This is a genomic window from Pseudomonas sp. 313 (genome assembly GCF_000316965.1).
Lineage (GTDB): Bacteria > Pseudomonadota > Gammaproteobacteria > Pseudomonadales > Pseudomonadaceae > Chryseomonas > Chryseomonas benzopyrenica.
Genome location: NZ_ANBZ01000072.1, coordinates 166,996 through 262,537, shown reverse-complemented (window position 1 = coordinate 262,537; position 95,542 = coordinate 166,996). Strand labels below are relative to the sequence as shown.

Annotated in this window: 90 protein-coding genes, 1 tRNA gene and 1 pseudogene (1 of these 92 cut by a window edge); 60 read left to right on the top strand and 32 right to left on the bottom strand. The window is 64.4% G+C overall.

Annotated elements, in window-relative coordinates; translation table 11 throughout:
- Positions 1 to 13: 13 nt before the first annotated feature.
- A complete protein-coding gene (locus C722_RS0117190) occupies positions 14 to 1,531 on the bottom strand; it encodes a sigma-54-dependent transcriptional regulator (protein ID WP_017641703.1) in 1,518 nt (505 codons plus the stop codon).
- Positions 1,532 to 1,619: 88 nt separating this feature from the next.
- Here C722_RS0117190 and C722_RS0117185 point away from each other — a divergent pair, with 88 nt between their 5' ends.
- On the top strand, positions 1,620 to 2,054 hold the full coding sequence (locus C722_RS0117185; protein WP_017641702.1) for a MarR family winged helix-turn-helix transcriptional regulator: 435 nt from the start codon (positions 1,620 to 1,622) through the stop codon (positions 2,052 to 2,054).
- Positions 2,055 to 2,200: 146 nt separating this feature from the next.
- The gene (locus C722_RS0117180) at positions 2,201 to 2,617 is read left to right on the top strand and encodes an organic hydroperoxide resistance protein (RefSeq protein WP_017641701.1); all 417 of its coding nucleotides are present in this window, start codon (positions 2,201 to 2,203) and stop codon (positions 2,615 to 2,617) included.
- Positions 2,618 to 2,667: 50 nt separating this feature from the next.
- Here the strand turns inward: C722_RS0117180 and C722_RS0117175 are convergent, their stop codons facing one another.
- Complete coding sequence (locus C722_RS0117175) at positions 2,668 to 3,576, bottom strand: LysR family transcriptional regulator (protein ID WP_017641700.1); 909 nt, start codon at positions 3,574 to 3,576, stop codon at positions 2,668 to 2,670.
- 105 nt (positions 3,577 to 3,681) lie between these two features.
- Between C722_RS0117175 and C722_RS0117170 the strand changes: the two genes are divergently transcribed.
- From C722_RS0117170 to nfsB, 3 genes are read left to right on the top strand one after another with little or no spacing between them, the layout of a single operon-like run.
- The gene (locus C722_RS0117170; RefSeq protein ID WP_017641699.1) at positions 3,682 to 4,689 is read left to right on the top strand and encodes a zinc-binding alcohol dehydrogenase family protein; all 1,008 of its coding nucleotides are present in this window, start codon (positions 3,682 to 3,684) and stop codon (positions 4,687 to 4,689) included.
- Entirely contained in the window at positions 4,689 to 5,837 is a 1,149-nt protein-coding gene (locus C722_RS0117165; protein WP_017641698.1) for an L-dopachrome tautomerase-related protein, read from the top strand. Before C722_RS0117170 ends, C722_RS0117165 begins: the two co-directional genes overlap by 1 nt.
- Before the next feature lie 18 nt (positions 5,838 to 5,855).
- A complete protein-coding gene (gene nfsB, locus C722_RS0117160) occupies positions 5,856 to 6,503 on the top strand; it encodes an oxygen-insensitive NAD(P)H nitroreductase (RefSeq protein WP_017641697.1) in 648 nt (215 codons plus the stop codon).
- 437 nt (positions 6,504 to 6,940) lie between these two features.
- On the opposite strand, the gene C722_RS0117155 is transcribed toward nfsB, so the two are convergent.
- Together C722_RS0117155 and C722_RS0117150 are read right to left on the bottom strand one after the other, a co-directional pair.
- On the bottom strand, positions 6,941 to 7,942 hold the full coding sequence (locus tag C722_RS0117155; RefSeq protein WP_017641696.1) for an LLM class flavin-dependent oxidoreductase: 1,002 nt from the start codon (positions 7,940 to 7,942) through the stop codon (positions 6,941 to 6,943).
- A complete protein-coding gene (locus tag C722_RS0117150) occupies positions 7,926 to 8,336 on the bottom strand; it encodes a helix-turn-helix domain-containing protein (protein ID WP_017641695.1) in 411 nt (136 codons plus the stop codon). Before C722_RS0117150 ends, C722_RS0117155 begins: the two co-directional genes overlap by 17 nt.
- Positions 8,337 to 8,531: 195 nt before the next feature.
- On the opposite strand from C722_RS0117150, the gene betI reads away from it, so the two are divergent.
- The 3 genes from betI to betA all read left to right on the top strand — a co-directional run bounded on the left by betI (position 8,532) and on the right by betA (position 12,686).
- Complete coding sequence (gene betI / locus C722_RS0117145; protein ID WP_017641694.1) at positions 8,532 to 9,119, top strand: transcriptional regulator BetI; 588 nt, start codon at positions 8,532 to 8,534, stop codon at positions 9,117 to 9,119.
- Between the two features lie 261 nt (positions 9,120 to 9,380).
- Positions 9,381 to 10,853 carry a betaine-aldehyde dehydrogenase gene (betB, locus tag C722_RS0117140; RefSeq protein WP_017641693.1) on the top strand — a complete coding sequence of 491 codons (1,473 nt, stop codon included), beginning with the start codon at positions 9,381 to 9,383 and terminating at the stop codon, positions 10,851 to 10,853.
- A 90-nt stretch (positions 10,854 to 10,943) separates the two neighbouring features.
- Positions 10,944 to 12,686, top strand: a complete 1,743-nt coding sequence (gene betA, locus C722_RS0117135; RefSeq protein WP_017641692.1) for a choline dehydrogenase — start codon at positions 10,944 to 10,946, stop codon at positions 12,684 to 12,686.
- A gap of 141 nt (positions 12,687 to 12,827) precedes the next feature.
- Here betA and C722_RS0117130 read toward each other — a convergent pair whose 3' ends face one another.
- A complete protein-coding gene (locus C722_RS0117130; RefSeq protein WP_017641691.1) occupies positions 12,828 to 13,175 on the bottom strand; it encodes a hypothetical protein in 348 nt (115 codons plus the stop codon).
- 118 nt (positions 13,176 to 13,293) lie between these two features.
- Between C722_RS0117130 and C722_RS0117125 the strand changes: the two genes are divergently transcribed.
- Positions 13,294 to 13,369, top strand: a tRNA-Thr gene (locus C722_RS0117125).
- Positions 13,370 to 14,121: 752 nt separating this feature from the next.
- On the opposite strand, the gene C722_RS0117120 is transcribed toward C722_RS0117125, so the two are convergent.
- The gene (locus tag C722_RS0117120; RefSeq protein WP_017641690.1) at positions 14,122 to 14,304 is read right to left on the bottom strand and encodes a hypothetical protein; all 183 of its coding nucleotides are present in this window, start codon (positions 14,302 to 14,304) and stop codon (positions 14,122 to 14,124) included.
- A gap of 216 nt (positions 14,305 to 14,520) precedes the next feature.
- On the opposite strand from C722_RS0117120, the gene C722_RS26270 reads away from it, so the two are divergent.
- On the top strand, positions 14,521 to 15,261 hold the full coding sequence (locus C722_RS26270) for a hypothetical protein (RefSeq protein ID WP_157225845.1): 741 nt from the start codon (positions 14,521 to 14,523) through the stop codon (positions 15,259 to 15,261).
- Positions 15,262 to 15,330: 69 nt separating this feature from the next.
- Here C722_RS26270 and C722_RS0117115 read toward each other — a convergent pair whose 3' ends face one another.
- Both C722_RS0117115 and C722_RS0117110 read right to left on the bottom strand, forming a co-directional pair.
- Entirely contained in the window at positions 15,331 to 16,347 is a 1,017-nt protein-coding gene (locus C722_RS0117115) for a phage portal protein (protein ID WP_017641689.1), read from the bottom strand.
- The gene (locus C722_RS0117110; RefSeq protein ID WP_157225847.1) at positions 16,347 to 18,083 is read right to left on the bottom strand and encodes a terminase ATPase subunit family protein; all 1,737 of its coding nucleotides are present in this window, start codon (positions 18,081 to 18,083) and stop codon (positions 16,347 to 16,349) included. The genes C722_RS0117115 and C722_RS0117110 overlap by 1 nt, the downstream gene beginning before the upstream one ends.
- A 229-nt stretch (positions 18,084 to 18,312) precedes the next feature.
- On the opposite strand from C722_RS0117110, the gene C722_RS0117105 reads away from it, so the two are divergent.
- The 28 genes and pseudogenes from C722_RS0117105 (at position 18,313) to C722_RS0116975 (ending at position 38,124) form a co-directional block, all read left to right on the top strand.
- Positions 18,313 to 19,158, top strand: coding sequence for a GPO family capsid scaffolding protein (locus C722_RS0117105; protein ID WP_017641687.1), 846 nt, complete (start codon positions 18,313 to 18,315; stop codon positions 19,156 to 19,158).
- A gap of 28 nt (positions 19,159 to 19,186) precedes the next feature.
- Positions 19,187 to 20,203 (top strand): phage major capsid protein, P2 family, encoded by a 1,017-nt coding sequence (locus C722_RS0117100; RefSeq protein WP_017641686.1) that lies wholly within the window; start codon positions 19,187 to 19,189, stop codon positions 20,201 to 20,203.
- A gap of 3 nt (positions 20,204 to 20,206) precedes the next feature.
- Entirely contained in the window at positions 20,207 to 20,908 is a 702-nt protein-coding gene (gene gpM / locus C722_RS0117095) for a phage terminase small subunit (protein ID WP_017641685.1), read from the top strand.
- A gap of 102 nt (positions 20,909 to 21,010) precedes the next feature.
- Positions 21,011 to 21,472 (top strand): head completion/stabilization protein, encoded by a 462-nt coding sequence (locus C722_RS0117090; RefSeq protein WP_017641684.1) that lies wholly within the window; start codon positions 21,011 to 21,013, stop codon positions 21,470 to 21,472.
- Positions 21,472 to 21,696 carry a tail protein X gene (locus C722_RS0117085; protein ID WP_017641683.1) on the top strand — a complete coding sequence of 75 codons (225 nt, stop codon included), beginning with the start codon at positions 21,472 to 21,474 and terminating at the stop codon, positions 21,694 to 21,696. Before C722_RS0117090 ends, C722_RS0117085 begins: the two co-directional genes overlap by 1 nt.
- 12 nt (positions 21,697 to 21,708) lie before the next feature.
- On the top strand, positions 21,709 to 22,023 hold the full coding sequence (locus C722_RS0117080; protein WP_017641682.1) for a phage holin, lambda family: 315 nt from the start codon (positions 21,709 to 21,711) through the stop codon (positions 22,021 to 22,023).
- On the top strand, positions 22,020 to 22,844 hold the full coding sequence (locus C722_RS0117075) for an N-acetylmuramidase domain-containing protein (protein WP_017641681.1): 825 nt from the start codon (positions 22,020 to 22,022) through the stop codon (positions 22,842 to 22,844). Before C722_RS0117080 ends, C722_RS0117075 begins: the two co-directional genes overlap by 4 nt.
- The gene (locus tag C722_RS0117070; RefSeq protein WP_017641680.1) at positions 22,841 to 23,047 is read left to right on the top strand and encodes a hypothetical protein; all 207 of its coding nucleotides are present in this window, start codon (positions 22,841 to 22,843) and stop codon (positions 23,045 to 23,047) included. The genes C722_RS0117075 and C722_RS0117070 overlap by 4 nt, the downstream gene beginning before the upstream one ends.
- A pseudogene (locus C722_RS26760) lies at positions 23,044 to 23,397 on the top strand (LysB family phage lysis regulatory protein); the annotation flags it as partial. The gene C722_RS0117070 and the pseudogene C722_RS26760, both read left to right, overlap by 4 nt.
- Positions 23,321 to 23,578: an Rz1-like lysis system protein LysC gene (lysC, locus tag C722_RS26570; RefSeq protein WP_026083911.1), complete on the top strand. Its 258-nt coding sequence runs from the start codon at positions 23,321 to 23,323 to the stop codon at positions 23,576 to 23,578. The pseudogene C722_RS26760 and the gene lysC, both read left to right, overlap by 77 nt.
- Positions 23,575 to 24,105, top strand: a complete 531-nt coding sequence (locus C722_RS0117060; protein WP_017641677.1) for a phage tail protein — start codon at positions 23,575 to 23,577, stop codon at positions 24,103 to 24,105. The genes lysC and C722_RS0117060 overlap by 4 nt, the downstream gene beginning before the upstream one ends.
- Positions 24,098 to 24,547, top strand: a complete 450-nt coding sequence (locus tag C722_RS0117055; protein ID WP_017641676.1) for a phage virion morphogenesis protein — start codon at positions 24,098 to 24,100, stop codon at positions 24,545 to 24,547. Before C722_RS0117060 ends, C722_RS0117055 begins: the two co-directional genes overlap by 8 nt.
- Positions 24,548 to 24,608: 61 nt before the next feature.
- Positions 24,609 to 25,202, top strand: coding sequence for a phage baseplate assembly protein V (locus C722_RS0117050; protein WP_017641675.1), 594 nt, complete (start codon positions 24,609 to 24,611; stop codon positions 25,200 to 25,202).
- A complete protein-coding gene (locus C722_RS0117045; RefSeq protein ID WP_017641674.1) occupies positions 25,199 to 25,540 on the top strand; it encodes a GPW/gp25 family protein in 342 nt (113 codons plus the stop codon). The genes C722_RS0117050 and C722_RS0117045 overlap by 4 nt, the downstream gene beginning before the upstream one ends.
- A complete protein-coding gene (locus tag C722_RS0117040; protein WP_017641673.1) occupies positions 25,540 to 26,463 on the top strand; it encodes a baseplate J/gp47 family protein in 924 nt (307 codons plus the stop codon). The genes C722_RS0117045 and C722_RS0117040 overlap by 1 nt, the downstream gene beginning before the upstream one ends.
- A complete protein-coding gene (locus C722_RS0117035; protein ID WP_017641672.1) occupies positions 26,456 to 27,091 on the top strand; it encodes a phage tail protein I in 636 nt (211 codons plus the stop codon). Before C722_RS0117040 ends, C722_RS0117035 begins: the two co-directional genes overlap by 8 nt.
- Positions 27,084 to 28,697, top strand: a complete 1,614-nt coding sequence (locus C722_RS0117030; protein WP_017641671.1) for a hypothetical protein — start codon at positions 27,084 to 27,086, stop codon at positions 28,695 to 28,697. Before C722_RS0117035 ends, C722_RS0117030 begins: the two co-directional genes overlap by 8 nt.
- Before the next feature lie 2 nt (positions 28,698 to 28,699).
- Entirely contained in the window at positions 28,700 to 29,224 is a 525-nt protein-coding gene (locus C722_RS25095) for a DUF4376 domain-containing protein (RefSeq protein ID WP_017641670.1), read from the top strand.
- Positions 29,221 to 29,715 carry a DUF1353 domain-containing protein gene (locus C722_RS25485; protein WP_017641669.1) on the top strand — a complete coding sequence of 165 codons (495 nt, stop codon included), beginning with the start codon at positions 29,221 to 29,223 and terminating at the stop codon, positions 29,713 to 29,715. The genes C722_RS25095 and C722_RS25485 overlap by 4 nt, the downstream gene beginning before the upstream one ends.
- A 2-nt stretch (positions 29,716 to 29,717) precedes the next feature.
- Complete coding sequence (locus C722_RS0117015; protein ID WP_017641668.1) at positions 29,718 to 31,112, top strand: phage tail protein; 1,395 nt, start codon at positions 29,718 to 29,720, stop codon at positions 31,110 to 31,112.
- A gap of 8 nt (positions 31,113 to 31,120) precedes the next feature.
- Positions 31,121 to 31,402: a hypothetical protein gene (locus C722_RS0117010; protein ID WP_017641667.1), complete on the top strand. Its 282-nt coding sequence runs from the start codon at positions 31,121 to 31,123 to the stop codon at positions 31,400 to 31,402.
- 101 nt (positions 31,403 to 31,503) lie between these two features.
- A complete protein-coding gene (locus C722_RS0117005) occupies positions 31,504 to 32,673 on the top strand; it encodes a phage tail sheath protein (protein WP_017641666.1) in 1,170 nt (389 codons plus the stop codon).
- A 48-nt stretch (positions 32,674 to 32,721) separates the two neighbouring features.
- Entirely contained in the window at positions 32,722 to 33,237 is a 516-nt protein-coding gene (locus C722_RS0117000) for a phage major tail tube protein (protein WP_017641665.1), read from the top strand.
- A 62-nt stretch (positions 33,238 to 33,299) separates the two neighbouring features.
- Entirely contained in the window at positions 33,300 to 33,689 is a 390-nt protein-coding gene (locus C722_RS0116995; RefSeq protein ID WP_017641664.1) for a phage tail assembly protein, read from the top strand.
- An 8-nt stretch (positions 33,690 to 33,697) separates the two neighbouring features.
- Complete coding sequence (locus tag C722_RS25890) at positions 33,698 to 33,817, top strand: GpE family phage tail protein (RefSeq protein WP_017640277.1); 120 nt, start codon at positions 33,698 to 33,700, stop codon at positions 33,815 to 33,817.
- Positions 33,807 to 36,404, top strand: coding sequence for a phage tail tape measure protein (locus tag C722_RS0116985; RefSeq protein WP_017641663.1), 2,598 nt, complete (start codon positions 33,807 to 33,809; stop codon positions 36,402 to 36,404). Before C722_RS25890 ends, C722_RS0116985 begins: the two co-directional genes overlap by 11 nt.
- A 5-nt stretch (positions 36,405 to 36,409) precedes the next feature.
- Complete coding sequence (locus C722_RS0116980; protein ID WP_017641662.1) at positions 36,410 to 36,853, top strand: phage tail protein; 444 nt, start codon at positions 36,410 to 36,412, stop codon at positions 36,851 to 36,853.
- A complete protein-coding gene (locus tag C722_RS0116975) occupies positions 36,850 to 38,124 on the top strand; it encodes a phage late control D family protein (RefSeq protein WP_017641661.1) in 1,275 nt (424 codons plus the stop codon). The genes C722_RS0116980 and C722_RS0116975 overlap by 4 nt, the downstream gene beginning before the upstream one ends.
- 297 nt (positions 38,125 to 38,421) lie before the next feature.
- Here C722_RS0116975 and C722_RS0116970 read toward each other — a convergent pair whose 3' ends face one another.
- Positions 38,422 to 38,985 (bottom strand): hypothetical protein, encoded by a 564-nt coding sequence (locus tag C722_RS0116970; protein ID WP_017641660.1) that lies wholly within the window; start codon positions 38,983 to 38,985, stop codon positions 38,422 to 38,424.
- 57 nt (positions 38,986 to 39,042) lie between these two features.
- Positions 39,043 to 39,372, bottom strand: coding sequence for a helix-turn-helix domain-containing protein (locus C722_RS0116965; protein ID WP_256204542.1), 330 nt, complete (start codon positions 39,370 to 39,372; stop codon positions 39,043 to 39,045).
- 102 nt (positions 39,373 to 39,474) lie between these two features.
- On the opposite strand from C722_RS0116965, the gene C722_RS25085 reads away from it, so the two are divergent.
- The 14 genes from C722_RS25085 (at position 39,475) to xerC (ending at position 48,407) form a co-directional block, all read left to right on the top strand.
- Positions 39,475 to 39,723, top strand: a complete 249-nt coding sequence (locus C722_RS25085) for a hypothetical protein (RefSeq protein WP_017641658.1) — start codon at positions 39,475 to 39,477, stop codon at positions 39,721 to 39,723.
- Positions 39,720 to 40,202: a YmfL family putative regulatory protein gene (locus tag C722_RS0116955; RefSeq protein ID WP_017641657.1), complete on the top strand. Its 483-nt coding sequence runs from the start codon at positions 39,720 to 39,722 to the stop codon at positions 40,200 to 40,202. Before C722_RS25085 ends, C722_RS0116955 begins: the two co-directional genes overlap by 4 nt.
- Positions 40,203 to 40,307: 105 nt before the next feature.
- Positions 40,308 to 40,667, top strand: coding sequence for a hypothetical protein (locus C722_RS0116950; RefSeq protein ID WP_017641656.1), 360 nt, complete (start codon positions 40,308 to 40,310; stop codon positions 40,665 to 40,667).
- The gene (locus C722_RS25080; protein ID WP_017641655.1) at positions 40,664 to 41,023 is read left to right on the top strand and encodes a hypothetical protein; all 360 of its coding nucleotides are present in this window, start codon (positions 40,664 to 40,666) and stop codon (positions 41,021 to 41,023) included. Before C722_RS0116950 ends, C722_RS25080 begins: the two co-directional genes overlap by 4 nt.
- A 74-nt stretch (positions 41,024 to 41,097) precedes the next feature.
- The gene (locus C722_RS0116940) at positions 41,098 to 41,340 is read left to right on the top strand and encodes a hypothetical protein (RefSeq protein WP_017641654.1); all 243 of its coding nucleotides are present in this window, start codon (positions 41,098 to 41,100) and stop codon (positions 41,338 to 41,340) included.
- Positions 41,340 to 41,558 (top strand): hypothetical protein, encoded by a 219-nt coding sequence (locus C722_RS0116935; protein ID WP_017641653.1) that lies wholly within the window; start codon positions 41,340 to 41,342, stop codon positions 41,556 to 41,558. Before C722_RS0116940 ends, C722_RS0116935 begins: the two co-directional genes overlap by 1 nt.
- Positions 41,559 to 41,560: 2 nt before the next feature.
- The gene (locus tag C722_RS0116930) at positions 41,561 to 44,278 is read left to right on the top strand and encodes a toprim domain-containing protein (RefSeq protein ID WP_017641652.1); all 2,718 of its coding nucleotides are present in this window, start codon (positions 41,561 to 41,563) and stop codon (positions 44,276 to 44,278) included.
- 25 nt (positions 44,279 to 44,303) lie between these two features.
- Entirely contained in the window at positions 44,304 to 44,894 is a 591-nt protein-coding gene (locus tag C722_RS0116925; RefSeq protein WP_017641651.1) for a hypothetical protein, read from the top strand.
- Positions 44,891 to 45,271: a hypothetical protein gene (locus tag C722_RS25075; RefSeq protein WP_017641650.1), complete on the top strand. Its 381-nt coding sequence runs from the start codon at positions 44,891 to 44,893 to the stop codon at positions 45,269 to 45,271. Before C722_RS0116925 ends, C722_RS25075 begins: the two co-directional genes overlap by 4 nt.
- Positions 45,272 to 45,344: 73 nt before the next feature.
- Positions 45,345 to 45,605: a hypothetical protein gene (locus C722_RS0116915; protein WP_017641649.1), complete on the top strand. Its 261-nt coding sequence runs from the start codon at positions 45,345 to 45,347 to the stop codon at positions 45,603 to 45,605.
- Positions 45,602 to 46,273 carry a 3'-5' exonuclease gene (locus C722_RS25070; RefSeq protein WP_017641648.1) on the top strand — a complete coding sequence of 224 codons (672 nt, stop codon included), beginning with the start codon at positions 45,602 to 45,604 and terminating at the stop codon, positions 46,271 to 46,273. Before C722_RS0116915 ends, C722_RS25070 begins: the two co-directional genes overlap by 4 nt.
- A 588-nt stretch (positions 46,274 to 46,861) precedes the next feature.
- Entirely contained in the window at positions 46,862 to 47,056 is a 195-nt protein-coding gene (locus tag C722_RS0116905) for a hypothetical protein (protein ID WP_017641647.1), read from the top strand.
- Positions 47,053 to 47,262, top strand: coding sequence for a hypothetical protein (locus tag C722_RS0116900; protein WP_017641646.1), 210 nt, complete (start codon positions 47,053 to 47,055; stop codon positions 47,260 to 47,262). Before C722_RS0116905 ends, C722_RS0116900 begins: the two co-directional genes overlap by 4 nt.
- Positions 47,259 to 48,407, top strand: coding sequence for a tyrosine recombinase XerC (gene xerC / locus C722_RS0116895; RefSeq protein WP_017641645.1), 1,149 nt, complete (start codon positions 47,259 to 47,261; stop codon positions 48,405 to 48,407). The genes C722_RS0116900 and xerC overlap by 4 nt, the downstream gene beginning before the upstream one ends.
- A 350-nt stretch (positions 48,408 to 48,757) precedes the next feature.
- On the opposite strand, the gene C722_RS0116890 is transcribed toward xerC, so the two are convergent.
- The 10 genes from C722_RS0116890 to C722_RS0116845 all read right to left on the bottom strand — a co-directional run bounded on the left by C722_RS0116890 (position 48,758) and on the right by C722_RS0116845 (position 66,964).
- A complete protein-coding gene (locus C722_RS0116890; RefSeq protein ID WP_017641644.1) occupies positions 48,758 to 51,721 on the bottom strand; it encodes a glycosyltransferase in 2,964 nt (987 codons plus the stop codon).
- Positions 51,722 to 51,727: 6 nt separating this feature from the next.
- Positions 51,728 to 53,530 carry a glycosyltransferase gene (locus C722_RS0116885; protein WP_017641643.1) on the bottom strand — a complete coding sequence of 601 codons (1,803 nt, stop codon included), beginning with the start codon at positions 53,528 to 53,530 and terminating at the stop codon, positions 51,728 to 51,730.
- A complete protein-coding gene (locus C722_RS0116880; protein ID WP_017641642.1) occupies positions 53,527 to 55,815 on the bottom strand; it encodes a glycosyltransferase in 2,289 nt (762 codons plus the stop codon). Before C722_RS0116880 ends, C722_RS0116885 begins: the two co-directional genes overlap by 4 nt.
- A gap of 58 nt (positions 55,816 to 55,873) precedes the next feature.
- Positions 55,874 to 58,384: a glycosyltransferase family 2 protein gene (locus tag C722_RS25065; RefSeq protein WP_157225844.1), complete on the bottom strand. Its 2,511-nt coding sequence runs from the start codon at positions 58,382 to 58,384 to the stop codon at positions 55,874 to 55,876.
- A gap of 84 nt (positions 58,385 to 58,468) precedes the next feature.
- A complete protein-coding gene (locus C722_RS0116870; RefSeq protein ID WP_017641640.1) occupies positions 58,469 to 59,620 on the bottom strand; it encodes a DUF4214 domain-containing protein in 1,152 nt (383 codons plus the stop codon).
- A 2-nt stretch (positions 59,621 to 59,622) separates the two neighbouring features.
- Complete coding sequence (locus tag C722_RS25060) at positions 59,623 to 60,474, bottom strand: hypothetical protein (protein ID WP_017641639.1); 852 nt, start codon at positions 60,472 to 60,474, stop codon at positions 59,623 to 59,625.
- A gap of 480 nt (positions 60,475 to 60,954) precedes the next feature.
- Positions 60,955 to 62,349 (bottom strand): TolC family outer membrane protein, encoded by a 1,395-nt coding sequence (locus C722_RS0116860; RefSeq protein ID WP_017641638.1) that lies wholly within the window; start codon positions 62,347 to 62,349, stop codon positions 60,955 to 60,957.
- Positions 62,350 to 62,353: 4 nt separating this feature from the next.
- Positions 62,354 to 63,676: an HlyD family type I secretion periplasmic adaptor subunit gene (locus C722_RS0116855; RefSeq protein ID WP_017641637.1), complete on the bottom strand. Its 1,323-nt coding sequence runs from the start codon at positions 63,674 to 63,676 to the stop codon at positions 62,354 to 62,356.
- Positions 63,676 to 65,439, bottom strand: a complete 1,764-nt coding sequence (locus tag C722_RS0116850) for a type I secretion system permease/ATPase (RefSeq protein WP_017641636.1) — start codon at positions 65,437 to 65,439, stop codon at positions 63,676 to 63,678. The genes C722_RS0116855 and C722_RS0116850 overlap by 1 nt, the downstream gene beginning before the upstream one ends.
- A gap of 124 nt (positions 65,440 to 65,563) precedes the next feature.
- Positions 65,564 to 66,964 (bottom strand): glycosyltransferase family 1 protein, encoded by a 1,401-nt coding sequence (locus C722_RS0116845; protein WP_017641635.1) that lies wholly within the window; start codon positions 66,962 to 66,964, stop codon positions 65,564 to 65,566.
- 386 nt (positions 66,965 to 67,350) lie between these two features.
- Between C722_RS0116845 and C722_RS0116840 the strand changes: the two genes are divergently transcribed.
- Positions 67,351 to 68,520, top strand: coding sequence for a glycosyltransferase family 1 protein (locus C722_RS0116840; RefSeq protein WP_017641634.1), 1,170 nt, complete (start codon positions 67,351 to 67,353; stop codon positions 68,518 to 68,520).
- Between the two features lie 41 nt (positions 68,521 to 68,561).
- Positions 68,562 to 70,022: a hypothetical protein gene (locus C722_RS0116835; RefSeq protein ID WP_157225843.1), complete on the top strand. Its 1,461-nt coding sequence runs from the start codon at positions 68,562 to 68,564 to the stop codon at positions 70,020 to 70,022.
- Here C722_RS0116835 and C722_RS0116830 read toward each other — a convergent pair.
- Positions 70,003 to 70,995 carry a hypothetical protein gene (locus C722_RS0116830; RefSeq protein ID WP_017641632.1) on the bottom strand — a complete coding sequence of 331 codons (993 nt, stop codon included), beginning with the start codon at positions 70,993 to 70,995 and terminating at the stop codon, positions 70,003 to 70,005. The two genes, C722_RS0116835 and C722_RS0116830, sit on opposite strands and share 20 nt — an antisense overlap.
- 8 nt (positions 70,996 to 71,003) lie before the next feature.
- The gene (locus C722_RS0116825) at positions 71,004 to 72,392 is read right to left on the bottom strand and encodes an MBOAT family protein (protein WP_017641631.1); all 1,389 of its coding nucleotides are present in this window, start codon (positions 72,390 to 72,392) and stop codon (positions 71,004 to 71,006) included.
- Between the two features lie 152 nt (positions 72,393 to 72,544).
- On the opposite strand from C722_RS0116825, the gene C722_RS0116820 reads away from it, so the two are divergent.
- The 3 genes from C722_RS0116820 to C722_RS0116810 are packed head-to-tail and all read left to right on the top strand — an operon-like array spanning position 72,545 to position 75,104.
- On the top strand, positions 72,545 to 73,696 hold the full coding sequence (locus C722_RS0116820) for a glycosyltransferase (RefSeq protein WP_017641630.1): 1,152 nt from the start codon (positions 72,545 to 72,547) through the stop codon (positions 73,694 to 73,696).
- A 50-nt stretch (positions 73,697 to 73,746) separates the two neighbouring features.
- Positions 73,747 to 74,127, top strand: coding sequence for a GtrA family protein (locus C722_RS0116815; RefSeq protein ID WP_017641629.1), 381 nt, complete (start codon positions 73,747 to 73,749; stop codon positions 74,125 to 74,127).
- Positions 74,124 to 75,104 (top strand): glycosyltransferase family 2 protein, encoded by a 981-nt coding sequence (locus C722_RS0116810; protein WP_017641628.1) that lies wholly within the window; start codon positions 74,124 to 74,126, stop codon positions 75,102 to 75,104. The genes C722_RS0116815 and C722_RS0116810 overlap by 4 nt, the downstream gene beginning before the upstream one ends.
- A gap of 13 nt (positions 75,105 to 75,117) precedes the next feature.
- On the opposite strand, the gene C722_RS0116805 is transcribed toward C722_RS0116810, so the two are convergent.
- The 3 genes from C722_RS0116805 to C722_RS0116785 form a co-directional block, all read right to left on the bottom strand.
- Positions 75,118 to 76,794, bottom strand: a complete 1,677-nt coding sequence (locus tag C722_RS0116805) for a DUF6311 domain-containing protein (protein WP_017641627.1) — start codon at positions 76,792 to 76,794, stop codon at positions 75,118 to 75,120.
- The gene (locus C722_RS0116800) at positions 76,791 to 79,742 is read right to left on the bottom strand and encodes a glycosyltransferase (RefSeq protein WP_157225842.1); all 2,952 of its coding nucleotides are present in this window, start codon (positions 79,740 to 79,742) and stop codon (positions 76,791 to 76,793) included. Before C722_RS0116800 ends, C722_RS0116805 begins: the two co-directional genes overlap by 4 nt.
- Before the next feature lie 329 nt (positions 79,743 to 80,071).
- The gene (locus tag C722_RS0116785) at positions 80,072 to 81,421 is read right to left on the bottom strand and encodes a class I SAM-dependent methyltransferase (protein WP_017641623.1); all 1,350 of its coding nucleotides are present in this window, start codon (positions 81,419 to 81,421) and stop codon (positions 80,072 to 80,074) included.
- A gap of 329 nt (positions 81,422 to 81,750) precedes the next feature.
- On the opposite strand from C722_RS0116785, the gene C722_RS0116780 reads away from it, so the two are divergent.
- Both C722_RS0116780 and C722_RS0116775 read left to right on the top strand, forming a co-directional pair.
- Positions 81,751 to 83,190, top strand: a complete 1,440-nt coding sequence (locus C722_RS0116780; protein WP_017641622.1) for a cellulase family glycosylhydrolase — start codon at positions 81,751 to 81,753, stop codon at positions 83,188 to 83,190.
- Positions 83,191 to 83,374: 184 nt separating this feature from the next.
- Positions 83,375 to 83,659, top strand: coding sequence for a DUF3509 domain-containing protein (locus tag C722_RS0116775; RefSeq protein ID WP_017641621.1), 285 nt, complete (start codon positions 83,375 to 83,377; stop codon positions 83,657 to 83,659).
- 34 nt (positions 83,660 to 83,693) lie between these two features.
- On the opposite strand, the gene C722_RS25480 is transcribed toward C722_RS0116775, so the two are convergent.
- Positions 83,694 to 84,950 carry a DUF4214 domain-containing protein gene (locus C722_RS25480; protein ID WP_017641620.1) on the bottom strand — a complete coding sequence of 419 codons (1,257 nt, stop codon included), beginning with the start codon at positions 84,948 to 84,950 and terminating at the stop codon, positions 83,694 to 83,696.
- Between the two features lie 480 nt (positions 84,951 to 85,430).
- Positions 85,431 to 87,089, bottom strand: a complete 1,659-nt coding sequence (locus C722_RS25475; RefSeq protein WP_017641619.1) for a DUF4214 domain-containing protein — start codon at positions 87,087 to 87,089, stop codon at positions 85,431 to 85,433.
- Positions 87,090 to 88,116: 1,027 nt separating this feature from the next.
- Between C722_RS25475 and C722_RS26265 the strand changes: the two genes are divergently transcribed.
- Complete coding sequence (locus tag C722_RS26265; protein WP_157225841.1) at positions 88,117 to 88,389, top strand: hypothetical protein; 273 nt, start codon at positions 88,117 to 88,119, stop codon at positions 88,387 to 88,389.
- 195 nt (positions 88,390 to 88,584) lie between these two features.
- Here C722_RS26265 and C722_RS0116750 read toward each other — a convergent pair whose 3' ends face one another.
- From C722_RS0116750 to C722_RS0116730, 5 genes are all read right to left on the bottom strand, one after another.
- Positions 88,585 to 91,131: a bluetail domain-containing putative surface protein gene (locus C722_RS0116750; RefSeq protein ID WP_017641616.1), complete on the bottom strand. Its 2,547-nt coding sequence runs from the start codon at positions 91,129 to 91,131 to the stop codon at positions 88,585 to 88,587.
- Positions 91,132 to 91,443: 312 nt separating this feature from the next.
- A complete protein-coding gene (locus tag C722_RS25470) occupies positions 91,444 to 92,733 on the bottom strand; it encodes a bifunctional 2-polyprenyl-6-hydroxyphenol methylase/3-demethylubiquinol 3-O-methyltransferase UbiG (RefSeq protein ID WP_017641615.1) in 1,290 nt (429 codons plus the stop codon).
- An 8-nt stretch (positions 92,734 to 92,741) separates the two neighbouring features.
- Positions 92,742 to 93,944, bottom strand: coding sequence for an ABC transporter ATP-binding protein (locus C722_RS0116740; protein WP_017641614.1), 1,203 nt, complete (start codon positions 93,942 to 93,944; stop codon positions 92,742 to 92,744).
- 12 nt (positions 93,945 to 93,956) lie between these two features.
- Complete coding sequence (locus C722_RS0116735; protein ID WP_017641613.1) at positions 93,957 to 94,736, bottom strand: ABC transporter permease; 780 nt, start codon at positions 94,734 to 94,736, stop codon at positions 93,957 to 93,959.
- A 9-nt stretch (positions 94,737 to 94,745) separates the two neighbouring features.
- Positions 94,746 to 95,542 carry the 3' portion of a GDP-mannose 4,6-dehydratase gene (locus tag C722_RS0116730; protein ID WP_017641612.1) on the bottom strand. Its footprint extends 175 nt past the window's final position, so 797 of the gene's 972 nt are visible here — the last part of the coding sequence; its start codon lies beyond the right edge, outside the window; it ends in the stop codon at positions 94,746 to 94,748.

Here is a 95,542-nt window from a genome sequence, read left to right as displayed (position 1 = left end):
AGGCTCTAGAACTTTAACGCCGCGGGATGCCGTAACGGCGCAGGCGCATGGCGATGGCCGAGTGGGAGGTCTGCAGGCGCGCGGCCAGCTGGCGGCTGGACGGATACTGCGGATAGAGCCGCTCCAGCAGCGCCGCCTCGTAGCCCTGGACGGCGGCTTCCAGGGTGCTGACTTCGGTTTCGACCTGCCCCGCCACCGCCGTGCCGGCCAGGTCGAGGTCGTCGACATCGATCTGGCCGCTCTCGCTGATGGCAGCCGCCCGAAAGAGGATGTTCTGCAATTGCCGGACGTTGCCCGGCCAGGCATTGCCCAGCAGCACGCCATAGGTGGCTGGGGCCAGGCGACACGGCGGTCGACCGATCTGGGCGCAGGCCTGCTGCAGGAAGTGCCTCGCCAGCAGCAGGATGTCCTGGCCACGCTCGCGCAGGGCCGGTACCTGCAGGCTGAGTACATTGAGGCGGTAGAAGAGGTCTTCGCGAAAGGTGCCGGTCGCGACCATGGCCTGCAGGTCACGATGGGTGGCAGCGAGAATGCGCACATTGACCTTGGTTTCCTGGGCCCCGCCAACGCGGCGAAAGCTGCCATCCGAGAGAAATCTCAGCAACTTGGCCTGCAGATAGGGCGACATTTCGCCGACCTCGTCGAGAAACACCGTGCCCTGGTCGGCCAGCTCCAGCAGGCCCGGCTTGCCGCCACGCTGGGCGCCGGTGAAGGCCCCTGGGGCATAGCCGAACAGTTCGCTCTCGGCCAGGCTCTCCGGCAGGGCCGCACAGTTCAGCGCCAGAAAGGGCGCCTCGCGGCGGGCACTGGCGGCGTGGCAGGCGCGCGCCACCAGCTCCTTGCCGGTACCGGTTTCGCCCAGGATCAGCAACGGCGCCTCCAGCGCGGCCAGGCGCTGGGCGCGGGCCTTGAGGGTGCGGATGGCGGCGCAATCGCCAAGCAGCGAATCGAATCCCTCGGGGGTGTCGTGGCGAAGCGCCGAGAGACGGCCGCCGATGCGACTGGGGGCATAGAGGGTCAGCAGCCCGCCGGCCAGTCCGCCCACGGGTTCGCCGATGGGGGTGGCGTCCAGCAACAGCGCCTGGCCGCGCAGCACCACCTCGCGCAGGGGCAGGCGAAAGCCCTGGTCCAGCAGTTCACTGGGCAATTCGCTGTCGTTGAAGAGTTCGGCCAGGGTGTTGCCGGCGCCCTCACCGGCCAAGGCGGCAAAGGCCGGATTGGCCAGCAGGATGCGCCCTTCGCCGTCCACCGCCAGCACCGGATCGGCCATGGCGGCAAGCAGGGCATCGAGCTGCAGGGAACGCCGCTGGCCGGGCAGGATGTCCACCACCCGCACCGCCTCGACCCCCACCACGGTGAGCAGGGCGGCGCGCAATTCCTCCAGCACCGCTGCGCTCAGGGTCGGCGCATCGATATAGACGTTGGGCGGCACCATCTCCACGGCGTCCAGATTGAGATTGCGGGCACCGAGCAACGCCAGGACTTCCTGGGTGATGCCGACACGATCGATGAACGACACATGGATACGCATGGAAACCCTGGGGTCTGAAAGCGAAAGGGCTAATGCTACCCAAATGCTCGGGGTAGAATCACTTCTCATTTACCCAGGCGGGACCGCCATGACCAGCAAAGACCCTCTTCTACTCGATCAGCAGCTGTGCTTCGCGCTGTACTCCACCTCGCTGGCCATGACCAAGGTGTACAAGCCGCTGCTCGAAGAGGTGGGCCTGACCTACCCGCAGTACCTGATGATGCTGGTGCTCTGGGAGAACGACCGCCTACCGCTCAAGGAGCTGGCGCGTCGGCTGCACCAGGATTCCGGCGCCCTGACCCCGGTGCTCAAGCGCCTGGAAGCCGAGGGCTACGTGACCCGGCAGCGCAATGCCGAGGACGAGCGCAACCTGTCCATCGAGCTCACCGAGGCTGGCCGGGCCCTGCGCGAGCGGGCCCGGGAGATCAACGGCACCATCAGCGGCTTTTGCGCACTGGGCGATGCGCAGATGAATGCCTTGCGGGAAAACCTGATGACCCTGCGCGCCAAGCTGGAGCGTTGATCCCGTCCCACCGCCGCTGGTCGCCTGCTCCCAAAAATATATTTGCGCGATAACAAGTATCGCGATAACTTAAATCCGTACCTGGGCAATCCTTGCGATCCAAGCCCGACCAAACAGTTATCGCGATACCTAAAAAGGAGCACGCCATGAACATCCTCTACACCGCTTTCGCCACCAGCACCGGCGGCCGTGACGGCCGTTCCATCAGCAGCGACAAGGCCCTGGACGTGCAGCTGTCCACGCCCAAGGAGCTGGGCGGCGCCGGGGGTGCAGGGACCAACCCCGAGCAACTCTTCGCCGCCGGTTACTCGGCTTGCTTCATCGGCGCGCTCAAGTTCGTTGGTGCCAAGGAAAAGATCGCCGTGCCGGCGGACGTCAGCGTGACCGCCCAGGTCGGCATCGGCCCCATCCCCACCGGCTTCGCCCTGGACGTCGAGCTCGTCATCAGCCTGCCGGGCCTGGAGCGCGCCGTGGCCGAAGACCTGGTCGAGAAGGCCCACCAGGTCTGCCCCTACTCCAACGCCACCCGCGGCAATGTGGACGTGCGCCTGACCCTGGCCTGAGTCCGGGAGTTGGATAGCGGGCGCGCATCCCCAGGGATGCGCGCCCTTTTTCATGGCTGTCCGCCCAACGCCGAGAAGCGCTCCGCCAGCCAGCCATGCAGCTGCCGCACGGCTGGCGAAAATTGCCGGCGGTGCGGGCAGAACAGCTGCAGCGGCAACGGCTCGCCGGGCTGCTCGGGCAGCAGCCGTACCAGCCGACCGGTTTGGAGATCGTCGCGCATGTCCAGCCAGGACTTGTAGACGATGCCCTCCCCCGTCACCGCCCAGCGCCGCACCACCTCGGCATCGTCACTCTGCAAGGGTCCGCCGACGGCCACCTGGCGCAGGCCACCGTCGGCCTGTGGAAAGCTCCACTTGTCATGGGTGCGCCCATGCAGCTGGTAGAGCAAGCAGGCGTGCCTGCCCAGGTCATCCAGGCTGCGCGGCGTACCCTGGCGGGCCAGATAGGCCGGCGCCGCCGCCAGCAGCCGGCGGTTGTCCGGGGCGAGCGGCAGGGCCACCAGGCTATCGTCCTGGCTGCGCCCGTAGCGCAGGGCGATATCCACGGGATCGCGGTAGACGTCCGCCTGCTGGTCCGACACAAACAGCCGTAGCGTCAGCCCCGGATGCCGCTGACGGAATTCGGTCAGCCACGGCAGCAGCAGATTGCGCCCCAGGTCGGACGGCGCCGCCACCTGCAACACCCCGCGCAGCTCGGGGCTCTCACCCTGCAGCCGTTCGCGCCCTTCGCGCAGGGTCTCCAGCACCTCCCGGGCATAAGGCAGGTAGGCCTCGCCTTCGGCGGTCAGTCTCAGGCTGCGCGTCGAGCGGGCGAACAGGCGGATACCCAGCTCCCGCTCCAGCCGGCCGATGGCGGCGCTTACCTGGCCTGGCAACAGGTCGGCCTCGCGGGCGGCGCGGGAAAAGCTACCCAGGGCGGCGGAACGGACGAAGAGGCCGAGATCGTCGAAGCGGATCATTTTCACTCCTGCAGTGAAGGTGCTATCCGATTCTGCCGCTTTTTCCGGTCGAGCATGAAGACGACCATGGGCCCATGTCTTCTTATCGTACAAAGGAATCCGTCCATGAAAGCCATCATCCATGGTGACGTCACCCTCCCCGCCAGCGATCCCCGCGCCCTGCAGGACGCCGTACTCACCGATCCCACGCCCGAGGCCCATGACCTCCTGGTGGAAGTCCGCGCCGTGTCGGTCAATCCGGTCGACACCAAGGTGCGTCAGGGCCTGGTACAGCGTGACTCTAAGGTGCTGGGCTGGGACGTCTCCGGTGTGGTGCGGGCCGTGGGGAGCGCCGTCAGCCGCTTCGCCGTGGGTGACGAGGTCTACTACGCCGGCGAGCTGTTCCGCCCTGGCTGCAACAGCGAGCTGCACCTGGTCGACGAACACTTGGCCGGGCACAAGCCCAGGAGTCTGGACCATGCCCAGGCCGCGGCCCTGCCGCTGACCGCCATCACCGCCTGGGAACTACTGTTCGACCGTCTCGGTGCGACCGAAGGCGGCGGCGCCGGCCAGCAGCTGCTGGTGATGGGCGCGGCGGGCGGCGTCGGCTCCGTGCTGATCCAGCTGGCCCGCCAACTCACCGAACTGACCGTGATCGGTACCGCCTCGCGGCAGGAAACCCAGGACTGGGTGCGCCAGCTGGGTGCCCACCACGTCATCGACCACCACCAGCCGCTGCGCCCCCAGCTCGAAGCCCTGGGCCTGGACGGCGTGACCCTGGTCGCCAGCCTCACCCACACCGATGAGCACTTCACCCAGCTGGTGGATGTCCTGCGACCCCAGGGCCGTCTCGGCGTGATCGACGATCCGGCGCAACTCGACGTGGTGCCTATGAAGGCCAAGTCGCTGTCGCTGCACTGGGAACTGATGTTCACCCGCTCGCTGTTCCAGACTCCGGACAAGGTGCGCCAGCACGAGATCCTCGAACGCGTGGCCGGGCTGATCGACCAGGGCATCCTCAAGACCACCCTGGGTGAACACCTCGGCCGTATCGACGCCGCCAACCTGCGCCGCGCCCATGCCCTGCTGGAGAGTCACCAGGCGCGTGGCAAGCTCGTGCTGGAGGGTTTCTGATGCCTCGCTTCACTGCCCTGACCCTCGCCGTCGCCCTGGCCGTGGGTAGCCTGACGGCCCAGGCTGCGCCGCTGCCCCAGGAGCGCACCCTTGGCCAGCTGGAGCCGGTGTTCGCCTTCCAGGACGCCATGCCCACCGGGGTCACCGTCAGCGAGACCGGTCGGATCTTCGTCAACTATCCGCGCTGGGGCGATGCGGTGCCCTTCACCGTGGCCGAACTCAAGGACGGCAAGGCGGTACCCTATCCGGACGCCGCGTTGAACGTGGAAACGCCTGGTCAGCCGGGCAAGGGTTTCATCAGCGTGCAGAGCGTGGTGGCCGATGGGCGCGGGCACCTCTGGGTGTTGGATACCGCCGCACCGGGCTTTGCCGCGCCCAAGGCCGGCGGCGTCAAGCTGGTGGCCATCGACCTCAAGACCAACAAGGTCGCCAGGACCCTGGTCTTCCCCGCCTCGGTGCTCGAACCCAACAGCTACGTCAACGACGTGCGCTTCGACTTTCGCGTCGGTCGCGCCGGGGTGGCCTATGTCACCGACTCGGCGCCTCCCGGTGGCCTGATCATCCTTGACCTCGCCACCGGCCAGGCCCAGCGTCGCCTGACCGGCGCGCCCCAGGCCAACGTCGATCCCAGCTTCGTCCCGGTGGTGGAAGGCGAACCGCTGCTGATGCAGCGCCCCGATGGCAGCAAGGTCCGACCGGCCATCGCCAGCGACGGCATCGCCCTGTCGCCGGACGGCGGCACCCTCTACTTCAGCCCGCTGTCCAGTCGGCACCTCTATGCCGTGCCCACCGCCCTGCTGCGCGACCCCAGCGCCAGCGAGGCCCAGGTGCGCGCCGGGGTGCAGGATCTCGGCGAGAAAGGCGCTTCCGACGGCCTCGAAGCCGATGCCCAGGGCCGCGTCTATGCCGGTGACTACGAGCACAATGCCGTGCGCCAGCGCCAGGCCGATGGCAGCTGGAAGACCCTGGTCCACGATCCGCGCGTGCTCTGGCCCGATACCTTCAGCATCGGCCCGGACGGCTATCTCTATTTCACCGCCAACCAGCTCCATCGCCAGGCCCAGTTCCACGGTGGCCAGGACCTGCGCGAGAAGCCCTACAGCCTGTTCCGCGTCAAGATCGACGCCCAGCCTGCCCCCACCCACTGATCCGATCAGGAGTTATCCATGCAGCTGTCCCAGATCGCCCGTACCCGTTACACCACCAAGGCCTTCGACGGCTCCCGCAGCATCCCGGCCGAACAGGTCGAAGAACTGCTGGAGCTGCTGCGCCAGGCGCCCTCCTCGGTCAATTCCCAGCCGTGGCACTTCGTGGTCGCCGCCAGCGCCGAGGCCAGGGCGCGCGTCGCCCGTGGCATGCAGAGCCCCTACAACGAGCCCAAGGTGCTGCCGGCCTCCCACGTCATCGTGCTCTGCACTCGCCTGGAGATGACCGAAGGCCATCTGGCCCAGGTGCTGGAGCAGGAAGCCCAGGACGGCCGCTTCGCCAAACCCGAGGCGCGCACCACCCAGGACGGCACCCGCCGCCACTTCGTCGACCTGCATCGCCATGAGCGCCAGGATGTGCAGCACTGGATGGAGAAGCAGACCTACCTGGCCTTGGGCACCCTACTGCTCGGCGCTGCTGCGCTGGGTATCGATGCCACTCCCATGGAGGGCTTCGACGCCAACAGCCTGGACCAGGAACTGGGCCTGCGCGAACAGGGTTACACCGCGCTGGTGGTAGTGGGCCTGGGCTATCGTGGCGAAAGTGATTTCAATGCCGCTCTGCCCAAGTCGCGCCTGACCCGCGAACGGGTCTTCACCTTCCTGTAGAACGCCCACATGGATAACGCTACGCACGCGTAGAGGTTGGGCTGAGCGCAGCGAAGCCCAACAAAGGCAGCAGCATTGCCCTTCCTCGACAGGAAAAAGCCGACCGCTAGCAAGGGTCGGCTTTTTCGTTTGGGCCTGTTGGGCTTCGACGGTGAAGCCGTCTCAACCCAACCTACGGCTCATAGACCCGTCACGTGGATAACGCTGCGCACACGTAGGTTGGGTTGAGCGCAGCGAAGCCCAACAAAGGCGGCAGCGTTGCCCTTCTTTGGACAAGAAAAAGCCGACCGCTAGCAAGGGTCGGCTTTTTCGTTTGGGCCTGTTGGGCTTCGACGATGAAGCCGTCTCAACCCAACCTACGGCTCATCGACGTGGATAACGCTGCGCACACGTAGGTTGGGCTGAGCGCAGCGAAGCCCAACAGACCCAATCCCCGATCAACCGCCCTTCAGATCCGCCAGGATCGAGAAGGCGCGCAACCGGTCCGCCTGCTCGTAGACGTCGCAGGTAAAGATCAGCTCGTCGGCGTCGGTCTTCTCCAGCAGCAGCTCCAGGCGCTCGCGGACCTTGTCCGGTCCACCGATCACCGCCATGCCGAGAAAGCTCGACACCGACTCCTTCTCGTGAGGCAGCCAGACCCCTTCCATGCTGCGCACCGGCGGCTGCAGGCGCAGGCTGTCGCCGCGGAACAGCGCCAGGATGCGCTGGTAGACGGTGGTGGCCAGGTAATTGGCCTCATCGTCGCTGTCGGCCGCCACCAGGGGTACCCCGAGCATCACATAGGGACGGTCAAGCACCGCGGACGGCTTGAAGTTCTCGCGATAGAGCCGGATCGCCTCGTGCACATAGCGCGGCGCGAAGTGCGAGGCGAAGGCATAGGGCAGGCCCTTGGCCGCCGCCAGCTGGGCACTGAACAAGCTCGAACCCAGCAGCCAGATCGGCACCTCGGTGCCCACGCCCGGCATGGCGATCACGCCCTGCCCTGGCTGCTGCGGGCCGAAGTAGTGCTGCAGCTCTTCCACGTCCCGCGGGAAGTCGTCGGAACTGCCCAGGCGATCACGGCGCAGAGCATAGGCGGTGCGCTGGTCCGACCCCGGCGCACGGCCCAGGCCGAGTTCAATGCGGCCCGGATACAGCGAGGCCAGGGTGCCGAACTGCTCGGCCACCACCAGCGGCGCGTGGTTGGGCAGCATGATGCCGCCTGAACCCAGCCGCAGAGTGCTGGTGCCGGCGGCCAGATAGCCCAGCAACACGCTGGTCGCGGAACTGGCGATACCGTCCATGTTGTGGTGCTCCGCTACCCAGTAGCGAGAAAAGTCGAGCTGCTCGACATGGCGCGCCAGGGTCAGGGCATTGTGCAGCGCCTGGGTCGCATCGCCGTCATCGCGGATGGGGACCAGGTCGAGGACCGACAGGGCGGTCTTAGAGAGACGGGTCATCAGGATTCTCCTCGGCGGCCTGATCGTAGGCCGCCCTGTGGCGCTGAATGAGAGGCTGCTTCGCGGAGGCCCAGGCGGCCAGGGCACCCACCGGTACCATCAGGCTCTGGCCCAATTCGGTGAGGGCGTATTCCACCTGGGGCGGCTTGGTCGGGGTCACCGTGCGGGACACCAGGCCATCGCGCTCCAGTTGACGCAGGGTCACGCTGAGCATGCGCTGGGAAATGCCGTCGACCCGCCGGCGCAATTCGTTGAAGCGCAGCGGACCGGGTTCCAGGGTGAAGAGCGTGAGCAAGGACCAGGCATCGCCAATCCGGTCCAGCACGTCCCGGATGGGACAGGCATGGGCATGCAGGCGGCGACGGCTGGAGATACGACTGACCACGGCGTCCATGGCGATCCTCGAAGCAGAACTGGTTCCCAGCCTACGCCTTTCGGGCGGTTATTAAAAGTAACCACCTGTCAGGACTGGCACTACCGTTCCAGCCAGGGCACAATCCAAGAGGTGGTGACCTTTTTTATTGATTGAACGTTCAATAAAAAATAGTTACCCTCCGAGGCTCCTTCCGCTCTGTTCAGGAGATGCCTCGTGCCCAAGGTCGGGATGCAGCCCATCCGCCGTTCGCAGCTCATTGCCGCGACCCTCGAAGCCGTCGACGAAGTCGGCATGGGCGACGCCAGTATCGCCTTCATCGCCCGCAAGGCCGGCGTCTCCAACGGCATTATCAGCCACTATTTCCAGGACAAGAACGGCCTGCTCGAAGCCACCATGCGGCATCTGATGAATGCCCTGCGCCAGGCCGTGCGCGAACGCCGCGCCGCCCTGCCCGGTGACGACCCGGCCGCCAACCTGCGCGCCATCATCCAGGGCAACTTCGACGATACCCAGGTCAGCGGCCCGGCCATGAAGACCTGGCTGGCCTTCTGGGCCACCAGCATGCACCAGCCCAATCTGCGCCGCCTGCAACGCATCAACGACCTGCGCCTCTATTCCAACCTCTGCTGGCAATTCCGGCGCCTCCTGCCCCATGAGCAGGCCCGCGCCTCGGCGCGCGGCCTGGCCGCCATCATCGATGGCCTCTGGCTGCGCGGCGCCCTCTCCGGCGACGCCTTTAACACCCAGCAGGCCCTGCAGATCGCCTACGACTACCTGGACCTGCAACTGGCCAAGGCCTGACCGCTCCCTGACCGCTGCAACCCCGGCCGGTCCGCTCCGGCCGGGGCTTCCCTCCCGCTTTCCCTTATCCATCCCTCTCTGATCGAACCGCTCTGGGCCGCCCATCAGCCCGTCTCGGCACGCCTATGAATTTTTCATTGATTGAACGTTCAATAAAAATTAAGTAGACTGGATTCATCGCTGGCGCAAAGAGCTCCTTCTTTCGCGCCCCCTGTGTGCCTTGCGGGTGCCACGACGCCCGCCCAGCCTGGGAGAACGTCCATGGCCCGTTTCGCCGAACAGCAGCTCTACATCGGTGGCCGTTATGTCGCCGCTACCGGTGGCGCCACCTTCGAAACCCTGAATCCCGCCACCGGCGAGGTGCTTGCTGTGGTGCAGAGCGCCAGTCGCGCCGACGTGGACAAGGCGGTGGCCGCTGCCGCTGCCGGCCAGAAGGTCTGGGCTGCCATGACCGCCATGCAGCGCTCGCGTATCCTGCGCAAGGCCGTGGACATCCTCCGCGAGCGCAACGACGAGCTGGCGCTGCTGGAAACCCTCGACACCGGCAAGGCCCTGTCCGAGACCCAGGCCGTGGACATCGTCACCGGCGCCGACGTGCTCGAGTACTACGCCGGCCTTGTTCCGGCCCTGGAAGGCGAGCAGATCCCGCTGCGCGAGACTTCCTTCGTCTATACCCGCCGCGAGCCACTGGGCGTGGTCGCCGGCATCGGCGCCTGGAACTACCCGATCCAGATCGCCCTGTGGAAATCCGCCCCGGCCCTGGCCGCCGGCAATGCCATGATCTTCAAGCCCAGCGAAGTCACCCCGCTGACCGCGCTGAAGCTGGCCGAGATCTACACCGAGGCCGGCCTGCCCGATGGCGTGTTCAACGTGGTCAATGGCGTCGGCCCGGAAGTCGGCGTGGCCCTGACCGAGCATCCCGGCATCGAGAAGATCTCCTTTACCGGCGGCGTCGCCACCGGCAAGAAGGTCATGGCCAGCGCCGCCGGCTCGACCCTCAAGGAAGTCACCATGGAGCTGGGCGGCAAGTCGCCGCTGATCGTCTGCGACGATGCCGATCTGGAGCGCGCCGCCGACATCGCCGTGATGGCCAACTTCTTCAGCTCCGGCCAGGTCTGCACCAACGGCACCCGTGTCTTCGTGCCCCAGGCGCTCAAGGCCGACTTCGAAGCCAAGGTGGTGGAGCGGGTCAAGCGCATCAAGCTGGGCGATCCCCTGGCCGCCGAGACCAACTTCGGGCCGCTGGTCAGCACCCCGCACATGGAAAAGGTGCTGGGCTACATCGCCCAGGGCCAGGCCGAAGGCGCCCGCCTGCTCATTGGTGGCGAACGCGTCACCCAGGGCGAACTGGCCAAGGGCAACTTCGTCGCCCCCACCGTCTTCACCGATTGCCGTGACGACATGGCCATCGCCCGCGAAGAGATCTTCGGCCCGGTCATGAGCATCCTGGCCTATGCCGACGAGGACGAGGTGGTGCGCCGCGCCAACGACACCGAGTACGGCCTGGCGGCCGGCGTGGTCACCCGTGACCTGGCCCGTGCCCACCGCATGATCCATCGCCTGGAAGCCGGCATCTGCTGGATCAACACCTGGGGCGAATCCCCCGCCGAGATGCCGGTGGGTGGCTACAAGCACTCCGGCGTCGGTCGCGAGAACGGCCTCACCACCCTCGGCCACTACACCCGCATCAAGTCGGTGCAGGTCGAGCTGGGCGACTACGCCTCGATCTTCTAAGCCGCTCAGGCAGCGCTGTTCTCCCCTCTCCGCTGGAGAGGGTCCGGGGCTGGGGCCCGACCCCACCCGCCGTCAGGAGGAGACTTTTTCATGGCACACGAATTCGACTACATCGTCATAGGCGCCGGCTCGGCCGGCAACGTCCTGGCTACCCGGCTGACCGAAGACAAGGACGTCACCGTCCTGCTGCTGGAAGCCGGCGGCCCCGACTACCGCCTGGACTTCCGCACCCAGATGCCGGCCGCCCTGGCCTATCCGCTGCAGGGCAAGCAGTACAACTGGGCCTACCAGACCGAGCCCGAGCCGCACATGGACAACCGCCGGATGGAATGCGGCCGCGGCAAGGGCCTGGGCGGCTCCTCGCTGATCAACGGCATGTGCTACATCCGCGGCAACGCACTGGACTATGACAACTGGGCGCAACTCGACGGCCTGGACGACTGGACCTACCTCGACTGCCTGCCCTACTTCCGCAAGGCCGAGAAGCGTGACGCCGGTGCCAACGACTGGCACGGCGGCGAGGGTCCGGTCTCGGTGACCACCGCCAAGCCGAATACCAATCCGCTGTTCGAAGCCATGGTCGAAGCCGGTGTCCAGGCGGGCTATCCGCGCACCGAAGACCTCAACGGCTATCAGCAGGAAGGCTTCGGCCCGATGGACCGCTTCGTCACCCCGAACGGCCGTCGCTCCAGCACCGCGCGCGGCTATCTGGATCAGGCCAAGGGTCGCCCTAATCTGACCATCGTCACCCACGCCACCACCGATCGCATCCTCTTCGAGGGCAAGCGCGCCAATGGCGTGGCCTACATGAAGGGCGATTCGCTGGAAGCCATCACCGTGCGCGCCCGCCGCGAAGTCCTGCTCTGCGCCGGCGCCATCGCCTCGCCGCAGATCCTGCAGCGCTCCGGCGTCGGCCCTGCGCCGCTGCTGCGTCGCTTCGACATCCCGGTCGTCCATGACCTGCCCGGCGTCGGCCAGAATCTGCAGGACCACCTGGAGATGTACCTGCAGTACGAGTGCAAGCAGCCGGTCTCGCTGTACCCGGCGCTGAAGTGGTACAACCAGCCGCAGATCGGCCTGGAATGGATGCTCAAGGGCACCGGCCTCGGCGCCAGCAACCACTTCGAGGCGGGCGGTTTCATCCGCTCCAGCGAGGAATTCGACTGGCCCAACATCCAGTACCACTTCCTGCCGATCGCCATCAATTACAACGGCACCAACGCCATCGAAGCCCATGGCTTCCAGGCCCACGTCGGCTCCATGCGCTCGCCCAGCCGCGGCCGCATCGAGCTGACCTCGCGCGATCCGCGCCAGCATCCGAGCATCCTGTTCAACTACATGAGCACCGAACAGGACTGGCGCGAATTCCGCGACGGCATCCGCCTGACCCGCGAGATCATGCAGCAGCCGGCGCTGGATCCCTATCGTGGCGAAGAGATCAACCCGGGCCGCGATTGCGTGACCGATGCCCAGCTGGACGCCTTCGTGCGCTCCCACGCCGAGACCGCCTATCACCCGTCCTGCTCCAACAAGATGGGTACCGACGACATGGCGGTGGTCGACGGCACCGGTCGCGTGCACGGCCTGGAAGGCCTGCGCGTGGTGGACGCCTCCATCATGCCGATCATCGCGACGGGCAACCTCAACGCCCCGACCATCATGATCGCCGAGAAGATCGCCGACAAAATCCGTGGTCGCGCCCCGCTGCCGCGCAGCAATGCCGCCTACTACGTCGCCAACGGCGCCCCGGTACGGGGTACTCCCATGCGTGACGTCAACGGCCAGCGCGCCGCCGAGCCCGTCCCGCAGCGTCGTGACCAACCGGCTGCCTGATCCCAGGCAGCGGAACGCAAGAAGGGCGCCCTCGGGCGCCCTTCTTGTATATGCCTTTCCAGGTGACGACGGGCAGTCCGCTCTTCCCCCTCTCCCTCGGGGAGAGGGCCAGGGTGAGGGCAGCCTGCCTAGCCGCTCATTTCACAGACAATCCTTCACCGCCGTCAGAATGGTCCGCGGCCGCAGCGGATTGTTGGCCATCTGCTCACGCAGCTGGATGCGCGTACCGCGCGACGCCGACCCGATGTCGATGATGGCCGCCGTGGCGCCCGGCACCTTGCTATCCACCAGCACGCGCTGCCCACTGCTGCCCTGCGGCTGGACCAGCACGTGCCGACCATCCTTCTCCAGGCCAGCCACCAGACAGGTGCGATAGTCCTCAGCACTCTTGCCCGTGCGCAGCTCCATGGGCGGATTGCGTTCAAGATTCGCCTGGCTGGTGCACCCGGCCAGGGCAGCGGCCAGGACGGCCAGGGTTTTGGTTCTCATCAGCGGCTCCTCGCAAGCTCTTTGCGTCATTTTAGCCGCAGCTGGCTTACGCCAGCCTTAACCGTCGCACATCCTTGGTTTACAAGGGCTTTTCCATGGCTATAATGGCCTCCCCCTTGCCGGTATAGCTCAGCTGGTAGAGCAACTGACTTGTAATCAGTAGGTCCCGGGTTCGACTCCTGGTGCCGGCACCATCTACAACAAGGGTTTCAGCCGCTTCGTGCGACGCCATACCAGCGGCGACGTAACAAGCAACGTAACAAGCGGCTGAGGAAGAGTGGAACGGCGTCAGCCAGCCAGAGAGTGAGTCTGGCAGTGAGAGCCAGCATGAGTGAGGCGGCAAGAGTCTCGGCCGTGAATCCCTCCCCCCGAAAGCGAAAGCAATTTTTCAGGTTGGCGAAAAAAGTAGGTTACTGAGGTTACTTTTTTTTCTAATCACCCTCTATCCCTTGCCAGACAAGGCTTTCAGCGGTTTGGCCAAAAGTTTTTTTCAGGTTATTTGAGGTTATTAGTAACTTTCCAGACAGGTTACTTCCCTCCAGGCTGAAAACCTTGATCTAGAGCGGTTCCAGAAAAAGTAACCTCGGAAAAAACCTCAAGTAACCTCCCCCAGGTTACTGACGAAACCCAGCAACGACGCGGCCTGGAGCCCTGTCAAGCGACCCCTCTACCCTCGGTAACCCACTTTTTTTGTCGACCTGAAAAAGCTCTCAAGCACTCATCGGCCTGGGGATGCATTCGGCCGTCTGAAAAAAGGCTGGCGGTGCAGGGATTCGCAGGGTTTTTCAGGCCTGCCAACCCCCGTACAGCCCCAGTAGCGACGCGGAAAGGGCCCAGGTGCAGGGCTGCAGAAAAAGCGACACGTTTAGACCGCGGGCGTGGCGGGGGGACGACGGCGCGCGCTGGATGCAGCATGTGCGCCGCCGCCGTCTCTCCGCTCGCCGGGCTAGAACTCCCTCAAGCAGCACCCCTCGACGTCCCGATAAGGGCAGCCGAAGCATTCCTCGTCGTAGTCACAGAGGTAGTAAACCTCTTCGTCTACGTCTTCACTCCCGATCCCGCTGGCGACCAAGTAGTGCTCCGAGATCTGGACGTGTGCGTTGATCAACTTGCAGTGGTGCAGGTGCATGGTTTGACTCCGTGGTTTGGAGCTAGAAGAGTGGCGTCACGACGCGTCGGATGGGTACCGTCGGCAGGCGGCGACCGGGGGGCGTAGGCTGGTCGCAGCACGGCCGGAATCAGAACAGAGACCCACTCCCCTATAGCCAGTCAGCATGATAGAAACGCCCTGCAGCCTCGGCTGCCATGAACGGCACTGCTATCTATTTGAGGAGTTACTGCTGCTATGGCTGAGCTTTCAGAATCAAAACTTGGCACCCCGAGAGACACAGCGCCAGTGACTTGGCTTATACATAGGCTAGCCTCCTCCCTGGTTGGCGAACTTTTCACCGGCGGCTATTACCGAACCTGCATCAAATATGCAGAAAGCTTCACGGATGGCAAACGCGATCCAACCCTGAGCGACATCAATAGCTGGGCAAAGCGATCACGAAAGGAGGATTTCCACACGGTAAACAGCCACGCCTTTATCACTGCCTGGGCTGCTCAAGAGGCTGGAATGGAAAGCATAATTGCGGAGATCATTAGAACTTCGGATAGCGCTGCCGTCATCGCGCTATCCAAGCTCGGCAGTGGCACGTACTCGTCGCTACCAAGGCCCTGGGAGGAGGACGTGTGCTTGGACATTGCCAAGAAACTTGAACGAAAAGCGATTAAAGCGACGCCAAATGGCGTAGAAGACATTGCGCTAAGAATGGCAACATTGTTTTCTTGGTTTGGTATTGAAATGAAACTGCGCCAAGAAACCATCCTGGCTTACAACGAAGCATCACTAGTGCGCAACACCCTACTGCACCGATACGGTTACCTTGAGCCAAGACACGCCAATAAGTTTCCAGCACTTGCGCAATGGAGCGACAAGGTAATACCGATGTCGACCGAAAGGGCTAGAAGATATCACCAGGCGATAGCCGACTTAATTGTTGCATTATCGAATGGTTTCTTTGCTTGCAAAGAATACAAATAAAAACCGCCCTAAGGCGGCTTTCAAGCAGAGCGCTGTCACGAAAGCAACAGCGCCTCGGCATCGAATTCCCTAGGACGGTAGTTGCATGAGCTCGTATGGCCGGAAGCGGATCACCTCCTCCCCCAGCCAGTCGTTGACTTGGGCCAGGCGGGCCTGCAGCGGCTCCAGCTCGTTGGCGGCGTAGACTTGGGCGGCGTCCCTGATCGAGCCGAAGCCGCCTGCGTTCTGCGGCACGATGCCCATCAGCTGCGGCGGGATCCGCAGGCCGGCGAGCATGTCGTCGCGGGTGATGCTCTTGATCGAGTTGAATTCATCCTTCGCGGCCACCTCGCTGACCGGGATCAGTTGGATGCCGTCCTTCTTCCCGTTGGGCGCGTAGACGAACAGGTTGCGGAAGTTGCCCGGGCCCTTGGCCGAGCGCAGCGCGGTGCGCAGGGAGTCGATGTCCTCCTCCTTCTGGGCGGCGTCGGTCATGTAGAAGATGAAGCCGGCGTGGCTGCCGTTGTTGTAGTACTTGCGGCGGAACAGCGTGGCCGACTCGTTGAGCAGCGCCGACTGCATGGCGGCAAGCCACTCGGGCATGCCGTAGATCTCCTGGTTGATATCGGCCTCGCGCAGGTGGCAGATGGTGCCCGGGGCGAATTCGTGTTCGTCCCGCCAGCCACGCACCTGGAAGAACTGATCGCCCTCGCCGCGGCGCATGTACTTGGCCAGCACCGGCTGCAGGCTGACCGGATTGCCTAGCAGCGACTTGCGCCGCTCCAGGTACGCATTGCCCGACCAGAGCCAGTCCAGGGCGAACTGCTCGAAGGCCCCGCGGCTCAGCAGCTTATGCGGGATGAAGGTCCGGGCCAGGAGGTTGCGCTTGAACTTGAGGCCCGAGTCCAGATAGACGCTGGCCCGGGTGGCCTTGGCCAGACCGTCGAGCGACAGCGGCGGGTCGTAGTAGCGACCGTTGAACCAGCACTCCAGGTAGTCGAAGACCTCGCGGCCCTCGAGCACCGGCGAGGGATCGCCGAAGGTGAAGGCCTCGACCGGGCCGGGCGCCGCGGTGGCCTGGACGGCCAGGCTGGTGGAATCGCTCATCAGTAGATCTCCATGACGCCGGTATTGCGGGCGGTCTGCCCTTCCAGCGGCTCGTTGTGCAAGGCATGAAAGAGGGCCCACGCGAGATCCGCGTGGCCGGTGGTGTCGTTGCGGCCGGCGGTGTAGGTGAACTGGCGGCCGCTGGCGGTGGTGGTCTTGCGAATGGCCATGAGCGACTGGGCGACGTCAGTCCAGCCGGCGTCGAACTCGAGCCGGCCGTTCTTGATCACGTCGTAGGCCTTGAGCACCAGGCGGGTCTTGACCTCGGGCGAGTAGCTGAAGGTGGTCACGCCCGGGAAGAATTGCTTCACCAGCTGGGCCACGCCGCTGCCCATGCCGGTGACATCGATGCCGATATAGGTCACCCAATAGCGCTGGCAGACCTGGCGGATCGCCTCGGCCTGGGCGGCGAAGTCCATCCCGCGGAACTGGTGGCGCTCGAGCACGCGAAACTTGCCGCCCGGTACCGCCGGCGGCGCGACCACCACCAGGCCGGCGGTGTCGCCGGTCTCGGCGGGGTCATAGCCGACCCAGACCGGGCGATCGCCCAGAGGTCGAGCTGCAAACGGTTTGTAGTCCTCGGCCCACTCGACCCAGCTGTCCACCATGCAGGGCTGCAGCATGGCCAGGGGGAAGATGCTCGCGCCGTCGTCGACGAACTGGCACATGAGCAGGTTCTGGAAGGCCTCGGCCGAGTATTCGAGCTTGAGCTCCTCCAGGTCGAATAGGTCGCAGCCACGAGCCTCGGCGTCCAGGATCGTGACGATCTGCCGCCAGATCCGGTCCTCGCAGAGCCGGCCCTGCTGCAGGGCATCATGGGAGACGTCCAGTTTGAGGTGCTGGGCGACCGGCTTGCCCTTGTTGAAGCGCTCGCCGGTCCAGAAGGTATAGGCCTCATGGGCCATGGAGCTCGGCGTCGAGAAGTAGGTCCGGCGGTATTGCTTCTGCATGGCCATGCCGCTGGCCACCTTGTTCAGCTCCTCGAAGCGAAACGTCCAGAAGAATTCGTCGAAGTAGAAGTTGCCGTGGTAGCCCTGGGCGGTGCGGGCATTGGTACCGAGGAAGTGCAGCTCGGCGCCGTTGGCCAGGATGATCGGATCCCCGGTCACATCGACGCCGCAGACCTCCCGGGCGAAGGCCTGGATATACGCCTTGAAGATATGCGCCTGATTCTTGCTGGCCGAGAGGAAGATCTGGTTGCGCCCGGTGATCAGGGCGTCCAGGAAGGCCTCGCGGGCGAAGTAGTAGGTGGCGCCGATCTGCCGGCTCTTGAGGATGGCGCGGGTCCGCTGCTGCCCGGCCCGGTACCAGTCCAGCTGGTAGCCGAAGCACTGGTCGCGGAAGGCGCTCTCAAGGGCCTCGATCTGCTCCTCGGTGAATTCGTTGCGCGCCGCCTTCTTCTTCGGCCCGGCATTGCGGTTGTCCAGCTTGGGATTGAGCTCGGCCTCGGTACCGCCGCCCTGGAAGCGCTGGATCCGCGCCTGGCGCTCCAGCTGGCGGTGGAGCAGATCGATCTCCTTGAAGTCGCCACCGGTCTTGCCGTCCTTGAGGATCAGCTGCACCAGGCGCGCCTCAAGGGCGCCGCCGATCCGCTCAACGTTGTCCGCCCGGTCCCACTCGTCCCGGGCCTTCCAGCTGTGGACGGTCTTTTCCTTCTCGCCAATCGCCTCGGCGATCTCCCTCACCCGCCAACCCATCCAGTACAGATGCTTGGCGCGCCGCCGCACGTCCATCATCAGGTCGGTGGACGGGGCGGCCGCCGGCGTTTCGGCCGGGCTTGGCAGGGGCGAGGAATCGGATAGGCTTTTCATGGCCGCCAGACTGCCGCCCTGATCCCCTCCTCCATAGCGCGCGACCGTGTACCGTGCGCGCCTACAAAACCCCCTCGTTGCTGGGACGCGCGCGCGTCCCGACCATGCCCCTCATCGCCCAAGCACTCCCGCTAAGCCTCTGAGGATCCCCGGCATGGCCGACCCCAAGACCCCCAAACTCCGCTCTCCTTTCTTCCGTGTCGCCGTCGAAGGCGCCACCAGCGATGGCCGTCAGATCGAGCGCGCCTGGATCGAGCAGGCCGCGGCCAGCTACAACCCCAAGACCTACGGCGCTCGCATCTGGATGGAACACATCCGCAGCAGCGTGGCCGACAGCCCCTTTAAGGCCTACGGCGACGTGGTGGCGGTCAAGGCCGAAGAGGTCGAGATCAACGGCCAGAAGAAGCTGGCCCTCTTCGCCCAGATCGAGCCCACCGCCGACCTGGTGGCCATGAACAAGGCCAAGCAGAAGATCTACACCTCGATCGAGATCTCGCCCAAGTTCGCCGACACCGGCGCCGCCTACCTGGTCGGCCTGGGCATCACCGACAGCCCGGCCAGCCTGGGTACCGACGTGCTGTCCTTCGCCGCGGCCAACCCCGCCGGCAACCCCTACGCCGACCGCAAGCAGCACGCCGACAACCTCTTCACCGTGGCCGAAGAGACCGCCCTGACCTTCGCCGAGGTCGAGGACAAGCCCAGCCTGGGCGTGATGCTCCTGGCCAAGGTCACCGACCTGCTCAAGGGCAAGGAAGCGCGCACCGAAGGCGAGTTCGCTCAGTTCGGCGCCGCCGTGACCGCAGTGGCCGAGCACGTCCGCGAGCAGGACAGCCGCTTCACCAACGCCGAAACCGCTTTCGCCGAGCTGGCCGGCAAGCATGCGCAGCTGCAGGCCGACTTCACCGCCCTGCAGGTGCAGCTCAGCCAGACCCAAGACCCCAACCAGACCAAACGCCCTCCGGTCACCGGCGGCGATGGCAAGACCCTGACCGACTGCTGATCAGCCGTTCACTTTCCCGGAGAGATCCATGCGTAACGATACCCGTGCCCTGTTCAACCAATACCTGGCCCAAGTCGCCGCACTGAGCGGTGTGTCCTCGGCGGGCGCCACCTTCGCTGTCGACCCCACCGTCCAGCAGAAGCTGGAAACCCGCATCCAGGAGTCCAGTGACTTCCTGAGCAAGATCAACCTGATTCCCGTCGACGAGCTGCTCGGCCAAAAGGTCGGCCTGGGCGTCTCCGGCACCATCGCCAGCCGTACCGATACCAGCGGCTCGGCCAGCCGGAATCCGCGCGACGTGTCCAGCACCGACAAGCAGGATTACAAGTGCGAGAAGACCGACTTCGACACCGCGATACCCTACTCGCTGCTGGACGCCTGGGCCAAGTTCCCGGACTTCCAGGCGCGCCTGCGTGACGCCATCGTCAAGCGCCAGGCCCTGGATCGCCTGATGATCGGCTTCAACGGCACCAGCGCTGCGGCTACCACCAATCGCGCCACCAACCCGCTGCTGCAGGACGTGAACATCGGCTGGCTGCAGCAGTACCGCAACAACGCGCCCCAGCGCGTGCTGAAGTCGGGCAAGACCGCCGGCAAAGTCGTGATCGGCACCGGCGCCGACGCCGACTACAACAACCTGGATGCCCTGGTCTTCGACGCGGTCAGCAACCTGATCGACCCCTGGTACCGCAAGGATCCGGGCCTGGTGGTGATCCTCGGCCGCGACCTGGTCCACGACAAGTACTTCCCCCTGGTCAACCGCGAGCAGGCACCCAGCGAGAAGCTGGCCACCGACCTGATCCTGGCTCAGAAGCGCATGGGCGGCCTACAGCCGGTCGAGGTCCCCTACTGCCCGGACAAGGGCATGCTCATCACCTCGCTCGAAAACCTGGCGATCTACTTCCAGACCGGTGGCCGTCGCCGCTTCGTCAAGGAAACGCCGGAGAAGAACCGCATCGAGAACTACGAATCGAGCAACGACGCCTACGTGGTCGAGGACTACGGCTTCGGCTGCCTGATCGAAAACATCGAGACGGGCGTATAAGTCATGGCCTCCTCTCCCGCGAAACGGCACTTCCTGGCAGCTGCAGCGGCACTTGCCGCCGCGGCAGTCGGGCCAGCCGAAACCATGGCGGGTCGTACCGTGTACGAGCAGCAGCTGGCTCAGCTGCTGCAGGACCGGCTGCGACTCAAGCAGGTGCAATCCACCCAGGCCAAGGCCGAGCTCAAGCGGCAGCTGCTGGGCGCGTATGCCGACTATGTCAGCGGCGTGCTCGAGGGCGGCAACGGCGCCCAGGATGAGGTGCTGGTCACCGTGATGATCTGGCGCATCGATGCCGGCGAATTTGCCGGCGCTCTGGATATCGCCGCCTACGTGCTGCGCCACGGCCTGCTGATGCCCGATCGCTTCGAGCGCGCCCCGGGCTGCCTGATCGCTGAGGAAGTCGCCGAGGGCGCGCTGGCCTCGCAGAAAGCCGGCCAGCCCTTCGACCTGGACATCCTGGTCCGCACTGCCGTGCTCACCGATGAGCACGACATGCCCGACGAGGCGCGCGCCAAGCTCTATCTGGCCATCGGCCGGGCCGAGCTGGCCGACGTCGACGAGGATCGACCCGGCCGTCCAGGCCAGTTGGTCTCAGCCATCGAGATGCTACGCAAGGCGATCGGCCTGCACGACCGCTGTGGCGGCAAGAAAGACCTGGAACGGGCCGAGCGCCTGGTCAAGAAACATGCCGCCCCTGGCGGCTAACCGAGCGGTCCCCCGCAACCCCGCCGGCTCGGGGCGGATCGGCCAGGCCTAGCCTGGGACCGTGAAGCCCCGACCACCGGCGACCCATTCGAGAGCAGCACCATGAGCGGATTCGTTGCAGGCGGCACCGTCGCCAGCGGTCAGGTTGTGTCCGATCCCTTCTGGCCAGCGATCGAGCTGGACCAGGTCCGCGCCCGGCTGCGCATCGACAGCAGCGTCACCACGGAGAAGCTGAAAGCCGCGGTGATCGCCGCGACCATCAGCGTCAACCGCGAGCTCGCTGGCTATCGCTTCGCTCAGGCTACCAGTGGCTACGCTACCCTGGCCGTGGTGCCCGGCTCCCAGGTCGACGGCGTCAGCGAACGTGCCCATCTGTACCTGCGTGCGATCGACGCCGCGACCGCGGCCGAGGTCGCCGAGCGGTACCGCAGCTATGACAGCACTGCCAAGGGTGACAAGGATGCCGAGGCAGAGACCCCAACCATCGACGACTACCGACGCGATCAGCGCTGGGCCATCCGCGACTTCCTGGGCCTGGCCCGGACCACTGTGGAGCTCATCTGATGGCCACCGTCATGCGCGCCCAGCAAGGCGACACCCTGGACCGGATCTGCCTGCGGCATTACGGGCGCACCCAGGACGTCACCGAGACCGCGCTCGAAGCCAACCCGGGCCTGGCCGAGCTGGGCCCCATCCTGCCGATCGGCACCCCTATCACCCTGCCAGACGCCCCCGCCCAGGTCTCTGCCGGCATCGCCGCGCAGCAGCCGGTCAGCCTCTGGGACTAGATGAGAAACATCATGCCTGACCGTCCTGAATCCTGGGCCTGGTTTGCCACCTGGCTCGAACACAATTGGCCCGCCTTTTACGCCGCCATGGTCGCCTGCGTCATCGCGGGCCTCCGGATCGCCTACAGCGGCGGCACCCTGCGCCGCGTGCTGCTCGAAGCGCCCCTCTGTGGCGCCCTGGCCCTGGCCGCCAGCCATGGCCTTTCCTTGCTGGGCATCCCTGCCAGTACCGGCCCCTTCTGGGGCGGAATCATCGGACTGCTGGGCGTTGAGGGCACTCGCGCCGCGGCTAAACGCTTCGTCGAACGCAAGGTAGAAACGCAATGAACCAGCCCAAGATCCTTCTCATCGGCGCCCACGGCCTGGCCGTGCGCGACCTGCAGAAAGCCCTAGCCGCGGCCGGCTTCACCGTCGACCTGGACGGCGACTTCGACGAAGGCACCGAGCAGGCCGTCGAAGCCTTCCAGCGCTCGGTCGGCCTGGTGGCCGATGGTATCGCAGGCCCCAAGACCTTCGCCGCCCTGCTGGGCAAGCGCGATCCGCTCCACCTGGGCTACGCCGACCTCGAGCTCGCCGCCAAGACCCTGGGCGTACCCGTCGCGGCCGTCCAGGCGGTCAATGAGGTCGAGTCCAAGGGCGAAGGCTTTCTGGACAACGGCCGGGTGGTGATCCTGTTCGAGCGCCACGTCTTCTACCAGCGCCTGGTCAAGGCCCACGGCCAGGCCCAGGCCGATCGTCTGGCCGCGCTCAATCCGAACCTGATCAACCCGAAGTCCGGCGGCTACGTCGGCGGCGCGGCCGAGTGGCAGCGCCTGACCTCGGCCCGCCAGATCGACGAGGCCTGCGCGCTGGAGTCGTGCAGCTGGGGCCTGTTCCAGGTCATGGGCTACCACTGGCAGGACCTGGGATATGCCAGCGTCCAGGACTTCGTCACCCGCATGCAGACCAGCGAAGCCGAGCAGCTCGACGCCTTCGTCCGCTTCGTCAAGGCGGAGCCCGCGCTGCTCAAGGCGCTCAAGGCTGGCAAGTGGGCCGACTTCGCCCGCGGCTACAACGGCCCGGCCTACGCCCGCAACCTCTACGACGTGAAGCTCGAGCGCGCCTTCACCCGCTACAGCGCCGCCGCCCCGGCTAAGGACGCCGCATGACACCCGTCACCGACGTGCAGCGCCTCGAGCCGCAGGATGGGGAGGTCTTCATCCTGCCGGCCGGCGCGTCCTTTGAAGAAGCCGAGCGCCTCTGCGAAGCCATCCAGACCGCCAAGCCGGGCGTGCGGGCTGTGGTGGTGATCGGCGAGCTCGAGCACCTGGACCAGGCGGCGATGAACCGCGCTGGCTGGTACCGCCAATGATCGGCTGGAAGGAGAAGGCGCTCTTCGCGCTCGCCCTGGTCCTGACGATCGCCGTGCTGTGCCTGACCCTCTATGGGCAGGGCCTGCGTGTCGACCAGGCCAACCAGAAGCGCAAGGCCGCAGAGGACCAGGTCACCCAGCTGACCGGCGAGCGCGACCACCTCACCGACACCCTCACCGAGCAGCGGGCCGCCCAGGCCCAGCTGCAGACCACCCAGAAAGACCTGCGCCGCGAGATTGATGTCCGCAAGCGCCGGATCCAGGAGCTCGAAGATGAAAACGCCGACCTCAAGGCTTGGGCTGGCCAGCCTCTGCCTGCTGCTGCTCGCCGGCTGCGCCAGCGGCCCGTCCTCACAGGAGCCACGGCTTACCGTGAGTGGCTGTCCAGTGGTAACGCGCTGCCAGCTGCCGTCGACCGACCCGCGCAATAACGGCGAGCTCCTGGACGACAGCGAGGTCCTGGAAGCTGCCTGGGCCGACTGCGCTGCCAAGGTCGATATGGTCTATGACGCCCAGCAGGCGCGCCCATGAACAAGCCTGAAAGCCTGCGCGCTCACCTGCTCGCCGCCGTGCCGGAGCTGCGCCACAGCCCGGACCGGCTGCTGGTTTTCATCGACAAGGGCAAGCTGCGCTGCACCGCGGCGGCCAGCCTGTCCTGGGAGTACGGCTACGAGCTGCAGATCATCCTCACTGACTTCGCCGGCCACCCAGACGCGGTGATGCTGCCGCTCCTGGCCTGGGTCCGGACGAACCAGTCCGAGCTCCTGGTCAACCTGGACAAGTCCGCCCAGGGCATCGGCTTCGAGGCCGACATCCTGGACAACTCCAAGGTAGATCTGGCCATCACCCTGCCGCTCACCGAGCGCGTGATCGTGAAACGCCAGCCGGACGACACCTATCAGCTTGAGCACGTACCAGAGCGGCCCTGCACTGCGTACCAGGAGCCCGGCACCTGGCAGGTCTTCGCTGATGGCGAGCTGCTTGCCGAATGGCAATCGGGATCCGCCGGCGATGCCCTGGCCATGGAGACGCCACATCCGGGCCGCAGCCGTGGCTGACTTCGAGGCGCTGGAGACCTGGCTCTCGCCGCTCTTGCAGAAGCTCGATGGCCGCGGCCGAGCCCAACTGGCCCGCAAGGCTGCCCAGCAACTGCGCCGCAGCCAGCAACAGCGGATCCGCGCTCAGGTAAACCCCGATGGCTCGCCGTTCGAGGCGCGCAAGCCGCGGGATCTGCGAGGCAAGAAGGGACGGATCAAGCGGCGCATGTTCGAGAGGCTCAAGATGGCCCGCTACCTCAAGGCCAAGGGTTCGCCGCAACAGGCGGTGATCGGCTTCGCTGGCCGCGTCTCCCGCATCGCCCGCGTCCACCAGTACGGCCTGAAAGACCGCGCCGAACGCGGAGCCTCCGAGGTCCGCTACGCTCGCCGCGAATTGCTCGGCCTATCTGACCAGGACCTGCAGCAGCTGCGCGACTCGCTTCTGGACGTCCTCGGTTTGTAGCGACCGCCGCTACACAACCGCCCGGCTGCACCTCGCGCGCGCGGCCGCCATCCTCCGCGGCATGACCGATATCGCCGCCCTTTCCCGCCTCATCGAGAACCTGTTCCGCCTTGGCACCGTTGCCGAGGTCGACCATGGCAGTCTCCCAGACAAGCGCCCTGCCCGGGTTCGGGTTCAGAGCGGCGAGCTGCTGACCGGCTGGTTGCCCTGGGCCGCCCTGCGCGCTGGCACCACCCGAGACTGGGATCCGCCCACCGTGGGCGAACAGGTCCTGGTCCTCAGCCCCAGCGGCCAGACCGCCCAGGGCATCGCCATTACCGGCCTGTTCAGCGCCCTCATTCCTGCCAATGGCGATCGCGCCGGCCTGCACCGCCGCACCTACCCGGACGGCGCCGTCGTTGAGTACGACAGCGTGGCCCATCGCCTGCGCGCCATCCTGCCCGAGGGTGGCGTCACCGACCTGACCAGCACCGGCGGCATCAACATCGTCGGCCCGATCAACCACCAAGGCGACTACACCCAGACCGGCAACCAGAACGTCACTGGCAAGGTGACCGTCAGCGTGGACGTGGTCGCCGCTGGCATCAGCCTGGTCAAGCACCCCCACGGCGGCGTGCAGACCGGCAGCGGCCAGACTGGAGCGCCCACGGCATGAACCGAACCAACGGCCTGACCGTCACCGAGCTCGAGCACTTGCAGCAGTCTGTGGCCGACATCCTCACCACGCCGATCGGCACTCGGACCATGCGCCGCGCCTACGGCTGCGACCTGTTCAGCCTGCTCGACCAGCCGCTCAATCCCGCCCTCGCCCTGCAGGCCAAGGCCACCGCCGTGACTGCCCTGCTGCGCTGGGAGCCCCGCCTCAACCTCACCTACATCGGCATCAGCCTGGGCGACGCCCCGGGCCAGGCCTTCGTTGACCTCGAGGGCTACAGCACCGTCAACGACGCCGCCGTCAGCCTGCGCGCACCGCTAACCCTGGGAGGCCTGTAATGGTCGACACCTTCAGCCCCATCGACCTCAGCCAGCTGCCGGCCCCGACTATCGTCGAGACCCTGGACTTCGAGACTCTGCTCACCGCCCGCAAGGAGCGGCTCATCAGCCTCTACCCTGCGGCCGAGCGCGCCGCCATCCGCGAGCGCCTGGCCCTGGAGTCGGATCCGGTCAACAAGCTGCTCCAGGAGAACGCCTATCGCGAGCTGGTGCTCCGCCAGCGGGTCAACGATGCCACCCGCGGCGTGATGCTGGCCTTCGCCGTGGGCACCGACCTGGACCAGCTGGGCGCGAATTTCAGCGTGACCCGCCTGCTGCTCAAGGCCGCCAATCCCAACGCCGTGCCGCCCACCGCTGCCGTCTACGAATCCGACGACGACTTCCGCGCGCGGATCCAGCTGTCGCCCGAGGGCTACACCACCGCCGGCAGCCAGGGCAGCTACGTTTTCCACGGGCTGTCCGCCGATGGCAACGTCCGCGACGTCCAGGCCATCAGCCCCGCGCCGACCCAGGTGACCATCTACGTGCTGTCGCGCCTGGGCACCGGCCTGGCCTCGCCCGAACTGCTGGCCAAGGTCACCGCTGCGCTCAACGCCGAGAAGGTCCGGCCGCTCACTGACAAGGTGACCGTGCTGTCGGCCAACATCGTGGACTACCAGGTCAACGCCGAGCTCACCCTCTACGACGGCCCGGATTCCGATGTCGTGGTCGCCGCCGCCTACAAGGCGGTCGAGGACTATGCCGCCAGCGTGAAAAAGATTGGCTATGACGTCGCCCTGTCTGGCCTGTACAAGGCCCTGCACCAGTCCGGCGTCCAGGCGGTCAAGCTCACCCAGCCCGCCGCCAGCCTGGTGCTGGGCAATGGCGAAGCCAGCAACCTGACCGGCGTCACCCTGACCGTGGCGGGTGCTACCAATGTCTGAGCTGCTGCCACCCAACAGCACGGACCTGGAACGGCGCCTGGCTGAAACCGGCAGCGCCATCAGCGACGTGCCGGTGCCCACCCGGTCGGTCTGGGACCCGAACACCGCCCCGGCTGAGCAGCTGCCCTGGCTCGCCTGGGCCCTATCCGTCGACGCCTGGGACCCGCAATGGAGCGAGAACCAGAAGCGCCAGACCATCCGCGCGAGCATCCAGGTCCACCGCACCAAGGGCACCTTCGGCGCCATCAAGGACGCCCTGGCCGCCCTGGGTTTCCCGATCCGCGTCCAGGAGTGGTACCAGCAGGATCCGCCCGGCAAGCCCGGCACCTTCCGTCTGCTGATCGACGTCGACCAGATCGGCGTGCCCAACAGCAGCGCGCTGCGCTTTATGCCCGTCGTTGAGGCGGCCAAGAACCTGCGCTCGCACCTGGACACCATCGAGCTGCGCGTCGCCACCAAGAGCCGCGCCTACCAGGGCGCCGTCACCACTGCCGGCTTCGAGCTGACGATTCGCCCCTCCGACACCCAATACGCCGCCCTGGAGCCTGGCTTCGTCCTGGCTGAGTCCGGGCTGCACCAACTCACCAACGTGGACCTGGTCCAGGCGCTGGAACTGAAAAATGGCTGACTTGACCCTACCCGAGGTAATCACCCGCTTCCGGGGGAATGAGGCGCGTATCGCCGACTTCACCAATGGCAACGCCGCGGGCTACTACATCACCGTCGACGGCAAGAAGGTGGAGACGCTGCCAAGCGTGGTCTCCCGTCTTGCGGCTGCGATCGCCGCGGCCAGCTCTACGGCCGACACCCTCAAGGGCACCGGCGGCGCGAAGCTGATTGGGTTCGGTACGGTCACGGTCGATGCTGCCCTGACCACCCAGGCCAAGGGCATCGCAGACAACGCGAAGGCCATCGCCGACCTTGACAAGGCCAAGCTCGCCAAGGATGGCGGCACCATGACTGGCCCGCTCAAGCTGGCGGGCGATCCGACCGACCCGCTCCACCCGGCTACGAAGGGCTGGGCGGAAAATCTGGTCGGCGCGTACTGGAAGCCAGGCGTCGGCGACCTATTGACCACTGTGCGAGGCGCGCCGGATGCATCGTGGATTCCAGACGGCACGAACTATCTGCAAGCCAGCTATCCCGACCTGTTCGCCAAGCTGGGCCTTTTGCAGTCGGACAACACTACGGCGCCCTGGGCGCAAGTTTCGCCCTCAAACACCAATACCGGCGGGGCGAGCGGATACCAGGCGTTCTTCGGCGTGGCAAACGGCGTGCTTCTAAGTTACGACTCGGCCAATACGAAAATCATCCGCAGTGGCGATGGCGGCGCAACGTTTACCTCTATCGCTTCGCCCCTATCTGGGAGCCTTTGCGCGCTTGCGACCGATGGGAAGGGCGTCTGGTTGGCAGGCAGCACGGCTGCTCTCTCGACCGGCCAAATCATCCGCAGCACGGATAACGGCTTGACGTGGCAAATCGCCGGGAGCCTGCCTGACGCGGTGTCGTGGTACACGGTGTCCATAGCAACCGACGGCAAAGGCACCTGGATTGCCAGCGGAAATGCCTCGTTTTACTACAGGTCGACTGACAACGGCACTACCTGGATTCGGTACGCCATCACAAGCAGCACTTACCGCTGTATCACCTACGCGACCGGCTCAACTTGGTATGCCGTCCAAGCCAGCAACAAACTCATCAAGTCAACTGATAACGGCCTGACCTGGGTCGAGGCCCCTCCGCCCCTGTACGGCGGAAACTATTCAATCGTCATTCAGGGCCTTAGCTTTTCTGGCGGCATCCTGGCGGTTACCGGCTATTACGGGATCTCAAACACCTACTACTGCGTCGGCGGGCTAAGCGCTGACGGCGTTAACTGGCGCTGGTGGACGATGGGTAGCCTTGGCTCGCCGGTGTATCCCCAGCCTGTAGTTTTCGGCCGAGACGGTATCGCTCTGTGCGCCGGCTACACGGCCGGCACTTGGCGTATCAACTATGCGCTAGATGCCTCCCATGCCTCTGGGGTTTCGATCACCACTGCGGCCAATATAAACACCTCTACCAACTATCCAGCGGCCATGTGTACGGACGGATTGTCGACTTGGTACTGCGTGAGCAGTAACTCTGGCGGCATCACTCGTAATTTGCCCGCCTACGACGTCAAGACGCAATTTCGCGTCCCGAAATCGCTCGCCCAGCCAGCTCCCTTCGCCACCTTCGTCAAGGCCAAATAACCATGGACACCATCACCCTCTATCAATGGGGCGCCGATGGCGTCCTGGTTGGCTCCATCCAGGCCGACCCGATGGCAGGCATCCCCGAGCGCAGCACGCCGACCGCCCCGCCGAAGGTCAAGGCCGGCGCCGTGGTGGTCTGGACAGGATCCGGCTGGGCTGTGACCGATAAGGCCCCCGAGGCGCCGGTACCGTCCCAGGCGGAGCAGCTGGCTGCCATCGCTGCCAAGCGCTTCACCGTCGAAACTGGAGGCATCACCGTCCAGGGTCTGCCGATCGACACTTCGCGCGACAGCCAGAACCTGATCACCGGCGCTGCCCTGGCCGCAGACCGCGATCCGGCCTATAGCGTGAAGTGGAAGACCGCCGGCGGCTTTGTCGAGCTATCCGCCACACAGCTGCTGGCCCTGGCCGACGCCGTTCGCAAGCACGTCCAGGCCTGCTTCAACCGCGAGGCCGACCTGGCCGATGCGGTCGAAGACGGCACCTACCAGGCGACGATGCTCGAGCAAGGGTGGCCGGTATGAGCAAGGGCCACTTCGAGAGCCGCCCGGCCATGCGCCAGGTGGACCGCTGGACCTGGGAGCTGGTCGAGCCGCTGGTCTTCGTCGACCCGGTCTACGGCCGGATCGTCGTACCCGTTGGCGAGCGCAGCGACCTGGCATCGATCCGCTTTCTGCGCGAGGTCGCGCGCTGGGCTCTGATCCTGGCCATCCTGGCCTGGGTGGCCGGCGCCCTCTGCGCCCTGCTGCTGCCTCTGCGGGCGGCCGCGGATCCGCTGTTGTGGGCCAGCCTGGCCGCCACCGGCATCTATGCCGCCCTGGCCGGCTACGCCGTGCTGGCGGCCTTCGTCCACGACTTCCTCTACCGCACCGGCCAGCTGCCCCGGGCTGCGGCGGACGCGGTGCTGTACCGCGCCTGCCGGGCTGAGGGCGAAGCGCGCTGGCGGGCCTTCATTTTCTGGATCGGGCCACGCCTCGGCGGGGCCAGTCACTACCACACCGGCAGCAAGGGCTGATCATGGACTTCCACACGATACACACCGCCTACGGGCTCAAGCGCCTGGCCCAGGCCGAGGCTGCCGGCGTCGCCATCAACCTGACCCACGCCGCCGTGGGCGACGGCAATGGCAACCTGGTGACTCCGGCCGAGGGCATGACCCAGCTGGTGCGCGAGCGCTATCGCACCACCATCAACCGCGTCTACCAGGATCCGGACGATGCCCGGGGCTTCATCGCCGAGATCGTCATCCCTGCAGCTACCGGCGGCTTTACCCTCCGCGAGGTTGGCCTCTATGACGACCAGGGCAGCCTATTCGTGGTCGGCAACCTGCCGGACACCTACAAGCCGCTGGCCGGCGAGGGCGCCTACTCGGACGCCGTGCTGCGCGTGCAATTCCTGGTCTCGAATGCTTCGGTGATCACCCTGCAGGTGGATCCGAACCTGGCGGTGGCCAGCCACACCTGGGTGCTCAACACCTTCGCCAAGGCCCTGATCATTCCAGGCGGTACCGCGCGCCAGGTGCTGGCCAAGGTCACGAACACCGACGGCGACTACGCCTGGACCGATCCCACCGAGGCGAACGTCACCGTCCGCTCGATCGAGGAGATCCAGACCCTCGCCGCCAACCAGACCGTGGTCAACCTGGCCAAGACCACCACCGTAGGTCTGGCGGTCTACGTCGCCGGCAACCGCCTGCGCGCTGGCGAGGAGTGGAGCGCGACCAGCAGCACCGCGCTCAAGCTCACCAGCAGCTACGCCGCCGGCACCAAGATCGTCCTCGCTCAGAACGACCCTCTCGGCACCTTCTTTGATCCGCTGATGAAGACCCAGAACCTGGCTGACGTGCCGGACAAGGCCAAGGCCCGGGCCAACCTGGAGCTTTACAGCAAGAGCGAGGTGGACGCGCTGATCACCCGGGTACCGGCCGGCACGGTCGGCTACTTCGCCGGTACCACCGCCCCGGCCGGCTGGTTCAAGGCCAACGGCGCTGCGATCTCGCGCACCGCCTACGCCGATCTGTTCGCCGCCCTGGGCACCTATCACGGCGAGGGTGATGGCTTCACCACCTTCAACCTGCCGGATCTGCGCGGCGAATTCATCCGCTGCCTGGACGACGGCCGCGGCGTCGACAAGGGCCGCGGTATGGGGACGGCGCAGGCGAGCCAGAACCAGGAGCACGCTCACACCGGCAAGACCTCCCAGGCCGGCGCGCACTCGCACGTCTACTCCGACACCGATACCTACCTGACCAACTCGAGCGGCCTGTCCGGCGGCAACAACTTCACCGACCGCACGACCAACTACAACACCAGCACCAACGGCGACCACATCCACGTCGTCACCATTGACCCGAGCGGCGGCAGCGAGGCGCGCCCGCGCAACATCGCGCTGCTGGCCATCATCAAGTACTGAGGCAACCCATGGACAAGATCGTCTATCAAACCGACCAGGCTGGCTTCTACCAGGGCCAGACCTCCGCCGATGAGTCGCCGCTCGAGCCCGGCGTCTATCACCTGCCGGCGCGCTGCGTGGAAACGCCGCCGCCCGCCACCTGGGAGGACAGTCAGTGGCCGCGCTGGGATGGCACCGCCTGGCGTCTGGTCAACCGCCCGAAGGCCTTCGACGCCGAGGATCCGGTCGACAAGCTCAAGGCCTTTCTCGCCGCCAACCCGGACGTGGCCAGCCTCATCACCGCTGCCTGATTGTGTAGCAGCGCCCGCTACAAACCCCGCCCCGCGACCCGCGCGCGCGGATCCGCCAGCCTGTGCAGCGTCACCTACCCACCTGCGCAGGCTTACCCTCCATGGCTGACTTTCATCACGGCGTGCGTGTCCTCGAGCTCAATCAGGGCACCCGCTCCATTTCCACCGTTTCCACCGCCATCATCGGCATGGTTTGCACCGGCAGCGACGCCGATGCCACCACCTTCCCGCTCGACACGCCCGTCCTACTGACCAACGTCCAGGCGGCTGTCGGCAAAGCCGGCACCAAGGGCACTCTAGCCACCTCGCTACAGGCGATCGCCGACCAGTCCAAGCCCGTCGTGGTCGTGGTCCGAGTTGCGGACGGCGCCAGCGCGGCTGAGCTGCAGTCCAACCTGATCGGTGGCGTTTCCGCGGCCGGCAAGTACACCGGCATGAAGGCGCTGCTCGCCGCCAAAGCCCAGCTCGGCGTGACGCCGCGCATCCTGGGCATTCCCGGGCTCGACACCCAGGCCGTGACCACCGCCCTGCTGCCGATCGCCAAGCAGCTGCGCGCCTTCGTCTATGCCAGCTGCTACGGCTGCGCCACCAAGGAAGACGCGGTCGCCTACCGCAACCAGTTCACCGCCCGCGAGCTGATGCTCCACTGGCCGGACTTCCTGGCCTGGTCCACCGCCGACAACAAGACCGTCACCGCGGCCGCCACCGCCCGCGCCCTGGGCCTGCGCGCCAAGATCGACCAGGAGACTGGCTGGCACAAGACCCTGTCCAACGTCGCCGTGGCCGGCGTCACCGGCGTTTCCAAGGATGTCTTCTGGGACCTGCAGAACACCGCCACCGACAGCGATTACCTCAACAGCAACGAGGTCACCACGCTGATCAACCACGAGGGCTACCGCTTCTGGGGCTCGCGTACCTGCAGCGATGATCCGCTGTTCGCCTTCGAGAACTACACCCGCACCGCCCAGGTGCTGGCCGACACCATGGCCGAGGCGCATTTCTGGGCCGTGGACCGGCCGATGCACCCCAGCCTGGTGCGCGACATCGTCGAGGGCATCAACGCCAAATTCCGCGAGCTGACCCGCCAGGGCTACCTGTTGGGCGGCGAGTGCTGGTACGACGCCGACGCCAACGATGCCAGCACCCTCAAGGCCGGCAAGTTGTGGCTCGACTACGACTACACCCCCGTCCCGCCGCTGGAAGACATGACCCTGCGCCAGCGCATCACCGACCGCTACCTGGCCGACTTCGCGACTCGCGTAAACGCCTGATCCTGATCACCCGGCGCCCCTACGGGCGCCCATTGGAGAGCTGCCCCCATGGCCATGCCCCGCAAACTCAAGAACATGATGCTTTTCAACGACGGCCACTCCTACCTGGGCGTCGCCAAGTCCGTCACCCTGCCGACCCTCGGCCGCAAGATGGAAGCCTTCCGCGGCGCCGGCATGAACGGTCCCGTCAAGGCTGACCTGGGTATGTCCGACGACGGTATCCAGCTGGAATGGTCCCTCGGCGGCCTGGACCTCACCGTCCTAAAGCAATTCGGCGCCGTGGGCGCCGCAGCCGTGCCCCTGCGCTTCACCGGCAGCTACCAGCAGGACGACACCGGCGAAGAGACCGCCGTCGAGATCGTCGTCCGCGGCCGCCACGAATCCATCGAGATGGGTGAAGCCGCCGCCGGCGAGGACACCGAGCACAAGATCACCACCACCGGCAGCTACTACAAGCTGATCGTGGACGGCGAGACCGTGATCGAGATCGACCTCCTCAACTTCATCGAGAACGTCGGCGGCGAAGACCGTCTGGCCAAGCAGCGCGCCTCGCTCGGCATCTGATCCCTCCCCTTTTCCAGCCCGCTCCGGCGGGCAATCCCTAGCCTATTCCCTGGAGTACCACCATGAGCGACACCACCCACACCGTTCCTGCAGGCGACCACACCCACACCATCAACCTCGACCAGGCCGGCAGCCACAGCCACAACGCGCCGCAGCCGGTACCGGAAAACGTAGTCGTCTTGGACCAACCCATCGTCCGCGGCGCGACCACCATCGCCCAGATCGCCCTGCGCAAGCCCAACGCCGGCGCGCTGCGCGGCATCACCCTGTCCGACCTGCTGCAGATGGACGTCAACGCCATCGTCCGCGTGATCCCGCGCATCAGCACCCCGACCCTCACCGAGGCTGAGGTCCGCGCTATGGATCCAGCCGACCTGGTCGACGCCGGGAGTGTCGTCGCAAGTTTTTTGCTCAAGAAGTCCATGAAGGCGGATCTCTTCCCCGCCACGTAGAGGATGCGATGGCGGATCTCGCCATCACCTTCCACTGGCACCCCGCTCAGCTCGACCAGCTGAGCGTTTCCGAACTGATGGACTGGCGCGAACGCGCCCGCAAGCGAGTCTCCCCCGATGGCCAATGACCTGCAGATCCGTGTCCTCCTGTCCGCCCTGGACAAGGTCACGGCCCCGCTCAAACGCATCGCCGGGGGCGGCAACGCGACCGCCCGGGCGCTCAAGACTGCCCGGGACCGGGTCAAGGAGCTCAACCAGCAGCAGCAAGACATCAGCGCCTACCAGCGCCAGCGCGAGGCCGTGCGCCAGAGCGCCGAGGCCCTGGCCAAGGGCCAGGAGAAGCTGCGGTCCTACCGCGAGCAGCTCAAGGCCATGGACGCCCCGTCCGCGGCCTTCCAGAAGACCTTCGCCAACGCGGCCGCTGCCGTCGACAAGCTGCAGGCCAAGCACACCGCCCAGCGCACCGAGCTCCAGCGCCTGCTGCCGATCATGCGCGCCAGTGGTGTCGATACCCGCGACCTCGGCGGCGCCCAGGCGCGCCTGCAGGCGCAGATCACCAGCGCCAATGCCGCGATCGACACCCAGAAGAACAAGCTCGAGCGCCTCAATCGCACCCAGGAAAAGCTGGCCAACGCGCGCGGCAAGCTCAAGCGCGGCCAGGAGCTCGCCGGCAACGCCGCCATGGCCGGGGCCAGCTCGGCCGCAACCGGCGCCGCGATCGGCGGCCCGGTGCTGGGCATGATCAAGGCATTCGCCCCGGCCGAAGACGCGGCTACCCAGCTGCGCGCCTCGCTGATGCTGAGCGACGGCTCGGTCCCTGAATCCTTCAAGCAGATCTCCGACCTCGCCACGCGCCTGGGCGATCGCCTGCCCGGTACCACCGCCGAATTCCAGGAAATGATGACCATGCTGGTGCGCCAGGGGATGTCAGCCAAGACCATCCTCGGCGGCATGGGCGAGGCCGCGGCCTACCTGGGCGTCCAGCTCAAGATGCCGGTCACCGAGGCGGCTGAGTTCGCCGCCAAGATGCAGGACGCCACCCGCACCAGCGAGAAGGACCTCATGGGGCTGATGGACACCATCCAGCGCGGCTTCTACCTGGGCGTCAATTCCAACGACATGCTGGAGGGCTTCAGCAAGATCAGCCCGGCGCTGGACATCATCAAGAAGGAGGGCCTCGAGGCGGCCAATGCCCTTGCTCCCCTGCTGATTCAGCTCGACCAGAAAGCTATGGAAGGCGGCGCTGCAGGTAACGCGGTCCGAAAAATTCTGCAGATGGGTATGGCTACCGACAAGGTGGCCAAAGCCAACAAAGCGCTGGCCAAGCACAAGATCAAGCTGGATTTCACCGATGGTAAGGGTGAGTTCGGTGGCATCGAGAAACTCTATAGCCAGTTGGAGAAGCTAAAGAAGCTCGACACTGAAACCCGCCTGGGCATCACTAAAGAGATCTTCGGTGATGACGCAGAAACCCTGACGGCATTGAATACCTTCATGTCCAACGGCATAGCGGGCTACCGCGACGTCCAGGGCAAGATGAAGGCCCAGGCGGACCTGCAGATGCGCGTCAACGAGCAGCTCAAGACCGTGACCAACCTCTGGGATGCCGCGACAGGTAGCTTCACCAACGCTCAAGCTCAGTTCGGAGCGGCCGTCGCGCCTCAGCTCAAGGAAATCATCACCTGGCTGACCGATGCTGCTTCCGCCACGGGCGCATGGGCCGAGGCCAATCCCACGCTCGCCGGCAACCTGGTCAAGGTCGCCGCCGTGATCTCGGCCGTGTCGATCGCCTTCGGCACCGTCGCCCTGGGCGTCGCCGGCGTGCTCGGTCCCTTCCTCGCGCTGCGCTTCATGCTCGCCCAGGTCAACATCCGCTTGCCCAACCTCATCGGCCTGCTGTTCAACCTCGGCAAGAGCGCCCTGCCCCTGGTAGCTGCCGGCTTCCGGTTGCTCGGTGCCGCCGTGATGGCCAACCCCATCACCGCCATCATCTTCGGCCTGGTCACCGCCGGTACCCTGCTCTACACCAACTGGAGCACCATTGCGCCGCGGTTCAAAGGGATCTGGGAGGAGATGAAACTGGGCGCCAGTGGTGGTATTACCGGGATCGCCAAGCTGATCCTGGACTTCTCGCCGATCGGCCTCTTCTACCGCGCCTTCGCCGCGGTGATGACCTACTTCGGCGTCGAGCTGCCGTCCAAATTCACCGACCTTGGCGGCATGATGATGCAGGGCCTGGTTAACGGCATCACCAGCGGCCTGGGCGCGGTGAAAAACGCGGTGATGGGCGCTGGCGAGAGCGCGATCAACTTCTTCAAGGAGAAGCTCGACATCCACTCGCCCTCCCGCGTCTTCGCCTCCCTGGGTGAATTCACCATGCAGGGCCTGGCCATCGGCCTGGGCAAGGGGGAAGGCAGCCCGCTGTCCCAGATCGCCGACACCGCCAAACGCATCGCCAGCGCCGGCGCGGTCGCCCTGGGCATCGGTACTGCCGCCACTCCGGCGCTGGCCAACGGCATCACCTTCGACGACCGACCTGCGATGTCCGCCGCCGCGCCTGCTGCACCGGCGGGCGGCGACGTCTACAACATCACCATCAACGCGGGTGCCGGTACGGACGCCCAGGCGATCGCTCGCGAGGTCCAGGCCGCCCTGGCCCGCATCGAGAGCCAGAAGGCCGCCCGCAGCCGCAGCAGCCTCAAGGACAGGACCTGACCACCATGATGATGGCCCTCGGCAATTTCATCTTCAGCCTCTACACCCTCGCCTACCAGGAGCTCCAGCGGCAGACCGACTACCGCCACGCCACCAGCTCCCGCGTGGGCGCCGCGCCGGCGCGCCAGTTCCTGGGCAAGGGCGACGACAGCATCACCCTTCCCGGCTGGCTCGCCCCGGAGCTTGCCGGCACGCCCAGCAGCCTGGACGTGCTGCGCTACATGGCCGGCACCGGCGGCGCCTGGCCACTGATCGAGGGCAGCGGGCGGATCTACGGGCTCTGGGTCATCGAGAGCATCACCGAGACCAAGACGCTCTTCTTCCAGGACGGCACCCCGCGCCGCATCGAATTCAGCATCGCCCTCAAGCGCGTCGACGACGACACCGGCCGCGAGCTGCTCGGCGCCGGCATGGCCGGCATGGGCACCCTGCTGAGGAAACTGCTGTGATCCAGGAGCTGCTCGACACCGCCACCGGCCAGCTGCGCACCCTCGGCCGCGACCTGGTGCAGGGCGCGACCTATGCCCAGGCGCGCTACCAGATCCTGGTCGACGGCAAGGACATCAGCGCCCTCATCGCGCCGCGGCTGATCAGCCTGGATCTGACGGACAACCGCGGCCTCGAGGCCGACCAGCTGAGCCTGGTGCTGTCCGACCACGACGGCCTGCTGGCCATCCCGCCCCGGGGCGCCAAGATCCGCCTCTGGCTGGGCTGGTCCACCACGGGTCTGATCGACAAGGGCAGCTACATCGTCGACGAGACCGAGCACAGCGGCGCCCCTGACGTGCTCAGCATCCGCGCCCGCAGCGCCGACCTGCGCAAGGGCCTCAAGACCAAGCGGGACCAGAGCTACAGCGCCACCACCCTGGGCGCCGTGCTGCGCGTCCTGGCTGCGCGCCAAGGGCTTACCCCGCTCATCGCGCCCGACCTCGAGGCGCAGCAGGTCCTGCAGCTGGACCAGACCGGCGAATCGGACGCCAACCTGCTGACCCGCCTGGGCGAGGACTATGACGCGGTGGCCACCGTGAAAGCCGGCCGCCTGCTGTTCCTCCCGGCCGGCGGCGGCAAGGCGGTCAGCGGCGCCGACCTGGGCCACGTCACCCTCACCCGCAAGGACGGCGACCAGCACAGCTATCTGCAGGCCGATCGCGAGAGCTATGACGCCGTGCGCGCCTTCTACTACGACGTCAACAGCGCGAAGAAGAAGGAGGCCATCGCCGGCGGCGGCGAGAACGTGAAGGACCTGCGCCACACCTACGCCGACGAGCTCTCTGCGCTACGCGCCGCCCGGGCCGAGTGGAACCGCCTGCAGCGCGGTACTGCCACCCTCACCTACCAGCTCGCCTTGGGCCGGCCTGAGCTCATGCCCGAACTCACCTACACCCTGCAGGGCGTGAAGGCCGAGATCGACGCCATCATCTGGTACGGGGGGAACGTTCAGCACAGCCTCACCGCGGACGGCGGCTACACCACGCGCCTCGAGCTGGAAGCCAAGCTGCCAGAAGACCTAGTCGCCGACCTGGTCGACGAGATCCAGGGCGATTACACCGGCATCATCGCCTACTACCGCGATCCCAAGACTGGCAAGGAGCACACCCTCACCGAGGGCGACCAGAGCAAGCCGCGGCGGTTACGGCACCTGTACGCCACCAAGGCGACGGCGAAGCGTGCTGTGGACCGGGAGTGGAAGAAGCTGCAGGCAGAGAATGCTCAGAGCTGACTATGGCTTAGCGGTCCATGCACTCGGGCCATATCCCGAACCATGCGGTGCACACGCTCTTGATCCTGGTGGCGGAGCAGTCGAAATGCATTCAACAGGTCGACCTCCGATGCAGATGGCATGAGGATTAGAGATTGTCGGAAGGGGTTAACTAGATGTCTCTGGACTGCCGTTTCCATGTGATGCTTACCCAGCAATACTGTATCTCCATACAGTACATTTTGTGAGGTAGTTCGCCAACCCTGGATCAGCTGCAAATGCAAAAAGCCCGGCGTTAGGGCCGGGCTAGTGGGGCAATCATATGGCTTGAGCCGTGAAAACAGCTCCCATGGTAGGCGTCTTCACTCCGCTGAAAGAGACCGAACCATGTTGTTGGTCTTCACCCTTGAGGATGTCAGGAAGGTTAGGAAGCACGTCTTTAACTTGCAGATCAGGCGTTGTAGCCGCGAATACAGCGCTGACTGCCATGAGGATCGTCATACCGGATTTCGGAGTGCCATCCCCTGAGCCTACGACCATGACTTGCTTGATGACCCGGGACCCTTTCCCCAAGGTCGCAATAACGACATTGTGTGGTCCAACGGGGAGCTTCAGAACGTCATTCACAGCGCCTTCGCTGATCTCGGGCTTCCCGGCAGTGAAGCCAACCTGTGCGGTCTTTAATCGGCTATTGAGCCTCTTGACGAAGGTATCAACAGGTAGCTCAAGGCTTTTCTCATCTTCTGAGGTAGAGATAGGCATTTGCTTGGCAGCTTCAACTGGCATGCAAGGCAATACGCTTGCGGCCAGTACGAGGGACAGGCTGCCTGCCAGTCCAATTTTTTCAAGTCGGCGTTTGATGACACCCATATGCATCTTCATGGAACTGCTCCTTGGGAATCCATGATTCCTGGCCCCCATGGCCAGGGCCGGCAGGCCTTACGCCTTACCGGAATCCAGTGCGCCATCCGCTGCAGCCATAGCGAAAGCCATGCGGCGGACGGACTCTTTGTTGTACTCAGACATTCCTCGGACATAGAGGAGGATCTCAGCCTCTTCTGGGCCAAGCGCGTTTTCCGGGATAGCGCTCGCGCGTAGACCAGTTATGACGTAGCACACGTCAACGCCAGCGTTGTGAAGGGCCTGCAGGTACAGAGCATCAGGGCTCCGTTCATCCTTCTCATACTTCACTTGGGCGTTTGTCTTCACGCCGCCAAATTCGCCGAAAACCCCTTGGGACATGCCAAGGCGCTCGCGCTCCTCCTTCAACCGGCTCCCGATTGAACTCATTTGAATAAAACTACCCTGTTGACTTAACTCAATTGAGTGATAGAGTTCGCGTGACTTAACTCATTTGAACGAATTTGAACTATGACAGCGCTGCGCACACCGGCACAAGCACGTGAGGCCTTAGAGCGAGAGGGCAGGAGCATCGCCGACTTCTGTCGCGAGCATGAGCTCGACGCCTTCACCGTCTACCAGGTGCTGGCAGGCAAGAAGAAGGGGAAGCGAGGCATGGCCCACCGCGCGGCGGTACTACTGGGCATAAAAGACGGTGAGATAAACGTTGCTAAGCCGGAACAGTACGGGCCTGCGGCCCAGGGAGAAACTGGAAGATGAAACGCCCTGCCCTAGAAACCCGCCGCCAGGTCATCAGCGCTGTTATCTGCGCCTACCCTGGCGGCCGCGAGTGCGCCGCAGCCCGCCTCGGCTTGCCGCTCAAGAAGTTCGATAACCACGCCTACGAAACCGCTGGCTCCCGCCCGCTGAGTGATGCCCAGATCCTGCTGCTCGAGCAGGAAACCGGCACCACCCACCTGGTGGACTACCTGGCCTCTCAGTACGGCGGCTTTTTCGTCCGCCAGGCCGAGATCGGCGACCTGGACAACCTGGACCTCTACGCCCGCTCGGTGAAGACCGCCGTCAAGCGTGGCCTGGTGGACCAGATCATCGGCCAGGCGTTGGAGGACGGCGTCATCGATGCGAAGGAGATCGAGCAGATCCTCGGCGCGCATCGCCGGCATATGGCGGCACGCGAAGAAGAGGTCTGGGCGGTGATCACGCTGCATGCGGCCAAGGCAACGGATCCAAAACACTAGCCAGACGGCGAACCCTGAAAGCCTGCCAGGACAGTGGGCACGTAGTCGGCGCGGAGCGCCAGAAACCGGCTAGGCCGGAGCCGCCACAGGCGGCAGGGAAGATAGATGCGTTTGTTCAAGAAACAGAAGAAGGGGCAGTTCTGGTGCTGCTTCTGTGGTGCGCCCCTGGTCTGCCGGACCAGCTGGTTTGCCCACGTGTTCCTGCGGCAACAGGTTTTCCAGTGTCACTTCGCGCCCTGCAGCGCGTCGTTTTACGCCCATACCGAGCTGACCCACCTGGCCAGCCCGAGTGGATTGCCGAATGCGCCGGCTTGCGAATTGCCACCCAGCACCAGCCACCTCAACGCCATGGCGCAGAAGGTGTACGAGAACAACTTGGTCATCCGCGAAGAGCAGCTGAGCTTGCTCCAGGACGAGATCGACGAAGACCAGCAGCAGCAAGTCAGAGAGGACATCGCATCGTGACCACCACCAACCACCCCGCCGACTACCTCGACACCATGCAGGCTGCTGCCCTGGCCTACCTGCGCAACCACGAAGCCAAGCACCTTGGCCGCAGCCAGGCCCTGCAGGATGCCGCCGCCGCGCACCTGCAGCTGATGGGCGTGCCGCAGCACACCGCCGAGCGCCTGGTCACTCGCGCCAACGACCAACTCGAAGCCCTCAAGGGCCACCGCTTCCTGGACGTCGATGCCAGCACCGGCGACGTCGTTGTCCTGGTCAACCCGGCCACTGGCCTGCGCTACTGCATTCCGGTCGTGGAGATCTTCGACGCCCTGATCGACGAAGACCCCGGCACGCGACAGAACGCCTCCCGCTAAGCCCCTGAATACCTGATCCATGCCCGCCTAGCGTGGGTATGGGTGAACTGCGCCTTTTTGCAGCGAGAAACATCATGCCGAACACCCTTTCACTCCAGATCGAGCTGCCGCCGGCAGTCGCTGAGACCTACGCCCGCTGGCTCCAGGGCCGCGCCGACTACATCGTCAACCAGCACTGGAACGAGCCGCGCTACCTCCGGATCGAGGACACCGACAAGCGCCGCGCCGCCATCCTGCAGCGCTTCCCTTCCATGCTCGCCGCCCACCAGACCGCCGCCCAGATCCGCGCTCAGCTCGCCACCCAGGAGGCCAACTGATGCGCCGCCAACTCGACGTGACCCTCGCCCGCGACGCCGCCGGCTCTACCGTTGTATCGAACGATGGCGTCCTGGGCGTCATCGACTTCTGGACCCCCGCCGAGCTGCGCGAGCTCGCCCGCGCCTTGAATATCCTGGCCACCGACGCCGAACGCCATGAGGGCGGTAACCTGCGCCTTGTGCGCGACCTCGGTACCGGCCGCGCGGCGGAGTTCTGAGCATGTACCAGATGGATCACCAGCTCCGCGCCGACGTACTGCAGCGCCTCGAGGCTGACCTCGGCCTGCGGCACATCAACGGCACGGACTACATGCGTAAGGGCACCTGCCCGGCGTGCCACAAGACCGAGCTCTTCACCAGCCACGCCAACCCCTGGGTGGTGAAGTGCGGCCGCGAGGCGAAGTGTGGCCAGACCTGGCACGTCAAGGAGCTCTATAGCGACCTGTTCGAGGATTGGTCCGAGCGCTTCAAGCCCACCAACGACGCCCCGGCCGCCAGTGCCGATGGCTACCTCCAATTCGCCCGCGGCTTCGATCTGGGCCTGATCAAAGGCTGGTACACCCAGGAGAACTACTGGGACCGTGACCTCGGTATCGGCTCGGCCACCGTGCGCTTTGAAATGCCCGCCGGCGGCTACTGGGAACGGCTGATCGATCGCCCGAACCGCTTCGGCAGCAAGAAGGCCCGCTTCAAGCCGGCCTGGAGCTACAAGGGCAAGCTCTGGGTGCCGCCGACCGTCGACCTGCTGCAGGTCCAGGAGCTGTGGATCGTCGAGGGGATCTTCGACGCCATCGCCTTGCTGCATCACGGCATCCACGCCGTCTCCATGATGTCGAGCGCGCCCTTCCCCGAGGAAGCCCTCAAGGAACTGGCCCGTACCCGCGGCCCCAAGCTGCCGAAACTGGTCTGGGCCCTTGATAACGAGCCGACCGCCCGGGAGAACATCCGCAAGTGGGTACGCCTGGCCAAGGACCTTGGCTATCGCAACCAGGAAGCCGCTCAGATCCCGCAACCAGGTGGCCGCAAGGTCGACTGGAACGATCTGCACCAGCGCTGGATGTTCGAGAAAGAGGACAAGCGCAAAGATCGTATCGAGCGCGACCTGGAGATCGCCCACCACCAGGGCACCCTGCTGCTGGCCGATTCCCCCAAGGAGAAGGCGCTGCGGATCTACGGCTTCGAGGAAGCGAGCAGCGAGTTCTACTTCGACTTCGGCAACCGCATGTACTGGGCCAAGTTCGACCTCAGCAAGCTGGACGAAGAGCAGCGCGCCATCCTGGACAGCGACGAGCCCGAGGACCGGATGCTCAACGAGAACAGCGCCCGCCGCCGCGCTCTGGAGAACGTCTGCTCGCTCAAGCTGCTGGCCAACTGCAACTTCGAGACCCTCTACAAGCAGATCAGCGAATCCACCGGCGAGGCCTGGTACTACCTCCGCGTCAACCCGCCCCACGACGGCCCGGCCGAGAAGCTGGCCTTCACGCCCAAGCAGATGGCCTCGAGCGGTGAATTCAAGGCCAAGCTCTTGCACGCCGGTGCGACCTGGCTCGGTACCCAGAAGCACCTGGACCAGATCGTTATCACCCAAACCGAGGGAGTGAAGACCGTCGAGACCATCGACTTCATGGGCTACAGCAAGGACCACCAGGCCTACATCTTCAACGACATCGCCTGCCACAACGGCAACGTGGTCAAGGCCAACAGCGAGGACTATTTCGAGCTGGGCAAACGCCGGGTGAAGTCGCCGTCGCTCTTGAAGATCAAGGCGCAGCCCGATAGCACCGGCTACCGCGAAGACTGGTTGCCCAAGCTCTGGCTATGCTTCGGTGCCAAGGGGCTGATCACCCTCACCTACTGGTTCGGCTCCCTCTTCGCCGAGCAGATCCGCGGCCAGTACGAGAGCTTTCCCTTCCTGGAAGTAACCGGCGAGCCCGACGCCGGCAAGTCCACCCTGCTGGTCTTCATCTGGAAACTGTTCGGCCGCAACTACGAAGGTTTCGACCCGACCAAGGGCTCGGCCTCTGGCCGCAGCCGTGCCATGGGCCAGGTTGCCGGCATGCCGGTCGTGCTCCTCGAGGGCGACCGCAACAGCGATGCCGCCAACACCAAGAGCTTCGACTGGGACGAGCTGAAGGACTTCTTCGGCGGCGGTCTGCTGCGTACCCGCGGCGTCAAGAACAACACCAACGAAACCTATGAGCCGCCCTTCCGCGGGACCATCGTCATCAGCCAGAACGCGCCGGTGACAGGCCACGAAGCCATCCTCTCGCGGATCGTGAAGCTGCACTTCACCAAGCCCAAAATCACCGAGGCCAGCAGCGCGGCCGCGGACGCCATCAACCTGATGGAGATCGAGGAGCTGAGCCACTTCCTGGTCAAGGCCATCAAGGCCGAACCCCAGGTCATGGCCCTATTCGCCGAGCGCTATCCGCACCACCGCCAGCGGCTGCGCAAGATGAGCGCCCTGCGCTCGGCCCGGGTGGTGAAGAACCACGCCATGATCCTGGCCCTGGTGGACTGCCTGGCCCTGATCCTACCGCTGAGCGAGACCCAGCTGGCTGCCTGTGATCAGCAGCTGCTGCAGATGGCCATGGAGCGCCAAAGCGCGATCAGCGCCGACCCGGCCGAGCTGGACGAATTCTGGGCCGTGTACGACTACCTGGAATCGCGCGGCGACCACGCCATGGTCAACCACGCCAAGAAGCCCGACGAGCTGATCGCCATCAACCTCAACCAGTTCGCCGAGAAGGCCGCTGAGTTCAAGCAGAAGATCCCGGACCTCAACACCCTGCGCCGCATGCTGCCCGACTGCCGCCGGCACAAGCTCCTGGGCATCAACGTTTCCACGTCCAGCGCGATTCGCACCCGCGAAATGCTGCGCAACCCCCTGAGCGAGAAGAAAGAACCCAACGTGAAGTGCTGGCACTTCAAGCCCTGATCCGCCCACCCCAAGGAGAAACGCCATGCAGCAATACCACTACCGATCCACAGACCCTGCAGTCGTCGCCATCGTCCAGGACTGCTTCAACCAGCGCCAAGCCCTGCGGCTCGCTGCTGATCGTCTGGGCGAGGCCTTCGGCGGTGTGGTCGCCCTGCTGCGCTCCACGACCGACGTCATGCCCGGCGGCATAAAGCTCAAGGGAGGCCAGGAGCTGGACGTCCACTGGTGCCGACCTGATCAGTGGGGCTTCCGCCGCCTGCGCGTCAAGCCGAAGACGGCCAAGGGCATGCCCAAGGCGGAGCGCGAAGCCCTCCAGGTCGAGCACCAGCGTCTGGTCCAGCTGTGGCAGGAGCACTGTCCGGCGTCGCTCGACGTGCATGCGTTCTGGGATCGCCTGGGCGTGAACACCGGCAACCTGCTGCTCAGCGGCGGCCTGTTCTTCACCCAACACGGATCGGCCTACTTCTGCCTGGGCTTCTGCATCGACCAGGCCGAGCACCTGGCCAACGTCGCCGCCGGCAAGCCCAGCGCCGGTTGGATCGACGGCGCTGAGGAGATCCTGCCCAGCCACTACGACGCCGCCCGCCGCGATTACAACCGGGAGGCCGCATGAACGCCAAGCACCTGGATCTGGCTGCCCGCCGCGCGCGGTTTGAGGAAGTGGCTTTTCAGCAGGGCTTCACCGGGGAGAACGACCTCGATCACGTCGACGGCACCTATGTTCGCCGTTCGGTCCAGGTGCTCTGGGAGTTCTGGCAGAAGGCCGCTGAGACCGAACCTACCGGCCAGCAGCTCTACGCCGAGATCAAGAAAACCAGCCAATACGCCAACCAGCGCGACTGGCCAGGCTGGCCCACGCCTTTCCCGGTCGCGATCGTTCCAGGAGATCCCTGCGGCTATGTCGTGAAGGGCGGCGTCGGCGGCCAGTACCGCTTCGAGGACGTCCAGCTGTTCGTGATCGACGGCGAGAAGAAGGTCCGGATCCGCTGACGGGACGCCGGAAAGAAAGAGGCCTGGGGAGCGCCAACTCGCCCAGGCCGACCACCACCACTGGAGAAACATCATGCCTAACGTAAACCAGCGCAGTAGCAATGCTCAGCCTATCACGCTCCACCCGGCCCTGCTGCAACGCTGCCAGGCCACCGCCCTCCTGGGCGAGGCGGTCATCCGCTACCAGGTCAGCCGCTCCAGCGGCGATCGCATCCACCTCCTCGCCCTGGCCAGCATGGCCAACACCCTCGGCGCCCTGACCGCCGAGGACGCCGAGGTCATCGAAACCACCCTGGCCAAGCCGGCCCAGCAGCACACTGGAGCAAACGCATGAACCGCCGTATCGACATCGTCATCGACCTGGAGACCCTCGGCCAGGGCAACAACGCCCCAATCCTGTCCATCGGCGCCGTTGCCGTGACCGGTGCCGGCACCGCCGCTGCGGCGATCACCGACGAGTTCTACAGCCGCGTCGACCTGGAATCCGCCATCGCCCGCGGCGCCGTGCCTGACAGCGAAACCATCGAATGGTGGTGGCGGCAGTCGCCCGAGGCCCGGGCCGAGATCGACGGCAGCCGGGATCGGGACGACATCCGGGCCGCGCTGGTGCTCTTCTCCAACTGGCTGCTCCAGCAGTCTGAGCCTCAGCCCGACCAGGACGGCGGTCTCGCCGATGTCGAGCGGCGGATCTGGGGCAACAGCCCTAGTTTCGACTGCATCATCCTGGGCAATGCCTACCGCATCGGCGACAACCTGGTGCCCTGGCACCACCGCGAGGAGCGAGACCTGCGGACCCTGCTAGACCTGTACCCCGCCGCCAAGCTGCGCGACTTCGAGGGCATCCGCCACCACGCCCTGCACGACGCTCGCCATGAAGCCCACCAGCTGACCCAGGCCCTGTCCGTCCACGCCCTCCGCCTGGACTGCGCTAAGGCCGAAGCCAGCCGGGTGGCATCGCTGGAACATTCCTACGCGCAGCCTAACGGCCTGGAGGAAAAATGATTGAGCGGACAACAGGACCTAGAGACGAAGGGTCTGCCAGATGAAAGAGCTATCCAACCAAACTCCGTTATCGAGAGAAGCGGGGCAGATACGAATGACTTGCCCTGTTTGCGGCATCAAGTTCAAAAGAGCAACGAGCCACGTAGTAAGGGTGGCTGTCTCGACTTGCAGCAGAGCTTGTGCTGCCCAGGCTCGGATAATTCGCGTCTGTAAGCCTTGCGTGATTTGCGGAAAGGAAATGGAGCTGCAGCCCTCTGATATTGAGAAAATCACCACCTGTTCCAAAGAATGCTCTTTCGTGCGTAGGACCAAGGGAAAGGGCTACCCGATAAGTAAAGGAACGACAGCTGTATACAAAAAACACGTCCTTCGGATGAGGCAAATCGGGGTATGTAGCAACTGCGGGACAGTGCATGGCCCTTGGTCCCTCCGCAACTCTGCAATCAGTCTTGCTACTGGGTACCCTGAGATCGTCAATGCTGGGGAGTTGTGGTGCCGCTCCTGCCATCTGGCAGACGTAGCCGCATTAGGCTCCGAAGTGCGCGATGCACCTTATAGGCGAGAACTTCAGTCGATAGGAGGCGCTGCATGAATACGGTTCAGCCGCTGCAACTCCTCGAGGCCGAGGCACGCACCTGGATCCGCAAGGGCTACATTTCGCCCGAGCGGATACAAGAATTGACCGCCTTGATTTCCAGTAAACGTGGTGCCCAGGCGGCCGATAAACTCATCCAGGAGATGCGGCGGCAGTACGGTCGCCGCAAGGAGTGGCTGGAGCAATGACACCGGCGACCGGGATCCTGACCTTCCAGGATCTGCAATCAATCACCGGGTACAACCGGCGCGCGGACGTTGAGCGGATCCTGCTCGACCAGGGCGTCCGGATATTCAGGGGCCGCACAGGCCCCTGGACCACCCTCGAACTCATCAACCAGGCCGGTGGCGTCAAGCCGGCAAGCCAGGAGCGGTACGACGTCGACATCCTATGAGGCGAGCCAGGAAGCGAAAGCTCAATCCCCATATACCCAGCCACATCGACCAGGCCGCGCTACCCGCGGCCTGTTTCTTCGATCACCGTGGGCACGGCGTCTGGTACACCCTGCACCGAGACGAAGCCGGCCGGCAGCGCCGCAAGAACGTTGCACCGGCTACCGTCACCCTCGCCGAGCTGCACCGCATCATGGAAGAGCGCGATGGCGTCGATCGCGAGAGCCTCGACTACCTCTGCAGCCAGTACCATGCGAGCCCGCAGTTCAAGCAGCTCGCCACCAAGACCCAGGCCGACTACGACTACTGCCGGAAGGTCCTGGTCGGCATTCCCACCAAGCTGGGCAAGCCACTCGGCGCCCTCGCTGTCCGCAAGTTCACTCCAGCCCTGGTCCAGCGCCTGGTTGATCGGATCGCCGCGGAGGGCACGCCATCAAAGGCTGCCCATGCCCTGCGCTACCTGCGCCGCGTTCTGCAGTGGGGCCGCAACCGCGGCTACGTCGACGTCAACCCTGCCCTGGGCATCGAGGCGCCCACCGAGCGCAAGCAGCGGCGGCTGCCGGCACCAGAAGTGATGGACCTGCTGATCCAGCGAGCTCGCGAAATGGGACGTCTCAGCCGCGGCCAACCTGGCAGCTGCCCGGCCTACCTGTGGCTGGTGATGGAGCTGGCCTACCTCTGCCGTTTGCGCGGGATCGAGGTGGTGACCCTCACCGACGCCAACGAATTGCCCGAAGGCCTGCAGACCAACCGCCGCAAAGGTAGCCGCGACAACGTCGTCAGCTGGACGCCACGCCTGCGGGAGGCCTGGAATAGCGCCCGGGCATACCGCACCGCGATCTGGACGAAGAAATCCATCCCCACGCCTGCTGCGCCTGAGCGGCGCCCGGCGATCGTGGCCATTCACGGCGGCGCCCTGGTCAAGTCCAGCCTGGACAGCGCCTGGCAACGATTCATCACCACGGCGATCGCCGATGGCGTCATCCAGGCCGAGCAGCGCTTCGCCTTGCATGACCTCAAGCGCAAGGGCATCACCGACAGCCCTGGCACCCGCGCTGACAAGCAACAGGCCAGCGGCCACCGCTCGGCCGCGATGCTCGACATCTACGACCTCAGCGTCCCCGTCGTCACCCCTTCCGCCCTCTAAATCAGCACGTAACAAGCTAGCCCGGACCCGCAAGGGATCCGGGTTAAAGCCGTGCGCATGCGTAACAAGAAAAAGGCTAAGTGACTGAAAGACAAGGAAAGCCCAGCTTTCTTGTAATCAGTAGGTCCCGGGTTCGACTCCTGGTGCCGGCACCATCTTCTTCAAGGTCTTGGACAAGCCACCTCTGCCGTGGCTGCCCCCGTCCAGGACCTCTCCCCAATCCCGTTAGCCGCATCCGATCTTCGCTGGTGAAGACCGGATAGAGGCTTTGTAACCGTCATTCCCAGACCCTAGCCTCGGTAAACCGGCGGAGAGGTCTACCGCACGCCTCTCCGCCGGAATGTCCGTAGCTAGCGTCCCAGCCTGGCGCCGTAGGTCCGTGAGAGCGCGGCCAGCGAATAGTTCGCGCGCATGAAAGCCTGGGCGTTCGTCGCGCGTCGCTGGGCCTCCGGGCGATCCTCATGGAGGCGGCGCAGCTGGGCCGCTGCCGCGGCGATGGAAGGACTGCCCCAGACGGCACCCGCCACCAGGGTCGGCATTTCGCCCTCCTCGACCGGCACCTCCTCGACCGCGACCAGGAAGCTGGTGGCGTCGCTGCAGAAATCCCGGGGTCCGGAATAGTCGGACACGACGGTGGGCTTGCCCAGCAACATGGCATGGGCGATGCCGTAGCCGAAGCCTTCCGACTTGTGCAGCGAGACGAAGGCATCGCAGCTGTCGAGCAGACCCCAGTAATGGCTGGCGGAGAGGTCATGGTCGAGGATGCTGATGCGCTCGTCGCCGCCGATGGCCTCCAGCACCCGGTCCCAGTAGCCGCCCTTGTTGCACCAGTGCTCGAAGTCGACGTTCCTGATCTTGAGCACCAGCTTCACGCCCTCCTCAGAGGGGAAGGCGGCCTTGAAGGCCTGCACCACGGAGAGCGGATTCTTTCTGGGTATCGAGCTGTGGAAGTCACCGATCGAGAGAAAGACGAAGTCCTCTTCGGCCAGGCCGATGGCTTTTCGCTCGAACGGCTCGAAGGCTACCGGTACGGCAATCCCCTTGCCGACGTTGATGATGGGCGTGGTGGTGACACGGGCATAGATGTCCTGCAGATACTCCGTAGGGACCCAGATCTCATCCATCAGGTCCAGGCCCAGGCCATGGCTGAGCGGCGGACTGGAGGTCTCCCAGAGGAAGAAGCCGATCTTGTGGGCCTTTTCCAGCAGATCCGCCGGCAAGCGCGAGCACTCGTAGGGAATCCGATCAGCATTGACGTGAAAGATGATCACCGGCCGCTCGACCTCGGTAGCCTCGCGGCACTGCTCTCCGCCCAGCTCGAGTTCGTCCTTGTCGACGGAGACGATGGCCGGTCTGATGCCGAGTCCCTTCAGCGCCTCGACGGTCATGCGCAGATTGGCCCCCAGTCCGGTCTGGGAGGTATGGCCGATGACGAAGACCTTGTTTTCCAGGGGGCAGGTGCCTTCGATCAGGGCCCGCAACCGCTCGGACAGACGACCATTATCCTGTGCGCCCTCACCTGGTTGCAGGATCTGCAACTGTGGATAGCGCCGGTACAACACGTCCGCCAGCCACTGTCTGGCCACCTCGGAGCTGGGCTCGTAGCCCAGCAAGGCCTTGGCCATGACCCATTCGGCCCGACCCAGGCCATCACCGACATCGCCCCGCCAGTAATCGAGCCAGGCGCCAGGCAGCAGATCGACGTGAAAGCCGGAGGCGCAGCAGAAAAAGACCTTGTTGAAGGTGAATTCCACATAGCGGGCGGCCGAGACCTCGCGGACACCGGCATCGCGTAGCTCCTCGTCCAGGGCGATCCGCCAATACCAGTTGATGTCGAAGGGCAACCGGGAGGAATCCGGATGGCGCGCCTGCAGCGGTCGGATCAGGCGCTCACCGCACAGCCTCAGGAAGGCCGCGGATCCGGCATTGGGTGAAGAGATCAGGCGATACAGGAGGTGCAGGTACTGGGGCCGGGAGAACAGGCTGTCCTTGTCCGCCTCATGCTTCTTCCAGAACAGGAACACCAGCCTGGAGACGAACTGCTCGGTCACTTCGTCGCTGAAGGCGCAGCCCTGGAGATAGTCGATCAGTCCGGCGGACACCGGAAACACCGTGCTGGCCTGCCACTGCTCGCGGAATTCATTGACATACCAGCTCACCAGTTCGGTGCGGCCCCTGAGTGATTGCAGATTTGCCGCCTGGCCAAAGCGCTTGTAATGGACGTGCTCCATGTACTTGGAAATGTAGGCATGGCTGCCGTCGTCCATCCGACTCAGGATCGAATCCTGCTTGAGCACGGCAGCCGCATTGGACCGAATCAGGGCATCCCACAGGGGCGTGTGGTAGATGGTTGCCTTTTTCAGCAAGGCCTCGTAGGGCGTGATGGTTGTTTTGAGAAAAGGCAGGGAACAGCCATTCGCCACGATCTGCGGCAATTTCGACGGGCTCGCGCCAGCCAACTGGGGAATTTGAAAGACCAGGCTGTACGGTGCCCCGGCCGTTTCCATATGGCGGATCTCGCCGCCGAATTCCAGGCTCAGGGAAACGGCCAGGTAGGGATTGCGAATATCCACCGCCCAGCCGATCACGGCATTGTCTTCCGCAAGGGTGAAGCAACCCAGGACCGGCGCCGTCGTCCAGTCCTGGAGCAGCAGCGTCAGCTGCTGTGAATCGCCCAGGTTGGTCGTGCGCGTCAGGCAGAACAGCAGGCGTTCCCAGTTGGTCGTCAGGCCATCGGCGGCCAGCGCCAGGCTGACCAGCGCCTGGGGCAGGCGACCGAAATCCAGCTTGCGACCGAGGAATTCTTCGGCGTAGAGAATGGAAAGGACCCACTCGAAAACGCTCTTTTCCAGCAGGAAGGCGATGGCGGTCCGGGCTTCCTCGGCATTGGGCAGGCGCCCCAGCAGCTGCGTGTAGCAGTTGCGGATCAGGGTCACCTTGCGCAACTCCTCAGGCAAGATGTCGCTGCCGGATAGCTCGTAAAGTCCCGTGTCCTGCATGCAGGTCAGGGCATCTTCCAGGTTGGCGATGACCGGGCTGTTGGTCAGCTCGTACTGGCTATCCCTGACCACTACCCTGATGGGCTCGAAGGATTTCAGACTGGGCAAGTCGAGGATGAAGCCCTGGCAGCCATCGCTGCCGAGGATGGTCTTCAGATCGGCTCTGAAGCGGTTCGCTACCGCGGACGCGATGATCTTGCCGGACTGGATCGCCACGACCTTGACCCGCTCCAGGGGGGCGCCCTTGTCGTAGGCCCAGCCCTCTATGCGCTTGGTGGCGCTGGTGTCGACGCACCCGATGAACGTGGTTTCCATGTTGCCTTAACGCCTCTGCTGATCCAGCTCCAAAAGTCTCGCCGCATAACGCCTGCCCACCGTGTCCGGAGCGAATCCACCCAGCGTCGCGCCGCGCTCGCGAATGCCCGCCCGGGCGCTCGCCCGGTTTCTCAGCGCCTGCACGGCGTCAGGCTGAGAAGGCTCGCCCCAGAAGTTGTCCGCGCCTTCGAGGTAGTCCGCTGCGCCGGTTGCCACCACCGCGCAGGGAATGAGTTCGACCCCGGCGACGCCCGTGCAGAAATCCTGGTTGCCGCCCGCCGCAGAGGCCACCACGTCCAGTCCCAGCAGCAGGGCTTCGGCGATACCGCGACCAAAGCCCTCGGCCCGGTGCAGGGAAACGAAGCAGTCGCAGGCGGCATAGAGCGCCAGGACGTCACCCTTGGCGAGCACCTGGTCGATCAGCACGATGCGTTCGTCGGCGGCGGCGAGCGCCTGCAGCTGCATCCAGGCGGCTGGCTCCTTGTCGGCCCTCATGCATTTCACCACCAGGCCGACCGTCTGATCCTCGCGCGCGAAGGCCGCCTGGAAGGCGCTGATGACGGCAACGGGATTCTTGCGGCGGAACGAAGAGCCGCCATCGAAGGAAAAGACGAAGTAGTAACGCCCTGGCACCAGGTCGAAACGCCGGCGCAGCAGGTCCCGTGGCTCAGGGGGAGCTACCTGCACGGCCATGGGCATCAGGCAGACCGGCACCGCCGCGATAGCCGACAGGGCCGTCTCGGTATAGCGGCTCGACGCCCAGACCTCGTCGACCAGGGCGAAGCTATGCGCCCAGGCCGCCGGCCAGCGCTGCAGCTCCCAGGGCCAGTAGCCGATGGTGTAGCGGCCGGCCAGGAGGCCGCTGCCCTGCTCCAGATAGACCCGGGCGTGTTCGAGGGCGGTCAGGCAGAAGAGGTTGTAGCGATAGCGCGGCGCCGTGGCGACCCAGGCGGCCACGCTCCGGTCCCCCTCGTCCACCCCTGGGCTCACATTGAGGATGACGAAGGGAATGCCCGCCGCCTCGAGGGCACGCGCGGCCATGCGCAGGTCCTCGCCGATGCCCAGCTCGCCATAGGCGTAGCCGATCAGGTTGACGCCGAACGGCTGGAGCTCGCTTCCGCTGCGCGCGGGCCAGGCCAGGCGATTTGCCCCCAGCAGCGCATCCAGTGCGGTTTCCTGCCGGCCGTTCGAGCTCAGCCACTGTCTGTAGCCGGTCCGGCCCGGTGCGGTGGTCAGGTCGAAGGCCTGCTGCAAATCGCCGCGCGTCCCATGGAGTAGGCGGGCGAAGCGGGTATCTTCGATGGCTGCCGCATCCAGCAGAAAGGTCTTCTGCCAGAAGGGAATCTCCAAGCACCCCGGCGGCAATTCCCGAAAGCCACCGCCAAAGAAGAACCAGGCCAATGCCGCTCGCTGTGCCTGCTCGTCCTCCAGGCGGGTGGACAGACCCAGGTCATCACGCAGCTGGATCAGGGCCAGGATCAGGCGCGACACGCCACCCGACCAGGCGGTCGCCGGCAGGGATGCGGGTCCGGAAAGTTCGGCCCAGAAGTCATCCAGTTCCCGTAGCGCGGCATACTCCCGACTGCCCGAGGTGATCAGCCAGCCCAGGTAGGCGCCACGGGCCGCGTCGTCGTCGAGGGGAAACCGCGGCTGTAGATCGAGTGGCCGCACCTGCCAGATCAGCAGGAACAGCCGATGGAAGGCAGCCACGCCGGCCACCGCCAGACGCGCGATAGGCACCCGGTAGTAGTCACTGCCGCGCAGGGCCTGCGGGCCTTCCTGCCAGTACTCGGCCAAATCGCCGCTCATGTCCGGTCCGGCGCCAGGTCGAGACCGCCGTAGGGTCCCAGGGCCCAGTCTTGGTTCAGCGAGGGGCTGTAGAAACGATCCGTCAGCTGCTGGGTCGAGTAGGTTTCGTAGAGGGCGCGCTGCTCGCGCTGGGCGCGAGCGGCCTTGTCGGCGGAGCTGTCCTTGCCGCGCGTGGCCGACTCGGCGTGGAGCAATTCGGCAAAGGGGGTCCAGAGTACCTTCAGGCCCAGTGCATCGATGCGCAGGCACAGGTCGACATCGTTGAAGGCCACCGGATAGCGCTGGGCATCCATGCCGTCGAGACCGAGGTAGAGATCGCGCCGCATCAGCAGACAGGCCGTGGTACAGGCGCTCTGCTGACGGGTCAGCTGATTGAGGCCCAGATAGCCGGGATCCTCGCGCAGCCAGTGGTTGCCGGTATGGGCGGCCAGGCCGTTGATGCCGACCACCACGCCGCCGTGCTGCACCATCCCGTTGCGCCACAGCAGCTTGGCGCCAACGGCCCCGACCTCGGGCCTGGCCGCCAGACTGACCATCTCGCGCAACCAGTCCGGCTGCAGCACCTCGATGTCGTTGTTGATGAAACCCACGTATTCCCCGGTCGCCAGCGCCACCCCCCGGTTGTTGAGGGTGGCGTAGTTGAACGGATAGGGATGCGCCAGCACCTTCACGCCGCGGGCCTGCAACGCCTGAAGGTAGTCCAGCGTCGCCGGATCGTCGCTGCCGTTGTCGATGACGATGACTTCGAGGGCGGGATAGTCGGTGGCCTCCAGCAGGCCTTCCAGGCAGGCCTGCAAGAGGCTGAAGGCGTTGCGAGTAGGCACGATCAGACTGACCCTGGGCAGCCGTTCGGGCAGCGCCCAGTGGGCGCGCAGCGCGCCCGGCAGCTGCGTCTGACGACTCAGATGGCTACCCGGACGCAGTCGCTCCAGCAGCCCGTTGAGGCGCTCCAGGCGCTCGGGTTTCTGACGGTCGCACTCGGCGGGCGTCGCCGGACAGAGGGCGCTGCGATGGCTGAGCACCTGCGCGACCCGCGCCACCGGCAGCTCGGCGCGCAGGGTCGCCCAGATCAGCGCGGCGACGACCGCCTCACGGTCATGCGGTGCCTTCGCCGTGCGCTCCAGGGCGTCCAGCGCCGCAAGGATGACCGCGCGGCCGAACAGAGCGGTCTCGGTAAACAGATCCGTCCCCAGATAGAGATCGAGATCCCAGCTGGGCTTGAACCAGGGATTGCCGCGACTGCCGTCCGGCTGGTCCTGGTCACAATCGGCGAACGCCCAGGCCGCCGGCAACTCGTCCTGGCGGCCCAGCAAGGCCAGCGCCAGCTGATCCAGCGTCTGGGGCCGCAAGCGCGAGCTGAAGGGCAGCAACAGGACCCCGTCCGCCCCCTCGTCGATCAGCTGCCGCAGCGACTCGGCAAAATCGGCCGTGGCGACCCGCTGACCGCTTGGCGCCAGACGCTGTGCCTGCAGGCTGTCCAGGCAGGCCTGGCGTTCATAGTCCGGTGCCTCGCCATGGAGCAGCACGGCGATCCGTTGGTCCGCTACCTGCTCGGGAAAGGCCGGCGGACGCTGGTGCAGGGCGAACCACTGGGGATAGTGGCCAAAGCCGGCACTGCGCGGACAACGTTGAGCGTAGTCCTGGGCCAGGCGCATGGCGAGTTCACGCAGCTCGGGCGCGGCCTGCTCCGGCCAGCCGGCGGCCAGCAGGGCGCCAAGGCCTTCGGCCCGGCAGCAGACGAGGATGGGGCTACCGGCCAACGGCCGGCCCTGCGGGTCTTCGATATGGACTTCGTGGCGCCCGCCATCAGCCAGCGTCCAGGGTAGCTCCAGCCGGAAACCGTGATCGGCGTCGGGACGATAGCTGAGGGCGGGGTGCCAGAGATTAGCGCGACCGCGGGCCACGATCCGATCGGCCAGCCGCGCCCGCACCTCCAGGTGCGTCCCTGGCGTCTCCGCGGACCACAGCCAGCCGGTCACCGCCAACCCACCGCCGTACCAGACCTGGCTGCCAGGCGCGGTCGCCGCGACGGGTATTGCGCACGGCAACTCCAGGGGGTCGCCGACGCGGGGGCCACCGTTGGCTACCCGTACGACGATCTGGTGAGCGTCGGCCAGCCAGGCCTCGCGCAGCTGCAGAGCAAATCCGTGAAAGCCATCGCCAACGCAAGGCCCGTTCTGATACTCGTCGGCGCGTACCAAGGCCACGCTGGCTCCATCGACGAGCACTTCGAGGGCGAGCCTGAGGTCCGGCTGGGCGAGGTCGCAGGCCCAGCCCTGGAGCACGCCTCCGTACAAACCCTCGATACGTCCTTCGACGATGGCAGAGCCGGACCGAGCAAAATCATTCATGGAGAAAACCGAGAGGAAAGACTTCGTTCAACACGGCCGCCAGCGCTGGCGGCAGTGCACTGAGGCGCTGGGCGCCCGCCTCGTGGGCCACCCGGCCTGCCGGGGCGTGCAAGACCAGCCCGGCGGTACGGGCGCGCTCGGGGGCCCACCAGGTGGTGGTCGGGGCCTGCTCCAGACTGAGGACGAGGGTGCATCCCGCCAGCGCTGGCAGCCGCTGCGGCGCGATGCCGGGGACCTCGGGAAGCATCCGGACATTGCCAATGGCCAACAGCGCCGTCGTCCAGGGTGAGGAATCGCCGAGCAGGAACCGGCACTTCAGGCCACGCCGCCGACAGCGTCGCAAGACCACCAGCCAGCGCTGCGCCAGGCCCGGTGCCTGCAGAAGATCGCCGATCAGCACATTGCCCAGCTCCGTCCGCGGCAGGGCCGACCCGGCCCTGGGCGCGGCCAGCTGGATAACCGGTACTGCCGGACAGCGCAGGTGCAGGGAAGCCGTCAGGGTCGCATAGGGCGTCAGTAGTGCCCTGGCCCGCTGCAGGAACAGCGCAGCGGATTCCAGCAAGGGCGAGGCAAAGTCATCGCTGCCCTGTACCTCATGGGGAATGTTCAACTGCAGGGGCAGCGCCCGCAGCGCATCGGGGCAGTCCGCGGCCTGCAGATAGCGCAACCGGGCCGGAGCCAGCTGCCCCAGATCCTCCAGCAGCAGCTCGGCCTGGGCGGGCAAGCGATAGTCCAGCAGCACAGGCAAGCCGTAGCCATGTAGGCGTAGCTCGATGAGCAACTGGCCGTCGTGCTGCCGATGGGCCAGGGTGCAAGCCGGCGCCTCCCCGCCCGCTAACGCCAGCCGTGCGAAATGGCTGGCCGGCGCGACCTGGGCAATGATGCCCGCCGTCGCGATCCGGGGGCCGAGCAAGACCAGGCGCGCGCGCTGCAGACGATCTCGATAGGACCGCAGTGGATCCTGCTGGCGGTAGCGCTCGAAGGCGCGATCAGCTGCGGGATAGCGCTCGCGCAGCAGCGCATTGTTGAAGGCGACCCGCGCCAGTTTCTCCTGGCCGAAGGAGACCCCACCCTGGTGACCGACGAAGACCCGATGGGCCGCCAGATGCCGCCAGCCACGCTCGCGGGCACGCAGGCACCAGTCGGTCTCTTCGCCATAGCCCCGCTGGAGATGGAGTTCATCGAGCAGGCCGACATCGTCCAGCGCGGAGCGTCTGATATAGAGGCAGAAGCCACAGCCCACCTCGACCTCGGGCGCCGGCTCGTTGCTCGCTGCCGCCTGGGTGTTGAGGATCTCCAGCTCGTCCGCTGTCGGCAGCGGATAGCCCTCGCAAGGGGCCGGAAAGCTCAGCAGCTCACCGTTGTTGCTGAACGGCGTGGCGGTCGCGGCGTCCGGGCGCTCCTGGACCGTCTCGCGCAAGAGGTCCAGCCAGGCTCCGGCGACCAGGGTATCGGCGTTGAGCCAGACCACGTCACGCTGGCCGTGTAGCGTCATGCCGCGATTCATGTTCCTGATGAAGCCCAGGTTGACCGGGCGCCGGTGCAGCTCGATGTCACCCGCCGCGGCCAGGGCCTCCAGCGCCTGGATAAGATGCGCATCCCGGCTGGCATCATCGAGCACGACCAGCTGCATAGGCGTGCGATTGGCCGCACGGCTGCGCAGGACACTCTCGATACAGGCCAGGGCAGCCGTCCGCCCCTCATAGACCGGTATCAGCACATCGACGACCGGATCAGGCGACTGCCCGGATGGGATCGCGGGGGTCGGGACGCTCAAGACGCCAGTGGCCAGGGGACTACCACTCAGGTCCTGGCCGTCGGGCCACTGCAGCCGCAGGCTTGCGACATCCTCGGTCAGCTGCAGACGAAAGCCGCCATGGGTACCGGCATTGCCCGCCTCTGCCAGGAGCGGACAGGATTGTCTGGCGATCAGAAGGCTCGGCGCTTGCCCCTCCAGCGTCAGGGTCAACCGGGGGGACTGTCGAGGGCGGCGGGTATCCAGAGCCCAGCCGTGGATCTCCCGGCGCAGCGGATCGAATTCCACCTGCCCCCAGCAGCCCGGCGGCAGATGCGCGAGCAGCAGACCCAATTCGGCGGCACTGCTTACATAGGGCAATTCGGCCGCCAGCTGTTCATTCTTGAATCCTGGCAAGGCGATCAGGGCGCGCAGGCGCAGGAGACGGACCGCGGTGGTCATGCGCGCGGGATTGGCCGGCGCCGACAGCAGGTCGAAGGCAGTCTGGTGTTCACCCTTCGCCAGCAGCACATGGCCCAGCAGGGCCCAGACCTCGCCCTGAGGCCCGAGCCGGGTAGCCGCCTCGGCCAAGGCCAGGAAGGCATCTTCCAGCCGGCCTTGCTGCAAGGCCTCCAGCCCTTCGGATACCAGGGCAACCGGACGTTGTTCGGTGATTCGTAGGGCCAGCGCGAGGCGCTCGGCGGCGATCTCCAGGCAGCCGGTCTGCCGGAGCGCCTGATAGTCCTCCATGAGCGATGCAGAGCTCAAGATCGAAACTCCCGTGCAAGGACCCGCGCCAACGACAGAGGACCTCCGGCTGCGCGCCGGAGGTCCGTCGTCGGGGGTGAGGCGTCAGACTTGGCCGGCGATGACCAGCACCCCGGTGTCGTGATTCTGGGCCTCTGTCGAGCCCACGATGCTCACCACCACCGAGGCCCGCGAGGCCCCATCGGCGAGTGCACTCTCCCAGTACGCCAGACCCGCCGCATCGGCGCTGCGGCCGAGCATGTTCTGGTAGAGGGACTGGAGGAAGGTCGCGTCGGAGGCGCCGCCCATCTTGCTCTGGTACTCGCTGGAGCCCAGGAAGGCGTTGGCGATGGCCGTCACGTTGCCGCCATTGGCCGCGACATTGTCCAGCCAATAGTGCGTCCCCGCCTGATCGGCTTCACGGCCAAGCAGGGCCTCGTACAGCCGAATGGCGCTCGCCTCAGTTTCAGTGGAGGTCACCGTCAGGGAATTCTTGCCATCGGCGTCGGTAAAGAAGGTAACGTCCTTCGCCGTAACGACCCCAGGCGCAGTGCTGGACGTGCTGCTCAGAGTGACGGTGCCATCGCTGCCGACCTTGACCCCGTAGTCGGCCAGCTTGCCGTTCACCACCACGACGTCAAAACCCGCACCGCCGTCGACGGTGTCATGACCGTTGCCAGCATAGACCGTGTCGTTGCCGGCACCAGTCTTGATGGTGTTGACTCCGCCATGGAGCACCACGGTATCACTGCCGCCCGCCAGGGTGATGGTGCCGTTGCCAGCCCCGCCATCGATGTAGGTATTCACGTTGTCGGTGACCGTGATCGTGTTGCCACCGGTACCACCAACGATGACCCGGCCGAAATCGGCGGTATTGACCGGTGCGTCCTTGACCACCTGTGCGGATTGCGCGCTCTGGGCCGAGGCGCCGAAGGTCACGGTGACAGTGGCCTGGGTATCGAACACGAAGGCATGGGCATTGGCCAGGGCGTTCGGGATATTCAGGGTCACCTGGCTACCGCTGGAGCCCAGGTTGTTGAGCAGGACCAGCTGCGGTGCGACGGCTTCGCCATTGCTGTTGTGGACGGTATTGACGGTGTTGCCGTCGTAGTTGGTCACTGCGACGTTGGCGTTGGCACTGGTCGAGCTGTTCAGGCCGAGTACCGAGGAGATGGCGGCCAGGGTATTGGCGCTCAGCGAGCTGGAGGTCAGGGAATTCTGGACGGATTGAGCGCTGACGGGCTGATCGTATTGCATGGTTAAGTCTCCTGAAGCGCTTCTTCACGGAAGGCGCACATCGAACGGTGGGGGTCATGACCATCCCAGGGAGACTGGTAGCGGCAAGCGTTCATCTCGACGCCAGGGTTGATCGATACGTGCAGCGCGGTCAGGAAGGCATTCGCCGGGGCGACGCACTCCTCACCGGGCAAAAGGGGTTGCGGCGCCAGGCCGGCAAAGCCGGCCCAGGCCTCGAGCCGATAGTCGGCCCGGCGCGGACCGACCAGGGCAATGGCGATCGCGGTAATGGGTAGCTGCCCGCTCGGACTGCCGAGAAACTGGCCGGTGGTGACGGCTGGCTGCTGCACGCCGGCAATCTGGCAGCCATAGGCCAGATCGACGCCTTCGGGCCGCCCGGGCCAGTCGATACAGAAGCCACCCAGGGGCTGTGTTGTCCTGGGATCGCCCAGGGTCGAGGCGTGAACGCTCTGGGTACCTGGCGCGAAGTGTCCGGTCAGCTTGAGTGCCACGCCCGCCGGGCTGACAGCGGCCTGCCCTGGCGCCGGGCGCAGGATCGCCGCGGAGGTGTCGATCCGATCGATCCGCAGGTCGATGGTCTGGAAGCCGACCCCCTGCAGCTGGTACTCGGTGATCAGCAGCGTCCCGCAGCCGTTCTTGACCCGGATGATCAGGGTGTCGCCCAGCCGCGCCAGGGTATTGCGCACCACGCTTTCGCCGGGAAAGAAATCGACGGTGCTCTTGCCGATCAAGGTCGGTTGCAGGCTGATCAGGCAGGGGCGCTCGGCATCGTGCAAGGAGGCATAGCGGGCGATGTACAGGCCCGGCTCCAGGCTCAACAAGCGAGTCCTGAAGGTGAATTCCTTCTGATCCATCACTTGATTAGCCTCCTCACCTTTATGAGTGTTAACACAGGGAGCGCTAAGATCACCCAAAAACTGTGACAGGAATCACATTTATTGCAATCAGCCGATCAACGGGTAACAAAGGGTTACAGACGGCTCGCTTCCCGGACGTATCAGCAGCCCTTTTCACCAAGAAGCCCGAGCTAGAGCGGTATAGACAGACTAAAAAATTGTGACTGAATATGTCTAATTTACGCGGCACGCCCCATCTTGGTCACCGGAGAAGACCCATAGCGCACGGTGCGGAGTGGAGAGGTAGAGACAGGTGGGCCTAGCGCGAGATGACGCTTGAGCCAAGGCAGGCACCTGCGCGCCAGCACGTCCAGGCGCAGCGCGTAGGCGCCCAGAAACAGGCAGGGAGCGAAAGGGAGAGCCGGCAGCCGTGCCGTTGAGTTGCAACCAGGGTGTCGGTGCTTCGAGGCCGACACCCGGTTGCCGCTGCGAGAGGTTTCAGCCGCGCTCGGCGTCTTCCGGCTTGAGTCCGGTCTTGCGCGTCTCGTCGGGCTTGGGCACGGTCAGCCAGGCATTGATGCGCTGGATGTCGGCATCCTTGAAGTCACCGCTCCAGCGTAGCAGGACCAGCTGGTTGGTGATGAAGTCGTATTGCGCGCGTAGGTAGTCGCGCCGGGCGCTGTACTCCTGGCGCACCGCATTCAGCACGTCCACCGCGGTGGCCGCGCCGAAGGAGAAGGACTTCTCGCTCGCCTCGCGGGCCTTGACCGCCGAAGTCAGCGCATTGCGCGACGACTCGATCTTGCTCAGGCTGGCAAAGCTCTTCAGGTAGGCGGTCTTGGTTTCCTTGACCACCTGGCGACGCACCGACTCGTAGTCTTCCTCAGCCGATTCCTGGGAACCATACAGACTCCGCGTCCGGGCGCTCACCGAGCCACCGCTGTAGATCGGAATCTGCAGATTGAGGCTGGCCGAATAGGTATCAATGGCCTCGGAGGCGATGACGTTCTCGTAGGCGAAGTCACTGCGTTGCGCGCCGAATTGCAGACTCAGGGTGGGCAGGTGCCCGGCCTTGGCCTCGCTGACGGCGTACTCCGCCGAATTCAGGGCTTCCTGCTTGGCCTGCAGCGCCGGGTTGTGATTGATGGCCGACTGCACCCAGTCGGTTTCCGTCCCCGGCAAGGCGGTGAAGAGGGTGCGGTCATCGATGCGCTTGAAGGGCTGGTAGATGTCCCGCCCGACCAGTTCGGCCAGGGCTTCACGCGTCACCTGGATCTGGTTCTTGGCTTCGATTTCCGCGGTCTTCAGGCTGTCCACGCGGGCGGACAGCTGCAGCTTGTCGGTGATGGTCGCCAGTTGCCGGTCGAACAGCGCCGAGACGCTGTCGAGGTTGCGCTGGGTCGCCTTGCGCTCGGCGGTGGCCAGTTCCAGTTCATCCTCGGCCGCCAGGGCGGCGAAGTAGCGCTGGACCACATCCGCAGCGGACTGGATGCGGGTGTCTTCGGCCAGCGAGCGATACTGCTTGGTGAGTTCGCTGTACTTCTTGAAGCCACGCCAGGCGGCCGGGTTGTAGATCGCCTGGGTCAGACTCAGGTTGTAGGTCTGGCCGTCGTAGAACAGCGTCTGCGGGCCTTCGGTGCGCTTGATGCGGCTGGTGGAGGCGCCGCCGCTCAGCTGCGGCAGCATCTGGCCGAAGGCACCGTCCTGCTGCCCCTGACTGGCCTTGACCTGGGCATCCGCACCGCCGATGCGGGGATCGGATTCCATGGTCTTCTGGTACAGCTGCCAGAGATCCAGGTAGGCCGCCGGCTCATGGGTGGCGACGGGCGCCGCCTGACCCAGCAGCGGCAGGGCCAGGCCCAGGGCGAGAAGCAGTCGGGCGGGCTTGAACATCGCCTTACTCCTCGATCATCGAGCGCGCCATGGCATTGCGCGCCGGCTTGAGCAGATAGTTGAGCAGGGTACGGGCGCCGGTGTTGATCAGCACCTCGGCCGGCATGCCCGGCACCAGCTCGCGACGACCCAGGTCGGCCCGGCCCTTGTCGGTCAGGGTCACGCGCGCCAGGTAATAGGGCGCACCGGTCCGCTCGTTGGTGAAGCGGTCAGCGGAGATATAGACGACTTCGCCTTCCAGGATGGGGGTGGTGGCGTTCTTGAAGGCGCTGAAGCGCACCTCGGCCAGCTTGCCCAGTTCGATACGGTCGATATCGTTCGGCTGCACCTCGACCTCGACCAGCAGGTCGGCACCGATCGGCACGATGTCCAGCAGGTGGGTACCAGGCGCCACGACGCCGCCGATGGTATGCACCGCCAGGCCCATGACCATGCCGTCCACCGGCGCCTTGATCACCGTACGGTTGACTAGATCCTGCAGGGCCCCTACCCGCTCGCGCAGCTCATAGATGCGCGACTGGGTCTCGGCCAGCTTGTTGGCCACGTCGGACTTGAATTTCTGGGTGGTCTGCAGGATCTGCAGCTTGGTTTCCCCCATCTGCACCTTGGCGCGAGCGATGGCCGATTGCTGATCGGCGATCTCGGCCTGCAGGCGCGACAGGTTGCGCTCCTGGTCGCGCAGGCGCTCGTTGTTGACGTAGCCCTGCTTGAGCAGCTCGCTCAGGTCCTTGATCTCGCTGCCATAGGACTGCGACAGACCCTGCTTGCTCTGGATGACCGCCGAGAAGCCGCGGATCTGCTGCTCGAGCTCGGCGCTCTTGTTCTTGAGGACGTCGATTTCTCCCAGACGCGCATTGCGCTGGGCCAGAAAAATCTGCCGTTCGCTGTTGCGGGCTTCCTGGACGCGCTTGTCATCCTCAGGGAAGTCGCTGGTGCCAAAGGTCACGTCGTTGCGATCGTCGCGCTCGGCGATCAGCCGCGCTTCCAGTGCCTGGGAGGCGATCAGCTGGCTGCGCGCCGCTTCGAGCTGGGCACGGGCCTGGGTATCGTCCAGACGCATCAGGGTATCGCCGGCCTTGACGTGGTCACCGTCGTGGACCATCAGCTCCTTGACGATGCCGCCTTCCAGATGCTGCACGGTCTTGCGCGAGCTCTTGATGGTCAGATAGCCCTGGGCGAGCACGGCGCTGTCGAGCGGGGCCAGGCCGGCCCAGAGCCCGCCCAGACCAAAGACGACGATCAGGATGATATAGCCCAGTCGACGGACCGGCTTGTCGGAAACCTTGAGGCCTTCGGCCTCGGCTTCAGCGAGATACTGGGTATTCATCAGGCCATACCTCCCGATTGCTCAGCGCTGCCATCGGTTTTGGGCAGGGACTCGGTTTCAGCGGCGGCCACGGGCGGCGCCGCGGGGCGGCCCTGGAGTTGCGCCAGGACCTGATCACGCTGGCCGGACATGACGATCTGGCCATCGTTCATCACGATCAGATTGTCGACATAGGCCAGGACGCTGACGCGGTGGGTCACGATGAACAGCGTCGCACCGGTCTGCTTGAGGCGCAGCAGGGCTGCACCCAGCGCCTTCTCGCCCGCCTCGTCGAGGTTGGAATTGGGTTCGTCCAGCACCACCAGGCGCGGATTGCCGTAGACGGCACGGGCCAGACCGATACGCTGGCGCTGGCCACCGGAAAGGGCGCCGCTGTTGGCGCCGATGATGGTGTCGTAGCCCTGGGGCAGGCGCAGGATCATCTCGTGCACCCCGGCCAGTTCAGCGGCCTCGACCACGGCCTTGGCATCCACCTGGCCAAAGCGGGCGATGTTGTCGCTGATGCTGCCGTCGAACAGTTCGATGTCCTGCGGCAGGTAGCCAATATACGGACCGAGTTCTTCGCGTTTCCATTGGGCGATGTCGGCGCCGTCCAGGCGTACCTTGCCGCTCTGCGCCGGCCAGATGCCCAGCAGCGCACGCGCCAGGGTCGACTTGCCCGCCGCGCTGGCGCCGAGAATACCGACCGAGGCGCCCGCAGTGACGTTGAAGGAGATGCCCTTGAGGATCGGCTGGAAGGCACCCGGCGGCGTCAGGATCAGTTGCTCGACCGAAATGTTGCCCTTCGGGGCCGGCAGCGACATCCGTGGCGGCTCAGCCTGGACCTGACGCATCATCTCGTTCAGACGCGCGTACTGGCCGCGGGCGGAAATAAAGCCCTTCCAGCTGCCGATCATCAAATCGATAGGCGCCAGAGCGCGGCCCAGCAGCAGGGAGCCTGCTGTCATCAGGCCAGGGGTGATCTGATGGTCGATGACCAGCCAGGCACCCAGTCCCAGGATTAGGGATTGCAGCACCATGCGCAGGGTCTTGGACAGGTTGCTCAGGGCACCGCCGTGCTCACTGGCACGTGCCTGCAAACCCAAAACATGGGTGTTGCGCTTACGCCACTGTTTGAACAGGCTGGGCATCATGCCCATCGAGGCCACGACTTCGGCGTTACGCAGGTTCTTGCTGGTGAACTGGGTCGCGCGCGCGTTTTCTTGGTTGGCTTCAGCCAGCCGCTTGCCGGTCAGCTTTTCGTTGGCATAGGCCAGCAGGATCAGCAGGATCGCGCCCAGCACAGTTAGAGCGCCAAACAGCGGGTGGAAGAAGTACATCACCGCGACGTAGATCGGCAGCCAGGGGGCATCGAAAAAGGCGAACAGCCCCTGCCCAGTCAGGAATTGGCGCAGCCCGGTCAGGTCATTGAGCGGCTGCGCCGAGGCCTGAGCACCGCCGGTGTAGAGCGCTTGCTTGAAGCTCGCATCATAAAGGCGCTCGTTGAGGAGCAGATCCAGGCGCGTGGAGACCCGGACTAGAATGCGCGAGCGGATCCACTCTAACGCACCGTAGGTCGCCATCAGCAGCAGCATGATCAGGGTAAGCATGACCAGCGTGGTGATACTGCTACTGCTCAGGACACGGTCGTATACCTGCAGCATGTAGAAGGAGGGAACGAGCAGCAGCAGGTTGATGAACAGGCTGAAAAAGCCGACCGTTAGAAAGCTGCCCTTGCAGGCAATCAGCGCCTGCTCAAGATCTGTCTTGGGTTTGGATTGCATGCAGATACCAGCGGGGGACAAGAAGGAACAAAACCGCAGGGTGCGGACTCTATCACAGGTTTTTGAAGGGAGTTCCCCCTACCCGCGGAGCCCGCGATCCTACCCGATGACCGGGGCTAGAGCCTTAAGCCTGCCTTATGTCGGGCGCTGATGAGGCCTGCTCATCGAGGCCTATCCGGCCCTGCTTGAGGGCTACGCCCGTCTGGGTACGCTCGATGAGCTGCAGTGCCGCCTCACGCCAGCCAACCCAGCCCCATTCACCCAGCGAACGGGTAGCGGGAAAGACGCTGTTGACTTCGTAGCGCTCAACCTGGGCTACCAGCGATGCCGGATCGGCCAGATCAAAGTACGCCATGAAGTCGCCGCCGACCTCGCGGAATACAGGGATGTCGCTGGCCATGGCCGGCAAGCCCCGCTGCATGGCTTCCACCAGTGGCAGACCGAAGCCCTCTACATAGGAGGGGAACACCAGCGCCCGGGCATTGGCGTAGGCGTATTCCAGGCTGGTGTCGTTGGCGCCATTGAACATGAACAGCCGACGCTGGTATTCCGGATGGGTCTTGATGCGCTCGATCAGCGCCTCGGTCTTCCAGCCCACCTTGCCGATGATGCACAGGCGCACATCGGCGCCCCTGGCCCAGAGCAGGTCGAAGGCGTCGAGCAGATAGGCGTGGTTCTTGCGCGGCTCGATGGTGCTGACCATCAGGTACACCGGCGTCTTGCCATCGAACAGGCGCTTGACGTCCGGGTCGCAGGCGGCGCCGCTGCTGTTTAGATCAAGCTCTGAGCCCAACTGGAAGTAACCGTGCCATTGACGCTCAGCTGCTGTGCCCAGGCGCAGTCGCAACTCGGCCTCCACCTGATGGCTGATCGTCTGAGAGATGGCCATGAAGCCGTCCGCGGTCCGAGCGATCCAGTCGAACCATTCATCAAAAACCTTCACCAGGTGGTTGTCGCAGAACTGCGGATGGGTGAGCGGGATCAGGTCGTACATGACCGACACGATGCCCACGCCACGCGCCTTGAGCGATTCGGCAAGCTTGAAGAAGTCGGCATGCCAGGAGGAATCCAGCAGCACCAGTTGATCACCCGGCTCGATGTCCAGCGGCACGGCGCGCTCAGGCTCCTCACCTGCCTTGTAGTCCTGCTCGCGCAGGATATTCAGCGGCCACTGGATGACCTGGCTGGTCGCCCGGCACGGCCAGTACCACATACGGCGCATCAACAAGGAGCGGTCGGCGAACGGCAGCTTCTGCTCCACCCGGTCGTGCCAGCGCCAGAAACGGTCCTGCAGCCGGTCCAGGCGGCCGATCCACTGCCGACGGCGGATACGACCCTCATCAACCTCTAACGGCTCGAGGCTGTTCACCCGATAGAGCTGATCGTGCTTCATCATGACTGGAATGCACTCGACCGAGGGATCCAGGTGGGGAAGCTGCTTGATGACGTTACGCACCACCCGCTGGATACCCGAGTTATCGGAAGGGTGCTCGTAGACGTAGGTGCATTCGATCAGTAGACGCATGGCAACTCGCAAATCCTCGCTAGTCCCGCAGGGCAGGCTCGCCGGAGAAAGGCCGATAGAAGGCCGAAATGAAGGAGCGCCAACCGGAAAACTACTTAGGGCCGGCGTCTGGGTCCGTGGGGACAAAATTGGCGGGCGATTATAAGGCCCATGGCACACAGCGCCCAGTCCGGTCGTCTCGACAGCGGCAGAGTAGGTCATAAAACTGCTGCCAGACGTGGACTAATCGCGGTCAGCCCGGATAATGCCTGCCTTTGCGCAGGGGCTGTCCGGTCGGTTCAAAGCGCTGGAAAGACGTACGGACCGATTCCCGCAGCAGAGCCGTCCCGATGCCCCTCCCCCGCCCTCGCGTGAGGGGTGCGTTCAACCAGAGCTGTCGAGCAAACATGAAGGTCTTCGTTTCCATCAATGTTCTCAAGCCGCCAATGACCGGCATTGGGCGCTATACGCTGCATTTGCTGGAGCAGCTCGTTGATCATCCCGCGGTGGAGGACATCAAGGCCTATGGTGACGACGGGCTCATGGACCGCGCCGCCTTGCGCACGAAGCTCCAGCGACTGGCCGAAGGCGAGGCGCCGTCGCCCACCCGATTACGCTACGGCCGGCTCCGGCGGTGGCTCGGGTATCGTCCCTGGCTGCGCCGGCTCTACCGCGCGCGGTTGAACAAAGCGTTCCGTCCTTGGGGCGCGCAGCTGGATGGCTACGTCTATTGGGAACCCGGCTATTTTCTGCTGCCTTTCAAGGGTCCCAGCGTTGCCACGCTCTATGACCTTTCGCACCTTCGTCATCCAGAACTGCACCCCCCGGCTCGCATCGACGAAATGCGGCGTCTGATCCCGCACACCATCGAGGCTTCCACTCGCCTGATCACGATCTCGGAATTCATCCGTAACGATCTGGTCGACACGCTTCAGTTGAAAAAGCCTGTAGACCTGGTCAGCCCCGGTATCGCCACCGACTTTTTCAACATCACCGACGCCCAACGAAAGGAATGCCGCCAGCACCTAGGCCTTCCAGAGCAGTTCATTCTTTCGGTGGCGACCCTTGAGCCGCGCAAGAATCTTGCACGGCTGCTACGGGCTTTCGAAAGCCTGCCCTCCGCCCTACGCCAGCGTTACCCACTAGTCCTGGCAGGCGCACCCGGCTGGCAGAATTCAGAGCTGGCCGAGCTGATGGCCAAGCTGCAAGAGGCAGGCGAGTTGCTGTTCCTCGGCTATGTCGATCAACGCCATATTCCTGCTCTCTATGCCAACGCGACCCTGTTGGCATACCCCTCGCTCTATGAGGGCTATGGCATGCCCATCGCTGAAGCCATGGCCGCCAGCTGCCCGGTCCTGACCTCCACCGTGAGTTCGATGCCTGAGGTTGCAGGGAACGCCGCGGTATTGGTCGACCCCCTGGATGAATCGTCAATAGCAGCAGGCCTCAAGCGACTGCTCGAAGATTCAGACCTGCGCAGCCAACTGACCGCGGCGGGCACCGTCCGTACACGGGAAATGACCTGGGCCAGCCGGGTCGAGGATCTCGTCGCCAGCCTTACAGCGGCCGCGCCGTGAGCGCCTGTGCATAACCGGCAATACCTATACGGGAAGAGTTGATGTCTGTTTCATTGAAGTCCAGTACCGCCTGGTACGTGCTGAGTTTCATCGCGCTGTCGGTACTCTATTCCTGCTTCGCCACTCAGGTGCCGCTTAATTCCGACGCCGCATCGGCGCTGCTCGAGGCCCAGGATATCGCTGCCGGCAACGTGCTGCTGAGCGGCTGGAATCTGTCCACGGTCTCCTTCTATTTCACCGAAGTCCTGCCGTACGCGGTACTGATCAAGGTGTTTGGCTGGCACCTGAGCTGGGCCTATGTGGTGCCCGGGATGCTGCTCGCCGCCGTGGTAGTGGTCGCAGCCCACCTCATCGTTCGCAAGCGCGGTATCGCAGGGCTACCGCCTTTGGTGATCGTCGCCGCACCCGGCTTTTTCGCCAGCAATCTGCTGCTGGTTCCCTGCATCCACATGGGCGCCTATTTGGCGACCTTGCTGGCCTGGTGGCTGGTGGAGACCTACGAGGAGTGCCAGGGTCGTTGGCGTCTGGCTCTGCTGACCCTGTTGCTGGGCCTCGTGCTCTTCAGTGACGACATCGTTCGCTACGTTCTGCTGCTGCCCCTGCTCGCCGCCGTCCTGATCAAGGCGCGCCACAACCCGAAGCTGTGGTGGATCATTGCCAGCTGCGTCGTGGCGGTGCTCCTGTCCAAGCTTCTGGCCCTGGTGGTCAAGGCCGCAGGCGGCTTCACCACGCCCGGCTTACCACCGTTGAGATTCGCAAGCTACGCCGCCCTGTGGCAAAACCTTGAACTGACTCTGCAAGGCGTTCTGGCGTTTTTCGACGCTGAGTTCTTTGATCAACGGATCTTTTCGCGCGGCGGCCTGAGCAAGGCCTTCCATGCCGCGATGGCCTTTGGTTTCTTCGGCGCGCTCTACTGGATCGCCAGGCAACGCCGGGCACTGGATACGCTGAGCATCGGCTGCCTGCTAGGCGCGGCCATTTTGCTGGGCGCCTATGTGCTGAGCAATCTGCCGGTGAACCTGATGACTACGCGTTATATGGTCCCGGTGTTCATCCTCGGCTCTATCGTCCTAGGACGTCATCTCCTGGTTGAACGCAGGGTGGTCGTCCTGGGCAGCGGTGTTGCCCTTGCCTATGCAGCCACCATTCTGGCCATACCGAAGTGGGACTACACGACGCCCAACCGCAGCTTTCCGCTTGCCCAGGTATTGCTCAAGCACAACCTGCAGGACGGTTATGCAACGTTCTGGAATGCTAGTGTCAACGCGGTCGTTTCAGACGCCGAAATATCACCGATCATTATCGATGCCGAAGGGGCTAAACCCTTCGACTGGCTATCAAAGTCCGAATGGCACCATAACGGCGGCAGTTTTCTAATCTGCGATACCGAGCAGCAGGTCATCTATGCCATTCGCCAACTTGGCGTGCCGGAACACCAGGAAAGGGTCGATGGCAAATTCCTGCTGATCTGGAAAGGTCCGGTCAGCCTCCAGCGGCCCTGACGAAACCACAATGCGCCGAAGAAGATCGCAACACGGCGATCAGCCGTGCGGTATGTCTTTGGCGCGCCTCGGCCGTCAGGTGATAGTTGGTATCGAAGAAGTCATCCGCCGGGTACATGAAATCCAGCGGACGCCCCAGATACATCAAACCATGCGCGCGGGCCGCTGCAGGAAGGTCCTCATAAAAAGCCCGCTCGACCGGATCGTCATGGTAAGCCGGGCGATCAAGCATGGCAGGCGGTACGAACACAGCGCAGCCACCGGCCTTTTCCACCTCCTGGGCGAAGGTCTGCCAGAGCTTCCAGCTGCCACTCAGCGCGGTGGCCTGAGCACCGTAATGCTGGACCGCTGAGTGAAGCGCGCCGGCGAACAGCTCAGGACTGCGCTCCTCATGCCGACTCAGCGCCTGGTCGCCCCGCTCATCCAGATGCTGCGCACCATAGAGTCCGGCCACCTGAAAGCCTTCCGGCACACCGCGATAGCCCTGTATCACGCGTTCCAGCGGCGTCATCGCTAAGAGCTTGACCAGTCGCCAGGGATTCAGGCCATAGCTGACCGGATGGCTGAGCCAGTATTCCAGGTAGACCTGGTTCACTTCGAAGCGATCGTGATAGAGCGGGTATTCCAGCGGCAGCAGTACCCAGTCCCCAGGCTTTACCGCCTGACGTGCGTAGATCAGTAGGTAGGGACTCAGGATGCCGGCATTGACCCCTAGGTTCACCACAGGCCGGCCGAAGGCCTGCTCGAGTTGAGGTGAATCGATGCCGAACATGGCCCCCGATCCCGCGACCACCAACAGTTTGGGCACCTGCACATTCGCCGCGCGGGCCAGCTTCTTGGCATAGGCGCCTTCGACCCAAAGGTTGTTGACGAAGGGCCGGCCGAGCTGGCCTGCGACTAGCGCGACCCAGGCAGTACCAAAGCACAGGCAGCCGATGAATACCCCCAGGAAAAAGCGTCTGGTACGTCGCATGATGATCGCTAGAAGTTGAAGTAGAGAAAGGCCCGATCAGGACGGGCGAGCATCGCCTTGGTTACCAGCAGTACCAAGATGGCGCAAACCAGACCCCGCCAGACTGACGACAACCGCAGGGCGATGGTGAACGCGCGGGGCGCCACCACGCATACGCCCAGCAGCAGGGGTACTGCCAGCCAGAGCGAATGATCGAGATGCAGGGCAGATGCTTCCACCAGCAACACACCCAGCCCAGGCAGACTCGGCCAGCTCCACTGCCCAAGGGCGGTGAACAAGGTTAGGGTATGCGTGACGTCACTGGCCCGGAAAGGGATCCAGGCAAGCATCACCACCACCAGCGTCAAGGCCCAGGCCAAGGGCTGCGGAAGGCGCCAGGGCGAAAGCCAGCGCCAGGCATGATTCAGACAGAGCAACGTGCCGTGCGCGGCGCCCCACAGGATGAATTGCCAGCCAGCGCCGTGCCAGAGCCCACCCAGGAGCATGGTGATCAGCAGGCTAAGCCACTGCCGCCCCCGACCATGGCGGCTACCGCCCAGTGGGATGTAGAGGTAATCCCGCAGAAAGCGGGACAGCGAAATATGCCAGCGCCGCCAGAACTCGATGATCGAACGGCTGCGATAGGGAGAGCGGAAGTTGATGGGCAAGCGAATCCCGAACATCAGCCCCAGACCCACCGCCATGTCGGCATAGCCGGAGAAGTCGAAATACAGTTGCAGACCATAGCTCAAGGCGGCTAGCACAACCTGGGGCGCCGCCGGCTGGGCCAGGTTGAACAGGCCATCTACCCCAGGCGCCAGGCTATCGGCGAGCAATACCTTTTTGGCAAGCCCCAGTACGAACAGCGTTGCGCCGAGTTGCCAATGCCAGGGGCGAGTAGCGAAACCGCGCTCGATCTGCGGTAGCAGGCTGCTCGGGCGGCAGATGGGGCCCGCGATCAGGTGCGGAAAGAAACTCACGCACAACATGAAGTCGCACAGCCGGCCCGGCGCCGCCAGCCGGCCGCGATAGAGATCCACCTGCCAGGCGATCTGCTGGAAGGTGTAGAAGGAAATGGCCAGCGGCAGTACCCATTGGCCAGGCAGGCTCAGCCCTGCCATGCCGGCGAAGAAGCCCAGGTACTTGTAGTAGGCCAGCAGCCCCAGATTAAACACCAGGGCCCAGATCAACCAGCGTCGGCTGCGCTGTCGCCATACCTGCACGCCCAGCCCGTAGTTGACCAGCATGGAGGCCAGTAGCAGAAAGAGGTAGCGCCAGTCCCAGAAGGCATAGAACAGCCAGGAGGCTCCCAGGAGAAAGAAGACTGAGCTCTGCCGCCCCAGCCGACGCGCCCCTAGAAAGCCCAGGAAGGCGAGCGGCAGAAAGACCAGCAGGAAAGCGAAAGAGCTGAAGACCATGGCGAGAGTGGCAGCAGTTGGACGAGGGCTGGACAGCGCTGGCGTGAAGCCGGGCACTCTAGCATGAAGCCAAGGCGGCCAGGCGTCAGGGAGCCAGGCCAAACCGCATGTTAGACTTCGCGCCCCTCAGGCAGCCGTGGCGCAGGATCCGCATGCGTGTCCTCCATGTATTCAAGACCTACCTCCCCGATACCCATGGCGGTATCGAGCAGGTAATACGCCAGATGTGCGGCGCGACGCGCAAGCTGGGGGTGAGCAATCGGATCCTGACCCTTAGCGAACAGCCCTCCCCTGAATGCATCGAGGTCGAGGGCATTCCGGTGCAGCGGGTGCGCCAAGACGCCAACATCGCGTCCACCGGCCTGTCCCGGGCGGCCTTCGGGGCCTTCGCCCGGGCAGCGCGCGACAGCGACGTTATCCACTATCACTTCCCCTGGCCGTTCATGGACGTCCTGCAACTGGCGGTCCGGCCGGGCAAGCCCTATGTGGTCAGCTACCACTCCGATATCGTCAAGCAACGCCATCTGCTGCAACTCTATCGCCCCTTGCAGCGACACTTCCTGAGCCGGGCCAGCCGCGTCATCGTGGCGACCGAGCCCTATCGCCGCAGCAGCGTGGAATTGCGTGGGCTGGAGGCGCGTACCGAGGTCATTCCCTACGGCCTCGATGAAGCCAGTTACCCCGAACCTTCCCAGGCCTGCCTGGCGCAGTGGCGCCAGCGCCTGGGTCCGCGCTTCCTGCTCTTTGTCGGCGTGCTGCGCTATTACAAGGGCCTGCACCTGCTACTTGACGCCCTGGCCGGCCTGGACATGCCGCTGGCCATCGTCGGCGACGGGCCGGAACGGGCCGCGCTGGAAGCCCAGGCGCACCGTCTGGGCCTGCGCAACTGCCACTTCCTTGGACGCCTGCCGGAAGAAGACGTGGCGGCGCTCTACAACCTCGCCGAGACCTTTGTCTTTCCTTCGCATCTGCGTTCGGAGGCCTTCGGCATGGCCCTGCTGGAGGCGGCCATGTACGGCAAGCCGCTGATCAGCTGCGCCATAGGCTCGGGCATGAGCGAGATCAACCGGCACGAGCAGACCGGTCTCGATGTGGCGCCCACCTCTGCAGCGATCCGGGAAGCCCTGTTGCGGCTGTGGCAGGCACCTGAGGAGCGGGCCCGTTTCGGCGCTGCCGCGCGCGCTCATTTCGAGCGGCACTTCCAGGCGGATCAACTGGGCCGACGACTCGCGACGGTCTATGCGCAGATAGCCCCCGATGCCACCAGCCCAGGTACGGCAGACGGCTACAGACACCCTCGGTAGACTTTGCCGTTCAATTCATTCTGCCGCGTCCCCGGAGGTCACCTACCCCAATGTCCCTGATGCAGATGCTTAATGACGACCGGCTCAGACCGCTGCGTTTCATTCTAGTGGGTGGCCTTGCCACCCTGGTCCATATCCTGGTCGCTGGCTCGCTGTTGGCGCTCTTCGAGCTGCAGCCCTACGTGGCCAACCTCGTCGCCTTTCTGGTGGCTTTCGGCGTGTCCTACTGCGGTCACCGCTACCTGACCTTTGCTCGCCAAGGCTCGATCCTGCGCTTCTTCGTCGTGGCTATCGCCGGCTTCGCGCTCAACAATCTGCTTCTGACGGGTCTGCTCGCCCTGGGACTGTCCGCGTTCCTGGCGATCGTCGTGGCCACCGCACTGGTCCCCGTCTTCAGCTATCTGGCTTCTTCGCTTTGGGCTTTCCGATGAAAACGACGCCGCAGCTTTCCCTGGTTGTTCCGGTCTACAACGAAGAATTGGCCATTGGCCTGTTCTACGACGCGGTCTGCCATCATCCCGAGCTCAGCCAGCTGTCGCTGGAGCTGGTCTTCATCAACGATGGCAGCCGTGATGCCACAGCGCAGCAGCTCGACCTGCTGCAAGCCCGTGACGAGCGCGTCGTGGTGCTGCATCTTTCCCGTAACTTCGGCAAGGAAGCGGCGCTCTTCGCCGGCATCGAGCACGCGCGGGGGGATGCCGTGGTCCCCATCGACGTGGATCTGCAGGATCCCCTGGATGTCGTGCCGCGCCTGCTGGCGCAGTGGCACGACGGTGCCGACGTGGTCTTGGCCAAGCGTGTCGACCGTAGCAGCGACACGACCTTGAAGCGTTTCACCGCCGAATGCTTCTATCGCCTGCACAACCGGATCACCCATACCCCCATCGAGGAGAATGTCGGTGACTTCCGCCTGATGAGTCGCGAGGTGGTGGAAGCGATCAAGGAGATGCCCGAGCGCAATCTCTTCATGAAGGGCATCCTGTCCTGGGTCGGTTTCGAGACGCGCATCGTCGAATACCAGCGTGCCGAACGCAGCGCCGGTACCAGCAAGTTCAACGGCTGGAAGTTGTGGAACCTGGCTCTGGAAGGCATCACGTCCTTCAGCACCCTCCCCTTGCGGCTGTGGACCTATCTGGGCGGCGCCGTGGCGTTGTTCGCCCTGGCCTATGCCGCTCTGATGGTTTTCGAGAAGTTGCTGTATGGCAATCCGGTACCCGGCTATCCCTCGCTGATGACCGCCATCCTCTTTATCGGCGGCGTGCAGTTGATCGGCATCGGCGTGCTGGGCGAGTACATCGGCCGCATCTACATCGAGAGCAAGCGCCGGCCACGCTATGTGATCAAACGCGAACAGAAGCCCCGCGGTACTGCGGAGCAATCGGTGACCGAAAAAGAAATATCGCGTTGAATGCAGGCGCCCGTCAGGGCGCCTCGATCCGGCACACCGTGCCGATGTCTTCCTCGCGACACCACTGGCCGTAGTGCCCGCCCATGGCCTGCTCGATCCGTTCGCGCGAATAGGCATTCTCGCTACGCCCGAAGACGAAGAGCTGGCCAGGCCGCAAGGGTCGATCAAGCACCGCCGCCTTGGTCGCGCAGTCGCCGACCACCCGGGCGATGAAACCGGTGTTGAGCGGCACGGCATGGAGTGCGGAAAAGTACTGAAGAAACAGCGCATCGAAGGGTTTGCCGCCACAGCCGTAGTTGGGTAGCAGGTGGACCTCGGTCGCCGAGGCGACCCGCGCATCCCAGGTCGCACGGTCATAGTCGAAATGGGGTTGGCGACTGGCCGCCTCCACCAGGTAACCGCGGTGATGGCGGGTATCGGCGTACTGCACCACGATCAGCGCCAGCAGGGCCAGACGCCAGACACTGGACGCCCGGGTCAGGTAGAAGCCCAGGGCCAGGATCAGCAGGCCGTAGCCCACCGGCCAGAAAAACCGTCCCGAGCCCCGGAAGATGCGCGCCAGCTGTTCGACGCCGGGTAGCAACGGGTACTCGAAGAGCGCCGTCCCGCCCAGATACACGCGATTGGATAGCGCATAGAGGGTCAGCCCAATGAAGATCAGCAACAGCACCCAGTGCTGACGGCACTGCGACAGCAACCAGCGCGGTGCCAGCACCAGGATGCTCAGCAGCATGGCCAGTAGGCCAACGCCGAGATAGTTGTGGCCGTCAATCTGCAGCCCGGTCGCATCCAGGACCAGCCCGCCGGACGGCAGGAACACGCTGGGCGCCAGATGGGTTCCCAGGAACGGCGACAGCAGGTTCATCGAGGATTCGATGTAGCCCACCTCCGCCGGGGGCATGCCCTGACTGAAACTCAGATAGCCAAGCACGTACAGCACCAGTGCCAGCAGGGGCAAAGGCGCGACCAGGGCCACGGCGACCGTACGCCAGGGACTGGACTTACGAACGCCAATGGCCAGGGAGACAGCGCCATACAGCGGATAGAGCATGGCGATCAGATAGGGGTGGATGGTGGCCGAGAGCACCAACAACGCGGTGCCATAACGCCAGAATTGCCCAGGAACCAGTTGTCCACGTGATAGCCGGGCGTAGTACGCCAGCATCAGGATAATGAGGAATTGCGCATTGAGCGCCGCATGGGGAATCCGGATCATCAGCGCCGGCATCATCAAGGCGAACAGCGTACCGCCCAGGAGCGCTGCTGGCGTACGGCCGCGAAAGGACGCGGCGGCATAGGCGCCGGCCAGCCCTTGCAGCAGATAGCAGCCTAGCGTCCAGACACCGAAGTAATGACTGCCCGGCGGCAGCCAGGGATAGATCACCTTGAACAGGATGGCTGCCAGCGGAATGCTGTCGGTATAGGCCACCGACAGGCCTTCGGGCGCGTTGAGCAGCCGGGTATAGAGCAGCGGGAAGCGCCAGCGATCCTGGACGAAGGCCCACATGCCGGTGATGTGTTGCGTCGGATCGGTGCGGTTGTCGAAGAAGAACCCCGAGTGACCGGTCAGAAAGTCCCACGGAAAGATGCGCGCGATGTACAGCACGCCCAGCAACAGGGCCAACCCATAGTAGAGGGCACGGCCCATTGGCTGATCGAGAACGGCCAGGCGGCCAGCGACAGCGGTCATGATCGCTCCTGCAAAGGCTGAATACCTGAATGATCGAAGCTGGCCTCCTGAGCCAGCGCGCGAAACAGCCCGTCGACGCGGGTGGAGATGGCTGGCCAGGCATGGCTACGCAGCCACTCGACCTGCCGGGCTGGACGCTCAGCGGCGAGATGCTCGCGCAGTCCCGCCGCGATGGCCTGGGCATCGGTACCGGGGAGCCGGTAGACCGCCTCGTCGACGTCTTCGAAGATGTCCAGCGGCGTGCAGAGCACTGGCTTGCCGGCCAGCAGACCCCAGCGCACCGCGGCGCTGGAAGACTCTTGGGTGTGCTGGTAGGGAAAGACCACCACCTCGGCCAGGCTCAGCCACGCCAGGGATTCGCGGTCGTCCAGGAAGCGGTCGATCAGTTGCGCACGGCCTTCCAGGCCCAGCGCCGCGATCCGCTGGCGGCACTCGTCGGCCAGGTCCGCACTTTCCGGTACCGGATACTGGGCGTTGACCAGCAGCAGGTAGAGGTCTTCGTCCTCGGCGGCGACCTCGGCGAAGGCTTCGATCAACTGCAGGATGCCTTTGGGCGGCAGCAAGAAGCCGTAGCTGGCCACGATGCGGCGTCCAGCCAGGGCCTGGGCTTCGTCCGGTAGCGCCAGCGCCTGGGGCGGCGGCATCACCCCGTGGGGGAACAGCATCAGGTTGTCGGCCAGGCCGAAGTCCTTGAGGCGATTGAGGTCGTGGCTGCTGTGCACCAGCAGGCGGCTGCTCTGGCGCAGCGCCAGGCGCAGTTGCCGCAAGCTGCGGTGATCGCCCGGCCGGTCGAGATCGGCGGTGGAATGGAAAGTGACCAGGGTACGGATACCGCGCCGATGCACCTCGTGCAGGAAGCGGGCGAAGGGCACCAGGCCGAAGAAGCCGAAGTTGAACTGGATCAGCAGGATGTCCACCGGCTCGCGCGCCAGGGCCTGCAGCAGATCGTCGAGCGAATCCTGCCCACCCTGATCCCAGATCCGCTGGATCTCCTGCCCTTCCGGATTGATCAGGGCGACGTGGCGGTTGGCGAACACCTGCGTGGCCGCCAGGGGGCCGGCGATCAGTTGCTGGCTGTAGCCGGCGATACCGCAGGCGCTGTTCCAGGTGGTGACGGTGCCGACCCGGGGCTGCGGCTTGCAGGGCGGCAGCGCACGGACCCGGGCGATGGCGGCCTGGGTGCGGCGGGCGACCTGCTCCCAGGTGTAGTCCCGGCGGATCAGGCGGTCGGCCCGCAGCAGGCGCGAGCGTACCAGGGCCTGCCAGCGTCCTTCGCGGCGCGCGGCGGCGAAGTCGGCCAACAGCCGCGCCAAGTGGTCGGTATCCGGCTCCGCCCACAGCGAGCCGCTCAGCTGCATATGGGTCTGGGCGCGGGTAAAGCGGTAATCGATGAGCCAGCTGGTCTCAGGCGTACAGAAATCCGTCTGGCCGCCATAGCCGGTGGTGACCACGGCGCATTCGTGCAGCATGGCCTCGGCCAGGGGCAGGCCGAAACCTTCGCCGCGACTGGGCGCAACCAGGACATCGGCCCAGACGTAGAGGGCGCGTATCGCCGCCTCGGGCAGGTCGAGATTGAACAGCTCGACCGCCGGTGCCGCGGGATACCGCTCGCGCCAGGCCGCCAGTTCGGCGGTGATATCGTGATGGGGATTGGGAAAGGTCTTGATGACCAGTACCACATCATCCGCCGCCGTGAAGGCGCGGGCATAGGCGTCGAGCAGGACGTCGACGCCCTTGCGTGGAAAGCAAGACGAGATGTGCAGCAATTTCAGCGTCGTGGCATTGCCAGGCAGCGCGCGGCCGAGCAGCGCCGGCTCCGCCGGGATGCGCAGGATATGATCGGCGCCCAGGCCGACGGTCACCACCGGTACGTCGACGCCATTGTCCTCCAACACCCGGGTCACATAGGACGACATGCTGGTGACCAGCTGCAGATAGCGATTGAAGCCGGCCACGGCCTCCACCGGCAGCAGGGATTCCTCCCAGCCATAGCAGGACAGCACGCGGACATCGCCCGCCATGTCGCTCACCCGTGGCGGATAGAGCAGGCGCAACACGGCGGCTGCCGGCTGATCGGCACGGGCATGGGCCGCGGCGCTGGCAGGGTCGGCGGCGAGAAACTCGGTAGACACGGGAATGGGGCCGGGACCTTCGGTCGCCCGCAGCGCCACGCTGGCACCGATGGCGGCGAAGCCCCGGGCCAGTTCGCGGTTGACCACCGCCAGGCTATAGCTGCTGTCGAACGGACCTTCAACCCGAATGTCGACCATCTGCCGACACGGTTGCGGCAGCACTACCTCGCGAATAACCAACCAAGTGATAAGCCATTGGTAGAAGCCTTCCGCCGTCCAGCGCCGCGCCTGAGCGTCGCCACGGTGCTGCACCTCATAGCGCAATCCCGGATTGTCCATCAGGCGTTGCAGGACATTGGCCGTGTGCGCGGGCGCGGTCGCCGCCAGCGGCCAATAGCCGTCGCCGAGGATTTCGCGACCTGCCCCGCTCTGGGCATTGCCCACCAGCGGAATGCCCAGCGCCAGCAGGCGCAGCAGCCAGGCCGGATCGGGTGCGGGCTCCAGGCTGAACGCCAGGTCCACCGCAGGCAGCGGCTCCTCGGCGCGCAGTACTGTTAGCTCAATGCGATCCAGTGCAGCGACAGCAGCTAGAAAATCAGCACGGTGCAGGGGTTGCTCATCACCATAGACACACAGACGCCAGGAGGCAGCTGGATGCTGTGCCAACTGCAGTAGCCCTTTGGCCGCCTCTTCATGCTGCAGTTCGGCGACGTGCACGAGGATGGTAAAGGGGCGCAGCCGATCTAGATCCGCTGGCGGCGGAACGGGAGGCAACTGCCAGGAGGGATGATCGATGCGGGAAACTGGAACGGTGACATCTCGGGCATAGAGCGCTTCGAGCAACTGGGAGTCATGACTCAGAAGCCCGCGGATCATAGGACGCCGTCGGATGAGCTCCGACAAGGCTGCAGGCTCTGCGTCAGCATCTGGCAAGAGTAGTACGTGGCCGTCGCAGCGTGCCAAACGCCGTTCGTGCTCGGCCTGAGGCTGACCATGCACCAGCAGAAGGTCGTCTGCCCCACCCAGTGGGTAATCGGCAAGCGCTCGCACCTGCTCTCGCCATTGCTCTGGCGGTTCGTCGGCATAGAGATCGGCGGTCAGTCCGGCACGGCGCGCGGTATCACGCAGCTCGAGCAGATATGCCCAACCGTAGACGCCCGTCAGCGGTCCCACGATCCACTGGTGGAAAGCGGTAACGGCCCGCTTCATGGCGTCTCAGCTCTAATGGCAGAGACTGCGTAATGCTGCCAGGTAAGCGGCGATGAGGGCTGGAAATCCTGTAGTAGCTCGGCTTGCGCAGGCCGTTGAATGGCAACCTGGGCAAAGCCCTTATGGCGGCACAGAAACTCGAGCAAGGGCGCTGGAGAGGGCCGCTGACGCGCCGGGTCGAGCCAGAAGGCACAAGCGCTGGACGCATGGGCGGGATCAAGGGCCTGCAACAACAGCAGACCGCCAGGCGCGAGCGCACGCAGTGCCTCGTCGAGCAAACTGGACAGCTGCGCCAAGTCCAGACGATCCACCAGTTCGAACGCACACAGGGCGCCCAGACTGCCCGTCGGTTGCTCGCTCAACCACCTCAGCGCATCGCCCTGCTCTACCTCCAGCCCGTTGCCACATGCCTGGGCTACCAGGTCAGCGTCGGCCTCGATCCCACGCCGCTTGATCGCCTGGGGCAAGCCGGCCAGCCAGAGGCCATTGCCGCAGCCCAGCTCAACCAGAGGCAATCCCTGACGCAAGGCTGGGCACTCCTCAATCAGAGGTAGATAGAAGCTCAGCAGTCCATGCAGCGCCTGATCGTCCAAGGCAAAATGCTCACGCAGCGTCCGCTCCAGTGCCAGGGGTACGCCCAAGGCCGCGCTCTGAGGCGCTAAGGGCAATGCAGGCGCGGTTTCCAACAAGCTCAGTCGTGTGCGCAGCTCCTGCTCACTACGGTCTAGCTGCCTCCGGGCCTGGGCCAGTTGCGCTTCCACCGTCGCCAACTCGCGCTCCAGCTCACCCAGGCGCGGCTCGGGCGCCTGATCCTGCAGGATTTGCCAGCGCTGTTGATGCCATTCCAGCAGGTTGCTCTGCTGCTGCAGCAGGATTGCCTGCAAGGCCAGCTGGTTTTGCCAGCGGTAGTAGCGGGCATTGTCGCGCTGCTGCCGCCCCGGCAGACCGGCGACCTCCAGCATGAGGCCCAGTAACCGTCCGATGACCGGCACACGGCGCAGCTTGCGCTTGAGCAGCGCCCGGCGCAGCCCTGGAGCGGGTGCGGCATGGCGCTGGCCCTCGGGACTGAGATGGATGGCCGCCAGCAGATCGAATCGATCCTCCCCACCCCGTAGGCGGGTCAGGTAGTAGGACAGCCGCTCCGGCTCGATGGGATGCCCGGTCAGATAGTGATAGGCCGAACGCACGAGCGCCTCGTCATCCAGTTCCTGCAGGCCGTCCCAGGTGGGTTCGGCGGGCTCGGCCGCAGGCTGCAACGCCTGGGTGCGCTGGCGAATATCGGCGATCAGGTTGGCGAGGTGATCGTCGAGACGGGAAAGATCCAGGTCGGGGCCAGGGGTAGACATCGCGGGACGCTCGGTCGGACAGGGGGGAGACGATGGCCAGGCCATCGCGAGAAGACGGCAAGGATACCCGCTCAGGCGCCCTGGATGAACGTCTCCGCCCTTTCCCGCCCCTGACACCTCGTCGGCGCCCGGGCGATTGGGGGTCAAGAAAACCAGGGCCTGGCCGAATCAGCAGGGAGAGACGAATCGATTGAGCCCTGGCACAGGATTTGAAACTGGGCCGGTAAGCGTCAAGAAGTCGCTAAATCTTGGCTGAGGACAGTCGCCAGAATTTTGTAGTTGGCAGGCCGGGCAGGAGCCCGGCGGCAGCACCTATCGCCGGTACCCTCATGACCCTTCGCAAAACCCTGGCCGCCCTGGGCGGCATCCTGACCCTGAGCGCCCTGCTGGGCGCTGCCGCCCCCGCGCGCGCCGTGGAGCTGGTCGGCCTCAACCTTTCCGGCGCCGGCTTCGCCAGCCAGGTGCTGCCGGGCCTGAACGAACGCAACTACATCTTTCCGGTGGAAGCCTACTTCCAACAGTGGAGCGCGCGCGGCGTCAAGCTGGTCCGCTTCCCGATCATCTGGGAACGCCTGCAGCCCAGCCTGGGCGGCGCCTTCGATCCGACCTATGCCGGCCTGATCGACCGCACCTTTCTGTATGCGCAGAACCACGGCATCAAGATCATCCTGGATCTGCACAACTACATGAGATACCGCGGGACCGTGATCGGTACCGGCGGCGTCGGCTACAACCACTACCAGGATGTGCTGACCCGCATCGCCCAGCGCTGGAGCAGCCAGGCGTCGCTGTATGGCTACGACATCATGAACGAGCCCCACGACGCCACCGCCCAGTGGCCCGTGGCCGCCCAGTACGGCATCAACGGCGTGCGCAGCGTGGACAACGTGCGACCCATCTTCATCGAGGGCAACGGCTGGGCCGAGGCCACCCGCTGGCCGCAGTGGAACGACTCGCTGCTCGCCCTGCGCGATCCGGCCAACAACCTGATCTTTGAAGCCCACACCTATTTCGACGGTGACGGCGGTGGCGGCAACTATGCCAACACCAGCGCCGCCGCCTATGCGGACGACTATGGCGTGCAGCGGGTCCGGCCCTTCGTGGAATGGCTGAAAAAGAACGGCAAGCGCGGCTTCATCGGCGAATTCGGTGTGCCCGACAGCGACCCGCGCTGGAACGTGATCATGGACAACATGCTCGCCTACTTGAAGCAGAACTGCATACCGGCCACCTACTGGGCGGCCGGCCCGGGCTGGGCCAACTACAACATGTCGGTGGAGCCGGTGAACGGCCAGACCCGCCCGCAGTGGCCGACCCTGGCCAAGTACCTGGACGGCAGCAGCTGCAGCAGCTTCGGCCCCGGCGCCCAAGCGCCTAAGAGCGCGACCCAGGCTGACCTGAACGGCATCCAGCAGCTGTACCTGGCCTACATGGGCCGTGCCTCGGATCTGGCCGGCCTGCAGTACTGGGCCAACCGCGTCGCCTCCGGTGAGATGAACGTGGCCCAGATCGCCGCCAGCTTTACCGAAAGCCCCGAGTATCGCGGCCAGTACCAGGGCCTGGACAACTCAGCGCTGGTCAGCAAGGTCTACACCAATGTCATCGGCCGCAGCGCCGAGGCAGCCGGTCTCAACTATTGGGTCGGCGAGCTGAACAACGGCAACGTCAAGCCGCAGACCCTGGTACTGGCCATGGTGCGCGGCCTGGGTGACAGCGACAAGAGCAACTTCGACGCCCGCACCTCGGCGGCCTTCAGCAATATGAAGTGATGGGGCAAGGCGGGTCGGATACGGCTCGCCTTGTTCGGCCCTCCGAGCGCGGCATGGATGCCGCGCCAGGAACAGGCACAGACGCAAGGCGAAGCAAAGGACCGTCTCAGAGCAGCTGAACCTTTGCGCAGGAGGGGCCTCTACCCTTCTCCCATTGCACGTGCCGATTCAAGGAGGATCCCGCATGCAAGATGCCATCGACCGCCTCGTCACCGCCCTCGAACCCCATAGGTGCCAGGTCACCCAGCGCCCTGCCGACCGTAGCCTGTTGCTCACCGTCAAGGACAGCCAGGGCGGCAGCTCCATGACCAAGGTCATCCCCCTGACCGAGCTGAATTGCCCCGACCGCCTGGCTACCGTGATCAAGGACGTACGCCGCGACCTGGCCAATTGCGGCGGCACCCTGGACGCCGCCTGCACCTCCGACCTGCAACGCCGCGGTGCGCGGATTCGGCGGTACGGGGACTAGCTGTCTCGGCGCCGTTTTTAGACGCTACCCGCGATCAGATCGAATACTCGATCCCTTGGGCGATCTGCCCGGAGACCACCACCCGGTTCTCCGCCGACTCCGATAGGCTGGCCAGCAGACCCGCCGCGTCCAGCGCGCCGCTCTGCAGCTGGGACGTCCAATAATCCAGCCCGGCCTGCTCCGCGGTGCGGCCCAGCACATGGCCATAGAGGCTGGCGACCAGCGCCTGGGGCGCGGGCGAGGTGCCGTTGAGCGCCTGGAATTCGCTACTGGCAACGAAGCCTGAGGCCACCTCATACAGGCTGGCACCCGCATCCATCTTGTCGATCCAATAGCCCAGACCGGGCTTGTCGGGCGTGCGATCAAAAGCCGCCTGGTAGAGGCGATAGGCCTGGCCGGCTATGCCGTCGGTATCCAGAGCCAGGCTGCGGTCGGTGAAATGCACGCGCTCGATATTCTGCAAAACGACCGCGCCGTAGTTGCCACCGTCCTTGTTGTACAGCACAGAGGTCTGCCCAGGATTGACGGATGCGCTCTTGTAAGAGGCATTTATCGTCAGCTCGTCATGCCCAGTAAGCCCATTGATCACTGGCGCATAGGGCCCCGTGTGTCGATGCCAGTCGAAGCTGATGGCGTCGTTAAAGTAGCTGCCATAAGTGAAGCTTTGATCAACTGCAATCGGATTGGACGCCACGGCATTACCTGGCGCTCCATAGAGGTACTGCAAGGCCAGGAGGTCGAAGGCACCGAGATGCTGAGCGCCGCCGGTGTTATAGGCCATGGCTGTATTGGATGCCGTAGCCAGCTCGATAGGTAGATAGGGGCCCTTGTCGTATTGGCTGTATTCCCCAGGATGCTTGAGGCCAAGTGCATGCCCCGTTTCGTGTACCAGCAACTGAAGACCGGGTAGACGGCTGAGGTCAGCGACCTGGGGCGTCATCCAGTTGAACCACACCACACTGCCGCCATCCCGCGTATAGGATTCGGCTTGGTGGTCAGGAGATTTGGGCACACCGGCACGTCCGGAATAGAGGCCGTATTGGAGTAAGCCGCCCTGCTCGACCTCTTGAAAGGTCACGCCGATCTGACTGGAAATTTCAGTCAGCATTGAGCGCACCGCGGCCTGCTGGCCAGCATCGAGCATACGGAAATCATCTACCTCGTAGTCACTTGGACCCTGACGCAGAAAGCTGTAGCTGATGACCGCGCCCGTGCCCGGCTGGTGGTTGTAAGCCAGGCTGATACGTCCCGGCTCCAGCAGCGCATCGATCCGAATATCTCCAGTAGCCATCGTGTTTCCTCCTTGAAGCAGCCGCCCCATGGCAACTACTGCTCGCCTGCCTGTATAGCAAGCCGGACGAGAAAACGATATGGAGTTCACATTTTACAGGCAAAAGAAAAGGCCGCGCCGCGTCCGGGTTGGCCTCGAGGAGATGCAAGGAAGGTCGAGGGCTCATGGGCGCCTCGTTATCGGCGATAGGAAACCGAAAACTGACCAGGCGTTCAATCCGGGAACGGCGCTCGCGCCAAGGTTTGCTATCCATTTAACGAATTTATTAAGAATTGGGGGCTGAGAGATTAAATTGCAATGACAGCCGACGAAAAGCTATGCGCTGTCAATCGGCAGGATGCCGCAGCCGGACGACTACAGAGCGCGCGAGATATACGTCAGGAAGGAATAAGACCAAGACAACTTGGAACATCAGGAAGGTATTTAGAAGCAAAAAAAAACGGAGAGCCGAGGCTCTCCGTTTTGGCAACACTATCGCAATTAAGCAGTAGCGAAGTTAGCGCTGGACAGAGTACCGGTGAAGCCGGTCAGCTCGATCAGGCCGTCGCCGCTGGTTACAGCGGCAGCCGAATCGTTGACAAACACGTAGGTGTTGCCGCCAAAAGCGAACGAAGTGGAGTGAGAAGCGGTGATTGCAGAGGCAGCAGCAGCAACAGCTTCTGCCAAGGTAGCAGCACCTTGAACAGTACCCAGCTGGGTATTGTCCAGAGCTACGAAGCTGGCACCGCCAGTGGTGAGGACCATCTTGTCTTGGGTACCGGAGAAATCGGTGACCTTGACCAGATCCTGAGAAATAGCAGTGTTAGCTGCAGCAATCTCAGTAGCGTTGGCGGTGGTGAAAGTGCCGTTCAGGTTAGCCAGGCTCAGCACGTTCAGAGTGTCGTTACCGGCACCCAGGGTGATGGAGGCTACGTGAGCAGCGGTAACGCCAGCGGTGGCGGTAGCAGTCAGATCAACGATATCGTTGCCAGCGCCAGCATTGATGGTCAGAGCAGCCTTACCAGCAGTGGTAGCGGTGATGGTGTCAGCGCCATCGCCAGCATTGATGGTCAGAGCGCCATCATTGACGGTGCTGGTGATCTTGTCAGCGCCAGCGCCAGTGTTGATGGTCAGAGCGGCTGCAGTAGTGGAACCCGAATTGCTACCAGTGTCGACGAACAGAGTATCTGCGCCGCTACCAGTGGTCAGGCTGGTGAGATTAGCCAGAGAAACAGCGTTACCAGCACCGGTAGCACCGATGTTCAGACCAACGCTGGAGGCGGAGCCGTCAACAGTGGTCAGATCAGTCAGGGTACCGAGAGTCAGAGTAGCAACTTGATCAGCAGCAGTAGTGCTGGTGCTAGCCAGACTTACGGTCAGGTTGGCGATAGCATTGGTGGTTGCATCGGTGCTAACACCAATTGCAGCGTTGCCAGCCACAGTACCAGTCAGGGTCAGAGCGGTCAGATCCGCACCAGTCACGGCGATGGAACCAGCATCGGCGCCTTTAAGCGTGATGGTGCCAGCAGTATTTTCTACGAAGTTTACAGCAGAGCCAGCAGCGATCTTGGTTTCGCCGTTAGCAGCGGTTGCAGTAGTGGCAACAAAAACCGGCTTGAAGGTGGCGTTCTGTACCACAGCGGCGGCTGCGTAGTAGGTAGCCAGGTTTGCAGAAGAACCAAGTGCGGTCTGATAGGCAGCCAGGTCTGCGTAAGAAGTGCCGTTAATGACAACCGGAGTGCCAGCGTTGGTGTAGGCAGCAGTCACATCAGCAGCGCTGGTAGCGGCAGGAGCAGTAGTGGTCAGAGCGGAGACGTACTGAATCTTGCTGTCCAGCAGCAGACGATCAGTGCCGGTAGCGCCATTGGTCAGAGCCAGAGCCAGACGATCAACAGTGATGTCATTGCTGTTCTGCCAGTAGGTCAGCTCGTCGCTGGCGGCAGCGCGGCCGAACAGGTTCTGATACAGCTGATTGATGGTCTGGGAGCGAGTCAGGCCGCCGTAGGTGTTGGTGTACTCAGGCTGCTGTGCGAACGCGGCACTGATCTGATCGACAGTGGCGTCAGCCTGGGCAGTCCAGTAGCTCAGGCCAGCCGGCTCAGCAGGACGGCCGAAGTAGGCCAGGTACAGGTTCTGAACTTGGGTAGCGGTAACAGCCATTTCCTTGCATCTCCTAAGATTTTGTCGAATTCGACTTCAGGCCTTCCGTCACTGGATGGGTGCCCGTCGGCCCCGGCCTGTCGCCTCACCCCAACTGCTGGGGCGAAGCCCCCATGATGGGTTTCGTTTCGATATCGGCTTTGTAAAGAGGTTCACATCAAGGATGTGCGTTCGTCGTACAAAGCAGCGGTATCGGCGGCAATCCTACACAGACATTTGTGACGGGAACAAGCGTTTCTTCAGAGCCTTTCACGGTTTACTCAGCTGGATTCATCCTACCGAGACCTGCTGGGTCGACAGAATGGGAATAGCGCTGATATAGAGGCTAAAGTTCTCAACCTGCTGACATAGCCGTGGGAATCGTCGTTTAACGGACACAAACCACGGTAAAAAGCCATAAATCTGACGCTAGCCATTTTTCTGCTGGCTTTTGCGCCTGGACCATTCGCTCCACTTTTACGACCGCCTGCGAGCCACGTCCTGCCTCTCCCGTAACCAATGGTCGCGTTTGCGGACGGACGAACGGTCGTGCCCAAAGCAGCCAGAAGTTGGTGAAAAGCGCTTAAAAGCCGCCAAAAGCTGGCCAGATGCCGCTATTCATCGAGTCTTGACCGCAACCTGAGCTGTGCAAAAAAAGCTGATTTGGTCGTTCTCTAACTTGTCTCAGCCTTAAAAACTGCCGATATCTGGCGCTACCAACCTGCTTCACGTCTGGTTGCCTAGGCATCCTTCTATCTATAGCCATCTGATGACATGCCCTTGAAAGGCTAGGGCTCAGTCATCCCTCCCCCGCCTTAGCCTGGAATGAAGCGATTAGGGATCAAGCGGCCATCAATGGGTACCACCACGAGCAAGGTCAGCACTACTAGCCTGACCGCCCTCCCCGGCAAGCTAAGCGGTGCGCAAGGCGCCTTAGCAGGCATCACCTCAGGGACAAACCTGTTGGATATACGCCTGAACAGCGCGATCTTGACCGACAAGCTTACGGCCGACGTCCTGGGCAAGGTGCTGATGGCCAACGACACCCTTGATCCTCAAGGGTGGCTCGGGGGCAATAGAAGGCGCGGACACCATTGGTGCCGGGGCCGGCGTGTATACGCTGACTGGAGGGAAAGGGTCTGATACCTGTGTGTTCACGCCCACCAGCGACTCGGCACTGGACGCCCTGGATACCATCACCCTGGCGAAGGCGTCAGACAGGGGTACTGCTCATGCGGCGAACGATACGCTGATCAGGCTGGCGAGTACGCCCTTGGCCGAGGGCACTGAAATCGTCGGTCTGGGTATCGCAGTCGCCTGATACCCCGGTAATAAAGAAGCCCCTGCTTCAGTCATGAAGCAGGGGCTTCTTTTATGGACAGGGCCGCGAAGGATGACGCCACCGCAGAGCGGCAGAGGGCGTACAGACGTTACCTCGAATCCCAGCAATCATTCGGTAGGCAGGCCCCTCTTCTTCAGGGATTCTGAGAGGTGGTGGCGCCCATCATTCGCTGGATCAGGCGGCGATAATCAAGTTCTGGCTATCGAGCGTGCCGGTATAGCCGGTCAGCTCGATCAGACCGTCGCCCGGAGCAACCTCCTGCTCGGCGGAGTGATCGACAAAGAGGTAGGTGTTGCCGCCGTATTGGAACAAGGTGCTGTGCACAGCGGTATCCGCTCCCGCTGCATTGTTTGCCGCCAACTGCAAGGCCTCGGCCAAGGTATCCGCCTTGCCAACGGCATCCTGCTGCGTAGCGGTCTGCTGGCTTAAAGTCGAGTTTTTCAAGCCGTACACGCTGGCGACGTCGAGCTTGTCCTCCGCAGAGAAGTCCGTGACCTTTATTAGGCTCTTTTGCAGCGCTGCATTAGCGGTCTTTATCTCGGTGGAATCATCGACAGCGAAGCTACCGACCAGATTGCCGAGGCTCTGCAGCTGGAGCGTGTCAGCGCCGTCACCCAGGGTGATGGAGAGGCCGCTGGCATAGGCAGGAGCGGCACTTTTGAGGAATACGTCCGGATGGATACCGAGCCTCACAACATCATCACCGCTGCCGGCGACAATCGTGGACAGCGCCGACAGCGAGCCTGGAGTCAGGTCCACCAAGGTGAGATCGGCCGTGGATTTGGACGCATCAATGCTGGTAAGGGTAGACATAAAGGACGCATCAATCTTGGTGTCGCCCCCGCTGATGGCCAAGTTCAAGGTGGACAATTGGGTTGCAGCATTTCCGCTGATATAAAACTGAGCCCCCGCTGCTGATGAGCTTCCCGTAAGAGCCAGTTCGGTGAGCGTTCTGGCATCATCAAGAGAAAGATTTTTTGCCTCCTGAGCTTCACGGAGCTCAATGCTCCCTACTGTCACACCCGCTTGATAGGAAAGGTTGGTTACGCTTTTGCCCTCTGCATTTTGAAGGCCGGAAAAACCTTGGATGTGATAATTTGGCGCATCGCTATCTTCAAAAAAACTAAAGTTAGTGGCGTCCAGTTTACCCAGGTAGCCGGTCAGCTCAATTAGACCATCACCTACCGCGACAGTGTTACTCAAAGTGTGATCGACAAATACGTAGGTATTACCCTGATACTGGAAAGCGGTACTGCGAGCGTGTGAGTCCTCACCAGCGGCATTGTTAGCGGCAAGCTGGAGGGCTTCAGCCAGCGTTGCAGTTGTGCTGATGGCTTTCTGCTGGGCATCCGTCTGGGCAACGAACTTGCCGCCAGCAGAAAATCCTGCTCCATCGTCAGTGAAGGGCTCAGAGCCAAATTTGAGCATATCGCCTGCGGTGAAGTCGGTGATTTTGACCAAACCCGCCTGTAGGTTGCTCTGGGCTGTGGCGATACCCGCTGGAGTGCTCGTATCGTAGGCGCCGCGCAGGTTGCTCAATGTCATGGCACTGAAGGTGTCTTGTCCATCTCCAAGCGTTATGGTGAGCTTGTGAGTACTGGTCAGAACATCGCTGCCGAAGCCAGAGAAGCTAATATAATCGTTGCCAGCCCCAGTATTCAGTGAGAAGTCTCGATCGAGGCTGCCCATATGAAGAAAGTCGCCGCCACTTCCAGAAATTAGTTCAGAAAGTTTTGATCCCAGGTAAACACCGATAGTCAATCTTACTGACGATTCAGAAGCGTCAATCTTGGTTAGGGCGCCCATATCGTATGAAATATAGGTCGTTATTGGAGCGTCGCCGCCACTCAGCTTCAGATTCAAGGTCTTTACCGTATCGGTAGTCCCTGCTTCAGAAATATTCAAGTAATTGGAAAAGTTCGAATTGCTTACTGTTCCGGCAAGGGTCAGGCTAGACAGGGCGCTGGCATCCGCCAGAGTAATGTTTGCAGAACCTACGTTATTGAGCGCAATGGTGGCCTTGCTAGTGCTCGGGGAATAAAGCGCTGCGCTGACCGATGCGCCCGTCTCATCCTGAAGACCCTTTTCGCCATTCACTGAATAGGAGTGCTTTTCGGACTCCGCCGGCACAGGGCTAGGAGAAGGTGCCGGCGCACTCGGCGAAGATGGAGCAGGCGTGGCAGGCTTAGGACCGTTGGTATTCAGCTCGGTCGCCGCCAATTGATAGAACTGACTGATGGGGCCAACCTCGCGCGCAAAATCGGCGATGGTATAGGTGGCGCCCTGGAAGCTGATGGTGGTGGTCGTGTCGTTAAAGGCCTGCTTTACCGAGGCAATATCCGCCGCTGTACCTTGGGCAGCAGTGATCGCCGTGGCGAATTCGGTCTTGCCATCAAGCAGCTCACGGTCCGTGGACTGGGCGCCGTTGACCAGGGCCAGGGCCATGCGGTCCACGCTGATGTCGTCGCTGGCGATCCAGTAGTCCAGCTCGTTGCCCTCGGCCTTACGACCGAACAGGTTCTGGTAGAGCTGAGCGACCACTTCTTCGCGAGGAAGATCGCCATAGACGGCCTGGTATTCGGGCTGTTCGGCGAAAGAGGCGCTGAGGCCTTCGACGGTCAGGTCCGCCTGGGCGCTCCAATAATCGAGGCCGGCTTGCTCGGCCGGGCGGCCGAAATAGGCGATATAGAGATTCTGAATCTGCGATGCGGTAATGGCCATGTCCCTGGTCTCCGGTAGAGGTCGTCAACGACCTCAGGCTGTCCCTAGCTGAAGGTTTGGTTGCTGATGCGAGGCAGTGACCGGCGTGGAAGCGGCCAGGTTTGCTCGGCAATCCAGACGAAGGATACAAGCGAGGCGACAGGGATCACAACAGAAACGGAACTAATTCACATCTTTGAAAAGGTGGGAATCTGGATCCATTCCGCTACCGCTTGGCAAAGGGGCGGACTAGAGGCCTCGTTGGCCTCGTTATCGAACAAGGGTCTTCGGAGCTTAGGAGACCCGCATCAGGCGAGAATGCAGGTGCCTGCCCTAGGGACGCTGGGCGATCACCGCGTAGTCCTGCGGGCCGTAGAACCAGCGGTCGCAGTGGCGGGCCACTTCGCTGTCTTCGTGCAGGCGGTGCTTGGGCTCCACGGCGTTGACCTTGTGGATTTCCACCTGGGCGTAGCCCTTGAACTGCACCAGGAATTCGGTGAAGGCCGGCGGCAGCGGGTGGATGTGGGTGGGGTCGGTCCAGAAGTAGTTGGCCGAGGTGACGATGTTTTCCGGGTTGGGCGTTTCAAAGAGGATCAGCCCGCCCGGCGCCAGGGCGTGGAGGCAGACGTCGAGCAGCTGGTTGAGGCGCTCGAAGCCCAGGTGCTCGATGACGTGGAAGGCCGAGACGGCGCCGATGCTGCCGGCCGGTTGGGCGGCCAGCCAGGCGATGGCGTCGGTGTGCTCGGCGGGCAGGCCGCGGGCGCGGCACAGCTCGACGTTGGTGGCATTGAGGTCGATGCCCAGGCGCTCTACCGCAGGTGGCAGCAGTGCCAGCCACTCGCCCCGGCCACAGCCGATGTCCACCAGCGGCAGTCCGCGAGCCAGGGCCGGGTTGGCGGCGATGGTGGGCAGATAGTAGGACAGCCGGGCGTTGATGGTCTCAGCGCTGCCGCGGAAGCGATCCTCGAAGGCCAGATAGAAACTGTCGGGCACGGTGCCGCTGGGCAGGTTGCTGGCCGGGGTTTCGGCGGCATCCGTCTTGGGTGCCTGGACGGCAGTCGCCAGCGCCGGCTGGGACGCCGCCGCGCGCGGCGTGCTTTCCAGGGCGGTCAGGCGGGCGCGGAGTTCCTGGTTCAGGTTCTCGGCCAAGCGCAGGCGTTCGCGCAGCTCGGCCAGGGCCGGATCGGGCGTGGCCTGGCGGGCGCCGAGCACCTGCTGTTCGGCGCTGAGCACCCGGTAATGCTGCTCGTGGCGCTGGATATGGGCTTCCAGGCGTTCATGCAGGGCCAGGTGGCGCGCGGCGTCACGCTGCTGGCGCTGGGCGTTCGGGCAGCGGCGCAACAGGCTGCCGAGCAACGGCAACTGGCGGCAGCGCCGGCGCAGGCGCGCGCCGCGCAGCCCCTCTACCGGAGCGCCGTGGGCACGGCCCTCGGCAGAGTCACGCAGGCCGGCCAGGAGTTCGAGCTTGTCTTCACCGGCGCGCAGGCGCTGCAGATGATGCGCGAGCCCTTCGGGATCGATCTCGCGTCCCAGCAGGTAGGGATAGGCCGCGCGCAGCAGCGCCTCGCCCTCCAGGTTCAGCAGGGCGTACCAGGGGGCGAGTTCGGGACGGGAAGCGGACATGGCAGGGCCTAGGCGGGCTGGGAAACGGGGGTCACGTCGTGCAACCCGGCGGAGAGATCGCAGAGGCCACCGAAGACCGAGCCCAGGATGCCGGCCACTTCGAAGCGGATGCAGTTGTCCCGCCAGTGGTAGCAGTGGCGGGTATGGTCGGGGCCTTCGTGTAGGGCCAGGGTCAGGGTGTACTTGCCCGGGGCGAGGCGCATGGGGAATTCGTAGCGCAGCACGCGCGTCTCGCCTGCGGCCAGCACCAGGGGTACGCCGAGCAGGAAGCTGTTGGTGCCATAGATGTCCTGGCCGAAGCGGTCACGGATCATCATGCCCAGGGTGGCGTCGGGCAGGTGCTCGCGGGCGCTGACGCGGACGTCCAGATGGGCGACGTCACCGCAGGCCAGGGTATCGCTGCCGGAACTCACGCCGCGCAGCACGGCGGATTCGATACGGGCTTCGCCGGTGCCGTAGCCGCTCTCCTCGGCTTCCACTTCCAGCTCTTCGCGGTCGGCGCCGAGCAGCTGGTTGTAGCGATTGACCGCCGCCTCGGGCGTGTCGTCGGCCACCACACGGCCTTCGCTCAGGACGATGCAGCGATCGCAGAGCATCTTCATGGCGTTGAGGTCGTGGGAGATGAAGATGATGGAGCCGCCGGAGGCGCGGAAGGCCTTGATGCGCCTCATGCACTTCTGCTGGAAGTGGCCGTCGCCCACCGACAGGGCCTCATCGACCAGGAAGATGTCCGGATCGGCATGGATGGCGATGGAAAAGGCCAGGCGCATGACCATGCCGGAGGAATAGGTGCGGATGGGCTCGTCGATGAAGCGACCCAGCTCGGAGAACTCGATGATGGCGGCGCGCTTGGCTTCGATCTCTTCGCGGTTCATGCCCAGCAGCAGGCCGTTGCCGAGGATGTTCTGCACCCCGGTGAGGTTGCCGTCGAAGCCGGTGCCCAGTTCGAGCAGGCCGGTGACGCGCCCCTTGATGTCGATCTCGCCGCCGTCGGGCAGCAGCACGCCGTTGAGGATCTTGAGCAAGGTGGACTTGCCGGCGCCGTTGCGGCCGAGGATGCCCAGGGTCTCGCCGCTGCGGACCTCGAAGCTGATGTCTTCCAGCGCCACATGGCGGGTGTGGTAGCTGCGGCGGAAGAGGATTTCCTTCAGGCGCAGCGCCGGGCGGCTATAGAGCTTGAATTCCTTGCGTACATGGGAAACGCGGAGCATGACGAAGGCCTGCTAGATGAAGTCGCGGATGTCGCGTTCGAGCTTGCGACCCAGAACGATGCCCAGGCCCAGCAGCACGGCGCCCGCCAGGATCAGAACGCCGATCGCCAGCAGATCCGGCCGGCTCGCCTGGATCAGGGCGGCGCGGTAGGCCTCGACGATGTAATAGAAGGGGTTGGCGGCGAACCAGGGGTGCCAGCGCTCGGGCATGATGGTGATGACATAGACCACCGGGGTCAGCCAGAACCACAGTTGCATGACCACGCCGACGATCTGGCCGATGTCGCGCAGAAAGACGCTAAGGATGGCGAAGATCAGCCCGAGGGCATAGGCCAGCAGCTGCTGGCAGAGAAAGATCACCGGCCACCAGAGTACGGTGGACGGGAAATGGAAGCCGATGATCGCCAGGAAGGCGACGAAGAAGCCCATGGAGATGGCATAGAGCACCGTCTCGCTGAGCAGGATGTACAGCGGCAGCGACCAGAGCGACAGCCGGACCTTGCCCAGCAGGTGGGCCTTCTCGTGGAACACCTGGGTGATGCGGGTCAGGGTGTTGGAGAAGCAGTTCCAGGCGAGCAGCCCGGTGACCAGGTAAACGCTGTAGCTGTACTGGCCGAGGGACTGCATCCCCATGGCATCCAGGCGCATGCCCATGATGTTGGAGAACACCAGGGTGAAGATGAGGATGTTGACCAGCGGCAGGATGAAGGTCCAGGCCGCGCCGAGTACCGACGCGGAATGGCGATCGATCAGATCCTGCCGAGTGAAGTTGAGGATCAGCGAGTAGTTCATGGGCAGAGATCAGGAACCGGATTGGCGCCAGTCCGCGAGGACCTGGGCGACGAGTGCAGAAGGCTCGATGCGCGGTTGCCAGCCGGTGAGGCGGCGGAGTTCGCCGGCATCGCCGACGGCGCGGGCGATATCGCTCGGGCGCAGGCGCGCGGGATCCTGCTCGACCTGGATCGGGCAGGCGGCCTGATCGATCAGGGCGTCGAGCAGTTCCTGGACGCGCAGCGGACGGCCGGAGGCGATGTTGAGCGCGGTGCCGCTGGGGATGTCTTCGCTGTGCCCCAGCAGCGCCACATAGGCGGCGACCACGTCCTGGACGGCGAGGAAGTCGCGCTGGGCGCTGAGATCGCCGACGCGCAGCACGGACGGCTGCTCGCCGCGCTCGATGGCCGCGATCTGGCTGGCGAAGTCGGTGAGCACATAGCCCTTACCCTGGCCCGCGCCACTGTGGTTGAAGGGTCGCGCGCGGATCACCCGCACCCGGGAGGTGGCGGCGAACTGGGCGGCGGCGAGATCGGCAGCGGCCTTGCTCGCGGAATAGGGGTTGAGCGGATGTAGGGGCACCTGCTCGTCGACCTCGGCATGGCGCTTGAAGCTGGCGCCATACATGTCGCCGGAACCGATCTGCAGGAACACCGGGGGCTGTTCGAGGGCAGCGGCGGCGGTCAACAGATTGAGGGTGCCATGCAGGTTGATCTGCCAGCAGCGCTCGGGCTGGGCGAAGCTGCCGGAGACGCTGGCGAAGGCCGCCAGGTTGACGATGGCGGCCGGTTGCAGCTGTTGCACCAGTGCCAGGGTGGCAGCCGTAT

What these genes read in the sequence shown, in the direction of transcription:
- C722_RS0117190 (WP_017641703.1), bottom strand. Translation starts at nt 1,531, where the DNA reads ATGCGTATCCATGTGTCGTTCATCGATCGTGTCGGCATCACCCAGGAA.
- C722_RS0117185 (WP_017641702.1), top strand. Translation starts at nt 1,620, where the DNA reads ATGACCAGCAAAGACCCTCTTCTACTCGATCAGCAGCTGTGCTTCGCG.
- C722_RS0117180 (WP_017641701.1), top strand. Translation starts at nt 2,201, where the DNA reads ATGAACATCCTCTACACCGCTTTCGCCACCAGCACCGGCGGCCGTGAC.
- C722_RS0117175 (WP_017641700.1), bottom strand. Translation starts at nt 3,576, where the DNA reads ATGATCCGCTTCGACGATCTCGGCCTCTTCGTCCGTTCCGCCGCCCTG.
- C722_RS0117170 (WP_017641699.1), top strand. Translation starts at nt 3,682, where the DNA reads ATGAAAGCCATCATCCATGGTGACGTCACCCTCCCCGCCAGCGATCCC.
- C722_RS0117165 (WP_017641698.1), top strand. Translation starts at nt 4,689, where the DNA reads ATGCCTCGCTTCACTGCCCTGACCCTCGCCGTCGCCCTGGCCGTGGGT.
- nfsB (WP_017641697.1), top strand. Translation starts at nt 5,856, where the DNA reads ATGCAGCTGTCCCAGATCGCCCGTACCCGTTACACCACCAAGGCCTTC.
- C722_RS0117155 (WP_017641696.1), bottom strand. Translation starts at nt 7,942, where the DNA reads ATGACCCGTCTCTCTAAGACCGCCCTGTCGGTCCTCGACCTGGTCCCC.
- C722_RS0117150 (WP_017641695.1), bottom strand. Translation starts at nt 8,336, where the DNA reads ATGGACGCCGTGGTCAGTCGTATCTCCAGCCGTCGCCGCCTGCATGCC.
- betB (WP_017641693.1), top strand. Translation starts at nt 9,381, where the DNA reads ATGGCCCGTTTCGCCGAACAGCAGCTCTACATCGGTGGCCGTTATGTC.
- betA (WP_017641692.1), top strand. Translation starts at nt 10,944, where the DNA reads ATGGCACACGAATTCGACTACATCGTCATAGGCGCCGGCTCGGCCGGC.
- C722_RS0117130 (WP_017641691.1), bottom strand. Translation starts at nt 13,175, where the DNA reads ATGAGAACCAAAACCCTGGCCGTCCTGGCCGCTGCCCTGGCCGGGTGC.
- C722_RS0117120 (WP_017641690.1), bottom strand. Translation starts at nt 14,304, where the DNA reads ATGCACCTGCACCACTGCAAGTTGATCAACGCACACGTCCAGATCTCG.
- C722_RS26270 (WP_157225845.1), top strand. Translation starts at nt 14,521, where the DNA reads ATGGCTGAGCTTTCAGAATCAAAACTTGGCACCCCGAGAGACACAGCG.
- C722_RS0117115 (WP_017641689.1), bottom strand. Translation starts at nt 16,347, where the DNA reads ATGAGCGATTCCACCAGCCTGGCCGTCCAGGCCACCGCGGCGCCCGGC.
- C722_RS0117110 (WP_157225847.1), bottom strand. Translation starts at nt 18,083, where the DNA reads ATGATGGACGTGCGGCGGCGCGCCAAGCATCTGTACTGGATGGGTTGG.
- C722_RS0117105 (WP_017641687.1), top strand. Translation starts at nt 18,313, where the DNA reads ATGGCCGACCCCAAGACCCCCAAACTCCGCTCTCCTTTCTTCCGTGTC.
- C722_RS0117100 (WP_017641686.1), top strand. Translation starts at nt 19,187, where the DNA reads ATGCGTAACGATACCCGTGCCCTGTTCAACCAATACCTGGCCCAAGTC.
- gpM (WP_017641685.1), top strand. Translation starts at nt 20,207, where the DNA reads ATGGCCTCCTCTCCCGCGAAACGGCACTTCCTGGCAGCTGCAGCGGCA.
- C722_RS0117090 (WP_017641684.1), top strand. Translation starts at nt 21,011, where the DNA reads ATGAGCGGATTCGTTGCAGGCGGCACCGTCGCCAGCGGTCAGGTTGTG.
- C722_RS0117085 (WP_017641683.1), top strand. Translation starts at nt 21,472, where the DNA reads ATGGCCACCGTCATGCGCGCCCAGCAAGGCGACACCCTGGACCGGATC.
- C722_RS0117080 (WP_017641682.1), top strand. Translation starts at nt 21,709, where the DNA reads ATGCCTGACCGTCCTGAATCCTGGGCCTGGTTTGCCACCTGGCTCGAA.
- C722_RS0117075 (WP_017641681.1), top strand. Translation starts at nt 22,020, where the DNA reads ATGAACCAGCCCAAGATCCTTCTCATCGGCGCCCACGGCCTGGCCGTG.
- C722_RS0117070 (WP_017641680.1), top strand. Translation starts at nt 22,841, where the DNA reads ATGACACCCGTCACCGACGTGCAGCGCCTCGAGCCGCAGGATGGGGAG.
- lysC (WP_026083911.1), top strand. Translation starts at nt 23,321, where the DNA reads ATGAAAACGCCGACCTCAAGGCTTGGGCTGGCCAGCCTCTGCCTGCTG.
- C722_RS0117060 (WP_017641677.1), top strand. Translation starts at nt 23,575, where the DNA reads ATGAACAAGCCTGAAAGCCTGCGCGCTCACCTGCTCGCCGCCGTGCCG.
- C722_RS0117050 (WP_017641675.1), top strand. Translation starts at nt 24,609, where the DNA reads ATGACCGATATCGCCGCCCTTTCCCGCCTCATCGAGAACCTGTTCCGC.
- C722_RS0117045 (WP_017641674.1), top strand. Translation starts at nt 25,199, where the DNA reads ATGAACCGAACCAACGGCCTGACCGTCACCGAGCTCGAGCACTTGCAG.
- C722_RS0117040 (WP_017641673.1), top strand. Translation starts at nt 25,540, where the DNA reads ATGGTCGACACCTTCAGCCCCATCGACCTCAGCCAGCTGCCGGCCCCG.
- C722_RS0117035 (WP_017641672.1), top strand. Translation starts at nt 26,456, where the DNA reads ATGTCTGAGCTGCTGCCACCCAACAGCACGGACCTGGAACGGCGCCTG.
- C722_RS0117030 (WP_017641671.1), top strand. Translation starts at nt 27,084, where the DNA reads ATGGCTGACTTGACCCTACCCGAGGTAATCACCCGCTTCCGGGGGAAT.
- C722_RS25095 (WP_017641670.1), top strand. Translation starts at nt 28,700, where the DNA reads ATGGACACCATCACCCTCTATCAATGGGGCGCCGATGGCGTCCTGGTT.
- C722_RS25485 (WP_017641669.1), top strand. Translation starts at nt 29,221, where the DNA reads ATGAGCAAGGGCCACTTCGAGAGCCGCCCGGCCATGCGCCAGGTGGAC.
- C722_RS0117015 (WP_017641668.1), top strand. Translation starts at nt 29,718, where the DNA reads ATGGACTTCCACACGATACACACCGCCTACGGGCTCAAGCGCCTGGCC.
- C722_RS0117010 (WP_017641667.1), top strand. Translation starts at nt 31,121, where the DNA reads ATGGACAAGATCGTCTATCAAACCGACCAGGCTGGCTTCTACCAGGGC.
- C722_RS0117005 (WP_017641666.1), top strand. Translation starts at nt 31,504, where the DNA reads ATGGCTGACTTTCATCACGGCGTGCGTGTCCTCGAGCTCAATCAGGGC.
- C722_RS0117000 (WP_017641665.1), top strand. Translation starts at nt 32,722, where the DNA reads ATGGCCATGCCCCGCAAACTCAAGAACATGATGCTTTTCAACGACGGC.
- C722_RS0116995 (WP_017641664.1), top strand. Translation starts at nt 33,300, where the DNA reads ATGAGCGACACCACCCACACCGTTCCTGCAGGCGACCACACCCACACC.
- C722_RS25890 (WP_017640277.1), top strand. Translation starts at nt 33,698, where the DNA reads ATGGCGGATCTCGCCATCACCTTCCACTGGCACCCCGCTCAGCTCGAC.
- C722_RS0116985 (WP_017641663.1), top strand. Translation starts at nt 33,807, where the DNA reads ATGGCCAATGACCTGCAGATCCGTGTCCTCCTGTCCGCCCTGGACAAG.
- C722_RS0116980 (WP_017641662.1), top strand. Translation starts at nt 36,410, where the DNA reads ATGATGATGGCCCTCGGCAATTTCATCTTCAGCCTCTACACCCTCGCC.
- C722_RS0116970 (WP_017641660.1), bottom strand. Translation starts at nt 38,985, where the DNA reads ATGAAGATGCATATGGGTGTCATCAAACGCCGACTTGAAAAAATTGGA.
- C722_RS25085 (WP_017641658.1), top strand. Translation starts at nt 39,475, where the DNA reads ATGACAGCGCTGCGCACACCGGCACAAGCACGTGAGGCCTTAGAGCGA.
- C722_RS0116955 (WP_017641657.1), top strand. Translation starts at nt 39,720, where the DNA reads ATGAAACGCCCTGCCCTAGAAACCCGCCGCCAGGTCATCAGCGCTGTT.
- C722_RS0116950 (WP_017641656.1), top strand. Translation starts at nt 40,308, where the DNA reads ATGCGTTTGTTCAAGAAACAGAAGAAGGGGCAGTTCTGGTGCTGCTTC.
- C722_RS0116940 (WP_017641654.1), top strand. Translation starts at nt 41,098, where the DNA reads ATGCCGAACACCCTTTCACTCCAGATCGAGCTGCCGCCGGCAGTCGCT.
- C722_RS0116935 (WP_017641653.1), top strand. Translation starts at nt 41,340, where the DNA reads ATGCGCCGCCAACTCGACGTGACCCTCGCCCGCGACGCCGCCGGCTCT.
- C722_RS0116930 (WP_017641652.1), top strand. Translation starts at nt 41,561, where the DNA reads ATGTACCAGATGGATCACCAGCTCCGCGCCGACGTACTGCAGCGCCTC.
- C722_RS0116925 (WP_017641651.1), top strand. Translation starts at nt 44,304, where the DNA reads ATGCAGCAATACCACTACCGATCCACAGACCCTGCAGTCGTCGCCATC.
- C722_RS25075 (WP_017641650.1), top strand. Translation starts at nt 44,891, where the DNA reads ATGAACGCCAAGCACCTGGATCTGGCTGCCCGCCGCGCGCGGTTTGAG.
- C722_RS0116915 (WP_017641649.1), top strand. Translation starts at nt 45,345, where the DNA reads ATGCCTAACGTAAACCAGCGCAGTAGCAATGCTCAGCCTATCACGCTC.
- C722_RS25070 (WP_017641648.1), top strand. Translation starts at nt 45,602, where the DNA reads ATGAACCGCCGTATCGACATCGTCATCGACCTGGAGACCCTCGGCCAG.
- C722_RS0116905 (WP_017641647.1), top strand. Translation starts at nt 46,862, where the DNA reads ATGAATACGGTTCAGCCGCTGCAACTCCTCGAGGCCGAGGCACGCACC.
- C722_RS0116900 (WP_017641646.1), top strand. Translation starts at nt 47,053, where the DNA reads ATGACACCGGCGACCGGGATCCTGACCTTCCAGGATCTGCAATCAATC.
- xerC (WP_017641645.1), top strand. Translation starts at nt 47,259, where the DNA reads ATGAGGCGAGCCAGGAAGCGAAAGCTCAATCCCCATATACCCAGCCAC.
- C722_RS0116890 (WP_017641644.1), bottom strand. Translation starts at nt 51,721, where the DNA reads ATGGAAACCACGTTCATCGGGTGCGTCGACACCAGCGCCACCAAGCGC.
- C722_RS0116885 (WP_017641643.1), bottom strand. Translation starts at nt 53,530, where the DNA reads ATGAGCGGCGATTTGGCCGAGTACTGGCAGGAAGGCCCGCAGGCCCTG.
- C722_RS0116870 (WP_017641640.1), bottom strand. Translation starts at nt 59,620, where the DNA reads ATGCAATACGATCAGCCCGTCAGCGCTCAATCCGTCCAGAATTCCCTG.
- C722_RS25060 (WP_017641639.1), bottom strand. Translation starts at nt 60,474, where the DNA reads ATGGATCAGAAGGAATTCACCTTCAGGACTCGCTTGTTGAGCCTGGAG.
- C722_RS0116860 (WP_017641638.1), bottom strand. Translation starts at nt 62,349, where the DNA reads ATGTTCAAGCCCGCCCGACTGCTTCTCGCCCTGGGCCTGGCCCTGCCG.
- C722_RS0116855 (WP_017641637.1), bottom strand. Translation starts at nt 63,676, where the DNA reads ATGAATACCCAGTATCTCGCTGAAGCCGAGGCCGAAGGCCTCAAGGTT.
- C722_RS0116850 (WP_017641636.1), bottom strand. Translation starts at nt 65,439, where the DNA reads ATGCAATCCAAACCCAAGACAGATCTTGAGCAGGCGCTGATTGCCTGC.
- C722_RS0116845 (WP_017641635.1), bottom strand. Translation starts at nt 66,964, where the DNA reads ATGCGTCTACTGATCGAATGCACCTACGTCTACGAGCACCCTTCCGAT.
- C722_RS0116840 (WP_017641634.1), top strand. Translation starts at nt 67,351, where the DNA reads ATGAAGGTCTTCGTTTCCATCAATGTTCTCAAGCCGCCAATGACCGGC.
- C722_RS0116835 (WP_157225843.1), top strand. Translation starts at nt 68,562, where the DNA reads ATGTCTGTTTCATTGAAGTCCAGTACCGCCTGGTACGTGCTGAGTTTC.
- C722_RS0116830 (WP_017641632.1), bottom strand. Translation starts at nt 70,995, where the DNA reads ATGCGACGTACCAGACGCTTTTTCCTGGGGGTATTCATCGGCTGCCTG.
- C722_RS0116825 (WP_017641631.1), bottom strand. Translation starts at nt 72,392, where the DNA reads ATGGTCTTCAGCTCTTTCGCTTTCCTGCTGGTCTTTCTGCCGCTCGCC.
- C722_RS0116820 (WP_017641630.1), top strand. Translation starts at nt 72,545, where the DNA reads ATGCGTGTCCTCCATGTATTCAAGACCTACCTCCCCGATACCCATGGC.
- C722_RS0116815 (WP_017641629.1), top strand. Translation starts at nt 73,747, where the DNA reads ATGTCCCTGATGCAGATGCTTAATGACGACCGGCTCAGACCGCTGCGT.
- C722_RS0116810 (WP_017641628.1), top strand. Translation starts at nt 74,124, where the DNA reads ATGAAAACGACGCCGCAGCTTTCCCTGGTTGTTCCGGTCTACAACGAA.
- C722_RS0116805 (WP_017641627.1), bottom strand. Translation starts at nt 76,794, where the DNA reads ATGACCGCTGTCGCTGGCCGCCTGGCCGTTCTCGATCAGCCAATGGGC.
- C722_RS0116800 (WP_157225842.1), bottom strand. Translation starts at nt 79,742, where the DNA reads ATGATCCGCGGGCTTCTGAGTCATGACTCCCAGTTGCTCGAAGCGCTC.
- C722_RS0116785 (WP_017641623.1), bottom strand. Translation starts at nt 81,421, where the DNA reads ATGTCTACCCCTGGCCCCGACCTGGATCTTTCCCGTCTCGACGATCAC.
- C722_RS0116780 (WP_017641622.1), top strand. Translation starts at nt 81,751, where the DNA reads ATGACCCTTCGCAAAACCCTGGCCGCCCTGGGCGGCATCCTGACCCTG.
- C722_RS0116775 (WP_017641621.1), top strand. Translation starts at nt 83,375, where the DNA reads ATGCAAGATGCCATCGACCGCCTCGTCACCGCCCTCGAACCCCATAGG.
- C722_RS25480 (WP_017641620.1), bottom strand. Translation starts at nt 84,950, where the DNA reads ATGGCTACTGGAGATATTCGGATCGATGCGCTGCTGGAGCCGGGACGT.
- C722_RS25475 (WP_017641619.1), bottom strand. Translation starts at nt 87,089, where the DNA reads ATGGCTGTTACCGCTACCCAAGTTCAGAACCTGTACCTGGCCTACTTC.
- C722_RS0116750 (WP_017641616.1), bottom strand. Translation starts at nt 91,131, where the DNA reads ATGGCCATTACCGCATCGCAGATTCAGAATCTCTATATCGCCTATTTC.
- C722_RS25470 (WP_017641615.1), bottom strand. Translation starts at nt 92,733, where the DNA reads ATGTCCGCTTCCCGTCCCGAACTCGCCCCCTGGTACGCCCTGCTGAAC.
- C722_RS0116740 (WP_017641614.1), bottom strand. Translation starts at nt 93,944, where the DNA reads ATGCTCCGCGTTTCCCATGTACGCAAGGAATTCAAGCTCTATAGCCGC.
- C722_RS0116735 (WP_017641613.1), bottom strand. Translation starts at nt 94,736, where the DNA reads ATGAACTACTCGCTGATCCTCAACTTCACTCGGCAGGATCTGATCGAT.